Source organism: Paraburkholderia lacunae (genome assembly GCF_003353175.1).
GTDB classification, from domain to species: domain Bacteria; phylum Pseudomonadota; class Gammaproteobacteria; order Burkholderiales; family Burkholderiaceae; genus Paraburkholderia; species Paraburkholderia lacunae.
In genome coordinates, this window is the sequence record NZ_QHKS01000003.1 from 168,599 (window position 1) to 282,739 (window position 114,141).

General features: G+C 63.4%; 105 protein-coding genes and 1 other RNA gene (2 of these 106 only partly in view). 62 read left to right on the top strand and 44 right to left on the bottom strand.

Going from position 1 to position 114,141, the window contains the following annotated elements; genetic code table 11:
* Together DLM46_RS05635 and DLM46_RS05640 are read right to left on the bottom strand one after the other, a co-directional pair.
* Nucleotides 1-694: the 5' portion of an MFS transporter gene (locus tag DLM46_RS05635; RefSeq protein ID WP_115099780.1), read on the bottom strand. It extends 593 nt beyond the left edge of the window; 694 of the gene's 1,287 nt are visible here — the first part of the coding sequence; the start codon lies at nt 692-694; its stop codon lies beyond the left edge, outside the window.
* Nucleotides 695-778: 84 nt separating this feature from the next.
* Nucleotides 779-2,170: a M20 family metallopeptidase gene (locus DLM46_RS05640; RefSeq protein ID WP_115099781.1), complete on the bottom strand. Its 1,392-nt coding sequence runs from the start codon at nt 2,168-2,170 to the stop codon at nt 779-781.
* 224 nt (nt 2,171-2,394) lie between these two features.
* On the opposite strand from DLM46_RS05640, the gene DLM46_RS05645 reads away from it, so the two are divergent.
* A complete protein-coding gene (locus tag DLM46_RS05645; protein WP_115099782.1) occupies nt 2,395-3,351 on the top strand; it encodes a LysR family transcriptional regulator in 957 nt (318 codons plus the stop codon).
* 403 nt (nt 3,352-3,754) lie between these two features.
* Complete coding sequence (locus DLM46_RS05650) at nt 3,755-4,177, top strand: hypothetical protein (RefSeq protein WP_115099783.1); 423 nt, start codon at nt 3,755-3,757, stop codon at nt 4,175-4,177.
* Nucleotides 4,178-4,254: 77 nt separating this feature from the next.
* Here DLM46_RS05650 and DLM46_RS05655 read toward each other — a convergent pair whose 3' ends face one another.
* On the bottom strand, nt 4,255-5,082 hold the full coding sequence (locus DLM46_RS05655) for an ABC transporter permease (RefSeq protein WP_115099784.1): 828 nt from the start codon (nt 5,080-5,082) through the stop codon (nt 4,255-4,257).
* A 73-nt stretch (nt 5,083-5,155) separates the two neighbouring features.
* Nucleotides 5,156-6,070: a nodulation factor ABC transporter ATP-binding protein NodI gene (gene nodI, locus DLM46_RS05660; protein WP_115099785.1), complete on the bottom strand. Its 915-nt coding sequence runs from the start codon at nt 6,068-6,070 to the stop codon at nt 5,156-5,158.
* Between the two features lie 231 nt (nt 6,071-6,301).
* Between nodI and DLM46_RS05665 the strand changes: the two genes are divergently transcribed.
* Nucleotides 6,302-6,766, top strand: a complete 465-nt coding sequence (locus DLM46_RS05665; protein ID WP_115099786.1) for a universal stress protein — start codon at nt 6,302-6,304, stop codon at nt 6,764-6,766.
* A gap of 32 nt (nt 6,767-6,798) precedes the next feature.
* On the opposite strand, the gene DLM46_RS05670 is transcribed toward DLM46_RS05665, so the two are convergent.
* The 3 genes from DLM46_RS05670 to lexA all read right to left on the bottom strand — a co-directional run bounded on the left by DLM46_RS05670 (nt 6,799) and on the right by lexA (nt 8,748).
* A complete protein-coding gene (locus DLM46_RS05670) occupies nt 6,799-7,482 on the bottom strand; it encodes a DUF2939 domain-containing protein (protein WP_115099787.1) in 684 nt (227 codons plus the stop codon).
* 196 nt (nt 7,483-7,678) lie between these two features.
* Nucleotides 7,679-8,023: a hypothetical protein gene (locus DLM46_RS39300; RefSeq protein WP_165847913.1), complete on the bottom strand. Its 345-nt coding sequence runs from the start codon at nt 8,021-8,023 to the stop codon at nt 7,679-7,681.
* 74 nt (nt 8,024-8,097) lie between these two features.
* Complete coding sequence (gene lexA, locus DLM46_RS05685) at nt 8,098-8,748, bottom strand: transcriptional repressor LexA (RefSeq protein WP_115099790.1); 651 nt, start codon at nt 8,746-8,748, stop codon at nt 8,098-8,100.
* 296 nt (nt 8,749-9,044) lie between these two features.
* On the opposite strand from lexA, the gene DLM46_RS05690 reads away from it, so the two are divergent.
* The 6 genes from DLM46_RS05690 (at nt 9,045) to DLM46_RS05715 (ending at nt 15,410) form a co-directional block, all read left to right on the top strand.
* Complete coding sequence (locus tag DLM46_RS05690; RefSeq protein WP_115099791.1) at nt 9,045-10,085, top strand: sulfate ABC transporter substrate-binding protein; 1,041 nt, start codon at nt 9,045-9,047, stop codon at nt 10,083-10,085.
* 139 nt (nt 10,086-10,224) lie between these two features.
* Nucleotides 10,225-11,121: a sulfate ABC transporter permease subunit CysT gene (gene cysT / locus DLM46_RS05695; RefSeq protein ID WP_115099792.1), complete on the top strand. Its 897-nt coding sequence runs from the start codon at nt 10,225-10,227 to the stop codon at nt 11,119-11,121.
* Nucleotides 11,118-12,125, top strand: a complete 1,008-nt coding sequence (gene cysW / locus DLM46_RS05700) for a sulfate ABC transporter permease subunit CysW (RefSeq protein WP_115099793.1) — start codon at nt 11,118-11,120, stop codon at nt 12,123-12,125. Before cysT ends, cysW begins: the two co-directional genes overlap by 4 nt.
* Nucleotides 12,125-13,183 (top strand): sulfate/molybdate ABC transporter ATP-binding protein, encoded by a 1,059-nt coding sequence (locus tag DLM46_RS05705; protein WP_115099794.1) that lies wholly within the window; start codon nt 12,125-12,127, stop codon nt 13,181-13,183. Before cysW ends, DLM46_RS05705 begins: the two co-directional genes overlap by 1 nt.
* 63 nt (nt 13,184-13,246) lie before the next feature.
* On the top strand, nt 13,247-14,173 hold the full coding sequence (locus DLM46_RS05710) for a CysB family HTH-type transcriptional regulator (RefSeq protein ID WP_115099795.1): 927 nt from the start codon (nt 13,247-13,249) through the stop codon (nt 14,171-14,173).
* Between the two features lie 184 nt (nt 14,174-14,357).
* Nucleotides 14,358-15,410, top strand: a complete 1,053-nt coding sequence (locus tag DLM46_RS05715; protein WP_115099796.1) for an asparaginase — start codon at nt 14,358-14,360, stop codon at nt 15,408-15,410.
* Between the two features lie 667 nt (nt 15,411-16,077).
* Here DLM46_RS05715 and DLM46_RS05720 read toward each other — a convergent pair.
* The 3 genes from DLM46_RS05720 to gcl all read right to left on the bottom strand — a co-directional run bounded on the left by DLM46_RS05720 (nt 16,078) and on the right by gcl (nt 19,786).
* On the bottom strand, nt 16,078-16,986 hold the full coding sequence (locus DLM46_RS05720) for a 2-hydroxy-3-oxopropionate reductase (RefSeq protein WP_115099797.1): 909 nt from the start codon (nt 16,984-16,986) through the stop codon (nt 16,078-16,080).
* An 82-nt stretch (nt 16,987-17,068) separates the two neighbouring features.
* Nucleotides 17,069-17,878 carry a hydroxypyruvate isomerase gene (gene hyi, locus DLM46_RS05725; protein ID WP_115099798.1) on the bottom strand — a complete coding sequence of 270 codons (810 nt, stop codon included), beginning with the start codon at nt 17,876-17,878 and terminating at the stop codon, nt 17,069-17,071.
* Nucleotides 17,879-18,007: 129 nt separating this feature from the next.
* On the bottom strand, nt 18,008-19,786 hold the full coding sequence (gene gcl / locus DLM46_RS05730; RefSeq protein WP_115099799.1) for a glyoxylate carboligase: 1,779 nt from the start codon (nt 19,784-19,786) through the stop codon (nt 18,008-18,010).
* A 326-nt stretch (nt 19,787-20,112) separates the two neighbouring features.
* Here gcl and DLM46_RS05735 point away from each other — a divergent pair, with 326 nt between their 5' ends.
* The 10 genes from DLM46_RS05735 to DLM46_RS05780 all read left to right on the top strand — a co-directional run bounded on the left by DLM46_RS05735 (nt 20,113) and on the right by DLM46_RS05780 (nt 28,079).
* Nucleotides 20,113-21,027 carry a LysR family transcriptional regulator gene (locus tag DLM46_RS05735; RefSeq protein WP_115099800.1) on the top strand — a complete coding sequence of 305 codons (915 nt, stop codon included), beginning with the start codon at nt 20,113-20,115 and terminating at the stop codon, nt 21,025-21,027.
* Between the two features lie 201 nt (nt 21,028-21,228).
* The gene (locus DLM46_RS05740) at nt 21,229-22,092 is read left to right on the top strand and encodes an RNA polymerase sigma factor (RefSeq protein ID WP_115099801.1); all 864 of its coding nucleotides are present in this window, start codon (nt 21,229-21,231) and stop codon (nt 22,090-22,092) included.
* Nucleotides 22,082-23,002 carry an anti-sigma factor family protein gene (locus tag DLM46_RS05745; RefSeq protein ID WP_115099802.1) on the top strand — a complete coding sequence of 307 codons (921 nt, stop codon included), beginning with the start codon at nt 22,082-22,084 and terminating at the stop codon, nt 23,000-23,002. The genes DLM46_RS05740 and DLM46_RS05745 overlap by 11 nt, the downstream gene beginning before the upstream one ends.
* A 269-nt stretch (nt 23,003-23,271) precedes the next feature.
* Entirely contained in the window at nt 23,272-23,646 is a 375-nt protein-coding gene (gene rpsF, locus DLM46_RS05750; RefSeq protein WP_006048823.1) for a 30S ribosomal protein S6, read from the top strand.
* A 50-nt stretch (nt 23,647-23,696) separates the two neighbouring features.
* Nucleotides 23,697-23,996 (top strand): primosomal replication protein N, encoded by a 300-nt coding sequence (gene priB, locus DLM46_RS05755; RefSeq protein WP_115099803.1) that lies wholly within the window; start codon nt 23,697-23,699, stop codon nt 23,994-23,996.
* 2 nt (nt 23,997-23,998) lie between these two features.
* The gene (gene rpsR / locus DLM46_RS05760; RefSeq protein WP_115099804.1) at nt 23,999-24,274 is read left to right on the top strand and encodes a 30S ribosomal protein S18; all 276 of its coding nucleotides are present in this window, start codon (nt 23,999-24,001) and stop codon (nt 24,272-24,274) included.
* A gap of 27 nt (nt 24,275-24,301) precedes the next feature.
* The gene (rplI, locus tag DLM46_RS05765) at nt 24,302-24,754 is read left to right on the top strand and encodes a 50S ribosomal protein L9 (protein WP_115099805.1); all 453 of its coding nucleotides are present in this window, start codon (nt 24,302-24,304) and stop codon (nt 24,752-24,754) included.
* A 172-nt stretch (nt 24,755-24,926) separates the two neighbouring features.
* On the top strand, nt 24,927-26,315 hold the full coding sequence (locus tag DLM46_RS05770; RefSeq protein ID WP_115099806.1) for a replicative DNA helicase: 1,389 nt from the start codon (nt 24,927-24,929) through the stop codon (nt 26,313-26,315).
* Nucleotides 26,316-26,442: 127 nt separating this feature from the next.
* On the top strand, nt 26,443-27,069 hold the full coding sequence (locus DLM46_RS05775; protein ID WP_115099807.1) for a DUF47 domain-containing protein: 627 nt from the start codon (nt 26,443-26,445) through the stop codon (nt 27,067-27,069).
* Nucleotides 27,069-28,079, top strand: coding sequence for an inorganic phosphate transporter (locus tag DLM46_RS05780; protein ID WP_115099808.1), 1,011 nt, complete (start codon nt 27,069-27,071; stop codon nt 28,077-28,079). Before DLM46_RS05775 ends, DLM46_RS05780 begins: the two co-directional genes overlap by 1 nt.
* A gap of 73 nt (nt 28,080-28,152) precedes the next feature.
* Here the strand turns inward: DLM46_RS05780 and DLM46_RS05785 are convergent, their stop codons facing one another.
* The 12 genes from DLM46_RS05785 to DLM46_RS05845 all read right to left on the bottom strand — a co-directional run bounded on the left by DLM46_RS05785 (nt 28,153) and on the right by DLM46_RS05845 (nt 41,427).
* Complete coding sequence (locus DLM46_RS05785; protein ID WP_115099809.1) at nt 28,153-28,959, bottom strand: SDR family oxidoreductase; 807 nt, start codon at nt 28,957-28,959, stop codon at nt 28,153-28,155.
* A gap of 106 nt (nt 28,960-29,065) precedes the next feature.
* Nucleotides 29,066-30,265, bottom strand: a complete 1,200-nt coding sequence (locus DLM46_RS05790) for a C40 family peptidase (RefSeq protein WP_115099810.1) — start codon at nt 30,263-30,265, stop codon at nt 29,066-29,068.
* A gap of 202 nt (nt 30,266-30,467) precedes the next feature.
* A complete protein-coding gene (locus DLM46_RS05795; RefSeq protein ID WP_115099811.1) occupies nt 30,468-32,351 on the bottom strand; it encodes a PhoH family protein in 1,884 nt (627 codons plus the stop codon).
* 347 nt (nt 32,352-32,698) lie between these two features.
* Complete coding sequence (locus tag DLM46_RS05805) at nt 32,699-33,160, bottom strand: peroxiredoxin (protein ID WP_115099812.1); 462 nt, start codon at nt 33,158-33,160, stop codon at nt 32,699-32,701.
* Between the two features lie 128 nt (nt 33,161-33,288).
* Nucleotides 33,289-34,185, bottom strand: coding sequence for a polysaccharide deacetylase family protein (locus DLM46_RS05810; protein WP_115099813.1), 897 nt, complete (start codon nt 34,183-34,185; stop codon nt 33,289-33,291).
* A gap of 10 nt (nt 34,186-34,195) precedes the next feature.
* Complete coding sequence (locus DLM46_RS05815; protein ID WP_115099814.1) at nt 34,196-35,242, bottom strand: bifunctional UDP-4-keto-pentose/UDP-xylose synthase; 1,047 nt, start codon at nt 35,240-35,242, stop codon at nt 34,196-34,198.
* Complete coding sequence (locus tag DLM46_RS05820; RefSeq protein ID WP_115099815.1) at nt 35,239-36,174, bottom strand: formyltransferase; 936 nt, start codon at nt 36,172-36,174, stop codon at nt 35,239-35,241. Before DLM46_RS05820 ends, DLM46_RS05815 begins: the two co-directional genes overlap by 4 nt.
* Nucleotides 36,171-37,214: a glycosyltransferase gene (locus DLM46_RS05825; protein WP_115099816.1), complete on the bottom strand. Its 1,044-nt coding sequence runs from the start codon at nt 37,212-37,214 to the stop codon at nt 36,171-36,173. Before DLM46_RS05825 ends, DLM46_RS05820 begins: the two co-directional genes overlap by 4 nt.
* Nucleotides 37,215-37,220: 6 nt before the next feature.
* Nucleotides 37,221-38,372, bottom strand: coding sequence for a DegT/DnrJ/EryC1/StrS family aminotransferase (locus DLM46_RS05830; protein WP_115099817.1), 1,152 nt, complete (start codon nt 38,370-38,372; stop codon nt 37,221-37,223).
* 278 nt (nt 38,373-38,650) lie between these two features.
* A complete protein-coding gene (locus DLM46_RS05835; RefSeq protein WP_115099818.1) occupies nt 38,651-39,022 on the bottom strand; it encodes an SMR family transporter in 372 nt (123 codons plus the stop codon).
* Nucleotides 39,023-39,046: 24 nt separating this feature from the next.
* Entirely contained in the window at nt 39,047-40,768 is a 1,722-nt protein-coding gene (locus DLM46_RS05840) for an ArnT family glycosyltransferase (RefSeq protein ID WP_115099819.1), read from the bottom strand.
* A 284-nt stretch (nt 40,769-41,052) separates the two neighbouring features.
* The gene (locus DLM46_RS05845; protein WP_115099820.1) at nt 41,053-41,427 is read right to left on the bottom strand and encodes an Mth938-like domain-containing protein; all 375 of its coding nucleotides are present in this window, start codon (nt 41,425-41,427) and stop codon (nt 41,053-41,055) included.
* A gap of 575 nt (nt 41,428-42,002) precedes the next feature.
* Here DLM46_RS05845 and DLM46_RS05850 point away from each other — a divergent pair.
* The 6 genes from DLM46_RS05850 (at nt 42,003) to moaE (ending at nt 48,388) form a co-directional block, all read left to right on the top strand.
* Complete coding sequence (locus DLM46_RS05850) at nt 42,003-43,250, top strand: pyridoxal phosphate-dependent aminotransferase (RefSeq protein WP_115099996.1); 1,248 nt, start codon at nt 42,003-42,005, stop codon at nt 43,248-43,250.
* A gap of 101 nt (nt 43,251-43,351) precedes the next feature.
* The gene (locus DLM46_RS05855) at nt 43,352-44,683 is read left to right on the top strand and encodes a homoserine dehydrogenase (protein ID WP_115099821.1); all 1,332 of its coding nucleotides are present in this window, start codon (nt 43,352-43,354) and stop codon (nt 44,681-44,683) included.
* A gap of 8 nt (nt 44,684-44,691) precedes the next feature.
* On the top strand, nt 44,692-46,143 hold the full coding sequence (gene thrC / locus DLM46_RS05860) for a threonine synthase (protein ID WP_115099822.1): 1,452 nt from the start codon (nt 44,692-44,694) through the stop codon (nt 46,141-46,143).
* Between the two features lie 216 nt (nt 46,144-46,359).
* A complete protein-coding gene (locus tag DLM46_RS05865) occupies nt 46,360-47,589 on the top strand; it encodes a molybdopterin molybdotransferase MoeA (RefSeq protein WP_115099823.1) in 1,230 nt (409 codons plus the stop codon).
* Nucleotides 47,590-47,615: 26 nt separating this feature from the next.
* Nucleotides 47,616-47,873, top strand: coding sequence for a molybdopterin converting factor subunit 1 (moaD, locus tag DLM46_RS05870; RefSeq protein WP_115099824.1), 258 nt, complete (start codon nt 47,616-47,618; stop codon nt 47,871-47,873).
* 38 nt (nt 47,874-47,911) lie between these two features.
* A complete protein-coding gene (gene moaE, locus DLM46_RS05875; RefSeq protein ID WP_115099825.1) occupies nt 47,912-48,388 on the top strand; it encodes a molybdopterin synthase catalytic subunit MoaE in 477 nt (158 codons plus the stop codon).
* A gap of 48 nt (nt 48,389-48,436) precedes the next feature.
* On the opposite strand, the gene DLM46_RS05880 is transcribed toward moaE, so the two are convergent.
* A complete protein-coding gene (locus DLM46_RS05880) occupies nt 48,437-48,997 on the bottom strand; it encodes a group III truncated hemoglobin (protein ID WP_115099826.1) in 561 nt (186 codons plus the stop codon).
* 312 nt (nt 48,998-49,309) lie between these two features.
* Here DLM46_RS05880 and DLM46_RS05885 point away from each other — a divergent pair, with 312 nt between their 5' ends.
* Nucleotides 49,310-49,816 (top strand): Rrf2 family transcriptional regulator, encoded by a 507-nt coding sequence (locus tag DLM46_RS05885; protein ID WP_115099827.1) that lies wholly within the window; start codon nt 49,310-49,312, stop codon nt 49,814-49,816.
* 119 nt (nt 49,817-49,935) lie between these two features.
* A complete protein-coding gene (gene clpB / locus DLM46_RS05890; protein WP_115099828.1) occupies nt 49,936-52,533 on the top strand; it encodes an ATP-dependent chaperone ClpB in 2,598 nt (865 codons plus the stop codon).
* Between the two features lie 194 nt (nt 52,534-52,727).
* Here clpB and DLM46_RS05895 read toward each other — a convergent pair whose 3' ends face one another.
* On the bottom strand, nt 52,728-53,267 hold the full coding sequence (locus DLM46_RS05895; protein WP_482811931.1) for a YidB family protein: 540 nt from the start codon (nt 53,265-53,267) through the stop codon (nt 52,728-52,730).
* Between the two features lie 25 nt (nt 53,268-53,292).
* Nucleotides 53,293-53,874 (bottom strand): ComEA family DNA-binding protein, encoded by a 582-nt coding sequence (locus DLM46_RS05900; RefSeq protein WP_115099830.1) that lies wholly within the window; start codon nt 53,872-53,874, stop codon nt 53,293-53,295.
* Between the two features lie 281 nt (nt 53,875-54,155).
* Between DLM46_RS05900 and DLM46_RS05905 the strand changes: the two genes are divergently transcribed.
* A complete protein-coding gene (locus tag DLM46_RS05905) occupies nt 54,156-54,665 on the top strand; it encodes a MerR family transcriptional regulator (RefSeq protein ID WP_115099831.1) in 510 nt (169 codons plus the stop codon).
* Complete coding sequence (locus DLM46_RS05910; protein ID WP_115099832.1) at nt 54,617-55,027, top strand: carboxymuconolactone decarboxylase family protein; 411 nt, start codon at nt 54,617-54,619, stop codon at nt 55,025-55,027. The genes DLM46_RS05905 and DLM46_RS05910 overlap by 49 nt, the downstream gene beginning before the upstream one ends.
* 176 nt (nt 55,028-55,203) lie before the next feature.
* On the opposite strand, the gene DLM46_RS05915 is transcribed toward DLM46_RS05910, so the two are convergent.
* From DLM46_RS05915 to trxA, 8 genes are all read right to left on the bottom strand, one after another.
* A complete protein-coding gene (locus DLM46_RS05915; protein WP_115099833.1) occupies nt 55,204-56,583 on the bottom strand; it encodes an MATE family efflux transporter in 1,380 nt (459 codons plus the stop codon).
* Between the two features lie 2 nt (nt 56,584-56,585).
* Nucleotides 56,586-58,343 (bottom strand): ArnT family glycosyltransferase, encoded by a 1,758-nt coding sequence (locus DLM46_RS05920; RefSeq protein ID WP_115099834.1) that lies wholly within the window; start codon nt 58,341-58,343, stop codon nt 56,586-56,588.
* A 284-nt stretch (nt 58,344-58,627) separates the two neighbouring features.
* Complete coding sequence (locus tag DLM46_RS05925; protein WP_115099835.1) at nt 58,628-58,894, bottom strand: type B 50S ribosomal protein L31; 267 nt, start codon at nt 58,892-58,894, stop codon at nt 58,628-58,630.
* 207 nt (nt 58,895-59,101) lie between these two features.
* Nucleotides 59,102-59,935, bottom strand: a complete 834-nt coding sequence (locus tag DLM46_RS05930) for a M90 family metallopeptidase (protein ID WP_115099836.1) — start codon at nt 59,933-59,935, stop codon at nt 59,102-59,104.
* 15 nt (nt 59,936-59,950) lie between these two features.
* On the bottom strand, nt 59,951-61,507 hold the full coding sequence (locus DLM46_RS05935; protein ID WP_115099837.1) for an MFS transporter: 1,557 nt from the start codon (nt 61,505-61,507) through the stop codon (nt 59,951-59,953).
* Nucleotides 61,504-62,064 carry a MerR family transcriptional regulator gene (locus DLM46_RS05940; RefSeq protein WP_115099838.1) on the bottom strand — a complete coding sequence of 187 codons (561 nt, stop codon included), beginning with the start codon at nt 62,062-62,064 and terminating at the stop codon, nt 61,504-61,506. The genes DLM46_RS05935 and DLM46_RS05940 overlap by 4 nt, the downstream gene beginning before the upstream one ends.
* 182 nt (nt 62,065-62,246) lie before the next feature.
* Nucleotides 62,247-63,515 (bottom strand): transcription termination factor Rho, encoded by a 1,269-nt coding sequence (gene rho / locus DLM46_RS05945; protein WP_006048863.1) that lies wholly within the window; start codon nt 63,513-63,515, stop codon nt 62,247-62,249.
* A gap of 229 nt (nt 63,516-63,744) precedes the next feature.
* A complete protein-coding gene (trxA, locus tag DLM46_RS05950; protein ID WP_006048864.1) occupies nt 63,745-64,071 on the bottom strand; it encodes a thioredoxin TrxA in 327 nt (108 codons plus the stop codon).
* Nucleotides 64,072-64,514: 443 nt separating this feature from the next.
* Here trxA and ffs point away from each other — a divergent pair.
* The 8 genes from ffs to DLM46_RS05990 all read left to right on the top strand — a co-directional run bounded on the left by ffs (nt 64,515) and on the right by DLM46_RS05990 (nt 73,077).
* Nucleotides 64,515-64,613: signal recognition particle sRNA small type (ffs, locus tag DLM46_RS05955), an RNA gene on the top strand.
* Nucleotides 64,614-64,798: 185 nt separating this feature from the next.
* Nucleotides 64,799-67,528 carry a DNA polymerase III subunit gamma/tau gene (gene dnaX / locus DLM46_RS05960; RefSeq protein ID WP_115099839.1) on the top strand — a complete coding sequence of 910 codons (2,730 nt, stop codon included), beginning with the start codon at nt 64,799-64,801 and terminating at the stop codon, nt 67,526-67,528.
* 60 nt (nt 67,529-67,588) lie between these two features.
* Complete coding sequence (locus DLM46_RS05965; RefSeq protein ID WP_006048866.1) at nt 67,589-67,915, top strand: YbaB/EbfC family nucleoid-associated protein; 327 nt, start codon at nt 67,589-67,591, stop codon at nt 67,913-67,915.
* Nucleotides 67,916-68,128: 213 nt separating this feature from the next.
* Nucleotides 68,129-68,725 (top strand): recombination mediator RecR, encoded by a 597-nt coding sequence (recR, locus tag DLM46_RS05970; RefSeq protein ID WP_115099840.1) that lies wholly within the window; start codon nt 68,129-68,131, stop codon nt 68,723-68,725.
* An 84-nt stretch (nt 68,726-68,809) separates the two neighbouring features.
* Nucleotides 68,810-70,042, top strand: coding sequence for a CaiB/BaiF CoA transferase family protein (locus tag DLM46_RS05975; RefSeq protein ID WP_115099841.1), 1,233 nt, complete (start codon nt 68,810-68,812; stop codon nt 70,040-70,042).
* Nucleotides 70,043-70,224: 182 nt separating this feature from the next.
* On the top strand, nt 70,225-71,262 hold the full coding sequence (locus DLM46_RS05980) for an ABC transporter substrate-binding protein (protein WP_115099842.1): 1,038 nt from the start codon (nt 70,225-70,227) through the stop codon (nt 71,260-71,262).
* Between the two features lie 104 nt (nt 71,263-71,366).
* The gene (locus tag DLM46_RS05985) at nt 71,367-72,179 is read left to right on the top strand and encodes an ABC transporter ATP-binding protein (RefSeq protein WP_115099997.1); all 813 of its coding nucleotides are present in this window, start codon (nt 71,367-71,369) and stop codon (nt 72,177-72,179) included.
* A 73-nt stretch (nt 72,180-72,252) separates the two neighbouring features.
* On the top strand, nt 72,253-73,077 hold the full coding sequence (locus tag DLM46_RS05990) for an ABC transporter permease (RefSeq protein ID WP_115099843.1): 825 nt from the start codon (nt 72,253-72,255) through the stop codon (nt 73,075-73,077).
* Between the two features lie 174 nt (nt 73,078-73,251).
* Here DLM46_RS05990 and DLM46_RS05995 read toward each other — a convergent pair whose 3' ends face one another.
* Nucleotides 73,252-74,226, bottom strand: coding sequence for an NADPH:quinone oxidoreductase family protein (locus DLM46_RS05995; protein WP_115099844.1), 975 nt, complete (start codon nt 74,224-74,226; stop codon nt 73,252-73,254).
* Nucleotides 74,227-74,464: 238 nt separating this feature from the next.
* Between DLM46_RS05995 and surE the strand changes: the two genes are divergently transcribed.
* The 6 genes from surE (at nt 74,465) to rlmD (ending at nt 80,740) form a co-directional block, all read left to right on the top strand.
* A complete protein-coding gene (surE, locus tag DLM46_RS06000) occupies nt 74,465-75,223 on the top strand; it encodes a 5'/3'-nucleotidase SurE (protein ID WP_115099998.1) in 759 nt (252 codons plus the stop codon).
* Nucleotides 75,220-76,347, top strand: coding sequence for a protein-L-isoaspartate(D-aspartate) O-methyltransferase (locus tag DLM46_RS06005; RefSeq protein ID WP_115099845.1), 1,128 nt, complete (start codon nt 75,220-75,222; stop codon nt 76,345-76,347). Before surE ends, DLM46_RS06005 begins: the two co-directional genes overlap by 4 nt.
* A 5-nt stretch (nt 76,348-76,352) precedes the next feature.
* The gene (locus DLM46_RS06010) at nt 76,353-77,294 is read left to right on the top strand and encodes a peptidoglycan DD-metalloendopeptidase family protein (RefSeq protein ID WP_115099846.1); all 942 of its coding nucleotides are present in this window, start codon (nt 76,353-76,355) and stop codon (nt 77,292-77,294) included.
* Between the two features lie 11 nt (nt 77,295-77,305).
* Complete coding sequence (rpoS, locus tag DLM46_RS06015) at nt 77,306-78,388, top strand: RNA polymerase sigma factor RpoS (protein ID WP_115099847.1); 1,083 nt, start codon at nt 77,306-77,308, stop codon at nt 78,386-78,388.
* 4 nt (nt 78,389-78,392) lie between these two features.
* Complete coding sequence (locus tag DLM46_RS06020) at nt 78,393-79,169, top strand: 3'-5' exonuclease (RefSeq protein ID WP_115099848.1); 777 nt, start codon at nt 78,393-78,395, stop codon at nt 79,167-79,169.
* A gap of 152 nt (nt 79,170-79,321) precedes the next feature.
* Nucleotides 79,322-80,740, top strand: a complete 1,419-nt coding sequence (gene rlmD, locus DLM46_RS06025; protein WP_115099999.1) for a 23S rRNA (uracil(1939)-C(5))-methyltransferase RlmD — start codon at nt 79,322-79,324, stop codon at nt 80,738-80,740.
* Nucleotides 80,741-80,874: 134 nt separating this feature from the next.
* On the opposite strand, the gene DLM46_RS06030 is transcribed toward rlmD, so the two are convergent.
* On the bottom strand, nt 80,875-81,735 hold the full coding sequence (locus DLM46_RS06030) for an outer membrane protein assembly factor BamD (protein ID WP_115099849.1): 861 nt from the start codon (nt 81,733-81,735) through the stop codon (nt 80,875-80,877).
* A 38-nt stretch (nt 81,736-81,773) separates the two neighbouring features.
* Here DLM46_RS06030 and DLM46_RS06035 point away from each other — a divergent pair, with 38 nt between their 5' ends.
* From DLM46_RS06035 to DLM46_RS40890, 12 genes are all read left to right on the top strand, one after another.
* Complete coding sequence (locus DLM46_RS06035) at nt 81,774-83,033, top strand: RluA family pseudouridine synthase (RefSeq protein WP_115099850.1); 1,260 nt, start codon at nt 81,774-81,776, stop codon at nt 83,031-83,033.
* Nucleotides 83,030-83,887, top strand: a complete 858-nt coding sequence (pgeF, locus tag DLM46_RS06040) for a peptidoglycan editing factor PgeF (protein WP_115099851.1) — start codon at nt 83,030-83,032, stop codon at nt 83,885-83,887. The genes DLM46_RS06035 and pgeF overlap by 4 nt, the downstream gene beginning before the upstream one ends.
* Nucleotides 83,888-84,437: 550 nt before the next feature.
* Nucleotides 84,438-86,240, top strand: a complete 1,803-nt coding sequence (gene phaC / locus DLM46_RS06045; RefSeq protein ID WP_115099852.1) for a class I poly(R)-hydroxyalkanoic acid synthase — start codon at nt 84,438-84,440, stop codon at nt 86,238-86,240.
* Between the two features lie 150 nt (nt 86,241-86,390).
* Nucleotides 86,391-87,572 carry an acetyl-CoA C-acetyltransferase gene (locus DLM46_RS06050; RefSeq protein ID WP_115099853.1) on the top strand — a complete coding sequence of 394 codons (1,182 nt, stop codon included), beginning with the start codon at nt 86,391-86,393 and terminating at the stop codon, nt 87,570-87,572.
* Between the two features lie 160 nt (nt 87,573-87,732).
* On the top strand, nt 87,733-88,473 hold the full coding sequence (locus DLM46_RS06055; RefSeq protein WP_115100000.1) for a 3-ketoacyl-ACP reductase: 741 nt from the start codon (nt 87,733-87,735) through the stop codon (nt 88,471-88,473).
* 134 nt (nt 88,474-88,607) lie between these two features.
* The gene (phaR, locus tag DLM46_RS06060) at nt 88,608-89,231 is read left to right on the top strand and encodes a polyhydroxyalkanoate synthesis repressor PhaR (protein ID WP_115099854.1); all 624 of its coding nucleotides are present in this window, start codon (nt 88,608-88,610) and stop codon (nt 89,229-89,231) included.
* A gap of 272 nt (nt 89,232-89,503) precedes the next feature.
* The gene (rimO, locus tag DLM46_RS06065; protein ID WP_115099855.1) at nt 89,504-90,895 is read left to right on the top strand and encodes a 30S ribosomal protein S12 methylthiotransferase RimO; all 1,392 of its coding nucleotides are present in this window, start codon (nt 89,504-89,506) and stop codon (nt 90,893-90,895) included.
* 54 nt (nt 90,896-90,949) lie between these two features.
* Complete coding sequence (locus DLM46_RS06070; protein WP_115100001.1) at nt 90,950-91,864, top strand: sugar kinase; 915 nt, start codon at nt 90,950-90,952, stop codon at nt 91,862-91,864.
* Between the two features lie 68 nt (nt 91,865-91,932).
* Nucleotides 91,933-93,117, top strand: a complete 1,185-nt coding sequence (gene bktB / locus DLM46_RS06075) for a beta-ketothiolase BktB (RefSeq protein WP_115099856.1) — start codon at nt 91,933-91,935, stop codon at nt 93,115-93,117.
* 75 nt (nt 93,118-93,192) lie between these two features.
* Nucleotides 93,193-93,855 (top strand): hypothetical protein, encoded by a 663-nt coding sequence (locus tag DLM46_RS06080; protein WP_115099857.1) that lies wholly within the window; start codon nt 93,193-93,195, stop codon nt 93,853-93,855.
* Between the two features lie 8 nt (nt 93,856-93,863).
* On the top strand, nt 93,864-95,048 hold the full coding sequence (locus DLM46_RS06085; RefSeq protein WP_115099858.1) for a cystathionine beta-lyase: 1,185 nt from the start codon (nt 93,864-93,866) through the stop codon (nt 95,046-95,048).
* Nucleotides 95,049-95,276: 228 nt separating this feature from the next.
* Entirely contained in the window at nt 95,277-95,408 is a 132-nt protein-coding gene (locus tag DLM46_RS40890; protein ID WP_279635166.1) for a hypothetical protein, read from the top strand.
* 60 nt (nt 95,409-95,468) lie between these two features.
* Here DLM46_RS40890 and serB read toward each other — a convergent pair whose 3' ends face one another.
* Nucleotides 95,469-96,308: a phosphoserine phosphatase SerB gene (gene serB, locus DLM46_RS06090; protein ID WP_115099859.1), complete on the bottom strand. Its 840-nt coding sequence runs from the start codon at nt 96,306-96,308 to the stop codon at nt 95,469-95,471.
* Between the two features lie 265 nt (nt 96,309-96,573).
* On the opposite strand from serB, the gene DLM46_RS06095 reads away from it, so the two are divergent.
* Nucleotides 96,574-97,815 (top strand): cytochrome P450, encoded by a 1,242-nt coding sequence (locus DLM46_RS06095; protein ID WP_115099860.1) that lies wholly within the window; start codon nt 96,574-96,576, stop codon nt 97,813-97,815.
* A 264-nt stretch (nt 97,816-98,079) separates the two neighbouring features.
* Here the strand turns inward: DLM46_RS06095 and DLM46_RS06100 are convergent, their stop codons facing one another.
* Nucleotides 98,080-99,033, bottom strand: coding sequence for a LysR family transcriptional regulator (locus tag DLM46_RS06100; RefSeq protein WP_115099861.1), 954 nt, complete (start codon nt 99,031-99,033; stop codon nt 98,080-98,082).
* Between the two features lie 171 nt (nt 99,034-99,204).
* Between DLM46_RS06100 and DLM46_RS06105 the strand changes: the two genes are divergently transcribed.
* Together DLM46_RS06105 and DLM46_RS06110 are read left to right on the top strand one after the other, a co-directional pair.
* Complete coding sequence (locus DLM46_RS06105) at nt 99,205-100,221, top strand: zinc-binding alcohol dehydrogenase family protein (protein ID WP_115099862.1); 1,017 nt, start codon at nt 99,205-99,207, stop codon at nt 100,219-100,221.
* A 313-nt stretch (nt 100,222-100,534) separates the two neighbouring features.
* Nucleotides 100,535-101,098, top strand: a complete 564-nt coding sequence (locus DLM46_RS06110) for a DUF6013 family protein (protein WP_115099863.1) — start codon at nt 100,535-100,537, stop codon at nt 101,096-101,098.
* A 30-nt stretch (nt 101,099-101,128) separates the two neighbouring features.
* Here the strand turns inward: DLM46_RS06110 and DLM46_RS06115 are convergent, their stop codons facing one another.
* Together DLM46_RS06115 and DLM46_RS06120 are read right to left on the bottom strand one after the other, a co-directional pair.
* Nucleotides 101,129-101,935, bottom strand: a complete 807-nt coding sequence (locus DLM46_RS06115; protein WP_115099864.1) for an ABC transporter permease — start codon at nt 101,933-101,935, stop codon at nt 101,129-101,131.
* A complete protein-coding gene (locus tag DLM46_RS06120; protein WP_115099865.1) occupies nt 101,932-102,642 on the bottom strand; it encodes an ABC transporter ATP-binding protein in 711 nt (236 codons plus the stop codon). The genes DLM46_RS06115 and DLM46_RS06120 overlap by 4 nt, the downstream gene beginning before the upstream one ends.
* A 170-nt stretch (nt 102,643-102,812) precedes the next feature.
* Between DLM46_RS06120 and DLM46_RS06125 the strand changes: the two genes are divergently transcribed.
* Nucleotides 102,813-105,452, top strand: a complete 2,640-nt coding sequence (locus DLM46_RS06125) for an AsmA family protein (RefSeq protein ID WP_115099866.1) — start codon at nt 102,813-102,815, stop codon at nt 105,450-105,452.
* A gap of 46 nt (nt 105,453-105,498) precedes the next feature.
* On the opposite strand, the gene DLM46_RS06130 is transcribed toward DLM46_RS06125, so the two are convergent.
* The gene (locus tag DLM46_RS06130; RefSeq protein ID WP_115099867.1) at nt 105,499-105,993 is read right to left on the bottom strand and encodes a hypothetical protein; all 495 of its coding nucleotides are present in this window, start codon (nt 105,991-105,993) and stop codon (nt 105,499-105,501) included.
* Nucleotides 105,994-106,385: 392 nt separating this feature from the next.
* Here DLM46_RS06130 and DLM46_RS06140 point away from each other — a divergent pair, with 392 nt between their 5' ends.
* From DLM46_RS06140 to DLM46_RS06150, 3 genes are all read left to right on the top strand, one after another.
* Nucleotides 106,386-107,996: a sensor histidine kinase gene (locus DLM46_RS06140; protein ID WP_115099869.1), complete on the top strand. Its 1,611-nt coding sequence runs from the start codon at nt 106,386-106,388 to the stop codon at nt 107,994-107,996.
* A gap of 66 nt (nt 107,997-108,062) precedes the next feature.
* The gene (locus DLM46_RS06145) at nt 108,063-108,542 is read left to right on the top strand and encodes a response regulator (protein ID WP_115099870.1); all 480 of its coding nucleotides are present in this window, start codon (nt 108,063-108,065) and stop codon (nt 108,540-108,542) included.
* A 76-nt stretch (nt 108,543-108,618) separates the two neighbouring features.
* The gene (locus DLM46_RS06150; protein ID WP_115099871.1) at nt 108,619-110,604 is read left to right on the top strand and encodes a hybrid sensor histidine kinase/response regulator; all 1,986 of its coding nucleotides are present in this window, start codon (nt 108,619-108,621) and stop codon (nt 110,602-110,604) included.
* Nucleotides 110,605-110,722: 118 nt separating this feature from the next.
* Here the strand turns inward: DLM46_RS06150 and mscL are convergent, their stop codons facing one another.
* The 4 genes from mscL to mfd all read right to left on the bottom strand — a co-directional run.
* On the bottom strand, nt 110,723-111,169 hold the full coding sequence (gene mscL / locus DLM46_RS06155) for a large conductance mechanosensitive channel protein MscL (RefSeq protein WP_115099872.1): 447 nt from the start codon (nt 111,167-111,169) through the stop codon (nt 110,723-110,725).
* A 110-nt stretch (nt 111,170-111,279) separates the two neighbouring features.
* The gene (locus tag DLM46_RS06160; protein WP_115099873.1) at nt 111,280-112,314 is read right to left on the bottom strand and encodes a threonine/serine dehydratase family protein; all 1,035 of its coding nucleotides are present in this window, start codon (nt 112,312-112,314) and stop codon (nt 111,280-111,282) included.
* 89 nt (nt 112,315-112,403) lie between these two features.
* The gene (argE, locus tag DLM46_RS06165; RefSeq protein WP_115099874.1) at nt 112,404-113,636 is read right to left on the bottom strand and encodes an acetylornithine deacetylase; all 1,233 of its coding nucleotides are present in this window, start codon (nt 113,634-113,636) and stop codon (nt 112,404-112,406) included.
* A 153-nt stretch (nt 113,637-113,789) separates the two neighbouring features.
* Nucleotides 113,790-114,141, bottom strand: partial view of a transcription-repair coupling factor gene (gene mfd, locus DLM46_RS06170; protein ID WP_115099875.1) — the 3' portion only. Its footprint extends 3,131 nt past the window's final position; 352 of the gene's 3,483 nt are visible here — the last part of the coding sequence; the start codon falls outside the window, past its right edge; its stop codon occupies nt 113,790-113,792.

Genomic DNA, 114,141 nt, shown 5'->3' on the forward strand with positions numbered 1-114,141 from the left:
GCGGCGTATGGGTCTTCGGCTCCTTGCCGAACTCGGCGCCTTCGTCCACATAGCGGCGAATATAGAAGCCGACCGGACCGATCGCGAGACCGAAGAAGAACGGAATGCGCCATCCCCACGATTCGAGCTGAACCGTTGTTAGCTGGCTCGTCAGCAGCGCGCCGAAACCGGATGCGAGCAGCGTCGCGAGGCCTTGGCTCGCGAACTGCCAGCTACCCATGAAGCCGCGCCGCTCGGGCGCGTGTTCGACCAGAAATGCGGTCGAAGCGCCAAACTCGCCGCCCGCCGAGAACCCCTGGACCAAACGCGACAGCAGAATACCGGCAGGCGCCCACAAGCCGATCGCGGCATAAGAGGGCATCACGGCGATCGTCAAGGTGCCGATCATCATCAGCCCGATCGACAGCAGCAGCGACGCCTTGCGTCCGGCGCGGTCCGCGAGCGAGCCGAGCACGAGCCCGCCGAGCGGCCGGATCAGATACGAAATGCCGAAGGTGCCGAGCGTGAGCATCAGCGAGATCGCCTCGGTGCTGGCGGGGAAGAACAGCTTCGCGATCGTGACCGCAAAGAAGCCGTAGACGACGAGGTCGAACCATTCGAGCGCATTGCCGATCGACGCCGCGAGAATGATGCGATGAACCTTCGCGGCGGACGGCCGCGCGGCGCTGACTTGCAGGGTGGACGTGCTGCTCATGGGCGTGCCTCGGGACGGTTGCGGATGGGACGTGCTGGGTTCGATCGCTCGGGTTGCTCAGGTGGGTTGCTCAGGCTCGGTTGCTCAAGCTGTCGCGCGAGGCGGGTTCTCGCCGAGATCCCAGAAGAGACCCGCCATGATCTGCAGACCTTCGCGCACGACCGGTCCGAGCAGGTGTTCGTTGGGTGCGTGCTGCGAGCACGCCGGATACGAATGCGGGACCCAGATGGTCGGCAGGCCGAGCGTGTCGGCGAACACTTCGTTAGGCAGCGTGCCGCCGAGGTTCGGCAGTACCGCTGTTTTCTTGCCGGTGGTGTGTTCGAGCGAAGCGACTGCCCAGGTGACCCACGGATCGTCAGGGTCGAGCCGCGTGGCCGGCGCGCCGCGCTCGACGCTGATCTCCACCAGCGAAAATCCGTGCGCATCCAGATGCGCGCGCAGATGCTGTTCGAGTCTTTCCCAATCGGTGCCGACCACGAAACGCAACTGGCAATGCGCGAACGCCGACGACGGAATCGCGTTGACCGGATTCTCGGGATTGCCCGCCTTGAAAGCCAGCACTTCTAAGCTGTTCCAGCCGAACACGCGTTCGGCCGGCGTGAGACCGGGCTCGCCCCAGTTGTCGTCGACGGCGGGGTCGCCCGGGCCGCCGCCCACCGTAATATCGGCCAGTGCGCGCCGCACCGCGGCGGGAATCGGCGGCGGCTGCAAGCCGTCGACGGCAATCACGCCGCGCGCATCGACCAGACTCGCGAGCGCGTTCGCGAGCACCGTGGCCGGATTGCGCAGCAGGCCGCCCCAGTTGCCCGAGTGATGCGCGCCGTCGCGTAGGTTCAGCGAGAGTTTGAAGTTCACCGAACCGCGCGAGCCGAGGAACACGGTGGGACGGCGAGCGGCGAGGCGCGGGCCGTCGGAGGCGATGAGCACGTCGGCGGCCAGTTCCTGTTTATGCGCCCGGCAGATTGCGTCGAGCCCCGGTGAGCCGGTTTCCTCGCCCATCTCGATCAGCAGTTTCGTGTTGAAGCCGAGCTTGCCGCCGCGTGCGCCGAGCACGCTGGCCAGCGCGGCGAGGTTGATGCTGTGCTGACCTTTGTTATCGGCGGTGCCGCGGCCATACCAGCGCTCACCTTCGACAGTCACGGCCCACGGCGTGAGCGGCTCGCGCCATTGATTGTCGTAGCCGCGCACCACGTCGCCGTGGCCGTAGATCAGCACCGTCGGCAGGTGGTCGCCTTCGTGACGGGTGGCGATCAGGAACGGCCCGAAGCCGTCGGCCGGGTTATCGACGATGCGCGTGCCGAAACCGAGCCGCTGCGCTTCGGGCACGATTTCGTCGGTCAGATACGAGAGCAGAATGGCGGCGCGTCCGGTTTCCTGGCTCTCGGTACGAAAGCCGACGCGGCGGTTGAGGACGTCGAGAAAGGCGCCCGATTCGAAATGGCGTGTCGCGTGTTCGATGGCCTGGTCGCGGCTCATGCATATCTCCGGTAGGGGGTGCGGATTCGACGCGCGGGGTGCAGTGCGTGGGATGCGCTGCCGGTAGCGGTCAAAGTGGAGTCGATTCTAGGAGGCCGTTTTTTTTGTCACAATGATCGTCTTTCGAAACTTGCGTTGCCGAAAAGGCAAAGCTCAATACGCCCGGGCCACGACATAAGCAAGGGCACAAGCAAGGGCGTACAAGGTCGCACGAGGCACCTCCCATGGCACTTTCGTTACACGGCATCGCATTGCGCTACTTCGTCGAAGTCGCGCGCACCGGCTCGATCAGCGACGCATCCGCGCGGCTGCATGTGGCCGTCTCCGCGATCAGCCGGCAGATTGCCCGGCTCGAAGGCGAGCTTGGCGCAGCGCTGTTCGAACGGCGGCCGCGCGGCATGGCGCTCTCCGAAGCTGGCGAGCGGCTGCTTGCCTACGCGCAGCGCAGCTTGCTCGAGGCCGAGCATGTGATCAAGGAGATCGGCGGCCTCGAGGCTTTGCACGGGAGCATGATCAAGGTCGCCAGTTCGGAGGGTTTCGCCGCCGACTTCCTGCCTGCCGCGATGGCCGGCTTCCGGCGTAGCTATCCTGGGATCGACTTCACGCTGTTCGTGATGTCGCCGGGTGAGGCGACCCGCCGGGTGCGCGACGGCGACGCCGATCTTGCGCTGACCTTCAGCCTTGCGCCGGAAAAGGGTGTCAAGGTCGAGCATACGGAGCGGGCGCCGGTACTGGCGCTGCTGCGGGCCGATCATCCGCTGGCCGCGCGCGCAAAGGTGTCGCTCGCCGACTTGCGCCGCTATCCATTGGCACTGCCCGAGCCGGGCACGACGATTCGCCAGTTGATCGACATCACTTGCGCGCTCGAAGGCGTGCTGCTGGAACCCGACTTCGTGTCCAACAACAATGGCGCGATGTACCGTTACGCGCAGAAGTCCGGCGCGATCATGTTCACGAGTTTGCTGTCGGTGCGGGACCGTTACGCCGACGACGGTTTTGTCGTGATGCCGCTGACGCATCCGCAGATGCGCCAGCGCAGCATTCAGGTGCAGACGATGGCGGGGCGCGAGTTGCCGCCGTCGGTCAAGGCATTCCGCGACCATCTGATCGCGGAGATCGGCGCACCTAAGCCAGCCGATGCAGCGACGCCCAATTCGGCTCGAAGGCGCGCAAAAGGCTGACCGTCCGCATGGATTGCAGCGTTTGAAACGAAACGCGGATGGCACGGCGAGCAGGCGGGACGATTAAAGATCCGACGGTGGGCCTGAGTGCGGACGTAACCGGCGAGCGTAACCGGCGAACGTAACCGGCGGACTTAACCGGCGGACTTAACCGGCGGACTTAACCGGCGGACTTAACGCGGGCGGACTTGACGGCGCGCGACCGATTGGAAGGCAAATCTCCCTGCCGGAAGGCGAATCACGACCTAAACTGTGGGGACGGGGCGGGCTGTGTGGGTTGGACTGCGCGGCAAGTGATGCTGCGGTGCACACCGATGGTACGATTCGGCCCGAAAAATGGAGAGGGGTACGCTGTTGATACGGCGTACCGTCCACAACAGAGCGATAGGACTCAGGAAATCGAATGGCGCAACAAAAAACAAACCCAAAACTTGAACAGGCGCTGACGCGCGGGGATCTTGCGATTCGCCAGGCCAATTCGGCGCGGGCGACTGCCTTGCTGCGTGCGTTGGGCAAGATGATCGTGGACGCGTCGGCGACGATCGGCGTGGAAGCGTTCACGCTGATTCCTGACGGCGACAAGATTTACGATCCCGCCGATGGGTTGTGGCCGCAGGAATTGCTGGTATCGCTCGACGGTCCTGTCGAGGATGCGGATCCTGACGAGGTTCGCACCGTGAGGTTGCTTGCCGACGATCCCGGCACGGTGTTTCGCGTCGAGTGGCAACGGGCCGATGGGAAGATCGGGCGTCAGGATGGCGGGCCGTTCGCGACGGTGGCGTTTATCTCCGACGTGGATATTCCCTGGACGGATGACGAGGACTGATTCCTGGTCTTCGGCAACGCCGCCTTCGGGCGGCGTTTTTTATGGCCGGGGCAACCCTGCGCAGGCAAGCAAAAGATCTACTTCATCATCCGTCTTCGAAACAGAACGGCAGAAACAAGAAACCCGCCAACCACATACGCAAGCAGCACAGCGACGTGCAAAACAACCTCCTGAAGAGGCCGCCCAAGCATGGCGGGGCGAATCAGATCGACCGCATGCGCCAGCGGTAAAACTTCAGTAAAACCCCGCGCGGCAGCGGGCAACTGCGAAACAGGAAAAAACACCCCGGACAACAGCAACATCGGCGTCAATACCAACGTCTGATAAAACATAAAAAAATCATACGACGGCGCCAATGCCGTCACGACCATCGCGATACTCGCAAACGCGAGTCCGGTCAGTACGATCACAGGCAGCGCCAGCAACATCGACGGAAAACTCGCATACCCCAACGCTCCCGCGACCAGCATGATTGCCACGCCCGACAACATCGACTTGCTGCCGGCCCACATCACTTCGCCCAGCACGATGTCGCCGAGCGTCAGCGGCGTATGCATGATCGCTTCCCACGTGCGCTGCACATGCATTCGCGAGAAGCCGGAATACATCGACTCGAAACTCGCCGACATCATCACGCTCGATGCGACTGTGCCCGCTGCCAGAAACTCGATGTACGACACGCCGTCGACGTGCCCGACCATCAGCCCAAGCCCGAAACCGAGGCCGAACAGATAGATCATCGGATCGGCAAGATTGCCGAACATCGAAGCAATCGCGAGCTTCCTCCACACGAGATAGTTGCGTCGCCATACGGCAATCCAGTTCACGGCGTTCGCGGGCAAAGCGGCGAGCGGTTCCTGCCTCGACGGCGTGTCCTCAGGTGTGTCGTAAGTGCGTGCGTCCATTGCTTGTCTCTTGCGTTGTCTTATCGCTATACAGGTGGGCGGCCAGCGCCGGTCCCGGCACCGGCCCGCATCATCAGTCCTGCATCTCGCGGCCGGTTAGCCGGAGGAAGACGTCTTCCAGATTCGCAGGACGGTGCAGATAGCGCAACCCGGCGCGCTGCTTCAGACGTGCGTGCACCGGCTGCGCGTCGTTCACGTAGCAGAACAGCGTCTCGCCACTGATCTCGGTTCGCTCGACCAGTGGCGCCAACTCGTCGCGCAACGCGACCGGATCGGCGCCGAAGATTTCGATCACGTCGCAGCCGATTTCGGATGCGATCAGATCGTTCGGTGCGCCTTCAGCGATCTTGCGGCCTTCCTCGATCACGCACAGACGGTGGCAGAGCCGTTCGGCTTCTTCCATGAAGTGCGTGGTCAGCAGGATGGTCTTGCCGCGCGCGAGTAGCGAGCGCAGCCGTTCCCAGATCAGATGGCGCGCCTGCGGATCGAGCCCGGTGGTCGGTTCGTCCATGATCAGCACGTCGGGATCGTTGACGAGCGCGCGCGCCAGCGTGAGCCGCCGCTTCATGCCGCCCGACAGTTCGCTCACGCGCGCATCCGCCTTGCTTTCCAGGCGCGCGAACTCGAGCAGCGACGGCACCATCGCGCGGCATTGCGCGGCGCTCAGGCCAAAGTAGCGGCCGAACACGAGCAGGTTTTCGCGGACCGTGAAATCGGGATCGAGATTATCGAACTGCGACACCACACCGACGCGCGCTCGCGCCACCCGGGCGCGGCCGGGAATCGGTTCGCCGCACAAGCGGATCGTGCCCGCATCCGGGGCCGCAATGCCCAGCAGCATGCGCAGCGTGGTGGTCTTGCCCGCGCCGTTCGGTCCGAGCAGACCAAAACATTCGCCGACGTTGACATGAAACGACAATCCGTCGACGACCGTCTTCTCGCCGTAGCTTTTTTTGACGTGGTGGAATTCGATGGCGGCTTCAGACATGGATCGGACGAGGCTCCGGAAAAAACGCGAATGGCTGGTAAGGTCGCTCATTCTATGGCATCGGCAGCCTGGCGTTGATCGGCGCTGCGCCGCTCACGCGGCGTTTCTTGCGCTGCCGCATAGCCGCGCACCTGCTTGGGGCGCACTTAGCGTTTTCCATCCCTTGCAACCTGAATTGCGGCGCACCATGATTCATTTACCACCGCGATCCCTGCGGTAAGGGAGAAAACCATGGCGAGCTACAAAAAAATCCTGCTTTGCTACGACGGCTCGCGCGAGGGCCGCAAAGCGCTGCGCTGCGGCGCCGATCTGGCGCTGGACCTGAAGGCGGAAACGCATCTGTTGTCGGTGGTGGACATGCGCTCGAGCATTGCGCAAAGTGCGGGCCTGCTCACCGACGTGGCCTGCGGCAGCTTCGAGAAGACAGCGCGTGACATCCTCCAGGAGGGGGTGGACTGGCTCACCGAGCGCGGCGTCAATGCGCAAGGCCATTTCGCGTTCGGTCATCCCATCGACGAGATTGCCAATCTCGCCAACGAACTGCACGTCGACCTGGTGGTGGTCGGCCACCGTTGCCGCACGGGTCTGTCACGCTGGTGGATGGGCGCGGGAAATACGCCGCTGCTCGACCGGGTGTCGTGCAGCATTCTGGTGGCATGTTCGTCCGCCCAGGAGCAGCAGCAAGCGGCCGCTTGACGCCAGCCTCATGAACCGCGTCGACCGGACGATCAGTCGTTCAGGTCGACCGCGGCGAACTTCCATGTGAACAAACCTTCGCGCCGAAAGATCGCCGTGTAACGCGCGTCGCCCGCGCCGTGCTGATACCTGATGACGAATTCGTTGAGGCTGCGATAGCCCGCCGTGGTTTGCGGCGGCTGCGGCGGCGTGGCGCTGTTGCCCGCGTTGTCAGGTGCGCTGCGCGCTGTGGTGTTAGCCGCGTTATTGGCCGCGTTTTTGGCCGAATTGTTAGCCGCGTTGTTACCTGCGTTGTTAGCCGTTTTGCCATCGGCAGGTGGCGCGGGCGGCCGCTCGCCCGGTTCGCCACGCGGCGGCATGCCGTTCAGCAATGCGGCCACGCCGTCCGGCGTCGCATACGCATCGACTAGCGGTCCGATCAGCGCAACGCCGATCATCGCGCCAATGGCGGCAAGCGGATTGCCGTTGCCATGTGAGTCGAGCCGGTGTGTCAGCAAGCCGGTGACCTGTTGCTTCAGGCTCTCGCGCAACGCGGGGAAGTCGACATACTGATTGACGGTCTCCGCATCGCGCGCGTCTGCCGCGCGTTTCAGATTGTTCAGCGCAATATATGGCGACGCATAGCCGAATCCCAGCGCGGCCACCACCGCAATCACAATCAGAACAACGATCAGCGACCGTGCGGCGCCGCCTTTGGTGCGTGTCGAAACTGCCATTGAGTGGAGCTCTTTATCAAGGGTGGTCTAACGTTGACCGCGGCCACGCGAAAACGATCCCATGCGATGCAATAGCTGAAGCGATCTGGAGAGGCGCGCAAGGCAGCACCAAGGCAATGACACGGGCAACAGCAGTGCGACGCCAGGGCAACGCCAGAGCAACGCCGGTGCAACAACGCGCACGCCCCATACCGGATTACTCGAACACCGCCCCGTGCACGTTGGCCTCGTCGGCGATGCAGCGGTCGATCATCCGGCATACGGCGTCTACCGTGCCGACCATGATCAGCCGCGACTGCCCGTGATAGACGCGAACCGGTGCCCGTCGCGCCGGCTCTGCCGTATTCAGCCCTGAATTCAACGACACTCGAGCGAAAGCCGGCAACGACGACGGCAAGCTCGACACCCGCGATGCGGGTTCGTCGAACAGTGATGGAGTGCTGGCCGTGGACGCCTCGATCAGCGAACAGGGCACCAGCTTGCGCAGATGGCGCAGACGACCGAACTGGCGAAAAGGCAGCAGGCGGGCAAGGCGTTCCATGGGTCTCTCCAGGCGATTCAACGTAGAGGCAGCGGCGCGTTAGGCGTCGGGCAAGCGTGGGTAGAAGCGGGCGCTCAGAATTCGCCCGGGCGGATCAGCCCAACAGCGATGCCTTCCAGCGCGAAATCCGCACTGCCGTTCTGAACGAAGATGTTTTCGTAATCGGGGTTTTCGGCGATCAACTCGATGCCGTTCGGCCGGCGCTTCAGGCGCTTGACCGTGACGTCGTCGCCAAGCCGCGCGATGATGATCTGGCCGTCTTTCGCTTCGCTTTTCTTTTGCACCGCGAGCAGGTCGCCGTCGAAGATGCCGGCGTCGCGCATCGATAACCCGCGAACCTTCAGCAGGTAGTCCGGTTTGCTCGAGAACAGCGCCGGGTCGCACGCATAGTGCTGCGAGATATGTTCCTGCGCGAGGATCGGGCTGCCGGCCGCGACGCGACCGATCAGCGGCAGCGACAGTTGCATGATGCTGGGGTGCGGCAGCGTGAACTGGTGTGGCGAATCTTCGGGACCCGCCAGCAGACGAATGCCGCGCGACGCACCTGCCGCGAGTTCGATCACACCCTTGCGGGCCAGCGCCCGCAGATGTTCTTCGGCCGAATTGGCCGAGCTGAAACCTAGTTCGGCGGCGATCTCCGCGCGGGTGGGCGGAAAGCCGGTGCGTTCGATAGCCCGGCGGATCAGATCGAAAACCTGCTGCTGTCGTGCGGTGAGTTTGGTCATGGCGCCACTGTATGTATGAACAGGTGACTGTATTTTTATACAGTATTCGGCGCAATTCAAGCTTTACTTCAAGTTCGTCGTCCGGGGTGGCGCTCCGGCGCCGCAAAAGGATGCTTTAACAACCGTTTTCGTGTCGCAACGCCTTATCCAGCTGTCATTACCACTTTTACGTATTAAAGAATGAAGAAACATTATTTTTAATGATGAAAGCCCTTCGATAGACTGGCCTCCGAGTTGACGCGCTGCAGACGCAAAAACAAGACGCCGTAACGGCAACCACAACGCGGAGAAGCTGGATGAACCAACAGGGCACGGGGCTGGCAGGCAAGACCAGAAAACTCATCGCGGCGCTCGCGTTCGGCGCGGCGACCGCTGTCGGCGCGATGGCGCAGGCGCACGCTGCCGACACGACGCTGCTGAACGTGTCGTACGACCCGACGCGCGAACTGTACCAGGACGTCAATCAGGCATTCGGCAAGGAATGGAAGGCGAGGACAGGCGAATCGATCACCTTCAAGCAGTCGCACGGCGGTTCGGGCGCTCAGGCGCGCTCGGTGCTCGACGGTCTGCAGGCGGATGTCGTGACGCTGGCGCTCGCCTACGACATCGACGCGCTGGCTAACAAGGGTTTGCTGGACAAAGGCTGGCAAAAGCGTTTGCCGGATAACGCGTCGCCGTACACGTCAACGATCGTGTTCCTCGTGCGCAAGGGCAATCCGAAGCACATCAAGGATTGGGACGATCTGACGAGGCCAGGCGTGTCGATCGTCACGCCGAATCCGAAGACCTCCGGCGGCGCGCGCTGGAACTATCTGGCCGCATGGGCTTACGCCGAACATCAGCCGGGCGGCAACGACCAGAAGGCGAAGGAATTCGTCGGCAAGCTCTACAAGAATGCCGGCGTGCTGGATTCGGGGGCGCGCGGCGCAACGACCAGCTTCGTGCAGCGCGGCATCGGCGACGTGCTGATCGCCTGGGAAAACGAAGCGTTCCTGTCGCTGAAGGAATTCGGTCCGGACAAGTTTGAGATCGTCGTGCCGTCGGTGAGCATTCTGGCCGAGCCGCCGGTTGCCGTGGTGGACAAGGTGGTCGACAGGCACGGCACGCGCAAGCTGGCCGAAGCGTATCTGAACTTCCTGTATAGCGAGCAAGGCCAGGAAATCGCAGCGAAGAACTTCTACCGTCCGCGTTCGAACAAGGTGCCGGCCGAGCTGACCGCGAAGTTTCCGAAGCTGAAGCTGTACACGGTGGACGATTCGTTCGGCGGCTGGGCGAATGCGCAGAAGACCCACTTTGCCGACGGCGGCGTATTCGATTCGATCTACCAGCCGCAGTAAGACTGCCAATGCCTGAAGCCGCACAGGCGGCGAGGGCGGCGGCAACACCTGGTCAGCAAGCGCGCCCAGTGGGCGCGCTTCTGGCTAGCCGGACGACCACCAAAGCACGGCAAGCATCAACCCTGAAAGAGTATCCAGCATGACCACGTTGACCTTCCGGAAACCGAGCGCCTTGCCCGGTTTCGGCCTGACACTCGGCATCACGGTGGCGTATCTGAGCCTCGTGGTGCTGATTCCGCTTGCGGCAACTTTTCTGAAAACCGCCACGCTCGACTGGAGCCAGTTCGTGCGCGCGGTGAGCTCGCCACGCGTGCTCGCGTCGTACCGGCTGACCTTTTTCTCGGCGCTCGGCGGCGCGCTGATCAACGCGCTGTTCGGCTTCCTCGCGGCATGGGTGCTGGTGCGCTACACGTTCCCGTTCAAGCGGCTCGTCGATGCGGTGGTCGATCTGCCGTTCGCGCTGCCGACGTCGGTGGCCGGCATTTCGCTTGCAGCGGTCTATGCTGGCAACGGCTGGATCGGACAGTTCCTCGAGCCGCTCGGCATCAAGGTCGCGTTTACGCCGGCTGGCGTGCTGATCGCGTTGACCTTCATCGGTTTGCCGTTCGTCGTGCGGACCGTGCAGCCGGTGCTCGAAGAGTTCGAGCGCGAGCAGGAAGAAGCGGCCGCGTGCCTCGGCGCGTCGCGCTGGCTGACGTTCCGGCGTGTCGTGCTGCCGGCGGTGTTTCCGGCGCTGCTGACCGGCTTCGCGCTGGCGTTCGCGCGGGCGCTCGGCGAGTACGGCTCGGTGATCTTCATCGCCGGCAACGTGCCGATGAAATCGGAAATCACCTCGCTGCTGATCATCACCAAGCTCGAACAATACGACTACGCGGGCGCCACCGCATTGGCGGTGGTGATGCTGATCGTGTCGTTCCTGATGCTGTTGTTCATCAATACCTTGCAGTGGTATCTGCAGCGGCGCACGAGCCGCGGCGCAACGGGCCCGGCGCCCGCGGCCGCGAGCGTTGCGGCAATTGGCGCAGGTGTGCAATGAGCCGCGATACTGTAGATACCGCCGCGCTTGCCGCCGCGCCGCGCGCACCGCTCGATGTGGCGCGCCGGCCTGATCCGGTCACCGAGCCGCCCGTCGTGCGCTGGATTCTGACCGGCGTCGCGTTGCTGTTTCTCGCGCTGTTTCTGGTCGTACCGCTGGTTGCCGTGTTCTATCAGGCATTGAACAAAGGCGTGGGTTTCTATCTGGAATCGCTTGCGGATCCGGATGCGCTGTCGGCCATCAAACTGACGGTGATGACCGCCGCGATTGCCGTGCCGCTGAACCTCGTGTTCGGTCTTGCCGCGTCATGGTGTATCGCCAGGTTCGAATTCCGCGGCAAGGCGCTCCTGACCACGCTGATCGATCTGCCGTTCTCGGTCTCGCCGGTGATCTCCGGTTTGATCTACGTGCTGATGTTCGGCGCGCAAGGCTGGTTCGGGCCGTGGCTGCAAGCGCACAACGTGCAGATCATTTTCGCGGTGCCCGGCATCGTGCTGGCGACGATCTTCGTCACGTTCCCGTTCGTCGCGCGCGAGCTGATTCCGCTGATGCAGGCGCAAGGCAACGACGAAGAAGAAGCCGCGCACGTGCTCGGCGCGTCGGGCTGGCAGATCTTCCGGCGCGTCACCTTGCCGAACGTCAAATGGGGCCTGCTGTACGGCGTGATTCTGTGCAATGCGCGGGCGATGGGCGAGTTCGGCGCGGTGTCGGTGGTGTCCGGCCACATTCGCGGACAAACCGACACGATGCCGCTGCACGTCGAAATTCTCTACAACGAATACAACTTCTCGGCGGCGTTCGCCGTGGCGTCGGTGCTGGCCTTGCTCGCACTCGTGACGCTCGGCCTGAAGCTGCTCGCCGAACGCCATCTGTCGGCGGAACTGTCGGACGCCCGCGCTGTGCCCGCGTACGCAGGTCCCGTCACGCAGCCGTCGTCGTCGGTGCCGTCCGTGAAAGCGGCGCAGGCGGCGCATCGGCACCCGGTCAAGCAAGGAGAGCTGTAATGGGTATCACCGTTCGTAACCTGCAAAAGCGCTTCGGCGATTTCGTCGCGCTCGATAACGTTTCGCTCGATTTTCCGCCGGGCGAACTGGTTGCGCTGCTCGGGCCGTCGGGCTGTGGCAAGACGACGTTGCTGCGCGTGATCGCCGGACTCGAATATGCGGACGGCGGCCAGGTCGTGCTGCAAGGCCAGGACGTTGCGACGGTCGGGGCGCGCGAACGCGAAGTCGGCTTTGTGTTCCAGCATTACGCGCTGTTCCGTCATATGACGGTGTTCGAGAATGTCGCGTTCGGCCTGCGCGTGAAACCGCGCAAGCAACGGCCGTCGGAAGCGGTGATACGCGAGAAGGTGCATGAACTGCTGAAGCTCGTGCAACTCGACTGGCTCGCGCAACGCTATCCGTCGGAACTGTCGGGCGGTCAGCGGCAGCGGATCGCTTTGGCTCGCGCGTTGGCCGTCGAACCGAAGGTGCTGCTGCTCGACGAACCGTTCGGCGCGCTGGATGCGAAGGTGCGCAAGGAGTTGCGCAGCTGGCTGAGGCGGCTGCACGACGATCTGCATATCTCGACGATTTTCGTCACGCACGATCAGGAAGAAGCACTCGAAGTGGCCGACCGGATCGTCGTGCTCAATCGCGGGCATGTGGAGCAGGTCGGCAGTCCGCAAGACGTGTACGACCATCCGCAGACCTCGTTCGTCTACGAGTTTCTCGGCGCGGCGAACCGGCTGCACGGCAACGTCGATTCGAGCGGCTTCGTGGTCGATGGCGCGGCGCTGCCGGTTGCGATCAAGGCCGACTTCAGCGGGCCGGCGTTCGCCTATGTGCGTCCGCACGATCTGCAGTTGTATTCGCAGGCAGCTGGCCATCGCGAAGGCATCGTCGTCGATGTGCGGCGTGTGGTGACGCTCGGCGGCTCGGTGCGCGTCGAACTCGCCGGGCGCGAGGGCAATCTGCTCGAAGCGGAACTCGATCGCGAGGCGTGGCGCGATCTGCAACTGGCGGTCGGCGACGGCGTCACCGCGGTGCCGCGTGCGTTGCGCGTTTTCCCTGCGCAATGAGCGGCCTCGTCTTGACGAAACCCATTCGAACAACCTGACTCTGGCTGAACCGGAGAGATAAAGATGAACTTCCAGCAATTGCGCTTTGTGCGCGAGGCCGTGCGTCAGAACATGAATCTGACTGAGGTGGCGAACGTGCTGTACACGTCGCAATCGGGCGTATCGAAACAGATCAAGGATCTCGAAGACGAACTCGGCGTCGACATTTTCATCCGGCGCGGCAAGCGTCTGACCGGCCTCACCGAGCCGGGCAAAGCGGTGCATCAGCTGATCGAGCGGATGCTGCTCGACGCGGAAAATCTGCGCCGCGTCGCGCGCCAGTTTGCCGACCAGGACAGCGGCCACCTGGTCGTGGCGACGACTCACACCCAGGCGCGTTACGCGCTGCCGAAGGTGATTCGCCAGTTCACCGAGGTGTTCCCGAAGGTGCACCTGGCGCTGCGCCAGGGCAGCCCGCAGCAGATCGCGCAGATGATCATCAATGGCGAAGCGGACATCGGCATTTCGACCGAAGCGCTCGACCGCTTCCCGGATATCGTCACGTTCCCGTGCTATTCGTGGCATCACGTCGTGGTCGTGCCGAAGGACCATCCGCTGGTGGGCCGGCCGAATCTGACGCTCGACGAGATCGCCGAATTCCCGATCGTCACCTACGACCAGGATTTCACGGGCCGCTCGCACATCGACCAGGCGTTCGCGAAAGCGGGGGCATTGCCGGACGTGGTGCTGACCGCGATCGACGCGGACGTGATCAAGACCTATGTCGAACTCGGCATGGGCATCGGCGTGGTCGCGGCGATGGCCTACGATCCGAAACGCGACACGGAACTGGTCGCGCTGGATACCCAGCATCTGTTCGAAGCGAGCACGACGCGGGTCGGTTTGCGCAAGGGCGCGTTCTTGCGCGCGTATGCGTACCGGCTGATCGAGATGTTCGCGCCGCAGTTGAGCGAAGCGGAAATCGCCGCGCAGTTGCGCGAAGCGGTTTGACGGGAGCGGGCCGTCGCGGCCCGCGTTGACGTGGCTTAAGTAGGTGCTCAGGTGCGTGCTTAAGTTCGTGCTTAAGGGCGAGATTGGGCGCGCGGCCTAGATGCGGTTTAAACGAGCATAAAACGAACGGCAATGCGTTTTTAAACGCATTGCGGCGGGCGGCGCATCGCTTACAATCGCCGCCATGAATACTTCGACTTCCTCTTCCGCGACGCCTTCCGAAGGCAAGACACCGCCGCCGTTGCCGCTGTTGCGTCGTATCGCCGTGCTGGCGACCGGCGGCACGATTGCCGGGGCGGCCGCGGACGCCACCAATACGTCCGGCTATCAGGCCGGCGTGGTCGGCGTCGATCAACTGCTGGGCGCGGTGCCGGCCTTGTCCGGCGTGGCGCGCATTCAACCCGAGCAGATTGCCAGCGTCGACAGCAAAGACATGGCGATGCCGCTATGGACCACGCTCGCGCAACGCATCAACGCACTGCTGGCGTCCGACGACATCGACGGCGTGGTGGTGACGCACGGCACCGACACGCTCGAAGAAACCGCCTATCTGCTGCACCTGACGATCAAATCCGCCAAGCCGGTCGTGCTGACCGCGGCGATGCGCCCGGCATCGGCGCTCTCCGCCGACGGCCCGCTGAATCTGCTCAACGCGGTGACGGTCGCCGCGCATGAGGCGTCGCGCGGGCGGGGCGTGCTGGTCGCATTCAACAACAGGATTCACAGCGCACGCGACGTGGTCAAGACGAGCACTTACGCCGTCGATGCGTTCCATTCGCCGGAGATCGGCGCGCTTGGCTGGGTGCAGGACGGCCGTGTCGAATTCCAGCGCAGCGTGGTGCGCCCGCACACGGTCGCGACCGAATTCGTGATCGGCGCGAAGTGGCCGCATGTGGAAATCGTCGCGAGCTATGCGGGTGTATCGCGGATCACCGTGGATGCGCTGGTCGCCGCCGGCGTGCGTGGCATCGTGGTGGCGGGCACGGGCAACGGCTCGATTCACGCGTCGATGCAGCAGGCTTTGGCCGATGCGGTTTCGCAAGGCGTCGCGGTGGTGCGATCGTCGCGTGTCGGCTCGGGCCATGTGATGCGCAACGGCGCAGCCGCGGACGATGCGCTGGGTTTCGTCAGCGCGGGGTCGCTGAATCCCTACAAGGCGCGCGTGCTGCTGATGCTGGCGCTGGCCGCGGGCGGCACGGGGGCGGTGGCATTGCAGAAGGTGTTCGATACGTACTGACGCGGCGCTGACCAGCTCGCGCGTAGGACGTCAAGCGAATGACGGCCCAATGAAAGCGCGGCGCTCGAGGCATCTGCCCTGAGCGCCGCGTTTTCGTTTCCGCGTACGGCTGTTGAATCCGCAGACTATTGAACCGGCGCAATCGCCGGCGCCTGACCTAGTTGCGAAGAGGGCGGGTCGGTGCAAGAAGACGACGTGCATGAAAGAGCCGCTGGGAGAAATTGGCGGGAAATGCCTGTAAATGAGGCCTGTAAATGAGGCCTGTAAATGAGGCCTGTAAATGAGGCCTGTCAATGAGGCCTGTCAATGAACCTGTACATGAAATCCGACAGCCGGACACCCGACGACGACGTCTGACCGACCAAGGCTTCCCCGGCGCCGCCGGGTGCCGCTGCGGACCCCACTTGCCGCTCTCAGCCCAGAGCGGCACGATTTGCCCGATCCGCCGCGCATGCCGCACGACTGACCGGGCGCCCCACCTGCACTCGCCGTGACGATGACGATGCAACGATCACGGCAACCTGTGTCACTGCTTATTGTCTTTATGTGCTGCGTATGACGCTCGCTGCACACTCCCCGATTGACCTGTCGCGATTTGCTCCGATTTCGCTCCGATACGGTGGGTCACCTGTGCGACCCGTGCAACCGGCCTTTGCAGCAACGCGCGTCAAGCAGCCTTCGCTTCGCTGTCCGGCGCTTGCGCGACTTCGTAGTTCGCCATGATTTCGAGTGCGCGCACCATCGCCGAGTGATCCCATGCCTTGCCGCCGTTCGCGGCGCACACGCTGAACAGTTGCTGCGCGCTCGCCGTATGCGGCAGGGCGATGCCCAGCTTGCGCGCGCCGTCGAGCGCGAGGTTCAGATCCTTCTGGTGCAGTTCGATGCGAAAGCCCGGGTTGAAGGTGCGTTTGGTCATGCGTTCGCCGTGCACTTCGAGAATCCGCGACGAAGCGAAGCCGCCCATCAATGCCTTGCGTACGCGTTCCGGATCGGCGCCCGAACGCGATGCGAACAGCAGCGCTTCCGCGACCGCTTCGATGTTCAGCGCGACGATGATCTGGTTCGCGACCTTGCACGTTTGACCCGCCCCGTTGTCGCCGATCAGCGAGATGTTCCTGCCCATCAACTCGAACAGCGGCAAGGCCTGCGCGAAGGCTTTTTCCGGACCGCCGACCATGATCGTGAGCGACGCTTCACGCGCGCCGACTTCACCGCCGGATACCGGCGCGTCGAGGTAGTCGACGCCGAGCGCGTTGATCTTCTTCGCGAACGCCTGCGTGTCGAGCGGCGAGATCGAACTCATGTCGATCACCAGCTTGCCCTTCGTGAGACCGGCGGCGACGCCGTCGTCGGCGAACAGCACGTTGGCGACATCAGGCGTGTCCGGCACCATGATGATGACGACATCGGCGGCTTGCGCGACGGCGGTTGAATTGGCGACCACGCTGGTCGTCCCGCTCAGATCTTCCGGCACCGGATACGCGCCGTTCACGAACAGCGAGTGACCGCCCTTGATGAGGTTGCGCGCCATGTGCGCGCCCATGATGCCGAGGCCGATGAAACCGATCTTTGCCATGCTTCTGAATCTCCAGTGTTGTTGGGGGTGGTGTGCCTGAGCCCGGCCAGGCGGTCGACAACGCAGTCGACCAAGCGCTCGATCAGGCGGCGGCGTGGGCTGCGCCGTGGGTTTGCCCGGCCACGCTCTGCACCCAGCCGAGGCCGGCCGTCGTGGTGGTGCGCGGCTTGTATTCGCAACCGACGTAACCGTCGTAGCCGAGCGAGTCGAGCAGAGCGAACAGGAACGGGTAGTTGATTTCGCCGGTGCCCGGCTCGTTGCGGCCCGGGTTGTCGGCGAGCTGGATGTGTGCGATCTGCGGCAGGTTCTTTTTGATCGTTGCCGCGAGTTCGCCTTCCATCCGTTGCATGTGATAGATGTCGTATTGCAGGAACAGATTGTCCGAACCCACTTCACGAATCACGTCGAGGCCTTCGCCCGAACGGTTCAGCGCGAAGCCCGGGAGGTCGTACGAGTTGCACGGTTCGACCAGCAGCCTGATACCGGCCTTCTTCAGTTCGCCTGCGGCGAAGCGCAGGTTGTCGACGATCGTCGCGCGCGCTTTGTCCGCCTCCACGCCCGCGGTCGGGATGCCGACGAGGCAGTTCAGTTGCGGCACCTTCAGCGCCTTCGCGTATTCGATCGCGCGGCCGACGCCTTCCTGAAACTCGCCCACGCGATCCGGCAAACACGCGATGCCGCGTTCACCGGCTTCCCAGTTGCCCGCGGGCAGGTTGTGCAGCACCAGCTTCAAGCGATTCTGTTGCAGGCGCTCGCTCAATTCGGCGATCTGATACGGATACGGAAACAGGAATTCGACGGCGTTGAAGCCCGCGTCCGCGGCCGCGGCAAAGCGGTCGAGGAACGGCACTTCGTTGAACAGCATGGTTAGATTCGCGGCAAATTTCGGCATGGTGCGTAGATCTCGCTGGTCGGTCAGTGGAATAACTTCATGAGGCGGTTCAACGGCGTTCAGTCGCTGCGCTGCTGAACGTTGCTGAGCGTTGCTGAACCGCGCTCATGTGCTGCGAAGTCAGGACACTCAGTCGAGCATGCTGATGATGGCGGTCGGCGCGTCTGCGTGCTTTTCGGCCAGCTCTTCGAACTCGTTGATCGCGTCGATCTCGGTGCCCATCGAAATGTTGGTCACGCGTTCGAGAATCACTTCGACGATCACCGGCACGTTGAACTCGGACAACATCGATTGCGCTTTCAACAGCGCCGGCTTGAGTTCTTCCGGCTTGAACACGCGGATCGCCTTGCAGCCCAGACCTTCGGCGACCGCCACGTGATCCACGCCGTAGCCGTTCGTTTCCGGCGAGTTGATGTTCTCGAAGCCGAGCTGCACGCAGAAGTCCATGTCGAACGCCCGCTGTGCCTGGCGGATCAGGCCGAGGTACGAGTTGTTCACCACCACGTGCACGTACGGCAACTTGAACTGCGCGCCCGCGGCGAGCTCTTCGATCATGAACTGGAAGTCGTAGTCGCCCGACAGCGCGACGATCCGACGTTGCGGATCAGCCGCACGCACGCCGAGCGCTGCAGGAATCGTCCAGCCGAGCGGGCCTGCCTGGCCGCAGTTGATCCAGTTGCGTGCCTTGTAAACATGCAGGAATTGCGCGCCGGCGATCTGCGACAAACCGATTGTGCTCACGTAGCAGGTATCGCGGCCGAACACCTGGTTCATCTCTTCGTACACGCGCTGCGGCTTCATCGGCACGTTGTCGAAGTGCGTCTTGCGATGCATCGTGCTCTTGCGTTGCTGGCAGTCTTCGACCCATGCGCTGCGGTCCTTCAGCTTGCCGGCGGCCTTCCATTCCTGCGCCACTTCGACGAACAGTTCGAGCGCGGCTTTCGCGTCCGACACGATGCCCAGATCCGGACCGAAGACGCGGCCGATCTGCGTCGGCTCGATATCGACGTGCACGAACTTGCGGCCCTTGGTGTACACCTCGATGCTGCCCGTGTGACGGTTCGCCCAGCGATTGCCGATGCCGAGCACGAAGTCGGAGGCGAGCATCGTCGCGTTGCCGTAGCGGTGCGAGGTTTGCAGGCCGACCATGCCGGCCATCAGCGGATGGTCGTCGGGAATCGCGCCCCACGACATCAGCGTCGGGATGACCGGCACGCCGACGGTTTCGGCGAACGTCACCAGCAGGTCCTCAGCGGCTGCGTTGAGCACGCCGCCACCGGAGACGATCAGTGGCTTGTCCGAATCGTTGAGCAGCGTGAGCGCCGCCTCGATCTGCTTGCGGGTCGCTTTCGGCTTGTAGACCGGCAGCGGTTCATAGGTGTCGATGTCGAACTCGATCTCGGCGAGCTGGACGTCGATCGGCAGGTCGATCAGCACCGGACCCGGGCGGCCCGAACGCATCAGGTGGAACGCCTGCTGGAACGCGCGCGGCACGAGCGCCGGTTCGCGCACGGTGACGGCCCACTTGGTGACGGGTTTCGCGATCGATTCGATATCGACGGCCTGGAAGTCTTCTTTGTACAGCCGCGCGCGCGGCGCCTGGCCCGTGATGGCCAGAATAGGAATCGAGTCGGCCTGAGCGGAGTACAAACCGGTGATCATGTCGGTGCCGGCGGGGCCCGACGTGCCGATACACACGCCGATGTTGCCCGGCCGGGCGCGCGTATAGCCTTCGGCCATGTGCGAAGCGCCTTCGACGTGACGCGCCAGCACGTGGCTGATGTTGCCTGCCTTGCGCATGGCCGAGTAGAACGGGTTGATGGCTGCACCCGGAACGCCGAATGCGGTGTCGATGCCTTCTTTTTCGAGCACCAGCACGGCTGCGTCGACGGCTCTCATCTTGGCCATGAATGTCTCCTGAATGTCTTGGGATGGGCTAGATAGGGTGTTAGATGCACTTTAAGGTCCACCTAAAGGTTTGATAAGATCAGTTCGGGTCGCTTATTTCGAAACAAAAAGTATGGAATGGCGCTGACGGAGACGACGGGCGCGCTGCGTGGGCTCTGTGTGCGCTCTGCGTGGGACTGGAGTAAGCGCTAAAGCGCCAACTCCAGTCGACGACGCTCTGCGTGGGACTGGAGTAAGCGCTAAAGCGCCAACTCCAGTCGACGACGCTCTGCGTGGGACTGGAGTAAGCGCTAAAGCGCTAACTCCAGTCGACACAGGAGACAGAAATGGACCGCTTCAAACAGATCGAAACCTTTGTGCGCGTCGCGGACGCGGGCAGTCTCGCCGCTGCCGCGCTCGAAGAGGGCGTGTCGCCGGTGATTCTCGGCCGCCGCATCGACGCGCTCGAAAAGCGCCTGGGCGTCAAGCTGATGTACCGCTCGACACGGCGCCTCGTGGTCAGCGAGGACGGTGCGGCGTTTCTGGAGCGCTGCCGCGGCTTGCTCACCGAATGGGATCAGGCGGAAAACGAACTGAGCGCGGGGCGGCGCGCGATCAATGGCCATCTGATCGTATCGGCGCCGGCCGCGTTCGGGCGCAAGCACGTTGCGCCGCTCGCGCCGGCCTTTCTCGCCGACAAGCCGGAACTCCAGCTGTCGTTCAATCTGACCGACCGGGTCGTGGATCTGGTGCGCGAGGGCTACGACCTGTCGATCCGCATAGGCGGCGCGGTCGATCCGAATTTCGTCGCGGTGAAGCTGGCGTCGAACCGCCGTGTGGTATGCGGCACGCCGGAATACTTCCGCCAATACGGTAAGCCGAAAACGCTCGAGGACCTGCCGCACCACAACTGCCTCGCGTTCAACCTGCAGGGCGGCCAGAACCGCGGCTGGTACTTCCGACGCAACGGCAAGCTGGCCACGGTGCGGGTGGGCGGCACGCTCGATTGCAACGACGGCGAGCTGCTGCATCGCTGGGTGTCCGAAGGGCTCGGGCTCGGCTGGCGCTCCACGTGGGAAATCCAGCAGCAGCTGGCGCGCGGCGAACTCGAAACCGTGCTCGACGAGTTCGCGTTGCCCGATTACGACATTCTCGCGGTCTATCCGCAGCAGCGTTATGTGCCGGCCAAGGTGCGCTACTTCATCGATTACCTGAAAGAGGTGTACGCCAGCAAGGACTACTGGAACCGCGCGACCTATTAGCGGAGCGGGAGCGTTGGCGGTCTCGGGCGCTCCACGTGAGGCGTGAGCGGTGATCGGCGAGCGCCATCCCATGCCTTTTTCGCGATTTAACGGCCGGGCGGGAATAAACTCGGAGCGCGGCCGGTCTTGTGGTGAGAGACAGTCGTCACGTGTCAGCCAACCTGGTCATATCGCCAGGCCGCAATGCCCTGGAGGGCCGAGGTGGTCCAAACCGATTCACATGCCGTTCGCGCGCGCGACGATGCCGACGCCGACCCCGACGCGATGAGGAGCCGCCGTTTCCAGCAACTGGCGCTACCGCATCTCGACGCGGCGTATAACCTTGCGCGCTGGTTGTGCGGCAACTCCAACGATGCCGACGACGTCGTGCAGGAAGCGTTCATGCGCGCGTTCCGTTTCTTCGACACCTTCCGCGGCGAAACGGCCCGGCCGTGGCTGCTGGCGATCGTGCGGCGCACCTGGTACACGGAATGGCGGCGGCGCGCGTCGTCGCTCGAAGTCGTCGAGTTCGACGACAGCATGGACGACGCCACCTTCGAAGGCTGGAGCGCCGGCGGCGCCGATCCGCAGACGCTGCTGATCCGCGACGAGGACGCGAAGCTCGTGCACGAAGCGCTGGCGCAGTTGCCGGTCGAATACCGCGAGGTGCTGATCCTGCGCGAACTGGAAGAGATGGGCTATCGCGAGATCGCGATGGTGGCCGACGTGCCGATCGGCACGGTGATGTCGCGGCTAGCACGAGGGCGCCGCAAGCTGGCCGCGCTACTGACGGCGCCGCAAGGCGGCGGCCAGCCGGTGTCCGGCGTTCCGGCGTCGGCGCCGTCCGCGCGCGGGGCGCCGCGGCCAGCGCCGCGTGCATGTCAGGCCGATCCGAACGACAGCGCCCGCGGCGCAGGCGAGGGCGGGACCGAGCCGGGCGGGCCGCCACGCGCCGCCATGTCAGCCGCGCGCGCAGCACCGACGGCTTCCGTATCACCGCTCCGGGCGGTCTCCAACGCCCGACCATCCAATGCCCCCGGCGCGAGCGCCGCCGGCCCCACTCAGGAGACGCCAGATGGACTGTAACGAAGCGCGGCCGCTCCTCGATGCGAGCGCCGACCGTGAACTGCCGGCACCGGACGCACTACGGGTCCAGCAACACATCGATGGCTGCGACGCCTGCCGGCGCGAAAGCGAAAGCCTGCGCGCGTTGAGCGAGTCGCTGCGCGCGGCGCCGTATCACCGCGCACCGGACTGGCTGCGCGAGCGGATCGTCGCATCGCTGCCGGCCACGGACGATGCCGCCTTCGCGACTGCGGCCCGCAAGCCGGCGCCGCGCAAACCGCGCTGGCTAGCCAGGCTGCGCGGCTGGCTGGATAGCCAGCGCGGTCCGCAACCCGGCTTGAGCGGGCTGGCGCAGGCGGGCGCTCGGGGGCGTCTTGTCGCGCAAGGCTGGCTGGTGGCGCTGGTCGTCGCCCTATGTGCGGTGGCGGCGGGCGTCACGATGAGTCTGCGCCGTCCGGCGGAGTTTGCGCCGTTCGCCGACGAACTGGTCGAAAGCCATGTACGCGCACAGTTGTCCGGCCACGACATCGATGTGATTTCGACCGACCGGCATACGGTCAAGCCCTGGTTCAACGGCCGGCTCGACTATTCGCCGCCGGTCGAGGATCTGGCCGCGAGCGGTTTCGCGCTGGAGGGCGGGCGGCTCGACTACATTGCGCATCAGCGGGTCGCGGTGCTGGTGTACCGCTATCGCAAGCATGTGATCGACGTGTACGTGTTTCCCGAGGGCGGCGCGGCGGCCGCGAGCCTGCGCGGCAACGGGCCGGCTTCGCCGGCGCCGACCCGCGAAGGCTATGCGATTGCCCACTGGAACGCGGAGGGCATGACGTGGTGGGCGATAACCGACGCCGCGCCCGATGCGTTGAGCGGCCTGGAAACCTCATTGAAGGCGCGTCTGCAAAGCGGCAGCGAGCGCACGGAAGGCGGCTGAATGGGTGGAAAAGGCGGAAAAAGGACCCCAGGATGGACGCTGGAAGGGCGACAGAATGACGGCGGGCGAGCGTCGGACTTGCCGGCCGCCTTGGGCCGCCTTGGGTCACCGTCACCCGCCACCGCCTAAACCCTTGAAAACACACTTGATTCGCGCGCTGCATTAACGGGATATCTTGCAACCCGGCCCCAATCGGGTTAAACTCATTGGCTTCTCACTTGCCACACCGGTTCCGACGCCCGGGTGGCTTTAATCCACAAGGAGTGTGTATGCGTCATTATGAAATCGTCTTTATCGTGCATCCCGATCAGAGCGAGCAAGTGCCCGCCATGATCGAGCGTTACAAGAGCACGATCACGTCGCACGGTGGTCAGATCCATCGCATCGAAGACTGGGGCCGTCGCCAACTGGCCTACATGATCGAGAAACTCGCGAAGGCTCACTACGTCTGCATGAACATCGAATGCGACCAAACCACGCTCGACGAGCTGGAGCACGCATTCAAGTTCAACGACGCTGTTCTGCGTCACCTGATCGTCAAGATGAAGAAGGCCGAAACCGGCCCGTCGCCGATGATGAAGGAAGTGCAGCGCGAAGAAGCCAAGAAGTCGGCCGCTACGCAGCCGTCCGAAGCGCAGGCTTAAGACACACTATTTAAGCTACCAGACCAAGCGTCGTTCTCGCCAAAGGGTACATGAACCGGCTGCAACTCACGGCCAGCGTCGTCGAACGCGAACCGGTGCGGTATACCCCCGCCGGCGTTCCGATTGCAGGCTGCACGTTGCACCACCGTACGGAAGTTGTCGAAGCCGGCATTGCCCGGCAAGTCGAACTGACCATGCCGGCGGTGGCCGCAGGCGAGGCGAGCGGTAAGCTGGAAAGCTGTCCGATGGGCGTGGAAACGCTCTTCACAGGCTTCCTGGCAAAGAAACACCGCAACGCAAGAACTCTGGTATTTCACATCACAGCATTGCAGGACATTGGAAAGGACTGAACATGCCCCGCCCGACTGGTAAGAAATTCGACAAGCGTCGTCAGCAACAAAATCCGCTCTTCAAGCGCAAGAAGTTCTGCCGTTTCACGGCCGCAGGCGTCGAGTACATCGACTACAAGGACATCGATACGCTGAAGGACTTCATCGGCGAAAACGGCAAGATCACGCCGGCGCGTCTCACGGGTACGAAGTCGCATTATCAACGCCAGCTGGATACGGCAATCAAGCGCGCACGTTTCCTCGCGCTGGTGCCGTACACCGACCAGCACAAGGCCTAACCCGACGACGCGATAAGGAGCATCCGAATGCAAATCATTCTTCTGGAAAAAGTCGTCAATCTGGGTAACCTGGGCGATATCGTGAAGGTCAAGGACGGTTACGCGCGTAACTTCCTGATCCCGAACAAGCAAGCTCGCCGCGCAACGAAGGAAGCCCTGGCTGAATTCGAAGTCCGCCGCGCTGAACTCGAAAAGGTCGCCGCTGAAAAGCTGGCTGCCGCTCAAGCTCAAGGCGAAAAGCTGGCAGGCTCGACGGTTCAGATCGGCCAGAAGGCTGGCGTGGACGGCCGTCTGTTCGGCTCGGTGACGAACGCTGACATCGCTGACGCGCTGGTCAAGCAAGGCTTCACGGTTGAAAAGGCGCAAGTGCGTCTGCCGGAAGGTCCGCTGAAGATCGTGGGCGACCATCCGGTGCAAATCTCGCTGCACACCGACGTGCTCGTCGATGTGACGGTGTCGGTGCTGGGCGAACACGTCTAAGCCGACCGCAGCCAGGTATCAGATAGCATCTGCCAGGTTGTTGCTGGCAAAAGGCAGGGGCCGGGTGACCGGCCCCTGCCTTTTTTGTGCCCGGTATTTGTGCCGGTCCGGCTGCAATGAAGTATCGGTTTTTGATTTCCTCCGCGCGCATTTACCCCGATAATTCCTCTCCATGAACGCACCGTCCAAAGATCCCCAACTCGAATCGCTAAAAGTCCCGCCGCATTCGATCGAGGCCGAGCAATCGGTGCTGGGCGGCTTGCTGCTCGATAACGCCGCATGGGACCGTATCGCCGACTTCCTGTCACAGAGCGATTTTTACCGCTACGACCACCGGATCATCTTCGAACACATCGGCAAGCTGATCGCGGCGACGCGTCCGGCCGACGTGATTACGGTCTACGAGGCGCTTGGCACCTCGGGCAAGGCGGATGAGGTCGGCGGTCTTGCCTACCTGAACGCGCTGGCTCAGAACACGCCGAGCGCGGCCAATATTCGTCGTTACGCGGAAATCGTGCGCGATCGCGCGGTGTTGCGCCGTCTCGTGTCGGTGGCCGACGAAATCTCGGCCGACGCATTCAATCCGCAAGGCAAGGAAGTCCGCCAGTTGCTGGACGAGGCGGAGTCGAAAGTGTTTTCGATCGCCGAAGACGGCGCGCGCGGCACTCAGGGCTTCCTGGAAATCGGGCCGCTGCTGACCGAAGTGGTCGAGCGGATCGATACGCTGTATCACACCGCCAATCCGAGCGACGTGACCGGCACGCCGACCGGTTTTGTCGACCTGGACCGGATGACCTCGGGCATGCACGGCGGCGAATTGATCATCGTCGCGGGCCGGCCGTCGATGGGTAAAACGGCGTTTTCGATGAACGTCGGCGAATACGTCGCGGTCGAGTACGGTCTGCCGGTCGCAGTGTTCTCGATGGAAATGCCGGGCACGCAACTTACCATGCGTATGCTCGGATCGGTCGGCCGGCTCGACCAGCACCGCATGCGCACCGGGCGTCTGACCGACGAGGATTGGCCGAAGCTCACGCACGCAGTGCAGAAGATGAGCGAGGCGCAGATTTTCATCGATGAAACCGGCGGTCTGAATCCGATGGAATTGCGCTCGCGCGCGCGCCGGCTGTCGCGCCAGTGCGGCAAGCTGGGCCTGATCATCATCGACTATTTGCAGCTGATGAGCGGTTCGTCGTCGGGCGAGAACCGCGCGACCGAAATCTCGGAAATCTCGCGTTCGTTGAAGAGTCTCGCCAAAGAACTCGATGTGCCGGTGATCGCGTTGTCGCAGCTGAACCGGGGCCTGGAGCAGCGTCCGAACAAGCGGCCGATCATGTCGGACCTGCGCGAATCCGGCGCTATCGAGCAGGACGCGGACGTGATCCTGTTCATCTACCGCGACGAGGTCTACAACCCGGACAGCCCGGACAAGGGTACCGCGGAAATCATCATCGGTAAGCAGCGGAATGGTCCGATCGGGCCTGTTCGCCTCACGTTCCACGGTCAATTCACGAAGTTCGACAATTTTGCCGGTGCGCAGAATTTCTACGGCGGAGAGTGAGGCGAGCAGTAAAGCGATATCGGCACGGGTGTTGTAACGACGCTTTCAAAATCGCGACATCGACCCCGGAACGGTACAATGTGGCAGTTTTATGTCAGCCATTACGTGACCATTTTCCGGGATCCCAATGTTCGGTCGTTTCATGCCCACCGAGGGCAAGTTCTTTGAAAATTTCAATGCGCACGCAAAGTGCATCGTCTCGGCAAGCCGCGAACTCGAGCTGCTGATCGACAATCTGCAGGACGCCGAAACTCATAAGCAAAACGTGCAGAAAGCCGAGAAGGCCGCCGACAAGCTCACGCACGAAACCATCGACCTGCTGCACAAGACTTTCATCACGCCGCTCGACCGCGACGAGATCCACAAGCTGATCACCACGATGGACGACATCCTCGATCTGATGGAGGACGTCGCCACCGCTATCTCGCTGTACGACGTGCAGGCAGTGACCTCGGAAGCGAGCCAGCTGGCACACATCTGCACGGCCACGTCCGAGCGCGTGCAGTTCGCCGTCAGCCTGCTGTCGGACATGAAGCAGGCGAGCCAGATCCTGAAGGCGTGCGAGGAAATCGACCGTCTGGAGTCGGAAGCCGACCGCGTGCTGCGCTCGGCGATGTCCAAGCTGTTCCGCGAAGAAGACAACGTCAAGACGCTGATCAAGCTGAAAGCGATTTACGAACTGCTCGAAACGATCACCGACAAGTGTGAGGACGTAGCGAACATCATCGAAGGCATCGTGCTGGAAAACGCATAATGCAATCGATACAACTCGCTATCTGGGCGGTCGCCGCCCTGGTCGCCGTCGCGCTGATTTTCGACTTCATGAACGGCTTCCACGACGCGGCGAATTCGATCGCCACAGTCGTGTCGACCGGCGTGCTGAAACCGCAACAGGCCGTGGCGTTCGCGGCGGCATTCAATGTCGTCGCGTATTTCGTATTCCATCTGAAAGTGGCGCAGACGGTCGGCAAGGGCACGATCGATCCGGCTATCGTCGACCACTACGTCATTTTCGGCGCACTGGTCGGCGCGATCGGCTGGAACGTCATCACCTGGCATTACGGCATTCCGTCCAGTTCGTCGCACGCGCTGATCGGCGGGCTGGTGGGTGCGGCGCTCGCCAAGTCGGGCTGGGGCTCGCTCAATCTCGACGGGTTGATGAAGACGGTGACCTTCATTTTCATCTCGCCGCTGCTCGGTTTCGTGCTCGGATCGTTCTTCATGCTGGCGGTGTCGTGGGTCTATTTCCGCACGCCGCCGAGCAAGGTCGACCGGCGTTTCCGGCGCTTGCAACTGCTCTCCGCGGGTTTGTACAGCCTTGGCCACGGCGGCAACGATGCGCAGAAAACCATCGGAATCATCTGGATGCTGCTGATCGCGACCGGCTATGCGTCGTCGATTGCCGATGCGCCGCCGTTGTGGGTGATCGGCGGCTGTTATCTGTCGATGGGTATCGGCACACTGTTCGGCGGCTGGCGGATCGTCCGCACGATGGGACAGAAGATCACCAAGCTGAAGCCGGTGGGCGGTTTTTGCGCGGAGTCGGGCGGGGCGATCACGTTGTTTACCGCGTCGTGGCTTGGCATTCCGGTGTCCACCACGCATACGATCACCGGCGCGATCGTCGGTGTCGGCGCTACGCAGAAGCTGAGCGCGGTGCGTTGGGGCGTGGCCGGCAACATTGTCTGGGCGTGGATTCTGACGATTCCGGCCTCCGCAGCGCTCGCCGCGGCAGGCTGGTGGCTTGGCCACCGCTTCCTGTAAGCGCGGCAAAGCTGTCCGCGCTGTAAAAGCTGCGCTGTAAAAGCTGCGCTGTAAAAGCTGTGAAGCGCGCCGCTCAGATCAGCGGCGTGCTGCCTCCATCCATCGGGACAATTGCGCCCGTTACATAGCTCGCACGGCGGCTCGCCAGAAACAGCGCGACGTCGGCGATTTCCTCCGGTTTTGCATAGCGTCCGAGCGGCACTTTCGCTTGGCCGCGCGCCAGTGCGTCCGCGCTGTCGATGCCTTGCCGCGACGCTTCCAGCTTGACCGCTTCTTCGACGCGCTCGGTCAGCGTCGAACCTGGATTGATTGCGTTGATGCGGATGCCGTAGCGCGCATAGTAGTGCGCGAGGCCGACGGTCGCCAGCATCAGCGCTGCATTCGCTGCGCCGCCTGCGATGTGAATATCGCTCGCGATCTTGCCGCCCATACCGATGATATTGACGATCGTGCCGGGCTCCGTGCTTTCCCCGGTCTTTATCCGTTCGGCCATGCGGCGCAGCACTTCCTGCTGCGGGTAGATGTACGGGAAATACTTCGCTTCCATGGTCGCCCGGAAAGCGTCGGCGTCGAGCGCTTCCGGGTCGTAGCGGCGGGCCGCGCCGGCGCTGTTGATCAGCACGTCGATCGGGCCGACCGCGGTGGTGACTTCCTCGACGATATCGGCGGCGCTGTGCGGCTCGTGCAGGTCGGCGCGCGTCCGATGCACGTGCAGGCCTTCCTGGCGCAACTCTTCGTAGGCTCGCGCGAGATTGGCGGGATCGCGCGAGACGATCGCGACTTTGGCGCCTTCGATCGCGAACGCGCGGGCGCACGCGAGTCCGATGCCTTTGCTGCCGCCGGTGATCAGCACCACCTTGTCTTTCAGCCCGAGATCCATTGTCGTCACCCGCTGTCGGAAGAATATCGAAGACGATAGCAGATCGGAGGCGTTGCAGCAGGGACGGGTGCGGAAGATGACCTCTGCCGCTCGTTGCGCGGCGGCGTCAGAAATTGCCGTTCGCGAAGCGGGCGATGGGGTCGTCGGTAGTTTGCGTGGGCGCGGCGACGCCGCGCGAGGCGGTGGAGGCTCGCATGATCTGCACCCCCACATTCGCCTCCGCCTGCCGCGCCTGCTGCGCTTGCCGTACCGCGACCGAGGCGGGCGGGGGGGGGGCGAAGGCATCGGCGGCGGCGTCGATCGCGTCTGGAGCGCGGGCGACGGCGGCAGGCGCAGCGGACGCGCCGGTGCCAGTGCTAGCGGGTGGAGCCGGTACTTCTTGAGCTATCGAATGGGTGTGACCGCTATCCGGCATGCCCGGCTGGGTGGCTTGCACCGGTGTCGGTGCTACTGCGCCTGCTGCGCGCGCCTGCATTTGTGCGGCGCTCATGCCAGGCGGCGGCGGTTCAAACGGATCGGCTTGCGCTGCCAACGGTGCGTTTGGCACTGCGGCCGGCTGGGTTGCCGCGGTCAACGGAGCACGAGGGGCCGCCACAATGCGTGTCGCTTGCTGCGGCGTCGGCGCGCCCGCCGCATAGGTCGGCGGCTGCGGTACCGCTTTCGCTGCCGGCGCCAGGTTTGCCGCAGTGCTCGCGTACGCCGGCGCGGCCCGCTCCTGCGGCGCCGAAGCCTGATAGCCTGGCGTATCGAACGGCGTGGGTGCCGCAGCCGGCGACGCCATGCGCCGAATGCCGTCGAAGCGCTTGGCCCAATACGGATTGGTCAGATAATCGAGCCGCACCGTGCCGCCTGTCGACGGCGCATTGACGAAGCGCAGCTTGCCGACGTAGATGCCGACGTGCGAATGCGGGCGGCCGGTCGTGTTGAAGAAAATCAGATCGCCAGGCGCGATTTCGTCCGGTTCGATCGACTCGCCGCGCCCGCTCATGTCCGCAGTGGTCCGCGGCAGATTCACGGACGCCGCGCGCGACACCACATAGCGAACCAATCCGCTGCAATCGAAGCCGCTATCGGGCGTATTACCACCCCAGCGGTATGGAATGCCGACCAGACTCATCGCCTGAATCGAAATTTCCTCGCGGCCGATGCTGTGATCGACGAAATTCGGGAAGCCCGCCGGCGGCGTGCGATAGGCCCCGTTCGCCACGGTGACCGAGCTGCCGGACTCGCGCGACGTCTTCTGCGGCACACCGGCACAGGCGGCGAGCAGCGAAACGATCAGCAGCGAAAAGGCGAGTCGGCGCATGAAGGCGGGCGAGCGGTAAACGTTCGTTTAAGGGCAGAGGATGTCCGGATGGTAGCCGGTCAAACATGGCTCCGGCAAGAATTCTTGACAAATTACTTGAAGTTCGTGCGCTAAGTGTGGTCCGCCGGGAACGCGCGGGCAAAAAAAACGCGTCCGGGATAAACCGGACGCGGTTTCGAGGGAAGCGCCAAATCGTTGAAACTTAAAGAATTTCCGACGCGTAATCGGCGAGGCGCGAGCGTTCGCCACGCGCCAGCGTCACATGCCCGCTGTGCGCCCAGCCCTTGAAACGGTCGACCACGTAGGTCAGCCCTGAGCTGCCTTCCGTCAGGTATGGCGTGTCGATCTGCGCAATATTGCCGAGGCAGATGATCTTCGTGCCTGGACCGGCGCGCGTGACCAGCGTCTTCATCTGCTTGGGCGTCAGGTTTTGCGCCTCGTCGATGATCAGATACTTGTCCACGAACGTGCGGCCGCGCATGAAGTTCATGCTCTTGACCTTCAGGCGCGAACGGATCAGCTCCTGAGTTGCAGCGCGCCCCCATTCGCCGGCGGCATCGTCGGTTTTCTGCAGCACTTCGAGGTTGTCGTCGAATGCACCCATCCACGGCTGCATCTTTTCCTCTTCTGTACCAGGCAGAAAGCCGATGTCTTCACCGACCGGCACCGTCGCGCGCGTCACGATGATCTCGTTGTAGCGCTTGTCGTCGAGCACCTGCGCGAGACCCGCGGCCAACGCGACCAAAGTCTTGCCGGTACCGGCCTGACCCAGCAGCGTGACGAAGTCGATTTCCGGATTCATCAACAGGTTCAGCGCGAAATTCTGCTCGCGATTGCGCGCCGTGATACCCCACACGTTGTTCTTGTGGTGGCCGTAGTCGCGCAAGGTTTGCAGGAGCGCCGTCTTGCCGTTCAACTCGCGCACCAGCGCATGAAAGGTCGGCTCGCCGTTCTGCGGTTCCAGATAGACGAACTCATTGACCAGCATCGATGCGCACAGCGGACCGGTCACGCGGTAATACGTGGTGCCCGTTTTTGTGTCCTGCCAGCTTTCCATGCCCTTCGCGTGCCGGGTCCAGAAATCCTGTGGCAGCGCGCGAATGCCCGAGAACAGCAGATCGCTGTCCTCAAGCACCTGGTCGTTGAAGTAATCCTCGGCGGGCAGGCCGAGCGCATGCGCCTTGATGCGCATATTGATGTCTTTCGACACCAGCACGACCTGACGGTCCATCCGGTCGCGCTGCAATGCGCGCACGACGCCGAGAATCTGGTTGTCGGCCTTGCCTTCCGGCAGACCTTCAACTGGCTCGATGGCGGTGAGCTTGGTCTGGAAGTATAGACGCCCGGACGCCTCACGGCTGCCCAGACGCGCGAGCGAAATGCCGTCCGACATGCTGCCGGCATTCGCCACCAGCGCGTCCAGCGTGCGGCTCACCTGGCGCGCGTTGCGGGCGACTTCCGACATGCCTTTCTTGTGGTTGTCGAGTTCTTCCAACGTCATCATCGGCAGATAGACGTCGTGTTCCTCGAAACGGAACAGGCAGCTTGGGTCGTGCATCAGCACGTTGGTGTCGAGCACGAACAGCTTCTGGGCTTCGACCTGCTCGGCGGCTGTGCCGCGTTTCTTGCCCGCGCCGCGCGTGCTGTGCGCTACGGCCGCAGGTGCGCTGGCAGCGGGTTGTTTCGCGCTCGGCGTGCGTGCGACAGCCGGCTGCGGCTGCGCAGCGGGCGTAGCGGATTTGGCATGCCCTGCCTCGGCTTGCGGACGGGCGGCAGGAACGGGCTGCAGCAGCGCGGCGGTCTGCTTCGATTTTCGGCCGCCACGCGCCGGCGCGGCTTGCCCGGCAGCGGCGGACGCAGCAGCGGATGCGGACGACGCCGGCACCGGCCGCAACGTGGTTGCGGCATTGGCGGCATGCGCCATCGGTGTGGCGACGTTCGCGCGGCCGTAATCGGCCGACTCCGCGGTGTCCCCTTCGCTCGCCTGTTTCTTCGCGGCGGAGCGCGCCGGCGTGGCGGCTTTGGCCTTGTATTCGTCAGGCGGCAGGAGATTGCCGAGCTTGCTGGGGGGGGTAGGCAAAGGCATGGTTTCCCTCGAGATAATCGGGTCACATATCGTGCGCCGCCTGTCGCATTCTGCCGGTGCCACTGAGTGCGCACGCAGTTTGCGCCCGGAGGCGCGCATTCGGTCTAGAGATGCCGGTTCGCCTGGTCTTCGATCGGCTCCTTAACGGAAGCGCTTGGCCGAGTAAACGAACGGCTGTGCGCAATTAAAAAAGCCGCCGCCCCGGCGTACGGGGCAAGCGGCTCGCCTACGGTTATCGAGTTGCGCCTCACGGCTTCGACGGAACCGGTAAAACGGCCGTGAAGTCTGGCGCAGCTACGGAAAGAATGGGGTGGACAGGCACTCATTGCAACCCAATATAACGCGCCTCAAAGCGCTTGTACAGCCTCCAGAATGTCATCGACATGCCCCGGCACTTTCACGCCGCGCCACTCCTGACGCAGCACGCCTTCGCCGTCGATGAGGAACGTGGAGCGCTCGATTCCCCGTACTTCTTTGCCATACATTTTCTTCATTTTCATGACATTGAAGAGCGTGCACAGCGTTTCTTCCGGATCCGAGATCAACGGGAACGGCAGTTCGAGCTTCGCCTTGAAATTGTCATGCGAGCGCAGGCTGTCGCGCGACACGCCGAGAATTTCCGCGCCGGCTTTCTTGAAGTTCGGATAAAGATCGCGGAATTGCAGGCCTTCGGTCGTGCAGCCCGGCGTGTTGTCCTTCGGATAAAAATACAGCACCACCTTTTTGTCCCGCAACTTGGACAGCGTGATCTCGCCACCGGTAGCGGGGGCGGTGAAGTCGGGGACGGGTTGGTCGACTGCGATGGGCACGAGGTTCTCCAGTTGTTATGGCCGGGTGCCGGATTGCTGCGGCAGCTTCGGCCTGGCATCAAGGCATTCGGGGAGGCCGACCGGTGCGCGGAACATGGACGCGCGGCGCTCGGGTCGGTCAGGGCCGCCTATGATGGCTGGACGATCAACTCGCCGGAGCGGCCTGGAATTTCACCCCATGTAACAGGGTACGATGGCAGCGTGCTGCGGTCTAGCGTGGCGTAGTAGTCGCCCATCGTCGCGAAGCTGTGGCCTTGCGCGCGCCAGCCTTCCAGCAGCTGTTCGAAAATCGGCGCGAGCTTTTGCCCTTCGAGTTCGGCGTGCAGCGTGAACACCTGATCGTGCGGATTGTTTTCAGTGTGCTTCAGCATCCACGCGGCGACGTTGTTCAGGTCGACCCCGTCCACGCCGAGCACTTCGTCGAGGGTCGGCAGCGTGGTGGGCATCTGCACATGCGACAGTTGCCGGCCGTCGACTACCGGCAGATAGGGCGAGTGGCCGCGCCCATCGGACGCGTAGCGCATGCCCCACGCGTCGATCTGTTCGAACGCGTGGCCGTTCATCTGCCAGCCGGCCGCACCGTGCGTGACGGGCGGCGCACCGAAGATCTCGATGAAGCGGTCATGGCTTTTCTGCATCTGCGCCGCGGTCCATGCGCGGTCGCGCGTGCGTACGTTGTCCTGCCAGTACACGTGATCCCACGTATGAATGCCGCATTCGAAGCCGGCTTCGTGAATCGCCCGCATTTCCGCCGACGCCTTCGCGCCGATGTCCGGACCGGGCAGCAGCACCCCGTACATCAGTTGCTTGACGCCATAATGTTCGACCACCGAAGTGCGCGACACCTTCTGCAGGAAGCCCGGCCGCAATACGCGGCGCATCGCCCAACCGGTATGGTCGGGGCCGAGGCTGAAGAGGAAGGTGGCGCGCGCCTTGAAGCGGTCGAAGATACGCGCGAGATTCGGCACGCCTTCGCGGGTGCCGCGCAGCGTGTCGACGTCGATCTTCAGAACGATACGAGGCAAGGCTCAGCCCTTATTGCTGTTCGACGAGCGCGCGTGCTTCGGCGACGTGGCCGCGGTACGCCTCGAAAATCTTGCGCAGCGCTTCGTCGAAGGTCGACTTCGGCGCCCAGCCGAGTTCCTGCATCGTGTTGTCGATCTTCGGCACGCGATTTTGCACGTCCTGGTAGCCCGCACCGTAGTACGCGCCCGACGACGTTTCGACCAGTTGCACCTGCTTGGCCGTCTCCGCGTATTCCGGGAATTCGGCGGCCAGCGTCAGCATCTTGTGCGCGAGCTCGCGCACCGAGAAGTTGTTGGTCGGATTGCCGATGTTGTAGATCTTGCCCGTCGCCACGCCGTTCTTGTTCTCGATGATCTTCATCAGCGCGCCGATGCCGTCGTCGATATCCGTGAACGCACGCTTTTGCGCGCCGCCGTCGACGAGGCTGATGTTCTCGCCGCGCACGATATGGCCGAGGAACTGCGTGACCACGCGCGAGCTGCCTTCCTTCGGCGTGTAGATCGAGTCGAGGCCCGGGCCGATCCAGTTGAACGGACGGAACAGCGTGAAATTCAGGCCTTCCATGCCGTAGCCCCAGATCACGCGGTCCATCAGCTGCTTCGAGCACGCGTAAATCCAGCGCGGCTTGTTGATCGGGCCGTACGACAGTTGCGACTCTTCCGGGTCGAACTGCTCGTCCGTGCACATGCCGTAGACCTCGGACGTGGACGGAAACACGAGATGCTTGCCGTATTTGACGGCCGAACGCACGATCGGCAGATTCGCTTCGAAGTCCAGCTCGAACACGCGCAGCGGCTGCTTCACGTAAGTGGCGGGTGTAGCGATCGCGACCAGCGGCAGAATCACATCGCACTTCTTGATGTGATACTCGACCCACTCCTTGTTGATCGTGATATCGCCTTCAAAGAAGTGCATCCGCTCATGATTGACGAGGTCGCCGAGACGTTCGGTCTGCATGTCCATCCCGAAGACTTCCCAATCGGTCGTTTCGAGAATACGTTTGGACAGGTGATGGCCGATGAAGCCGTTCACACCCAGAATCAGGACTTTTTTCATGAATGACGGGGAGTTTGGATGAGCTGGGAGAATTCGGCCGGGGTGACGACGGTTTCGTTGCCGTCATGCTGGCGCCTCAATTCGTGGATGGCGATCGCGCGGCCGTCGCCGCATATCGCGAAAACGGCATTATCGCTTACGTGCAGGCCCGGGGGCAAATCCGAGCGAAGCGCGCCGGGCGTGGCCAGACGTGCCCGGGCGATGATGAAACGCTGGTCGCCGATATCGGTGAACGCGCCGGGATAGGGCGGCGCGACGGCGCGGATCAGGTTGTAGACCTGCTGCGCCGGCTGCGCCCAGTCGATGCGGCCGTCTTCGGGCTTGCGCCCGCCGTAGTAACTGCCGTGCGCGAGATCGTTCGGCAGATGCGGCGCTTCGCCCGCCAGCAGGGCCGGCAGCACGCGCCAGAGGGTCTGCTCGGCGGCCACGGTGACTTTGTCGAACACTTGCGCGGCGGTGTCGTCGGGCAGGATCGGCACCGGCGTTTGCGCGATGATCGCGCCCGCGTCGGGCTTGGCGGCCATTTCGTGCAGCGTCGCGCCGGTCTCGGTTTCGCCGTTGAGCACCGCCCAGTTGGTCGGCACGCGGCCTCGGTACTTCGGCAGCAGCGAGCCGTGCATGTTGTAGGCGCCCCGGGCGGCGAGCGCCAGCAGGTCGACCGGCAGCATGTGGCGGTAGTAGAACGAGAAAATGAAGTCCGGCCGCGCTGCGCTCACCGAGGCGCGCAGTTCGGCGCTCTTCGGGTCGGCCGGCGTGACGACCGGAATGCCGTGTTCGGCCGCCACCGAGGCGACGCTGCCGAACCAGATGTTTTCGGTCGGGCTGTTTTCGTGGGTAACGACCAGCGCCACGTCGACGCCGCGTGCGAGCAGCACCTGCAGGCAGCGCACGCCGACGTTGTGATACGCGAATACGACTGCGCGCGGTTTCATGGAGTGGGTCCCTGATCGATCAGCGGCGCGGTTTGCACCGCCTGCACAACGGACTGACGCGGCGTTTCGGTGACCATGGCGCCGTCGCGCTGTTCGAGAATCGTCTGCACCAGATAGCGCGGACGCGCGCGCACCTGCTGATAGATCCGCCCGATGTATTCGCCGAGCAGGCCAAGCGCGAAGATGATCACGCCGAGCAGGAAGAAGGTGATGGCGAACAGCGTGAACACACCTTGCACTTCCGCGCCGATGATGAAGCGGCGAATCAGCAGCAGCACGAACAGCGCCGCGGAACCGAGCGACAGAATCACGCCGATGAACGACAGCCATTGCAACGGCACGACCGAGAAGCCGGTGACCAGGTCGAAATTCAGACGGATCAGGCTGTAGAGCGAGTACTTCGATTCGCCGGCAAAACGCTCTTCATGCGCGACTTCGATTTCGACCGGATTCTGCGCGAAGGTGTACGCGAGCGCCGGAATGAAGGTGTTGATCTCGCCGCAGCGATTGATCGTGTCGATGATGTGCCGGCTGTACGCGCGCAGCATGCAGCCCTGGTCGGTCATCTTGATACGCGTGATGCGCTCGCGCAGGCGGTTCATCGCGCGCGATGCCTTGCGGCGCCACAAGCTGTCCTGGCGTTGCAGGCGAATCGTGCCGACGTAGTCGTAGCCTTCGCGCATCTTCGAGACCAGCTTGCCGATTTCTTCAGGCGGATTCTGCAAGTCGGCGTCGAGCGTGATCACGATCGCGCCGCGCGATTGCTCGAAGCCGGCCAGAATCGCCATGTGCTGGCCGTAATTGCCGTTCAGCAGAATCACGCGGGTCGTGTCGGGCCGCGCGCGGAACTGCTCGGCGAGCAGGGCGGCGGATTTGTCGCGGCTGCCGTCGTTGATGAAGATCACTTCATAGCCGGTGCCGAGCGCGTCGAGCGCCGGATAGAGGCGCTCGAACAGCGCGGCCAGCCCGGCTTCCTCGTTGTACACCGGGATGATGATCGACACTTCCGGTGCGACGGCGCCATGTTCCGAATAACTCATGTCCGCTTATTTTCCGTATTGTTCGCAAATTTCATTGACCGCGCGGCAGACCCGCTCCACATCGCCTTCGTTCATCAGTGTGAACAGCGGCAGTGTGACGGTGGTGGAGCCGAAGCGCTCCGCATGCGGGAACATCCCTTCCTTGAAGCCGCGCGCACGGTACAGCGAGAACAGGTGAATCGCCGGGTAGTGCACACCCGAGCCGATGCCGCGTTCTTTCAGCGCGCCCATGAAACCGGCGCGGTCAATCGAGAGTTTCTCGAGCGGCAGCGTGATCTGGAACATGTGCCAGTTGCTGTTTTCGAAGTCGGCAAACGGCAGGCCGATACCCAGCTTCACGGCCGCGCCGCCTTCGAGGCCGGCGAAATAGGCGCGCGCGAGCTTCTTGCGCTGCGCGATGAAGCGCGCCAGATGCGGCAACTGGCCGAGGCCGACGCGCGCGGCGACGTCCGTGAGGTTGTACTTGCCGCCGAGCACGTCGCAGTCCATGCCGTCGAAGCCGGTGCGGGTGATGCCTTGCAGCCGGTACTTCTGCGCGAGAATCGCTTCTGCCTCGTTGTTCAACACCAATGCGCCGCCTTCGATCGAAGTCAGGTTCTTGTTCGCGTGGAAGCTGAACGAGACCAGATCGCCGAGCTTGCCGATCCGCTCGCCCTTCCACGTCGAACCGAATGCTTGCGCGGCGTCTTCGATCACGCGAAGCTTGTGGGCGCGGGCAATTGCGTAGAGGCGGTCCATGTCGACCGGCAGGCCCGACAGGTAAACAGGAATGATCGCCTTGGTGCGCGGCGTGATCGCCTTCTCGAGCAGGTTCAAGTCGATATTGCGGGTGACCGGATCGATGTCGACGAACACCGGCGTCGCGCCGACTTCATAGACCACGTTGCTGGTCGCGACCCACGAGGCGGGCGTGGTGATGACTTCGGCGCCTTCGCCCACGCCGGCAATGCGCAGCCCGATTTCGAGCGTCGCCGTGCCCGAGTTGAACGTGCGCACCGGACGGCCGCCGCAGAATTCGGACAGCGCCGCTTCGAACTTCTGGTTCTGCGGGCCGGTGGTGATCCAGCCGGAGCGGAGCACGTCGGCGACGCCCTGGATCGTTTCTTCATCGATTTCGGGTTTGACAAACGGCAAAAACGGGACTGTTGACTGGCTCATGAATGCTTCGCTCGATTGAAAGGGGCGTAACCAGTGGGCGCGAAATAACGTGTCATGGCGAACGTGCAACTGCAAGCATGCGAACCACGCGCAAACCCAAGGCCACGGCTAAAAAAGGGCGGAACCGCGAAGGATACCGCGGCCAGCCTTACGTTTAGCTTAGCCGGCGCCGCGGCTCGCTTACGGCATCTTTGCTGCAAGCATCCTTGCCGCGTGCGCCGGCGCGGCAATAAACGGTAATAAATCGTGCCCGGCATGCTCCGCCGGCCGCGTGGCGCCTAGCTTCGCGCCAGGATGAACACGCCGATCAGGATGATGCCGATTCCCACCAGCTTCTGCACCGACAGCACTTCGCCGAACAGATACCAGGCCGCGAACGCGTTGACGATGTAACCGAGCGACAGCATCGGATACGCAATCGACACATCCACACGCGACAGTCCGATCACCCACACGGCGACGCTGATCACATAGCACGCCAGTCCGCCGATGATCGGCGGCTGGGTCGCGAGCCGGAAGGCGATGGGCAGGATATTCGCACGTGTGAATTCGAAGTGTCCAACGGCATTCGTTCCGGCTTTGAGCAGCAACTGCGCGCCGGCGTTCAGCGTGACACCAGCGAGAATACAAAAGAGGGAAATCGGGTTCATCGAACGTTCAATCCTGATATGGGGTCATTGTTGTGGTTTTTCTATGGGCGCCATTGCAGTGGGCGCCGCCGCCGGCTTCATCACCACCACACGGCGCGAATCGCGAGCGATGACCTGCATCGGCAGGTGCTGCGCGAGCAGCTTGTCGTAAGTGGACGGCGGGATCAGCGCGAGTGCGTAGCGATCGGCCTTCCAGCGTTCGATCCAGGCATCGACCGACGGCACCCACTTCTGCGGTTCGACGGAAATGCCGAAGGCCAGCTCGTCCGGGTGCTCGACCATGATCATCGTATGGTCGACGTAGAACGGCAGCGTGTGATCGAGCACGCCGACCGAGTAGAACGGCGTATCCGCCGGCAGTCTGGCGATCTCGGCCTTGATCGCGGGCGCGAGCGGCGCGCCGGAGCTCAGCCGCCCGAACACGTCGTGGCCGGTGCCGGCGATCGTGCCGAGCAGCACCCACGCCGCGCCGAAGGTAGCGACGGCGCCAAAGATGCCGGCCCGGCTGCGGCGGTTCAGCCACAACGCCGCCAGCGTCAGCACGAAGGCGACGGCGAGCGCCGCCAGCACCCACGTGCGGTATTCGGCATACAGTTCGGCGGGATTGCGCGCGCTGCCGAAGCGCGTCAGGAACAGCGCGGCGAATGCCGCCACCACCAGAAACAGTGCGTAGCCGGCCAGGTGGCGACGCAGCTGGTCGCGCGTGACGAGCGGCAGATACATGCCGATCAGGAGCGCGATGGCGGGGGCGATCGGCAGCGTGTAGGACAGCAGCTTCGAGTGCGACGCGCTGAAGAACAGGAAGATGAACACTATCCACACCAGCAGCAGCACGACCGGTGCGAAGCCGTTCGGCTGACGCGGCAGGCGCCATGCGTGGCGAATGCTCTGCACGCTGACCGACAGCCACGGCAGGAACCCGACCAGCAGCACCGGCACGAAGTAGTAGAACGGCCCGGGGCGGTTCTGCTCGGGCGTCAGATAGCGTTTGAATTGCTGGACGACGAAGAAGAAGTTCAGGAATTCCGGATTGCGCTGTTGCACCAGCACGAACCAGGGCGTGACGATCACGAAGAACACGATCAGGCCGCCGATCAGGTGCAGGCGTTTCCAGACCGCCCAGTCGCGCGCGATCAGCGTATACAGCACCAGCACCGCGCCCGGCAGGATCACGCCGACGAGGCCCTTGGACAGCACCGCCAGCGCCATCGACGCCCAGCACAGCCACATCCACCCGCGCACGCTGGCGCTCGGCAGGTTGGGGCGCTGCGCAAGCAGCAGCGCGCACAGCGTGAGCTCCATCCAGAGCGACAGGCCCATGTCGAGCGTATTGAAGTGGCCCATCAGGTTCCAGTATGGCGAGGTCGCCAGCACGAGCGCGGCGAACACGCCGGTCGCCGCGTTGAACACGCGCGCGCCGGTGAAGCCGATCAACAGCACGCCGGCGAAGCCCGTCAGCGCGGTGTAAAGCCGCGCCTGCCATTCGCCGATGCCGAACCACGCGAACGTTAGCGCGTTCGCCCAGGTTTGCAGCGGCGGTTTCTCGAAGTACTTGTAGCCGTTGTAGCGCGGCGTGATCCAGTCGCCGGTGACGAACATCTCGCGCGCCATTTCGGCGTAGCGGCCTTCGTCGCTCGGCAGCAGATGGCGCCAGCCGAGCGGCACGAACCAGATTACGGCGAGGGCCAGCAGGAGCAGCAGGATCGCGGTGCGATTGAGCGGTAGCCGGGACGGCGTATCGTTCATGGATTTCAACCTGTTGGGCGACGCCGCGTGGGACGGCGTTGCGATGTTGTTCGGGAATGACGGCTGGTGCTTCAGGGCCGGTGCTTCGGCTGATGGTCCGTGAAAACAGGGCCCCGGGCGACGCTTGCCGACGGGCACCGGCGCGGCATCAATGGCGCGCAGTGTACGTGATCGGCTGTGACGCGGCCAGGGTGTGCGGCGAATCCGGCGGATTGCCGCAGTCTCCATACGTAGCGGGGACCCCCGTGTCGGCACCGCATCCGCTCTGCACTCTTACGGCGCGGTTACGCTTCGATCAGCAACGCGGCCGCAACCTTGCGGCCCTCGGCCATCAGAATGTTGTAGGTGCGGCAGGCGGCCTTGAAGTCCATCGTTTCGACGCCGATGCGTTTGGCGGCGAGCGCGGCGGTCAGGCGCGGATGCGGAAACCGCAGCCGTTCGCCGCTGCCGAACACGACCACCTCGGGCGCGGACTCCACCAGCATGGCGAAGTGCTCCGCGCTCAGTTGATCGAACGAGGAGACGGGCCAGGGGATGACGGGCGCATCCGGCAGCACGAGAACGCTGCCCGAATGGCGTACCAGATTGATTTCGACGTAGTCGGCGCCGTAACCGGTGACGGTGTTCAGGGCGCCGCTGGAATCCTGATGTAATTTCAAATTCGTTTTCCGAAGTCGTCGTGAGACATCATGCGTGTTGGCGGCCCGGCGAGGCGCAAGCCGAACGGGGCGGTTTGACGCGAGTGGGACACGAAGGGGCCGAAAAGGCTTGCCGTTGCGGTTGGTGCATTGCGGAAGTCGGCCAAAATCCGCTAAATTATAGCTTTTTAGCCCGCGAGCGGCGCCCCTCGCTTCATGGGCCGCCTCATGTGCCGCCACGAGCCGCACGCGAGAGCAGGGCGCGGTCGGCTACCCGCCTTGGTTGCACGCGCTGATTTGTTCGTTGTTCCGCTAGGCGGCTCGTTGTTTCGCGCGGTGTTTGCCCAGCGGTCGTCAGGCGTGCGTTCGGCTTGTGTCCCGCGGTTGCCGCCGCGTTTGCCCAGCGGCTTTTCGCTCGGCGGCTTCACCGGCGCAATCCGCCGGTTCTGTGGCCGGATCTGCGCAAAGCCGGCTCAACCCGCTTCTGCCGGCCGTCGCTGGCCGCGCCGCGTCAGGATTCCCCCTATCGGCGGATTTGCCCGGCCCGGCGTTTTTTTGCCCCCGCTTGTTCGCCCAAGCCCATCAATCAGGATGAAGTGCCCGCCGTGAAACAGATTCTCAAATCCAACAAGTTGCTGAACGTCTGCTACGACATTCGCGGGCCCGTCCTCGAACATGCGAAGCGGCTCGAAGAAGAAGGTCATCGCATCATCAAGCTGAACATCGGCAACCTCGCGCCGTTCGGCTTCGACGCGCCGGATGAAATCATTCAGGACATGATCCTGAATCTGCCGGGCTCGTCCGGCTACTCGGATTCCAAGGGCGTGTTCGCCGCGCGCAAGGCGATCATGCATTACACGCAGCAAAAGGGCGTGCACGGCGTCGAACTCGACGACATCTATATCGGCAACGGCGCCTCCGAACTGATCGTGATGGCGATGCAGGGGCTGCTCAACGACGGCGACGAAGTGCTGCTGCCCGCACCGGACTACCCGCTGTGGACCGCGGGCGTGAGCCTGTCGGGTGGCACGCCGGTGCATTACATCTGCGACGAAGCGAACAGCTGGATGCCCGATCTCGACGACATCCGCTCGAAAATCACGCCGAACACGCGTGCGCTCGTGGTCATCAACCCGAACAACCCCACTGGCGCGCTGTATTCGGACGAATTGCTGCTCGGCCTGATCGAGATCGCCCGTCAGCACGGCCTGATCATCTTCGCCGACGAGGTTTACGACAAGATCGTCTACGACGGCAAGTTGCATACGTCGATGGCCGCGTTGTCGGAGGACGTGCTCACCGTCACGTTCAACAGCCTGTCGAAGAGCTACCGTTCATGCGGCTACCGCGCCGGCTGGATGTTCATCTCGGGCCTCACCGGCGAGAACCGCCGTCACGCGAAAGACTACTTCGAAGGGCTCGGCATTCTGGCCTCCATGCGCCTGTGCCCGAACGTGCCCGGCCAGTACGCGATTCAGACCGCGCTCGGCGGCTATCAGAGCATCAACGACCTGATCGTGCCGAACGGCCGCCTGTACAAACAGCGCGAACTCGCGTATGACATGCTGACGGCCATTCCCGGCGTGACCTGCGTGAAGCCCGAAGCGGCGCTCTATATGTTCCCGCGCCTCGACCCGAAGCTGTATCCGATCCATGACGACCAGCAGTTCATTCTCGACCTGCTGCTGGAAGAACGTGTGCTGCTCGTGCAGGGCAGCGGTTTCAACTGGAAGACGCCGGATCACTTCCGCGTCGTATTCCTGCCGAACGTGGACGATCTCGCGGATTCGATCAACCGGATCGCGCGCTTCCTCGACGGCTACCGTAAGCGTCACACAGCCTAGCGCACAATGTGGCGTACGGCGCGACACACACCGCGCCGTACGTGGCGCGCCACACCCGACACCCGTTTCCTTTTAATCATCTACTCGAAAACACACGCTGCATGGAACCGATCAAAGTTGGACTGCTGGGCTTCGGCACGGTAGGCAGCGGCACCTTCACGGTACTGCGCCGCAATCAGGAAGAAATCAAACGCCGCGCGGGCCGCGGTATCGAGATTGCGCGCATCGCCGTTCGCAATCCCGCCAAGGCAACCGCGGCGCTCGGCAGCGTTGCCGGCACCGTGGCGCTGACCGATGATTTCAACGCGGTGGTCGACGATCCGTCGATCGATATCGTGGCGGAAATGATCGGCGGCACCGGCGTGGCGCGCGACCTCGTCCTGCGCGCGATCAACAACCGCAAGCACGTGGTCACGGCCAACAAGGCGCTGCTCGCGGTGCACGGCACGGAGATTTTCGAGGCGGCGCGCGCCAATGGCGTGATGGTGGCGTTCGAAGCGGCGGTGGCGGGCGGCATCCCGATCATCAAGGCGCTGCGCGAAGGGCTTACGGCCAATCGCATTCAGTACATCGCCGGGATCATCAACGGCACGACCAACTACATCCTGTCGGAGATGCGCGACCGCGGTCTGGACTTCGCGACCGCGCTGAAGGCCGCGCAGGAACTGGGCTACGCCGAAGCCGATCCGACTTTCGATATCGAAGGCGTCGACGCCGCGCACAAGGCGACGATCATGAGCGCGATCGCGTTCGGCGTGCCGGTGCAGTTCGACAAGGCTTACGTCGAAGGCATCAGCAAGCTCGCCGCGATCGACATCAAATACGCCGAAGAACTCGGCTATCGCATCAAGCTGCTCGGCATCGCGCGCCGCACCGACAAGGGCATCGAACTGCGCGTGCACCCCACGCTGATCCCGGAAAAGCGTCTGCTGGCAAACGTGGAAGGCGCGATGAATGCGGTCGTCGTGCACGGCGACGCGGTGGGTACGACGCTCTACTACGGCAAGGGCGCGGGCGCGGAGCCGACGGCCTCCGCGGTGGTCGCCGATCTGGTCGACGTGACGCGTCTGCATACAGCCGATCCGGAGCATCGTGTGCCGCATCTGGCGTTCCAGCCGGACCGCCTGTCGAGCACGCCGATCCTTTCGATCGACGAAGTGACGAGCGGGTATTACCTGCGTCTGCGTGTGGCCGACGTGACCGGCGTGCTGGCCGACATCACGCGCATTCTCGCGGACACGGGCATCTCGATCGACGCGCTGTTGCAGAAGGAATCGGAACAGGTCGACGCGAACGGCAAGGGCGAGACCGACATCATCCTGATCACGCACGAAACGGTCGAAAAGAACGTCAACGCCGCGATCAGAACGATCGAAGCGCTGAAGACCGTTGTCTCGCAAGTCACGAAGCTGCGCATGGAAGCGCTCAACTAGGCCGACATATGAACTACCTCTCCACGCGCGGCGCCGGAGCCGGCGAGCGCCATACGTTTTCCGACATCCTGCTGGGCGGTCTCGCGAAAGACGGCGGCCTGTATCTGCCCGCCGAATACCCGCGCGTTTCCGCCGACGAACTGACGCGCTGGCGCACGCTGCCGTACGCAGATCTCGCCTTCGAGATCCTGTCGAAATTCAGTGACGACATTCCGGCCGAAGATCTGCGCGCGCTGACGCGCAAGACCTACACGGCCGAGACGTACTGCAACGTCCGCGACGACGAAAGCGCCGCACAGATCACGCCGCTGAAGACGCTGGGTGTCGAGAACGGCGCGCCGCTGTCGCTGCTCGAACTGTCGAACGGTCCGACGCTCGCGTTCAAGGACATGGCGATGCAACTGATCGGCAACCTGTTCGAGTACGCGCTGGCGCGGCATGGCGACACGCTGAACATTCTCGGCGCGACCTCGGGCGACACCGGCAGCGCGGCCGAATACGCGATGCGCGGCAAGAAGGGCATTCGCGTGTTCATGCTGTCGCCGCACAAGAAGATGAGCGCGTTCCAGACCGCGCAGATGTACAGCTTGCAGGACCCGAACATTTTCAACCTCGCGGTCGAGGGCGTGTTCGATGACTGCCAGGACATCGTCAAGGCGGTGTCGAACGATCACGCGTTCAAGGCGAAGTACAAGATCGGCACGGTCAACTCGATCAACTGGGCGCGCGTCGTGGCTCAGGTCGTGTACTACTTCAAGGGCTACTTTGCCGCGACGAAGTCAAACGACGAGCGCGTGTCGTTCACGGTGCCGTCGGGCAACTTCGGCAATGTTTGCGCGGGTCACATTGCGCGGATGATGGGCTTGCCGATCGAGAAGCTGGTGGTGGCGACGAACGAAAACGACGTGCTGGACGAGTTTTTCCGCACGGGCATTTACCGTGTGCGCAAGTCGGCTGAGACGTATCACACGAGCAGCCCGAGCATGGACATTTCGAAGGCATCGAACTTCGAGCGTTTCGTGTTCGACCTGCTCGGGCGCGATCCGGCGCGGGTGCTGCAACTGTTCCGCGACGTCGAAGAGAAGGGTGGTTTCGACCTGGCGGCGAGCGGCGATTTTGCGCGCGTGAAGGAATTCGGTTTCGTGTCGGGCAGCAGCAGCCACGAAGACCGGGTGGAAGCGATCCGCGATGTATTCGAGCGCTACGACACGATGATCGACACACACACGGCCGACGGTTTGAAGGTTGCGCGTGAACATTTGCAGCCGGGCATTCCGATGGTCGTGCTGGAGACGGCGCAGCCGATCAAGTTTGGCGAAACGATCCGCGAAGCGCTGCTGCGCGAACCGGAGCGTCCGGCCGCCTTTTCGGGTTTGGAGTCGTTGCCGCAGCGTTTCGAGGTGCTGCCGGCGGACGTGCAGCGCGTGAAGGACTTCGTGACGGCGAACGCGGGCGAGTAGACGGGCCACTAAAGCCATGCGTATCGGGCGCGAGGGCGCGCGCCCGATACGAGGGATGAAGTAATGGGTTGCAGCGAAGCAAGGACCCACGCGGCGCGAAGGGCAAAAAAAACCGCTATAACCCCGGGCTCCCCAGGGCACCCTCTTCGACCGCTACAATATTCTTTTAATCCGCGGCTCTGAACCCCGATGTCCACCCCAACGCCCCGCGCTCCGATGCTCTCGACTGCCGACGCCCTGGCGACATTGCTTGGCGCCGCGAGCCCAATCGCCGGTACAGAATCGATCCCCACGCTGGAAGCGCTAAACCGCGTGCTATCGGAAGACGTCGTCTCGCCACTGGACGTCCCTCCAATGAATACGAGTTCAATGGACGGTTACGCGCTAAGCACCGGGGACCTGGCGCATGGCAACCGCCGGTTCCCGGTCTCCCAACGCATCCCGGCGGGCCACGCCCCGGAACCCTTAAAGGCAAACACAGCAGCCCGCATTTTCACGGGCGCAACGGTGCCGCCTGGCGCTGACGCAATCGTGATGCAGGAGCAAACCGAAGCCGCCGGCGACGACGTCACGATCCTGCACAGCCCCAAACCGGGCGAATGGATCACAGTCCAAGGCGCGGACATCCGCAGCGGCTCGATCATCCTGCCCGCGGGCACACGCCTGACACCGCAAGCACTGGGACTCGCCGCCTCGGTCGGTTGCGCGCAGTTGCACGTGCGCCGTCGTGTAAAAGTCGCCGTTTTCTTCACAGGAGACGAACTGACGATGCCCGGCGAGCCGCTGAAACCGGGTGCGATCTACAACTCGAACCGCTTTACGCTGCGCGGGCTACTGGAAAACCTTGGCTGCGAGGTCACGGACTACGGCATCGTCCCGGACAAGCTCGATGCGACCCGCGCGACGTTACGCGAGGCCGGCGAGGCGCACGATCTGATTCTGACCTGCGGCGGCGTGTCGGTGGGCGAGGAGGATCACGTGAAACCCGCGGTCGAAGCCGAAGGGCGCCTGTCGATGTGGCAAATCGCGATGAAACCCGGCAAGCCGCTCGCCTTTGGCGCGGTGCGCCGCACGCCGCAGCAAACGGACGCCGTCACGTCGGACGAAACGTTCTTCATCGGTTTGCCGGGCAACCCGGTGTCGAGTTTCGTCACCTTCCTGCTGTTCGTCCGCCCGTTCGTTCTGCGCCTCGCCGGTGTGCGGACGGTCGCGCCGCGCGCACTGTCGCTGCGCGCCGACTTCACGCAGAACAAGGCCGACCGCCGCAACGAATTCCTGCGCGCACGCGTTAATCCGGCTGGCGGTCTCGATCTGTTCCCGAATCAGAGTTCGGCCGTGCTGACGTCGACGGTATGGGGAGACGGCCTGATCGACAATCCACCGAATCACGCGATCAGCGCCGGCGAAACCGTGCGATTCATTCCCTTTTCCGAATTGCTGAACTAAGGCCGGCAACGGCCGGTGGCATCCCGATGAAGATTCAACTCAGATATTTTGCAAGTGTGCGCGAAGCGCTCGGGACGGCCGACGAAACGGTCGACCTGCCCGACGGCATCGCCACGGTCGGCGATGTGCGCGCGTGGCTGCGCGTGCGCGGCGGCACCTGGGCCGATACCCTTGCCGAAGGCCGCGCGCTGCGCACGGCGTGCAATCACGTGATGACCGGCGCTAGCACGCGCATCACGGAAGGTTGCGAAGTCGCGTTCTTTCCGCCGGTCACCGGCGGCTGAACTGCGCTGAAGCGCCGCTGACCGCACAGGAGCCCGCCATGCCCGTTCGCGTACAAACGGAAGACTTCGACCTCACTACCGAGGTCGCCGCGTTGCGTGCGCGCAATCCGAAGGTCGGCGCGGTGGCCTGTTTCGTCGGCACAGTGCGCGATCTGAACGAAGGCAGCGCAGTCGAAACGATGGAGCTCGAACACTATCCGGGCATGACGGAGAAGTCGCTGGAGGCGATCGTCGTAAGCGCGCGCGAGCGTTGGCCGGGGATCGAGGTGCTGATCGTGCATCGGGTCGGCAAGCTCTATCCGCTCGACCAGATCGTGCTGGTGGCGACCACTGCCGCGCATCGCGGCGACGCGTTTGCGTCGTGTGAGTTCGTGATGGACTATCTGAAGACTCAGGCGCCGTTCTGGAAGAAAGAGAAGACCGAGGAGGGCGAACGCTGGGTCGATGCGCGCGTCACCGACGACGCCGCGCTCGCCCGTTGGGGCATCGAATCGGCTAACCGGACGGCGGAGTAATCCGCGCCCTGTTCGGCTTCGACGAAGAGCGCGCTTCACGCGCGTCGCTCAATCGTCCTGCGTTTTGCCGATGATGCGGGCCGGAAACGGCTCGCCGCGTGGCCGCGCCGATGCGTGCGGGTCATGTGAATCGTGCGGCTCATCGTCGCGTGGACGCCGCCTGGGCGCGATGCGCTCCAGCAACGCCTGCTGTTCCGCCGGAATCGTGTAGTCCCAGCCGAAGCGGCTCAACTGCAGACTCTGTGCGATGCGCAGCGCCGGCTCCATGAAGCGGATCGCCGCAGCCGGTTCATAGCGCGATTCCACCGTGTCCAGGAACAGATACAGCCAGCGGCTGAAATGCTGCGGCTCGATTCCCTCGAGCGGCTGATGCGCCTGCTGCACGTTGCCGCGGTATTGCTTCGCACCCAACACGAGGCTCGCCCAGAACGTGCACATCTTCGGCAGATGGTCGTCCCAGCGGCCCGCCAGCGTTGTGTCGAACACGGGACCGAGCAGCGGATCGGCTCGCACGCGGTCGTAAAAGCCGTAGACGAGGTCGCGGATATTCGCGTCGGTGGGCTCGGCGACGCGCTGGACAATCGGCGCCGCAGGGAAGGACGGATTCATGTAATTTCCATAAGATGCAGCCATTCGTCGCGGATCGCCACAGCGTGCCGCACGGCGCCACAGACGGTCACAAATAGCCTCAAACTGAGTCGAAACGGAAGGAAGTAGGCCGCGAATGCCCCGCTTTTCGTATAAATGGCCCAAGCGGGAAACGTTACCATTACTGCCGAAAGACCAATGCCGCCAGTCAACGCACAATAATAATATGCGTAGCGCCTGCATCTTATGGCGAAGCGACGGCCCCCGGCAACCCTTGCATCGACGCGGTTATCCCCCGGATCGCGGCTTGCGCTCATCGTGGTATTAGCACTTATGAGACTGACCGACTATACGGACTATTCGCTGCGCGTCCTGTTGTATCTCGCCGTCCGCGGCGAGGGGTTATCGACGATCCAGGACATTTCCGAGGCCTATGGGATCTCCCGGAATCACTTGATGAAAGTCGTACAGCAGCTCGGCGAACTCGGCTGGGTCGAGACCGTGCGCGGGCGCAACGGCGGTTTGCGTCTGGCCGAGCAGACCTGCGCGCTGACGGTCGGCGAAATTGTGCGCGCCACCGAAAGCGACTTTGCGTTGGCCGGCTGTTTCCCGGACGAGCACGGCGAGCGCCGCGCCTGCACCATTGCGCCGCAATGCCGTCTTAAAGGGGCGCTCGAAGCGGCGCGCAATGCGTTCTTTGCCGAACTCGACCGTCATACCATCGGCGAAGTTGCGCAGCCACACGGTCCGCTGGCTGCGTTGCTCGGCCTCGGTACGGCCATTCCGATCGTGCCGGTCGCACCGGCTACGCCCGCCGGCGGCGCGGCGCCGGCGGGCTGAAACCGGCGCGGCAGATCTCGCGCATCAAATGTTAAATAGTTGTCGCTTGATGCAAAAAAGCGCTTGAAACCCGCGCAAAACGCCTCAATTTGGTGGTAATCGAAATTGGAGGTCTCTTGATGAGAATCGACAAACTCACCACTAAATTCCAGGAAGCGCTGGCTGACGCGCAAAGTCTGGCCGTCGGCCATGACAATCAATACATTGAACCGGTCCATGTCCTCTCGGCGCTCGTCGCCCAGCAGGACGGTTCGGCGCGCTCGCTGCTCTCGCGTGCCGGCGTGCATGTCCAGGCGCTGCAAACCGCGTTGAACGACGCGATGACGCGCTTGCCGCAGGTGCAGGGCACCGACGGCAACGTGCAGATCGGCCGCGAACTGACCGGCTTGCTGAACCAGGCCGACAAGGAAGCGCAAAAACTCAACGACACGTTCATTGCGAGCGAAATGTTCCTGCTCGCCGTCGCCGACGACAAAGGCGAGGCCGGCCGCCTCGCGCGTCAGCACGGCCTGTCGCGCAAGTCGCTGGAAAGCGCGATTGCCGCGGTGCGCGGCGGCTCGCAGGTGCATAGCCAGGACGCCGAAAGCCAGCGCGAAGCGCTGAAGAAGTACACCATCGACCTGACCGAGCGTGCGCGTGCGGGCAAGCTCGATCCGGTGATCGGCCGCGACGACGAGATCCGCCGTTCGATTCAGATCCTGCAACGCCGCACCAAGAACAATCCGGTGCTGATCGGCGAGCCGGGCGTGGGAAAGACGGCGATCGTCGAGGGCCTCGCGCAGCGCATCGTCAACGGCGAGGTGCCGGAAACGCTGAAGGGCAAGCGCGTGCTGTCGCTGGACATGGCGGCCTTGCTGGCCGGCGCCAAGTATCGCGGCGAGTTCGAAGAACGCCTGAAGGCCGTCCTGAACGACATCGCGAAAGACGAAGGCCAGACCATCGTCTTCATCGACGAGATTCACACGATGGTCGGTGCGGGCAAAGCGGAAGGCGCAATGGACGCGGGCAATATGCTCAAGCCGGCGCTCTCGCGCGGTGAGCTGCATTGCGTCGGCGCTACCACGCTCGACGAATATCGCAAGTACATCGAGAAGGATGCTGCGCTCGAGCGCCGCTTCCAGAAGGTGCTGGTCGACGAGCCGACTGTCGAGGCCACCATCGCGATCCTGCGCGGTTTGCAGGAGAAGTACGAACTGCATCACGGCGTCGATATCACCGACCCGGCGATTGTCGCGGCGGCCGAACTGTCGCATCGCTATATCACGGACCGTTTTCTGCCGGACAAGGCAATCGACCTGATCGACGAAGCCGCGTCGAAGATCAAGATGGAAATCGATTCGAAGCCGGAAGAAATGGACCGGCTCGACCGTCGTTTGATCCAGTTGAAGATCGAACGCGAAGCCGTCAAGAAGGAAAAGGATGAAGCGTCGCAAAAGCGTCTGCAATTGATCGAGGAAGAAATCGAGCGGCTGGATCGCGAATATTCGGACCTCGAAGAAATCTGGACCGCGGAAAAAGCCGCGGTGCAGGGCAGCGCGCAACTGAAGGAAGAGATCGAGAAAACGCGTGCGGAAATCACGCGTTTGCAGCGCGAGGGCAAGCTGGAGAAGGTCGCCGAGTTGCAATACGGCAAGCTGCCGGGGCTCGAGGCTCAACTGAAGGAAGTGACCCAGGCGGAGGCGAAAGAGCAGAACAACCCGACCCGGCCGCGTCTGTTGCGCACGCAGGTCGGCGCGGAGGAAATCGCCGAAGTCGTGTCGCGTTCAACCGGCATTCCGGTGTCACGCATGATGCAGGGCGAGCGCGAAAAGCTGCTGCAGATCGAGGAGAAACTGCACGACCGCGTGGTGGGTCAGGACGAGGCGATCAGCGCGGTCGCCGATGCGATCCGCCGTTCGCGGGCAGGTCTGGCGGATCCGAACAGGCCGTATGGTTCGTTCCTGTTCCTCGGGCCGACCGGCGTGGGCAAGACCGAGCTGTGCAAGGCATTGGCGGCGTTCCTGTTCGATTCGGAGGATCATCTGATCCGCATCGACATGAGCGAATTCATGGAGAAGCATAGCGTCGCGCGTCTGATCGGGGCGCCCCCGGGGTACGTCGGCTACGAGGAAGGCGGATATCTGACCGAAGCCGTGCGCCGCAAACCGTACAGCGTGATCCTGCTCGACGAAATCGAGAAGGCTCATCCGGACGTGTTCAACGTGCTGCTGCAAGTGCTCGACGACGGCCGCATGACCGACGGCCAGGGCCGTACCGTGGACTTCAAGAACACGGTGATCGTGATGACGTCGAACCTCGGCTCGCAAGTGATCCAGTCGATGGTCGGCGAGCCTCAGGAAGCGGTGAAGGATGCGGTCTGGGAAGAAGTGAAGCTGCATTTCCGGCCCGAATTCCTCAACCGGATCGACGACGTCGTGGTGTTTCATGCGCTCGACCGCTCGAATATCCAGTCGATCGCGCGGATTCAGCTGCAGCGTCTGCATGAACGGCTGGCGAGGCTCGACATGCAACTGGTGGTGTCGGACGCGGCGCTCGAGTACGTCGGCAAGGTCGGCTACGATCCGCTGTTCGGTGCGCGGCCGTTAAAGCGTGCGATCCAGCAGGAGATCGAAAATCCGGTCGCGAAGCTGATTCTCGCCGGCAAGTTCGGCCCGAAGGATGTGATTCCGGTCGAAGTGGAAGACGGCAAGCTGGTGTTCGAACGCGTGGTGCATTAAGCGACAGGCGAGCGACCGGCGTTCGGCAGGAAACGGCCGAGCTACGGGCCGCATCTGCCAAAGTCCTTTGCCAAACTCATCTGGCAAAATAAAAAGCGGCAACGAAGGTGACTTCGATGCCGCTTTTTTTCGCCCATTGACCGGCGCTCAGGAGGCTTGACGAGGCCGCGCATGAGGCCGATAAGGGAGCCCGCTTACGCGTTGCCCTTGCCTAACAACGACGACAGGCCGCCGAGCGCGCCGAGCACGCTCGTCGCATTCAGTTGGCCTTCGGCGGGGACTTCGCCTTCCGGTGTGGCAGCGTTGACGACGTGCGGCAGAATCTGCGACAGGAGACCGGTGACCTGGTCCGGCTGCACACCGGCTTTCTCCGCGAGACTGGCGACGGCATCCGAACCGAGCACGCTGTGCAGTGCGTCCGGTGCGATCGGCTGGTTCTCGCCGTTACTGATCCACGACGAAACGACGTCGCCGAGACCCTTTTCCTTGAAGCGGTCGATCAGGCCGTTCAAGCCGCCCGGCTGGTTATTGACGAATTCGAGCGCGGCGGAAACCAGGGCTTGCTGGCCGCCGCCCTCGGGCGATTTGCCAACCAGGGAACCAATAGTGTCGAGTAGGCTCATGACGGTCTCTCTTGAATGCCGACACGTGCTTGACGGGTCGGCGGGTTGAAAACGCCGCGCGGTTGCGCGGCGCCGGGGATGCGAGGCGGACGGCGGCGTAGCCGCGACCATCACGCTGCCGATGCTCAAGCCGATATTACGCGCCGCCGGAGGCCGCGGCAGCCGACGCCGCCTTGCTCTTCTTCGCCTTCTTTTTCGAAGCCTTGATGCCGGACGCGTCGGCCGGCGCGCTGGCTGCTGCCGCGGTAGCCGGTGCCGAAGCCGCTGCCGCATCGGACGCCGCGGCTTTACTCTTCTTCGACTTCGAGGCTTTCGTGCCCGATGCCGCGGTGGGCGTTGCGGCCGGCGCTGTAGTCGGCGTGGTCGCCGCGGGTGCGGCCGCCGGCGCTGCTTTGGTGCTTGTGGCGCTGGTCGACTTCGCGGCCGACTTGGCGCCGGTCGGCGGTGCGGACGAGCCGTTGATCGTCAGGCCCGCCGCCTCGAGGTTAGTCACCGATTTGGTGCCGAGGCCTTTGACGCGGGCGGCGAGATCGTCAGCGTCCTTGAAGGGGCCGCTCTTGGTGCGTTCGTCGATGATCGCTTTTGCGTGAACCGGGCCGATGCCCTTGACCGATTCGAGCGCGGCCTGATCGGCGGAATTCACTTCAACGGCCGCCGCGAATCCGGCCGACAGCGACAGAACCAAAGCGACGCAAAGCATGAGAAGCTTCTTCAGCATGGCAAGCACTCCATTGAGGGCAAAAAAAGTTAGCCGGGAACGGACGGCGCATCCTGTCAGCAGGCGCTGCGCTTAAGCATAGGACAAATTGCGCGCCCTTAATTGCGAACGCCGACGAGTTATACCGATCGATTCATGACAAGTAAATCAGTCCCGACAATATTTAAACCTTTTTGCCTCGCACATAAGCCGTTGTGCGCTTATCGATCAACGCGTCGTTGAATGACAGCGCAATTCTCTTGACCTTAGAGTGCACTCGAAGTCCTAACCTGAGTACCGTCATGTCGAAAATGTCGAAAGCACTCACCATCGGCCAGGTCGCGCAAGCGCTGGGCGTCTCGACTCACACGCTGCGCTATTACGAACAGGCCGGTCTGATTCGGGCCGTCGGGCGTACGCAGGCGGGGCATCGCCTGTATTCGCCTGCCGACCTCGACTGGCTGCAGTTCGTGATGCGCGTGAAGGCGACCGGTATGCCGATCGCCGGGATGCAGGCATTCGCCGCATTGCGGGCCGTAGGTCAGCCCACGATAGGCGAGCGACGCGAGATGCTGGCGGCGCATCGGGATGAGGTTCTGGCGCGGATCGCCGAGTTGCAGACCAACCTCGGCGCGATCATCGACAAGATCGCGTACTACGAAGCGGCCGGGCGGCATCCCGCTGGGCAGCATCCCGCTGGGCAGCATCCGACACGACAAATCGACGAAACTCAATCGCCTTCGCATTCGGAAAAGGACTCACCATGGAACACGCACAAAACGATCGCTACACCCGAGGCTGGAACAAACTGAAAGAAATCGACGGCTCGGCCGGCGAGCAGGTGATCGCCGCACTCGCGCCGATTGCGCCGGATTTCGGACGGCTGTTGCTCGAATTCGGCTTCGGCGATATTTACAGCCGGCCGCAACTCGATCTGCGCGCGCGGGAGATCGCGACGATCGCATCACTGGCAACGCTCGGCTGCGCGCAGCCGCAGTTGAAAGTGCATATCGAGGCAGCGCTGAACGTCGGTTGCACACGCGAGGAGATCGTCGAGGTCTTCATGCAGATGGCGCTCTACGCGGGATTCCCGGCGGCGCTGAACGCGCTGTTCGCGGCGCGGGAGATTTTCGAGCGGCACGATCAGGCATCGAGCGAAGCGCAAGCAGCTTGACGATGACGGCAGGGTAGGGTGGAGCGGCTGCCGGGCGCAGCCGCTTTTTATCTGGCGTCGAATGCAACTAACGGCCAATTTCGGCAACCGGCTTGCACAACGCGGCGTTGGCTAACCCAAAAGCATGGTTTGCCACGAAGGGGCGTTTCCCCATTCGTGCGGCCATCCGCTTCGCGTCAAGCCGTCGAATCCACCCTGGCCGCTGCCTCGGCGCGCAAATACCGCTTACTGACAACCCGCCAGTACAGCAGCAAGCCAATACCGGCTATCGCCAGACTCGCCGTATTCGCAACCCAGAACCCTCGCGCGCCCGTCAGCCACTCGGGTATGGTGCCGCTCACATTGAAACCGAGCAGATAGCCGCCGCCCAGCCCCACGCCCCACAATGCAATCGCATAGATCACGGTCGGCACGATCGCCACCTTGTAGGCACGCAGCACGAACGCGGTGGTGATCTGCACTGCATCGAACAGGTGATAGCACACGACGATCAGCACCAGCGGCATCGCAGCCGCGGCCACCTGCGCGTTCGGCGTGTAGCCTTCGATCACGTACGGTCGCAGCACCAGCACGATCGCGCCGTAGCAGAGCGCAATCGACACGGCCATCACGATGCCGTGACGCGACAGTTTGCGCGCCGCTTCGTGACGGTGCGCGCCGAGCGCCTGGGCGACCAGCGTGGACGAGGCGATGCCGATCGACAGCGGTGTCATATACAGCACTGCGCCGATGTTGCCGGCGATCTGGTGGCCGGCAAGCGTCGTCGTGCCGAAGCGCGCAATGAAGAGCGCCATGAATGTGTACGAGGTGACTTCGATCAGATACGACAGGCCCATCGGAATGCCGAGCCGCAGCTGCGCCGCCTGGCGCCGCCAGACCGGCCAGCTGAAGCGCGCGAAGATCGCGAAAGGGGTGAAGACGTCGACGCGCGTCAACACCAGCATGCCGACCAGCGCGAGCCCCCAGTTGATCGCGATACTGGCCAGAGCGCAGCCTGGGCCGCCCATCGCCGGCACGCCGAGGCCGCCGAAGATGAACCACGTGTTGAGCGGAAACTTGAGCAGCAGCGCGCCGATCTGCAGGATCATCACCAGCCGCGGTTTGCCGACGGCATTGGTCAGCGAACTGTAGACGCGAAACACAAGGCTTGCCGGCAAGCCGAACGACAGAATCCGCAGGTAGGCGACCGTGCGTTCGTGCAGCGCGTCGGGTACGCGCGCCAGCCGCAGCATCGGCCCCGGAAAATAGAGAATCAGGAAACCGATCACGGTCAACGCGAGTGCGAGCCATAGCGCCTGCCGAACTTCCTCGCCGATCTCGATGTAGCGGCGCGCGCCGTAGAGTTGCGCGGTGATGGGTTGCAGTGCGGTCAGAATGCCGGTCAGGCCGATGTAGACCGAAATGTAGATCGACGAGCCGAGGCCGAGCGCGGCGAGATCGACGGCCGAATAGCGGCCGACCATCGCCGTGTCGATCACCCCGAAGGCGATGATCGCCAACTGGCCGATCAGCACGGGCCACGCGAACCCGGCGATTTTCCGTGCGTCGGCGAACATGCTCAATCCGGCTTCTTGTGCCAGTTGCGGCGTTTGACGACCGGCGGCTTCGGACGGTCGATGCGCACGTACAAGCGGAAGCGTTCGTCACGATCGGCCACTCGGCGGCCTTCCCATACCAGCTTCCAGACGAAGTCCGACATCGCGCTGGGCTCGCCGAAATCCTGGGTGTCCTGACGCAGGATCACGTCGCAATCCTGATTGAACGAGAAGTGCATGTCGCCGAAATAGGCGAAGGTCGCGATCTGCGCATTGCCGAGGCGCACCGGCGAGATGCAGGTGTAGTCCTCCGGCAGATGGCTCGCGATCTGTTCGGCGACATCCTTATAGGTCCGGCTGTAGTTGACGACCGGCAGCCACAGCGTCATCAGCAGCACCCACATCAGCGTCGTGCCGGCGCTCGACAGCACCACGCTGCGCCACAAGACTTTCGGATGACGCGCGAGACGCCACCGCACCAGCACGAACCAGCACACGGTCACAGCGACCGCGCACACGAGCGACAGAATCTTGAACTGGGGCGCGAAACCCGGCGCGAGCCGCGCGAGATTACGTGCGAGCGGATGCGGGAAGCCGGTTAGTCCGGCCACGTACACCAGCCAGACGAAACTGCCGAGTATCGTGAAGCTCAGCAGCGCGAACCAGTCGATCGCGTTGATCGCGCCGCGTTTGAGCGTGGGCAGCGCGAACGCGGCCAGCACCGCGAGCGGCGGCAGCAACAGCATGTAAAGCCGGTTCGACTGATGGCTTTGCAGTACGACGAGCACCAGCAACGGTCCGATCACCGACAGCGGAATCGCCACGTGCGGTGCGCGCCGCAGCCCCGACCAGCTGAACCACGCCCAGATCGCCAGCGGCCACGCCGGCCACGTGAACAGAGGCAGGTTTTTCAGCGCGTATTTCGCCACCGAGCCGGGCGGCCCGGCAAACGAGCTCACGCTCACGTGCACCCATTGATTCAGGTACCAGACGGCATCGTCGGGAAACGTGGCAAGCGCCGCGATCGGCCACGCGACCGACAGCGCCAGTGCGACCGGCAAACCGGCGAGCAGCAGCCAGCGCGAACGCGCCTCGCGCACGATCAACGCCATCGCCAGCGTGCCGAGCAGCAATGCGCCGACCAGCACCGGACTGCTGGCGAGCGTCACCAGTCCGAGCGCGATGCCCCAGATCAGCGCGCCATGAATCGGCTTGTCGATCATCCGCACGAGCCCATACACGAGCATCGCGATGCCGACGAACTGCGCCAGTTGCGGCGTGGTTTCGTGGCCGCGTTCGGCGAGGCCGAAGCACGCGAGCAGGATCAGCAGTGCGCCGTCCGCGAGGGTGCGGCCGTAGTCGCGCGGTTCCGGCTCGCCGCCGAACGCATACTTGAACGGCTGGACTTCGGCGCGCCGTCCGAGCAGGTAGGCCGCATACCAGACGAACGCGCAGCCCGCGCAGAACAGCAGTCCGGTGAAGACGCGCGACGCGTTGCTCGCATCGACCCACGGCGCCAGCAGACGGATCGCGCTGGCGCCGAGCCAGTAGCCGAGCGGGCCGTCTTCGGTCAGGTATTTGCCGACCAGATTCGGTAGCAGCCAATCGTGGGCGCTGCCGTTGGCCATCGTCCACATGACGCCGAAGCCGGCCGCGTCCTCGTTCTTCCACGGGTCGCGGCCGAAGAGGCCAAACGATGCGTAGACGATACAGATGGTCAGCAGCAGCCAGCGCGGCAACGCACTGGTCGCAGAAGCTGTGAGGCGAACGGCAGGTCTCATTCGGTGTGTGGATATCGGATAAGCGGTGCAGCCGGAACCGGACGGAACGTCCGGTGGAATGGCCGATTCGGAGCATCCGGCATTGTAGTCGTGCCGTGCAATGCGCGTCACGGCCGGTAATGGCTCGCAACGTCGTTGGGGGCTGGTATCAATGCCGCCGGATCGGGCGGCACCGCCAGCGCTATGTATGAACGCCCGGCATGAGGTGACAAAAAAGGGCAGCTCGCGCTGCCCTTTTGTGCTGCTGCTTCGCAACCGGCCTATGACCGGCGACGAGGCGCGTATTACTTCGCTGCTGCCTTGCCGGTAGCGCGCGAGCCGAACTTCTTGTTGAACTTTTCGACGCGGCCAGCCGTGTCCATGATCTTTTGTTGGCCGGTGTAGAACGGATGTGATTCCGACGACACTTCGATCTTGGCGAGCGGGTAAGTCTTGCCGTTGAATTCGGCGGTTTCACGCGTCTGGATGGTCGAGCGCGTCACAAACTTGAAGTCGTTCGACATATCGACGAACAGGACTTCGCGGTAATCCGGGTGAATACCTTCTTTCATGGTCTTTCCTTTAATCTGGCGGTAGCCAACCCGCGTGCAGCCGCGTAAAGAACAAATAACGCTAACCGCATCTTGGCGCGAGCCACTTGCCTAGGGTCGAAAAACGGCGATTATGCCAGAAAATCAGACGGTTGGCGAACTTTCTGCCAGCCGGTTCTGCTTGCCTGGGCTGCACGGCCGCCCTTATTGGGCGGGCTTCGGTCACGGTTACACCGGTGTGAACGGTAAGCCCACGCGCGCGGGGTCCTGCCGGTAGTAGCGGGCCAGCAGCCGGTACAGCTCCGGGTACTCGGCCTCGAACGCCTGCGGTTTGACGAACAGCGCCTCGCTGCAAACGGCAAAAAATTCCGATGGATGATCGGCGGCGTAAGGATCGATCAGCGAATCACGCTCGAAACGTGCCCAGCGGCGCTCCGGCACGGCGTCGACTTTGGCGCAGAAGTGGTCGTAGGCGTGGTCGAAGACGTCTGCCCACGCCTGTGAATCGAGCGGCGCATGCCAGCGGCGCAAGAGCGGCGGATGGCCGTCCGCTTCGCCGGTCAGCATGTCGATCTTGTGCGCGAATTCGTGAATCACGACGTTGTACGCATCCGTGCCGTCCGTCATCTGCGCGTCTTCCCACGACAGCACCACCGGCCCGCCTTCCCACGCTTCGCCGCTCGCGTCGTGTTCGACTTCGTGTACCACGCCGTCTTCGTCCTCGACCGTTTTGCGGATCACGAACTCGCCCGGATAGACGATCACGCCGACCCAGCCGCGATACAGGTCGAGGCTCAGGTTCAGCACCGGCAAGCAGGCTTGCGCGGCGATTGCCACTGTCATCGCGTTGGTCAGCTCGAGCTCATGCGCGGTCGAAAATTTCTTTTGTGCGATGAACAGGCTCGTCAGTTCGCGCAGGCGCACGAGATCCGGCGCATCGAGGTGCGCGAGGAACGGCAGGCCATCGAGCGTGGCCTGCCAGAGCGCGTCGTCGATTGCGTACTCGCGCAGTGCGCGGTCGCGGCGGCGCGTACCGAGCCATTGAGTGAGTTTCGAAAGCATGGCCTGATGAAACCCCTAGTCGATCTGTTTTTGCCAGGCGGCAAAAATGCCGCCGCATATCGCTATGCCGATCAGGAAGTAAAAACCGTCCAGCGACGTCAAAAAACTCGCCTGCTGCATCACCGTCCGGCTGATTTCCACCACCGCGAGCGAGTGCGCTTCGGACGGCGAGCGGCCCGCAGCGGCAAAGCTGTCGGTCAGCGCGGCAAGCGAACCCTGGAAGGCTGGATTGTACGGATTCACGAACTCCGCGAGCCGCGTTTGATGCAGCGCCTGCCGATGCTGCTCGACAATGATCGCCGAGGCCGTCGCGAACGAGATCGTCAATTGCCGCACGATGTTTTTCAGCCGGTAGCCGTGCGTGAACTCTTCGATAGCGAAGATTCTAAACGTCAGATTGGCGACCGGCAGCACGATGAACAATAGCAGTAAGCCGCGCAGCAGCAGCGGCGCGATCAACGCCGCCTCGCCGACGCCCGGCGACACGCGCGTCATCCACGCCGCGGCGAACGCCGTCACCGCGAAGCCCGGCACGATGATCCACTTTTTGCGCGGCAGGAGCTTCGCGTAGCGCAGGTAGACGAACAGCGCGCTGGCTGAAATCAGCGACGTGACGCCGACCAGTTCACCGGTGTTTTCGACCGGATAGCCGAGACCGCTTTCGAGAAAGCGTGAGATCAGGTAGCTGAAAACGGTCGAGACGTAATAGTAGAACATGTACAGCACGAGCCCGACCTGGAAGACTTTCTCGCGCAGCGCATGCAGGCGCACGAGCGGCGCCGGATGATGCCATTGATGGTAGGCAAACCAGCCCAGCGCGACGATCCCCGCGACCGTGAGAAGAATCAGCCCCGGCGACGCGCTGAACAACTGGAAGCGCACTTGCTGCATCACGATTTGCAGCGCACCTTGCGCGAACGCGAAGATGATGTACGGCCAGAAATGCGCCGAACCGCGTTCCTCCGGTAGACGATTGCCCGAGTCGGGCAGCGCGAGCATGGCCAGCACGGCAAACAGCACGCCCACCGGCGCCGTGCAGGCGAACAGCGCGCGCCAGTCGAAATGCGCGACCAGCTGGCCGCCGATCAACGGCGCGAGCGCGCTGCTCAACACGATCAGTAGGAGAAACGCGCGTGTCGCCGCCGGCCGTTGCTGCGGCGTGAAGCTCATCTGGATCAGGATGCGGCAGGCCCCCATCATCGGGCCGACAAAGTAGCCTTGAAAGCCGCGCGCAAACGCGAGTTCGATCGACGACTCGCACAGCGCGGCGGCGACCGCGCCGACTGAATAGAGCAGCATGCAGCCGGCTACGTAGCGCCGGTAACCGAAGCGTTCGACCCACCACTGTTGTTGCAGGATGCCGAGCACGGCCGCCACCGCGTACGCGCTCGATGCCCATACGAGTTCGTCGGGTGAAGCATTGACGCCACCCGCGATATAGCTGGTGAAGAACGCAAAGATCGAGTTGTCGAAATAGTCGAGGCCGGTGACGGCGGCCAATACCCAGGGAAAAAAATCGCCGCGCAGCTTTTCGACGCTGAACAAGGCTGCGCGGGACGACGTCGCACTCATGTGGATTCGCCCGGCGTGGATTCGCCCGGCGTAGAGTCGCCCGCCTTTCTGGGGCGCTTCGCGAGTGGCGGCGTGTTCGTGCTCCCGGCTTTGGCGCGTGCGCTGCGGCGCTGCTCCAGCAACGTTTCGGCATTCTCGCCGGCGAGGCGCCGTTCGAGATAGTCCAGATCGGGGCTCAGTTCGGCCCTGAGCCTTTGCGCTTCCTTGAGCTCACGGCGCATTGCTTCGATGCGCGCGTCGAGCGCGTCGACCTGTTGCGCGATGGCGTCGCGAATCTGCAGCAGCGATTCGTTGGAATAGCGATGGGTGCCGCCGACTGCTTCGAGCGGACGTTTGAGCATTTCCGTGATGCCGTGCAATGAGAAACCGAGCGAGCGCAGACGCAGAATGCGGCCGAAGCGCTTGAGGTCTTCTTCATCGTAAAGCCGGTAACGGCCCTCGCTGCGCGTGGGCGAGACGAGGCCGCGTTCCTCGTAGTATTTCAGCGTGCGCGGCGTGACGCCGAGGCGTGCGGCGGCGTTGCGTACGGTCAGCAGGGCGGGTGAGTCCTTCGACATAAGTGGCGAGAGGCATGACGGAGTGTCCGCATTATAGCAAAACGTGTACGTTCACGTACATGTTTGCGGGCTGGCGTGCCGTGGCCTGCATGCAGCGACGTGCATTTCTTCCGGGCGAAAAAAAGCCGCTCGTTTGCGGCGAGCGGCTTTCTCACGCGATGCGGCTTAAGACGGAGCAGGTTTTAGCTGCCGCCGCCACGACGCATCATGTCGAAGAACTCGGAGTTGCTCTTCGTCTGGCGGATCTTGTCGAGCAGGAATTCCATCGATTCGACTTCGTCCATGTCGTGAATGAACTTGCGCAGCACCCAGATCTTTTGCAGCACTTCGGGCTTGATCAGCAGTTCTTCGCGGCGGGTGCCGGACTTGTTCAGGTTGATCGACGGATAGACGCGCTTTTCGGCGAGGCGGCGTTCCAGGTGCACTTCCATGTTGCCGGTGCCCTTGAATTCTTCGTAGATCACGTCGTCCATGCGGCTGCCGGTTTCGATCAGCGCTGTGCCGATGATGGTGAGCGAGCCGCCTTCTTCGATATTGCGCGCCGCGCCGAAGAAGCGCTTCGGACGTTGCAGCGCGTTCGCGTCGACACCGCCCGTCAGTACCTTGCCCGAGGCCGGCACCACAGTGTTGTATGCACGTGCGAGACGAGTGATCGAGTCGAGCAGAATCACCACGTCGTTCTTCATTTCGACGAGGCGCTTGGCTTTTTCGATCACCATTTCGGCGACTTGTACGTGACGCGCAGCCGGTTCGTCGAAGGTGGAGGCGATCACTTCGCCGGCTACCGAGCGCTGCATTTCGGTCACTTCTTCCGGGCGTTCGTCGATCAGCAACACGAACAGCACGACATCCGGATGGTTCTGTTTGATCGCATGCGCGATGTGCTGCAGCATCACGGTCTTACCCGACTTCGGCGACGCAACCAGCAGGCCGCGCTGGCCCTTGCCGATCGGCGCGATCATGTCGATGATGCGGCCCGTGACGTTTTCTTCGCCACGCATTTCACGTTCGAGCAGCAGCACCTTGTTCGGGTGCAGCGGCGTCAGGTTCTCGAACATGATCTTGTGTTTCGAGGCTTCCGGCGGCTGGCCGTTGACCTTGTCCACCTTCACCAGCGCGAAATAGCGTTCGCCGTCTTTCGGCGTGCGCACTTCGCCTTCGATCGTGTCGCCCGTATGCAGGTTGAAGCGGCGGATTTGCGACGGGCTGATGTAGATATCGTCCGTGCTGGCGAGATAGGAGGTTTCCGGCGAGCGCAGGAAACCGAAACCGTCCGGCAGCACTTCGAGCGTGCCGTCGCCGAAGATCGTGTCGCCCGTTTTGGCTCGTTTTTTTAGAATTGCGAACATCAATTCCTGCTTGCGCAGGCGGTTCGCACTTTCGATCTCGAGGCCGTTGGCCATCTCGATCAATTCGGACACGTGCAGAGTCTTAAGCTCGGATAAATGCATACGGAGAACCCGCAGGAGAATGTGCGACGAAATGAAATCTGGGAGGAGAGTGAGCGGAACCGCTCAAGGACTTACACGTCTTTTCGACGTTTTGCGGATTCTAGCATAGCACACGCCAATTTCCGCCACCGCGGCGGCATGGCATCTTTCTTATAGAGCGTGTTGCCGGCTGACAACACGCTCGAGGCAATGCGCCTCGAGTTCCCGAGGGGTCTCGAGGCGCGCCGCTTTACAGGTTGCCGTCGAGGAACGCGGTGAGTTGCGATTTCGACAGCGCGCCGACTTTCTGCGCGGCGACAGCGCCGTTCTTGAACAGGATCAGCGTGGGGATGCCGCGCACGCCGAACTTGACCGGCGTCGATTGATGCTCGTCGACGTTGATTTTGGCGATTTGCAGGCGATCGGCGTAATCCTTCGCGACTTCGTCGAGGATCGGCGCGATCATCTTGCACGGACCGCACCATTCAGCCCAGAAATCGAGCAGCACGGGTTTATCGGATTTCACGACGTCCTGTTCGAACGATGCGTCGCTAATATGCTTGATTTGTTCGCTCATTGTATGAATACCTCTATCGGTTCGAGGCCCGCCTGAATTGCTCGCCACGATACACCAAAACCTAAGGAAACTTCTGTTCGCTTTGCCGCTATCGGAGTCTGCCGGCACACGCCTGAAAAGGCGAAAAACCATTTCAGGAATGTGCGGAAGGCTCGCGGTTGCGGGTCATCCGTACGGCAGTTTAGCTTAATTCGCTATGCGTTGCCGGGGGTGATAGTACTCATCAAGGGCAGTGGGGCCATTGCCTGCCGGCGAAGTTCCGCTACGTTCCATGCACTGCTACGCACCTTATCTGGTGGCTCGGACGGCAAACACAAGTGGCTCGCGCGCGTGCGGCCGGTGCGGTTGCCTGTATTGAGCGAAGGCCCTGATTCGGCGCTCCGAAGGCGCTTTGGTCGTATTAACAGTCGCGCGGCGGGCCAAGCAGTGATAGAATGTTTCGTGACGGGCCTCCTCGCATGGAGGGATGGTCAACCTGGTCAGGTCGGGAACGAAGCAGCCACAGCCGTTTTCCACCAGTGCCGAGGGTCGGGCTCGTCACCTTCCTTTTTCTTCCGCTTTGTTTCCTGTCGTTCCTTCCAGATCCTTTGTCGTTGTCGGCGCGAATTTTGCGCGGCTCATCTATTTTTTTCTATCAGTTTGTTAGCCAATTTCAATGAAGCGGCAACACGCGTTCGTGCGCTGTCGATTCGGCTTTGCGCGGCATCGTTACTGATACAATTTCCCGATGACCTATCAAGTTCTCGCACGCAAATGGCGGCCGAAGGATTTCGCTTCGCTCGTCGGACAGGAGCACGTGGTGCGCGCGCTCACGCACGCGCTCGACGGTGGCCGTCTGCATCATGCCTATTTGTTTACCGGTACCCGCGGTGTCGGCAAAACGACGCTGTCGCGCATCTTCGCCAAGGCGCTGAACTGCGAAACCGGTGTGACCTCGACGCCGTGCGGCGTGTGCCGCGCCTGTCGCGAGATCGACGAAGGCCGCTTTGTCGATTATGTCGAGATGGACGCAGCGAGTAATCGCGGCGTCGACGAAATGGCCGCGCTGCTGGAGCGCGCGGTTTATGCGCCGGTCGATGCGCGCTTCAAGGTCTACATGATCGACGAAGTGCACATGCTGACCAACCATGCGTTCAACGCGATGTTGAAGACGCTGGAAGAACCGCCGTCGCACGTCAAGTTCATTCTGGCCACCACCGACCCGCAGAAGATTCCAGTCACGGTGCTCTCGCGCTGTCTGCAGTTCAATCTGAAGCAGATGCCGGCGGGGCACATCGTCTCGCATCTCGAACATATTCTCGGCGAAGAGCGGGTGCCGTTCGACGCCCAGGCGCTGCGCCTGCTTGCGCGCGCGGCCGACGGTTCGATGCGCGACGCGCTCTCGCTGACCGATCAGGCGATTGCCTATTCGGCCAATCAGGTCAGTGAAGATGCGGTGCGTGGCATGCTCGGCGCGCTCGATCAGAGCTATCTGATTCGTCTGCTCGACGCGCTGGCCGACGGCGACGGCGCCGCGGTGCTGGCGGTTGCGGACGAGATGGCGTTGCGCAGCCTGTCGTTTTCGACGGCATTGCAGGATCTGGCGAGCTTGCTGCATCGGATCGCATGGGCGCAATTCGCGCCGTCGTCGGTGCTGGACGAGTGGCCGGAGGCGGGCGATTTGCGTCGTTTTGCCGAAGCGCTGAGCGCCGAGCAGGTGCAGTTGTTTTATCAGATCGCGACGATCGGCCGAAGCGAGCTGGGTCTCGCTCCCGACGAATATGCCGGCTTCACGATGACGCTGTTGCGCATGCTGGCGTTCGAACCGGCGCCCACCGGCGGTGGCGGCGGGGCGGCGGGTTCTGACCGCGTGGCGGGACCGTCGAATTCGAGCGGCGCCAAACGCGCCGGTACGCCGACGGTGGCTGCGTCGCAGGCGGCGGCGTCCGTGCGTCCGTCGGCGGCGCGTCCGGCAGATGCGGTTGCGCAGCAGGCCGCATCGATTCCTGCGGCGCCGGCAGCGGGTGCTGCCTCATCAGTGCGCGAGCCGCGCATTGATGAGGCGACAGCAGCGACGAGCGCTGAGCCACAGGTCGCGCAGGCGTCGGACAAACCCGCTGCGCAAAACGCGAGCGTGATGGATGCGCCAAGCACAGCGGCTGATGTCCGACCGGTTGACGCCGAAGCCAGCGGCCAGAAGCAACCGGAAGCCGCTCAAGCTACGGCTTCGGTGGAGTTGACATCGGCGGCAAGCGAACCTGCCTCGCAGGCGTCGCAGAGCAATGCGTCCGCGCTCGAGGCATCAATCGGCGTAGCCCCGGAATCGTCCCCTTATGTCGTCGCGCAGAACGCCACCCCGGCGCCGGACTCTGTCGAAATGGCCGCGGCACCGAGCGAAGCGCCGGTGCAGCCCGCCCGCGAAGTAGCCGCCACGCAAGCCGAACAGGGCGCCGAGCCCGGCCGCAACGAACCACCCGCCGCAGACAGCGGCGCCGACGAAGCGCCCGCGCAACCGTCTGCCGCACCGCCCGCCGCCGCGACGGCAGGCGGCGAGGAACGCCCGGTGGAGGCCGCAGCCGCCGCCGAAATTCCGCCGCGCCGCGCGGGCGGCGCCAGCGCGGCGCTAGACGTCTTGCGCAGCGCCGGTTTGAAGGTCTCGTCGGACCGTGGTCGCACCTCGGCCGCGCCGATCGCCAAGCCAGCCAAGCCAGCCACCCAGAAACCCGCCGCGCCCCGCGTCGTAGTGCCAGTGTCTGCGCCGGGCGCCCCGCGCCGCGCACTGCAGCAGGACGTTGCACCCGCCGCGCGGGCGTCTTCGCCGCCGGCGCAAAGTAGCGGCGCGGGGCAGAGCGGTTCGTCGGTCCCGCCGTGGGACGACATGCCGCCCGACGATTACCTGCCGCTCTCGCCAGCGGACGAAGGCTATTACAGCCTGCCGGAAGACAATGATGTGCCCGTGTTCGACAGCGGTCCCGACGACGTCCGCGTAAGCGCCGCGGCGCCGGCCGCGCCCGCGCCGGTGCTCGACAAACGCCCGCTGCCTCCGGCCGTGCCGCTCGACCCGCTGGGCTTCGAAGGCGACTGGCCCGCGCTTGCCGTCGGCCTGCCGCTCAAAGGCATTTCGTACCAGTTGGCATTCAACAGCGAACTGATGGCCCTCGAAGGCGTCACGCTCAAGCTGAATGTGCCGGTGCCGCAATACGCGGAAGCCTCGCAGGTCGCTAAACTGAAAACCGCGCTCGCCGAAAAGCTCGGCCGGAACGTCGAAGTGCTGGTCGAAGTCGGTCCGGCGCGCCGCACCGCCGCCGCGCACGACGCGGCCGCGCGCGCCCAGCGTCAGCAGGAAGCGGAGCGCGAGATCGGCGCCGATCCGTTCGTGCAGTCGCTGATCCGCGAGTTTGGCGCGAGCATCGTGCCCGGCTCGATCCGCCCGATTACGCAGGACGCCGGCCCGAACGGCGCGCCGCCCTCTCACTGATTCGCCGCGCCGTAGAGCGCCCGATTTCCGGATTTCACGTTATCAAGAAGGAGCATGTCCATGATGAAAGGCCAACTCGCCGGGCTGATGAAGCAAGCCCAGCAGATGCAGGAAAACATGAAGAAGATGCAGGAGCAACTCGCGCAGATCGAAGTCGAGGGGCAGTCGGGCGCCGGCCTCGTCAAGGTGACGATGACCTGCAAGAACGACGTGCGCCGCGTATCGATCGATCCGAGCCTGCTCGCGGACGATAAGGACATGCTGGAAGACCTCGTCGCCGCTGCGTTCAACGACGCCGTGCGCAAGGCCGAAGCCACCGCCCAGGAAAAGATGGGCGGCATGACCTCGGGTCTGCCGCTGCCGCCGGGCTTCAAGCTGCCGTTCTGAGCGCAGCCGCTGCAAGGCCGGACGAGCGCCGCGGCCGTTGCCGCCGCGGCGTCCGCTGAACGCACGAGTCACGTTCCTGGTGTGCTCGTCCCGTTCGTCCTGGCTTGTCAGTCAGGCGCGCCCGCCTGATTCGCCTGCGCGCCGACGCAGCCGCATCGCTCCCGCTCTCTGGCAACATGACGGGCAACACCCACTTCGACGCCGCCGATCCGCATGAAACAACCTTCCGCCTTGTCGGCGCTCGTCGAAGCGCTGCGCGCGCTGCCCGGTGTCGGGCCAAAGTCCGCGCAACGCATGGCGTACCACCTGATGCAGCACGACCGCGACGGCGCCGAAAAGCTCGGCCGCTCGCTGCTGTTCGCGACCGAGCATCTGCAGCACTGCGAGAAGTGCAACACCTTTACCGAGGCGCAGATCTGCGAGGTCTGCCTCGATCCTGAGCGCGATCCCACGCTGCTGTGCGTCGTCGAGACGCCAGCCGACCAGATCATGCTCGAACAGACGATGACCTATCGCGGCCTCTATTTCGTACTGATGGGGCGGCTCAGTCCGCTCGACGGCATCGGCCCGAAGGAGATTCATTTCGACCGGCTGGTCAAACGCGCGTCGGACGGCGTCGTTAAGGAAGTCGTGCTCGCGACCAATTTCACCAACGAAGGCGAGGCCACTGCGCATTACCTCGGGCAGACGCTCAAGGCGCGCGGGCTTGCCGTCACGCGCCTCGCACGCGGCGTGCCGGTGGGCGGCGAACTCGAATACGTCGACGCCGGCACGATCGCCCGCGCGATGCTCGACCGGCGCTCGATGTAGCCGAGGCATTTGCCGCGCCCGCCGCTCTGACCACTCCCGCGCACAGCTCAAGCGCCGCCGCCGGAATAGAACAAAGGAGACTTCATGAGCGCCATCCACGAATCAAGCGCAACCGCCGCGCCCCAAGGCCCGCTCGCCGGCGTCAAGGTGCTCGAACTCGGCACGCTGATCGCCGGCCCGTTCGCCGCGCGCTTTCTCGGCGAGTTCGGCGCCGACGTCATCAAGATCGAAGATCCCAAAGGCGGCGACCCGCTGCGCAAATGGCGCAAGCTCTACCCTGAAGTCGGCGGTACGTCGCTGTGGTGGGCCGTGCAGGCGCGCAACAAGAAATCCGTGACGATCAATCTGAAAGCCGAAGAGGGCAAGGAGATCGTGCGGCGTCTCGCGAAAGAGGCGGATATCGTCGTCGAGAATTTCCGGCCTGGGCTGCTCGAGAAGCTCGGGCTCGGCTATGACGTCTTGTCCGCAGAGAATCCCGGCCTCGTGATGGTGCGTTTGTCCGGCTACGGCCAGACCGGACCGTATCGCGATCGGCCCGGATTCGGCGCGATTGCCGAATCGATGGGTGGCTTGCGCCATATCACAGGCTATCCTGACTTGCCGCCGCCGCGCATCGGCATTTCGATCGGCGATTCGATCGCCGCGCTTCACGGCGTGATCGGCGCGTTGATGGCGCTGCATCACAAGCAGGTGAACGGTGGCAAGGGGCAGGTCGTGGACGTCGCGCTGTACGAGGCCGTCTTCAACATGATGGAAAGCGTGGTGCCGGAATACGGCGTGTACGGCATGGTGCGCGAGCGCACCGGCGCGTCGCTGCCGGGCATCGTGCCGTCGAACACGTATCCGTGCCGCGACGGCAGCATCGTGATCGGCGGCAACAGCGATCCGATTTTCAAACGGCTGATGCTGGCGATCGAACGCGCAGATCTGGCGAACGATCCCGCGTTGGCCCACAACGACGGCCGCGTGCCGCGTACTCAGGAAATCGACGGCGCGATTGCCGCGTGGCTCGCCAGGCGCACCATCGACGAAGCACTCGCGGTACTGAATGCCGCCGACGTTCCGGTCGGCCGCATCTACAGCGTCGCCGACATGTTTACCGATCCGCAGTACATGGCGCGTCAGATGATCCAGCGCTTCAAGTGGCAGGACGGCCAGGAAATCACGTTGCCGGCGGTCACGCCGAAGCTCTCGGACACGCCCGGCGAAACCCGCTGGCTCGGCCCGGAGCTGGGTGAACATACCGATGAAGTCCTGCAATCGCTAGGTTATGATGCAGACCACATTGCACGGTTGCATGCGCAACAGATAGTCTGAGCGAGTGCGGTTCGGAAGCTTGCGCCGCGCGTGATTTGCCACTGTTCGGTAGGCCGCGCGCCGTAAGCACAGACACAAAGCCGGACGCAGACCAGGACACGCAAGCGCGGCGCTCAAAGGCAGTGCGGGCACTGCGGCAAAAGACAAGAAAGCTGGACAACAAAAGTTGGAGACTACGGACCATGCAACGCAGAACCTTCCTCGCCGGCAGCGCCGCCCTCGCAGGGCTCACGCTTGCGGCCACGCCGCTCGCCTTCGCGCAGGGCAAACCTGAAACCACCAAGGTGGCGATCGCTGTCGGCGGCAAGAATCTGTTCTATTACTTGCCGCTCACCATTGCCGAGCGCCGCAACTACTTCAAGGAAGAAGGCCTCGAAGTCGAAATCTCGGATTTCGCTGGCGGCTCGCAAGCGCTGAAGGCGGCGGTCGGCGGTAGCGCGGACGTGGTCTCCGGCGCGTTCGAACACACCTTGCTGCTGCAGGCGCAAAAGCAGTCGTTCCGTGAATTCGTGCTGCAAGGACGCGCGCCGCAGATCGTGCTTGCCGTGTCGAAGAAGGCGATGCCGAACTACAAGTCGATCGCCGATCTGAAGGGCAAGAAAATCGGCGTGACCGCGCCGGGTTCGTCGACCTCGATCATGGCGAGCTTTGTGCTGGCGAAGGCCGGGCTGACCGCGAAAGACGTGTCGTTCATCGGCGTGGGCGCCGGAGCAGGCGCGATCGCCGCATTGCAGTCGGGCCAGATCGACGCCATCGCCAATCTCGACCCCGTGATGACCAGGCTCGAACGAACCGGCGAGATCCGCGTCGTGTCGGACACGCGCACGCTCGCCGACACTCGCGGCGTGTTCGGCGGCGATATGCCGGCAGGGTGCCTGTACGCGTCGCAGAGCTTCATCACGAAGAATCCGAATACCACGCAGGCGTTGACCAATGCGATGGTGCGCGCGCTCAAGTGGTTGCAAACGGCGACCGGCAGCGAGCTGATCAACACGGTGCCGGAAGGCTATCTGCTCGGCGACCGCGCGGTGTATCTGGACGCGTGGCAGCACGTGAAGGAGGCGATGTCGCCGGATGGCCTGATGCCCGCCGACGGCCCGGCTACCGCGCTGAAAACCTTGCAGGCCTTCGATCCTGCGGTGCAGGGCAAGCCGATCGATCTGTCGAAAACGTGGACCAACGACTTCGTCAAGAAAGCATTGGCCACCGTCAAGGCGTAGGCCTTTAACTGCGGGGGCAAAGGTAGCCGCGCAGCGCGTTTGCCTTGACCGCCGCAGTCGCGATAACAGACAAACCGAAACCGATCTTCGAAGCGAGTCGAATGATGACCGTTGCCGCGCTGGCGCTCGAGAACATCACCTGCACGTTTGCCGCACGCGATAACCGCGCGCAGCGCTACACGGCAGTCAAGGACACCACCTTGCGCATCGCGCCGGGCGAATTCGTTTCGGTGGTCGGCCCGACCGGCTGCGGCAAATCGACTTTGCTGAATGTCGGCGCCGGTTTGCTGGACCCGTCGTCGGGCGTGGTCAACGTATTCGGCGAACCGCTCAAGGGCATCAACCGGCGCGCCGGCTACATGTTCCAGGCCGATGCGCTGATGCCATGGCGCTCCGCGATCGACAACGTGATGGCCGGCCTCGCATTCCAGGGTGTGCCGCCGCCCGAAGCGCGCAGCAAAGCTGACGAGTGGCTCAAACGCGTCGGTCTCGGCGGTTTCGGCGACCGCTATCCGCATCAGCTGTCGGGCGGCATGCGCAAGCGCGTCGCGATGGCGCAGACGTTGATTCTCGACCCCGACATCATCCTGATGGACGAGCCGTTTTCCGCGCTCGATATCCAGACGCGTCAGTTGATGGAAAACGAACTGCTCGACCTGTGGGCGGCCAAACGCAAGGCGGTGCTGTTCATTACGCACGATCTCGACGAAGCGATCGCGATGTCCGACCGCGTGGTGGTGCTCTCGGCCGGACCGGGCACGCGTCCGATCGGCGAGTTTACGATCGACTTGCCGCGTCCGCGCGACGTCGCCGAGATTCGCGCGCATCCGCGTTTCGTCGAGTTGCACGCGCAGATCTGGAGCGTGCTGCGCGATGAGGTGCTCAAGGGTTACCAGCAGCAACTCACGGCCGTTTAACCGCGTCCGGGCGTTTGCGTCCTGTAGTTGCGCGTCGCAGTGATGTCAATTAACCGTGTAAGGCAATCGATCCATGTGGAAGACGTTGCGCCCGAACCGGGCGAATCTGGCGATCTGGCAGTGGCTGCTGCTCGTGCTGTGCTTCGTGCTCTGGTACGTGCTGACCAGCCCGACGCTGTTGCCCGCGTTCTATTTCGACGACCCGAACAAGGCCGCATTCTTCTTCGGCGAGCCGCAGAAGGTGTTGCAGCGGATCTGGGAATGGTTCACGAGCGGCGAGATCTATCTGCATCTGTGGATCACGCTGGTCGAAACCGTGCTGGCGTTCACGCTCGGCACGGCGCTGGGGCTGGGCGTCGGCCTGTGGCTTGCGCTGTCGCCGCTCGCGAGCGCGCTGTTCGACCCGTACATCAAGGCCGCCAACTCGATGCCCCGCGTGATTCTCGCGCCGATCTTCGGCGTGTGGTTCGGTCTCGGGATCTGGTCGAAGGTCGCGCTGGGCGTCACGCTGGTGTTCTTTATCGTGTTCTTCAACGTCTATCAGGGTGTGAAGGAAGTCAGCCCGGTCGTGCTCGCCAACGCGCGCATGCTCGGCGCAAACCGCAAACAGTTGCTGCGCTTCGTGTATCTGCCGAGCGCGATGAGCTGGGTGTTTTCGAGCCTGCATACATCGGTGGGGCTCGCGTTCGTCGGTTCGGTGGTCGGCGAGTATCTCGGCTCGGCGCGCGGCGTCGGCTATCTGATTTTGCAGGCCGAAGGCACCTTCGATATCAATACCGTGTTCGCCGGGATTCTGGTGCTGACCGCGTTCGCGCTGATTCTCGATGCCATCGTCGGGATCGGTGAGCGGCGGCTGATGAAATGGCAGCCGAAGACGGGCGAGACGGAAAAGCTCTAACGCGGGCACGCGGCCAGATACTGCTTCACCATCTTCAGCTTTAACTGCTCACTGTACTTCGTCATGAACAACACCCCAAGGGTTGGATCGGTGTCCAACTTTTGGGGTGCAGTTCACGAAAGCCGCGCGCTTTTTATTCGACGTTTCCACAAGCGCTTCGTAAGCACACCGTGGTCAAGGGGTAATCACCACCTTACCGATCACGCGGCGCTCCGCCATGTCGCGCAACGCGCGGCTAGTGTCTTCGAGCGAATAGCGCGCCGACACGTAGGGCTTGAGCTTGCCTGCGCCGATCCAGCCGACCATCTGCTCGAACGCGGCATGATTGTGTTGCGGCTCGCGTTTCGCAAAGTCACCCCAGAACACGCCTACGATGCTCGCGCCTTTGAGCAGCGTCAGGTTGAACGGCAGCTTCGGAATCTCACCGTTCGCGAAGCCGACCACCAGATAGCGCCCGCGCCAGCCGATGCTGCGAAACGCCGGTTCCGCGTACACGCCGCCGACCGGATCGTAGATCACGTCCGGACCTTGGCCGCCGGTGAGCGCCTTGATGCGTTCGCGCAGGTCTTCGGTGCTGTAGTTGATGGTGGCGTCGGCGCCGTGCTTGACGCAGACGGCGAGCTTTTCATCGCTCGACGCCGCCGCGATCACGCGTGCGCCGAGCGCCTTGCCGATTTCGACCGCCGCCAGCCCGACGCCGCCTGCCGCGCCCAGAACCAGCATCGTCTCGCCGGCCTTCAACTCGCCCCGATCGACCACCGCATGGTGCGACGTGCCATACGCCAGCGTGAACGCGGCCGCCAGCTCGAAATCGACGCCATCGGCAAGCGGCACGCACGCCGCTGCGGGCGCCAACGCCTGTTCGGCAAAGCCGCCGGAACCGGTGAACGCGACCACGCGCGACCCCGGCTTGAACTGGGTGACCTCCGCGCCGACCGCACGCACGATACCCGCCACTTCGGAGCCCGGCGTAAACGGTAGCGGTGGTTTGAACTGGTATTTGTTCTCGATGATCAAGACATCGGGAAAATTGACGGCCGCGGCTTTGACGTCAATCACGACGTGACCGGGTGGCGGTTCGAGGTCCGGCAGATTTTCGACGACCAGGCTCTCCGGCGGCCCGTAATGATTACAGCGAATCGCGCGCATCGTGTCTCCATATCGATCAGGGTTGCCCAAGGGGACTTCCTTCGGGGCCTCGCAAGCAGTCTGAGTGTAAAGCAAGCCGCACGATCGTGCGTTTTTGTTGCATGAGGCCGGCTCGTTGCGTCCCCGATGAGTGCCCGCCGGGGGCCTCAATGCAAGCTCGACGCGTGCGCTTTGCATGCGCCGCGCGCGCCGCTTCTGTGTCGTTCGCGTGTCTTCTTTCCTCGGTTACAATCGCCGCATGCGAATCCTACTCAGCAATGACGACGGTTATCTGGCGCCCGGCCTTGCCGCGCTTTACGAAGCGCTCAAGCCGATCGCGGACGTGACCGTGATGGCCCCCGAGCAGAACTGCAGCGGCGCGTCCAATTCATTGACGCTGTCGCGGCCGCTCTCGGTGCTGCGCTCGGCGAACGGTTTCTATTATGTGAACGGTACACCCACCGACTCTGTGCACATCGCGCTGACGGGCATGCTGGACCACACGCCGGACCTCGTCGTCTCGGGCATCAACAACGGCCAGAACATGGGCGAGGACACGCTCTATTCGGGCACGGTCGCTGCCGCCACGGAAGGCATCATGTTCGGTGTGCCGGCCATCGCGTTCTCGCTGGTCGACAAGGACTGGGTGCATCTCGAAGACGGGGCTCGCGTCGCTGCGGAGATCGTCGCGCATTATCTCGCACAGCCGCTGCCGGGGCATCCGCTGCTGAACGTCAATATCCCGAACCTGCCGTACGAGCAACTCGGCGGCTGGCGCATCACGCGGCTCGGCAAGCGCCACCCGTCGCAGCCGGTGATCCGCCAGACCAACCCGCGCGGCGAACCGATCTACTGGATCGGCCCGTCGGGCAGCGCGCGCGATGCCAGCGAAGGCACCGATTTCCACGCTGTCGCGAACGGCCAAGTATCGATCACGCCGTTGCAGCTCGACCTGACCCACACGCAAATGCTGCCCGCAGCGCGCGACTGGGCGCGCGCCGGCAGCGGCGCTTCATGACAGGCGAGCGCGCAAAGCGCTTTCCGCTCGGTCTCGAGGACCTGGTGCGCGAACCGCGCCGGCCCGAAGGGCGCCCGGGCGAAGTGCGCGCGGCGGCACTCGCCGCAAGTGCTGCGCTCAATGCACGGCAGCAGCCGGCGAAGAATGCGCCGCTCGGCTCCGCGGTCAAGCCCAAAGCAAAGGCTCAAGCGAAGCCGCAGACCGGGGCGCAGGCTCAGCCGCAAGCGAAGCCTCAGGTAAAAACCCAGGTGACTACGCAGCTAGCCACCCAGGTTAAGCCGCAGATAACGACCCAGATAGCGACCCAGATAGCGACCCAGGTTAAGCCCCAAGTCCAGCCGCAAGCCAAACCACAGGCGAAGGCCGCCGCACAGATATCGACTGCGCGCGCCGCGCCAAAAGCGGCGCCGCCGGGCAAACCCGCAGTCAAACCCAGCGAGCGCGCCGCCGCACCGAATGTCGCTCTGAACGGCGCATTGGCGCTGACTTCGGAACGGGTTCGCGAACGGATGGTCGAACGCCTGCGAGCGAACGGCGTAACCGATCAGCGCGTGCTGAATGCGATGTCGGTGGTGCCGCGCCACATGTTCGTCGACCCGGGCCTCGCGGCTCAGGCCTATGAAGATGCCGCCCTGCCGATCGGCCATCACCAGACGATTTCCAAGCCCTCGGTGGTCGCCCGGATGATCGAGCTTGCCGCAGCCGGCCGCGCGTTGCACACCGTGCTCGAAATCGGCACCGGTTGCGGCTATCAGGCAGCCGTGCTGAGCCAGGTCGCGCGCGACGTCTATTCGATCGAACGCATTAAGCCGCTGTCCGAACGCGCGAAGACGAACTTGCGTCCGCTGCGCATACCGAATATCCGGCTGCACTATGGCGATGGCCGCCTCGGGTTGCCGTCGGCGGCGCCGTTCGATGCGATCGTGATCGCCGCGGCCGGGCTTGACGTTCCGCAAGCCTTACTTGAACAACTCGCGATCGGCGGCCGTCTGGTCGCCCCGGTCGGCTCGCAGGACGGCCAGAACCAGGTGCTGACTCTGGTCGAGCGTCTCGGACCCGCGCAGTGGCGCGAGTCGCGGCTTGATCGCGTTTTCTTTGTACCCTTAAAATCCGGAGTGATTTGACACCGATGAGTATGTTGCGCGCGATGCAAAGAACCAGCCTGAATGTCCCCATGACCGTAACCCAGCGTAGCGTGTGCGTGCTCGCCTTGTCCCTGTTGATGACGGCCTGTGCTTCCAGGCTCGATCAGGCGCCTGTCGTCGATCGCTCCGGTGGCGGCACGCTCAGTACGCAAACCGCGCAGCAACCGGCTGTGCCGCTCGGACCGCCGCCGCCCGGTTACTACCGCGTGAAGCCGGGCGACACGCTGTATCGGATTGCGTTGGAGAACGGCCAGAACTACCGCGATATCTCGGCGTGGAACAATCTCACCAATCCGAATCAGATCGAAGTCGATCAGTTGCTGCGCGTGGTGCCGCCGGGGGCCAACGCCGCCGCGCTGACGCCGGGCGTCACGACCGCGCCGATCGGCAGCGGCGGCGCGGCGCAAAGCGCGCCGCTCGGCAGCACGGCGCCGTCGACGGGCGCAGCAGCAGGCGTCGCAGCAGCGCCGCCTATCTATGGTTCGGGTTCGAACAGCGCCTCGCTGACGCCGCCGGCCAATCAAGGCGCCGCGAGCGACTCGACCTCCGGCGCGTCCGGCAACGTCGCGTTCGCATGGCCGGTGCGCGGCCCGCTACTCGGCACCTTCAACGACTCGACCAACAAGGGCGTCAATATCGGCGGCGCGTCGGGTGACGCGGTCAAGGCTTCGGCGGATGGCCGCGTGGTTTATGCAGGAAATGGGCTGCGTGGTTACGGCAATCTCATTATCATCAAGCATGACGCAACTTATCTCACCGCGTATGCACACAACCGCTCTTTGATGGTAAAAGAGGGGGACGCGGTGACCAAGGGGCAGAAAATCGCTGAGATGGGCAATAGCGATTCAGACCGTGTGATGTTGCATTTCGAAGTTCGCCGGCAGGGTAAACCTGTTGACCCACTGAAGTATTTGCCGCCGCAATAAGCGATACGACCATGCCGAAATCGAAGCGCCGCCCGCCGCAAGCCGAGTCTGAAACGATCAGACGTGCCACGTCCGCGTTGGTGGACGAAGGCAGCGCTTCGGAAGTCGAAGAAGAGATCGTGGAAGAGCGCGACCTCGACGAGCGCCAGGGCGGCGCGGAAGATGCCGGCGACGCGCGCGAAAGCGCGGGCGAAGCCGTGCCGGACGCGGACGACTTTCGCGCGCTGCTGCAAGCCGAGCTGACGGCCGACACGATCCAGCACTACCTGAACCGCATCAGCGTCAAGCCGCTTCTGACCGTCGAAGAAGAGCAGAAGTATTCGCGCCTTGCCAAGGCGGGCGAGTTCGACGCCCGGCAGGTGATGATCGAGCGTAATTTGCGGCTCGTCGTCAGCATTGCGAAGGGCTACCTGAACCGCGGCGTGCCGCTGCTCGATCTGATCGAAGAGGGCAACCTAGGCCTGATGCACGCGATCGAGAAGTTCGATCCCACACGCGGCTTCCGGTTTTCGACGTATGCCACCTGGTGGATTCGGCAGAGCATCGAGCGCGCAATCATGAACCAGGCGCGCACCGTGCGTTTGCCTGTGCACGTGATTCGTGAGCTCAATCAGGTGCTGCGCGCCAAGCGCCATCTGGAAAAAAATTCGATGAATTCGGGCGAAGCGGCAGAGCGCCGCGACGCTAGCATCGACGACATTGCCTATCTGACCGGCAAGACCACCGACGAAGTGACCGACATCCTCGCGCTGAACGAGCACACCGCATCGCTCGACGCGCCGCTCGACCTGGACCCGGCGAGCAGCCTGCTCGATCTGCTGTCCGATGATCAGAGCCAGTCACCGGACGCCGAGGTGCAGCACCGCGAGCTGGAAACGCTTACACGCGCGTGGCTCGCACGGTTGTCGGACAAGCATCGTCATGTGATCGAGCGCCGGTTCGGGCTAAACCACATCGAGCCGGCCACGCTCGAAGAGCTGGCCGATGAAATGGGCCTCACGCGCGAGCGTGTGCGCCAGATCCAGCAGGAAGCGCTGGTGCGATTGAAGCGCTTCTTTGCCTCCAACGGTGTGCGCAAGGACGCCGTTCTCTAATTCAATGACACCGATCCTGGTTTTCGACATCGAGACAATTCCCGATGTCGTCGGCATTCGCCGCCTCGAAGATTTGCCCGCCACGCTGAGCGACGCCGAAGTCGCCGAGCACGCGTTTGCCGTGCGCCGCGAAAAGACCGGCAGCGATTTTCTGCCGCATCACCTGCAACGTATCGCGGCGATTTCCTGCGTATTCCGCGACAACAACGGTTTCCGGGTGCGCTCGCTCGGCACGCCGGAAGATGGCGAGGCCGCGCTGGTGCAATCGTTTTATCGCGTGATCGAGAAATACACGCCGCAGCTGGTATCGTGGAACGGCGGTGGCTTCGACTTGCCGGTGCTGAATTACCGCGCGCTGGTCAACGGCATTCCGGCTTACCGGTTCTGGGATCTCGGCGAGGACGATCGCGAGTTCAAGTGGAACAACTACATCAGCCGCTACCACGCGCGTCACACGGATCTGATGGACGTGCTGGCGATGTATCAGGCGCGCGCCAATGCACCGCTCGATGCGCTCGCCAAGATGTGCGGCTTTCCCGGCAAGATGGGCATGGACGGCAGTCAGGTGTGGCACGCGTATCAGGAAGGCCGCATCGAGGAGATCCGTAACTACTGCGAAACTGACGTCGTCAACACGTATCTGCTGTATTGCCGTTTCCAGCTGGTCCGCGGCGCGTTTTCCGCCGAAGAGTATGCTGACGAGATCACGCTGGTGAAAAACGCGCTCGCGCTGGAGACGGCGCCGCAATGGGCCGAGTACCTGGCCGCGTTCGATAACTAGTCAGTTGGTGAAGCGGTTCGCCGTTTGCTAATCGACAGCGCGGCGCCCAGCACATGCTGCGGTCATGACATCGTGGCCGCGCCAAATCGTTGGCAAGGGCGGAGCTTCGTCTACAATCTCGCCTTTCTCCCAAGTTTGTCAGGAAGTTGCAGGTGTCCCGAACTGCCCCCCATCGTCGCCCGCCGAAGCGCCAGAAGGCGCCCGCTCCGGTGCGTGCGCCCGTCATCACCGGCGACGAGCCGGTCATCGAAATCGTCTCGCTCGATATGGAAGCGCGCGGCGTTGGCCGCACCGAGGGCGAAGGCGGCGCGCCCGGCAAGGTCATCTTTGTCGAAGGCGCATTGCCCGGTGAGCGCGTCAGCTACGCGACCCATCGCAGCAAGCCGAAATACGAGCAGGCCGAGGTCGTCGAGGTGCTGCGCGAAAGCGTGATCCGCACCACGCCGAAATGCGCGTACTTCAGCACCTGCGGCGGCTGTTCGATGCAGCATCTCGACATCCGCGCGCAGGTGGCGGTCAAGCAGCGCGTGCTCGAAGACAATCTCCAGCATCTCGCCAGGCTTCGCCCGGAAACCGTGTTCCGGCCGATTCACGGGCCGTCCTGGGGTTATCGCTATCGCGCGCGTCTGGCGGTGCGCTACCTGCCGGAAAAGGGCGGCATGCGTATCGGCTTTCACGAGAAGAAGAGCAGCTACATCGCCGACATGAAGACTTGCGAGGTGTTGCCGCCGCATGTGTCGGCGATGCTGATGCCGCTGCGCTTCATGGTTCGCAAGCTGTCGATCTACGATCGCATGCCGCAGCTCGAACTCGCGGTCGGCTCGTCGGTCACCGCGCTGGTGGTACGCAACCTCGAGCCGCTCACAGAAGCCGACGAACAGGTGCTGCGCGATTTCGCCGACGAGCACAAGGTGCAGTTCTGGCTGCAGCCGAAGGGTCCTGACACGGTCACGCCGTTCTATCCGCTCGACGTGCAACTGGACTACACGCTGCCGGAATACAACATCCGGATGCCGTTCAAGCCGACCGACTTCACCCAGGTGAATCACGCGATCAACCGCGTGCTGGTGAGCCGCGCACTGCGGCTGCTTGCGCCGGCGCGCACGGACCGCGTGCTCGATCTGTTCTGCGGGATCGGCAACTTCACGCTGCCGCTGGCGCGGATTTCGAAGGAAGTGGTCGGTATCGAAGGCAGCGAGGTGCTGACCTCGCGCGCACTGGCCAATGCCGAACTGAACGGCGTGGCAGGCCATACGTCGTTCGCGTGCCGCAATCTGTTCGAAGTCACCGCCGACGACATGCGCGCGCTCGGCCATTTCGACAAATTTCTCGTCGATCCGCCGCGCGAAGGCGCGCTGGCCGTGGCGAAGGCGTTGGCCGAGATCGCGCAGAGCGGCAATGGGCCGCTGCCCAAGCGGATTGTCTACGTGTCGTGCAATCCGGCGACGCTCGCGCGCGACGCCGGTCTGCTGGTGCACGAGGCAGGCTATCGGCTGGTGGGCGCGGGCGTGGTGAACATGTTCCCGCATACGTCGCATGTGGAGTCGATTGCGTTGTTCGAGCGCGATTGAAGCAATGGCTTGAAGCAGCGGCTTGAAGCAGGGGGGCTTGAAGCAGGACCCCCCAACCAGAGCGACGTAGCCGGCACAAACAATAACGCCACGACCGAAGTCGTGGCGTTTTTGTTTTCAGTGCGTGACGTGACTTAGAACTGCCACCACGACTTTTCCTTACCCGGCCTTGCATGCCCGGTGATATACGGGCTGTCGGGGAAGGTGCCGGCCAGCACGCGCTTGGTGTCGTCCGCCAGTTGCGGCTGATTCAGCTTCTCATACGACAGCATCATGATATGCAGCGCGTCTTCGATCGCCGGCGCGTTCTTGTATTCCTTCAACGCCAGTTGTGCGCGGTTGATCGCGGCGACATAGGCGCCACGGCGGTAGTAGTAATCCGCCGCGTGGACTTCGTGCGACGCCAGCGCGTTCACGATGTAACGCATGCGCTGCGCGGCGTCCGGTGCGTACTTGCTGTTCGGAAACCGGTCGACCACGACCTTGAACGCGTCATAAGATTCGCGCAGCGACTTCGGATCGCGCTCGCTCATGTCCTGGCCCGAGAAGCGGCCGAACAGACCGAGGTCGTCATTGAAGTGGATCATGCCCTTCAGGTAGTACGCGTACGCAATGTCCGGATGATCCGGGTGCAGCTGGATGAAGCGGTCGATCGCCTGGTCGGCGGCGGCGTTTTCGTTGTCTTTCCAGTTGCAATACGCAACGTTGATCTGCGCTTGCTGGGCGAAGTGGCCGAACGGGTCGCGGCCCTCGAGCATCTCGAAGTACTTGGCGCACTTGCCGAAGTCGCCACCGGACAGAGCGTCGTTCGCCTCCGTATATAATTTGTTGTTGTTCCACGTAGCCGTTTCATCGGTCTTTTCCGGCAGGCCGTGACAAGCCGCAACAACGGCGACGGCTGCGGCGCACGCAATGTATCCGGCCACTTTCCGGGCCGCCTTCTTGATGGCCGCCAAATTGATCGCCGCTTTAGTGATGGTGTTCAAGGCTCGCATTTTCCAGTCTAGCTTTACGTCCAGGTGACCCAGACTCAATGACCCGCTCAAATACTCCAGGTACCGCTACCGGCGCCGGGAATAGCAACAAAGATTATAACTTAAGCGCTGACCCCTCCGACGCATTGGGCGTCGATTCGCTCGACGACGATCTCGGCAGCGACGCGCTCGCCGCCGCCCGCGAGCCCGGTATCGTGCCGACCGTGGCCGGCCGCGTCGCGGACGAAACGCCGCGCAGCGTCACCGTGCCCGACGAACTGGCCGGCGAGCGCCTCGACAAGGTGCTCGCCCGCGTGTTTCCCGAGTTCTCGCGCAACCGGCTGCAAAGCTGGATCGAGGCGGAGCGCGTGCGTATCGACGGCAAGCCGGCGAAGATCCGTCAGCCGGTGCCGCTCGGCGCGACCATCGAGCTCGTGCCCGATCTGCTGCCCGAACAGCTCGCCTTCACACCCGAGCCGGTTCCGCTCGAGATCGTCTATGAGGACGACACGCTGGTGGTCATCAACAAGCCGGCCGGCATGGTCGTGCATCCGGCCGCCGGCAACTGGAGCGGCACGGTGCTGAACGGTCTGCTGTACCGCTATGGCGACGCCGCCGCGGGCCTGCCGCGCGCGGGCATCGTGCACCGGCTCGACAAGGAAACCTCCGGCTTGATGGTGGTCGCGCGCACGCTCGAGGCGCAGACCGATCTGGTGCGTCAGCTGCAGGCGCGCACGGTCAAGCGCCGTTACCTCGCGCTGGTGTGGGGCAACATGCCCGAAGAGGGCACGATCGACGCGCCGATCGGCCGCGACCCGCGTGAACGCACGCGCATGGCGGTCGTCAAGAGCGCCTCGGGCAAACCGGCGCGCACGCATTTCCGGCGCGTCGAAACGGCGATCTGGCAGCGTCAGCCCGTCACGGCAATCCATTGCGACCTGGAAACCGGCCGCACCCATCAGATTCGCGTGCATTGCGCGCACATCGGCCATCCGTTGCTGGGCGACCCGGTGTACGGGCGCGCGCGCGGCAAGCGCTCGGTCACCCCGCTGCCGGACGGCTTCGCGCGCCAGGCGCTGCATGCGTGGCGCCTCGGGCTGATCCATCCGCAAACCGGCCGGACGATGCAATGGCGCGCGGATGTGCCGGAAGACATGGCGGCGCTGTCGGCCGCGCTCGGTCTGGGGCGCGACGATGCCGGCGAGTTCGACGAGACGTACTATGAGGACGAGGACTACGATGCGTCGCTCGACGAAGACATCGACGAAGCCGCTGAACCCGACGAGGACGATGAACCCGACGAGGACAACCACGCATGAGCTTGCCCGAGCTGACGTTTGCCGATGTTGTGCAACCCGCATGGAATGTATCGCCGCGCGTGCGTGCGCTCGTCACGACGCGCAATGGCGGTGTGAGTGAAGCGCCGTTTGGCCGTTGGCATGACGGCATGGATCGGCCCGGTGGCCTGAACCTCGGAACGAAATCCGGCGACGATCCCGCCGCGGTCGCCACCAATCGCGCGCGTCTGCTTGCGCTGGCGGGCGTGGGCGAGGCTGCCTGGCTCGAGCAGATTCACGGCGCCGGCATCGTGCGTGCCGAAGATGTACTGGCGCAGGCTCGCGCAAGCGGCGCGCCGACGCAAGCCGATGCGAGCGTCACCGATCGGCCCGGCACGGTATGCGTCGTGATGGTGGCCGACTGCATGCCGGTGCTGTTGTGCGATCAGGCGGGACGTGCGGTCGGCGCGGCTCATGCAGGATGGCGCGGCCTCGCGGCAGGCATCGTCGAACAGACTGCGCAGCGCGTTGCGGATCTGGCCGGCGTCGATGCCGCTTCGCTGTATGCGTACCTCGGTCCGGCGATCGGACCCGATGCTTTCGAGGTGGGTGCAGACGTGCGTGACGCCTTCATGAACGGTGTCGACAGCGCGCAACGTGATGCCACCGCGGATGCGTTCGTTGTCCATCCGCAAAACGCAGGCAAATACCTGGCCAATCTCGCGGCGCTCGCTCGCTTGCGTTTGCAGCGGTTCGGCATCAGCCGGATTGTCGGCGGCGACCTTTGCACGGTCACGCAACGCGAGCGTTTCTATTCCTATCGCCGCGATCGCGCAACGGGACGCATGGCCGCGCTGATCTGGCTGGACGATCAGGCGCAGACCATCGCGGACTAGCGAACGAACCGCGTGGTGGCAGCTGGTGCGGCCACGTGTGCGCGAGCGCGCAGAGCATGTCGGCTGAGGCGCGTGCGAGGGTTTGTTCGGAGGCGCAGCAGACTTCTTTGCTGCGCTGCCGGAATTCGTCGGACAAGCGTCAATCTGCCGCGAAAAGCATGGGCACGCGCACGGATGAGCGCGCATAAGCCCATGCCAAATGGGAGTTTTTTCGTTGGTGAGTCCATGTGGCGAACCACGTCCAAAAGCGCGATCTACTACACAGGGAAAACGATAATTAAAAAAATATCGCACTGCGGCAAAATCGGGAACAAGCATTGACATGCCTTGCAATGGGGAGCAAGAATGTTCCTCACCCATGGAGCAGGGCGTGACGAGGTTGCAAGCAATCGCCCACGCGCGCAAGAACCTGCCTCTCAAACCGTCCGCAAGGACTTACCGGTCAAAAGCAGGTATGGCAGCATCACATTCCTCAGCTTCCCCCAGCACGGACTCCTCGACGGAGCATGCGCAGCAGGTCGGTACGGGCGGCGCAACTTCAGCGCCCGGCATGCAGCAGTTATTCGACGCCTGGATGAACGCATGGCGTTCGCTCGGCACATCGCCCGGAGGCAACGGCGCGCCGTTCACCCTGCCGCAGATGCCGCAAATGCCGGCTTTTCCCGGCATGCCGGACTTCAGCAAAGCAGCCGCTGCCGCATCTATGCCGGCGCTGCCGTCGCTGAGTTCATTCGCCGGACTCAATGTTCCGGGCGCGGCGATTCCATCGGAGCGTCTGCAAAAGCTGCAAGCCGATTATTCCCGCGAGGCGATGGAGTTGATCCAGCAGGCCGCCGCCTCGACGACGAAAATCCCCGAACTCAAAGATCGGCGTTTCAGTGCCGACGCATGGAGCGCGACGCCGGCCTACGCGTTCACCGCGGCCTGGTATCTATTGAATGCACGCTATCTGCAGGAAATGGTCGACGCGCTCGAAACCGAGCCGAAGATGCGTGAACGCATTCGCTTCGCCGTTCAGCAATGGACCGCGGCGGCATCGCCCAGCAACTTCCTCGCCTTGAATCCGGAAGCGCAAAAGACCTTGCTCGAGAGTCAGGGCGAGAGTTTGCGGCAAGGTGTGATGAACCTGCTCAGCGACTTGCAGCGCGGCAAGATTTCGCAGACCGACGAATCGCGTTTCGTGGTCGGCGGCAATCTCGCGAACACCGAAGGCTCGGTTGTTTTTGAAAACGATCTGATCCAGTTGATCCAGTACAAGCCGCGTACCACCACCGTGCACGAACGGCCGCTGTTGATCGTGCCGCCCTGCATCAACAAGTTCTACATTCTCGATCTGCAGCCGGAGAACTCGCTGGTCGCGCATGCGCTCGATTCGGGGCATCAGGTGTTCCTGATCTCGTGGCGCAACGCGGATGCATCCATCGCGCATAAGACGTGGGACGACTACATCGGCGAAGGCGTACTCACCGCGATCGACACGGTGTGCAAGATCAGCGGCCGGGAGCAGATCAACACGCTCGGCTTCTGTGTCGGCGGCACGATGCTGGCCGCGGCGCTGGCGGTGGCGGCCGCGCGCGGCGAACATCCGGCCGCGTCGATGACCTTGCTCACCGCGATGCTCGATTTCTCGGACACGGGCGTGCTCGACATCTTCGTCGACGAAGCACATGTGCAGATGCGCGAGCAGACCATCGGCGGCAAGAACGGCAGCGCGCCGGGACTGATGCGCGGCATCGAGTTCGCCAACACGTTCTCATTCCTGCGCCCGAACGACCTGGTGTGGAACTACGTTGTCGACAACTACCTCAAAGGGCGCACGCCTGTGCCGTTCGATCTGCTGTACTGGAACAGCGATTCGACCAGTCTGCCGGGTCCGATGTACGTCTGGTATCTGCGCAATACGTATCTCGAGAACCGCCTGCGCGAGCCGGGTGCGTTGAGCGCCTGCGGCGAACCGATCGACCTGTCGAAGATCGACGTGCCAACCTTCATTTACGGTTCGCGCGAAGACCATATCGTGCCGTGGCAAACGGCGTATGCGTCGGTGCCGTTGCTGACGGGGCCGCTGAAGTTCGTGCTCGGCGCGTCGGGCCATATCGCGGGCGTGATCAATCCGCCGGCGAAGAAAAAGCGCAATTACTGGGTTCTGGAGGGCGACACCAGAACACTGCCGGAAAGCCCGGAAGAGTGGCTGGATCAGGCCGCCGAAGTCCCCGGCAGCTGGTGGCCCGAATGGACCACCTGGCTCGATCAGTACGGCGGCAAGAAAGTGAAGCCGCGAGCCAAACCTGGCTCGGCCGGGTTTCCGGTCATCGAGCCGGCGCCGGGGCGCTATGTGCGGCAGCGCGAGTAGTGTGTGATGTGAGTCGCAGTAAAGATTTCATTGCGCAGTTCGAAGCGTGATCCGGATGAGCGCGTGATTGAAGCAAGAGCGAAAGAGCAACGAGATTATTAACTTGACGGGCCGCGGCGCAATTGGCCGGCGTGCCCGGAGGATATCGAAATGACTGATGTTGTGATCGTATCGGCCGCTCGTACGGCAGTAGGCAAATTCGGTGGGTCGCTGGCGAAGATCGCCGCGCCCGATCTTGGCGCCACGGTGATTCGTGCCGTGCTCGAACGGGCCGGTCTGAAGCCCGAGCAGGTCAGCGAAGTCATCCTGGGGCAGGTGCTGACGGCCGGCTCCGGCCAGAACCCGGCGCGTCAGTCGCTGATCAAGGCAGGGCTGCCTTCGGCCATACCCGGCATGACGATCAACAAGGTGTGCGGCTCGGGTCTGAAGGCCGTGATGCTGGCCGCCAACGCGATCATCGCGGGCGACGCCGACATCGTGATCGCCGGCGGTCAGGAAAACATGAGCGCGGCGCCGCACGTGCTGCCGGGTTCGCGCGACGGCTTTCGCATGGGCGACGCCAAGCTGATCGACTCGATGATCGTCGACGGCCTGTGGGACGTGTATAACCAGTACCACATGGGCGTGACGGCGGAGAACGTCGCCAAGGAATACGGCATCACGCGCGAGCAGCAGGACGCGTTCGCGGCGCTGTCGCAGAACAAGGCGGAAGCCGCGCAGAAGTCGGGCCGCTTCGACGACGAAATCGTGCCGGTCGAAATTCCGCAACGCAAGGGCGAGCCTCTTCGTTTCGCCACGGATGAATTCGTGCGTCATGGCGTAACGGCCGAGTCGCTCGCGGGCCTGAAGCCGGCGTTCTCGAAGGAAGGCACGGTGACGGCCGCCAACGCGTCGGGTCTGAACGACGGCGCGGCGGCGGTGATCGTAATGTCGGCGAAGAAGGCCGAGGCGCTCGGCCTTACGCCGCTCGCGCGCATCAAGGCCTACGCCAACGCAGGCGTCGATCCGAAGGTGATGGGCATGGGCCCGGTGCCGGCTTCGCGCCGCTGTCTGGAGCGCGCGGGCTGGAGCCCGGCCGATCTCGACCTGATGGAAATCAACGAAGCCTTCGCCGCGCAGGCGCTCGCCGTGCACAAGCAGATGGGCTGGGATACGTCGAAGGTCAACGTGAACGGCGGCGCGATCGCGATCGGCCATCCGATCGGCGCGTCCGGTTGCCGGATTCTCGTCACGCTGCTGCACGAAATGCAGAAGCGCGACGCGAAGAAGGGCCTGGCGTCGCTGTGTATCGGCGGCGGCATGGGCGTGGCGCTGGCGGTCGAGCGCGCGTAAGGCGGCTTCAAGCATGGTTGCCGCGCGCCTCGTTGCAGCGGGCGGCGCGCGGTGAGCAGTGGCCTCGCCAGCCGGTCGCCCGGCGGCAGTGGAGATGAAGCACAAGGCGAGGGATGAGGCAGCCGGTCGGCGCCTCGAAAACGATAACGGAGTGAAGTTTATGACACAGCGAATTGCGTACGTAACGGGCGGCATGGGTGGCATCGGCACGAGCATTTGCCAGCGGCTCCACAAAGAAGGTTTCAAGGTGGTCGCAGGCTGCGGCCCGAACTCGCCGCGCCGCGTGAAGTGGCTCGATGAGCAGAAGGCGCTGGGTTTCGACTTCGTCGCGTCCGAAGGCAATGTCGGCGACTGGGATTCGACCAAGGCTGCGTTTGACAAGGTCAAGTCCGAAGTCGGCGAGATCGACGTGCTGGTGAACAACGCCGGCATCACCCGCGACGTCGTGTTCCGCAAGATGACGCACGAAGACTGGACGGCGGTGATCGACACCAACCTGACCAGCTTGTTCAACGTCACCAAGCAGGTGATCGACGGCATGGTTGAGCGCGGCTGGGGCCGGGTGATCAACATTTCGTCGGTGAACGGGCAGAAAGGCCAGTTCGGCCAGACCAACTACTCCACCGCGAAGGCCGGCATTCACGGCTTCACGATGTCTTTGGCGCAGGAAGTGGCCACCAAGGGCGTGACGGTCAACACCGTGTCGCCGGGCTACATCGGCACCGATATGGTCAAGTCGATCCGCCCGGACGTGCTGGAAAAGATCGTCGCGACGATTCCGGTGCGCCGTCTCGGCCAGCCGGACGAAATCGGTTCGATCGTGGCGTGGCTCGCTTCGGACGAATCGGGTTTCTCGACGGGCGCTGATTTTTCGCTGAACGGCGGTTTGCATATGGGCTGAGTCTCGAGCGCGCCGCTCACAAGGCGGCGCACTTCGGCTCAGATGGTTCCGGCGGCGTCTCGACTGTGCGATTCCCCGATCGTGCAGTCGACGGGACGCCGTTTCCGCGCTCAACTCGCGCTCAAAGGCGTTACATGACCACTACTACAAAGAAAACAGCCGAACGACTGATCAAGAAATATCCGAATCGTCGGCTCTACGATACAGAGACAAGCACGTACATCACGCTGACGGATGTCAAACAGCTCGTGCTGGATCAGGAGGATTTCAAGGTCATCGATGCGAAGAGCAACGAGGATCTGACGCGCGCCATCCTGTTGCAGATCATTCTCGAAGAGGAGAGCGGCGGCTTGCCGATGTTCTCGTCGTCGATGCTGTCGCAGATCATCCGCTTCTACGGCCATGCGATGCAGGGCATGATGGGCACGTATCTGGAAAAGAACATCCAGGCGTTCATCGACATTCAGGCGAAACTCGCCGACCAGTCGAAGAACCTGTACGAAGGCAAGGCGATGAATCCGGAAGTCTGGTCGCAGTTCATGAACATGCAGGCGCCGATGATGCAGGGCATGATGACCAGCTATATCGAGCAGTCGAAGAACATGTTCGTACAGATGCAGGAGCAGATGCAGAACCAGGCGAAGTCCATGTTCAGCACCTTCCCGTTTACGCCGGGCGGCCCGGTGAATGCGGCCAATGCGCCGGCAAGTCCGGCCGGCAGCACTCCGCAAGGCAATCCGGAGCCGGAGAAGAAGTAACGGCGCAAGCCACGATGGCGGCGAGGGCGTTCGCGTGGCCGCTGGGCGGCCGGCAGTGGACCGGCGTGCATTCGGCGTGTATGGCGGATTCGATCAGGGTGGTCGGCGCGGTGCGCACAGGCGGAGGGCCGCCGGCGCGGTACAATGGCGGGTTGCGTGTGCGGGGCGTTTTGCCGGGGATGGATTCTTTAACCCCGTAGTTCCTGCCGCACCGTCCCCCGAATTCGTCCCCATTTGTCGTCATCGTCACCGCTATACGCCGGACCCACCCTATGCCGCAGACCACTTCCCCCGCCGTGCCGACGCCTTCCACGCCGAAGGTCGGTTTCGTCAGCCTCGGCTGCCCTAAAGCGCTTGTCGACTCCGAGCAGATCATCACGCAGTTGCGCGCCGAGGGCTACGAGATCTCCGGCACGTACGACGGCGCGGACCTCGTGGTCGTCAACACCTGCGGCTTCATCGACGAAGCCGTGCAGGAAAGCCTCGACGCGATCGGCGAAGCGCTCCACGAAAACGGCAAGGTGATCGTCACCGGCTGCCTCGGCGCGAAGAAGAGCGCGAGCGGCTCCGGTCTGATCGAAGAGGTGCATCCGAAGGTGCTGGCCGTGACCGGCCCGCACGCGCTCGGCGAGGTGATGCAGGCGGTGCATAACCATCTGCCGAAGCCGCACGATCCGTTCGTCGACCTGGTGCCGGCCGCGGGCGTGAAACTCACGCCGCGTCACTACGCATACCTGAAAATTTCCGAAGGCTGTAACCACCGCTGCACGTTCTGCATCATCCCGTCGATGCGCGGCGACCTCGTGTCGCGTCCGGTCGCCGAGGTCATGCTCGAAGCGGAAAACCTGTTCAAGTCCGGCGTGAAGGAGCTGCTGGTCATTTCGCAGGACACCAGCGCTTATGGCGTCGACGTCAAGTACCGCACGGGATTCTGGAACGGCAAGCCGATCAAGACGCGGATGACCGATCTGGTCGGCGCGCTCGGCGAACTCGCCGCGCAATACGGCGCATGGGTGCGTCTGCACTATGTGTATCCGTATCCGAGCGTCGACGAAGTGATTCCGATGATGGCCGAAGGTCCGTACAAAGGCCATGTGCTGCCGTATCTCGACGTGCCGTTCCAGCACGCGCACCCTGAAGTGCTGAAGCGCATGAAGCGTCCGGCCAACGCCGAGAAGGTGATGGAGCGCGTGAAGGCGTGGCGTGAAATGTGTCCCGATCTGACGATCCGCAGCACGTTCATCGCCGGCTTCCCGGGCGAGACCGAAGAGCAGTTCCAGACGCTGCTCGATTTCATCCGCGAGGCGGAGCTGGATCGGGTCGGCTGCTTTGCGTACTCGCCGGTCGAAGGCGCCACGGCCAACGAACTCGACGGCGCGCTGCCGGACGATGTGCGTGAGGAACGCCGTGCGCGTTTCATGGAAGTGGCCGAAGAAGTGTCGGCGAAGCGCATCGCGAAGAAGGTCGGCAAGACCCTCAAGGTACTGGTCGACGAGATCAACGCCGACGGCGGCATTGGCCGCACCGCTGCGGATGCGCCTGAGATCGACGGTGTTGTGTATATCGCGCCCGCCGCCAAAGCGTCGAAGCGCTATAAGGTCGGCGATTTCGTGTCGGTGAAGATCACGGGCGCCGACGGTCACGACCTGTGGGGCGAGGTTTAAGCAATGGCCTTTAGCGTGACTCCTGTGCCGGAAGCCCGGACGCCGGACGCCCGAATGCCGCAGATCCTCGCGCTCGGCGAGGCGATGATCGAGTTCAACCAGTCGGCCAAGGATCAGCCGAACTACCTGCAAGGTTTCGGCGGCGACACGTCGAACTTCTGTATCGCGGCGGCACGGCAGGGCGCGAAGACCGGTTTCGTGTCCGCGGTCGGCGGCGATCATTTCGGGCGTTTGCTGATCGATTTGTGGGAACGCGAGCAGGTGGATACCTCGCACGTGCATGTGGATGAGCACGCATCGACCGGCGTGTATTTTGTCTCGCACGGCCCCAACGGCCACACGTTCGACTATTTGCGCGCCGGTTCGGCCGCGAGCCGTTATGCGCCGCACGACCTGCCGCTCGATGCGATTGCCGAGGCCAACGTCATCCATCTGTCCGGCATCAGCCTCGCGATCAGCCTGAGTGCCTGCGACGCGGCGCTTGCCGCGATCGAACATGCACGAGCCAACGGCGTGCGCGTGAGCTTCGACACGAATCTGCGCCTGAAGCTGTGGCCGTTGGCCCGGGCGCGCGCGGTGATGCTCGAAGCGATCCGTCAAACCGACATCTGTCTGCCGAGCTGGGACGACGTGACCGAACTCACCGGCCTGACCGGCCGCGACGAGATCGTCGATTTCCTGCTGTCGCATGGTCCGCGTGTGGTCGCGCTCAAGCTCGGCAAGGAAGGTTCGTATATCGCGACGCCCAATGAGCGGCGCGTCGTGCCGGGCCACGCCGTTAATGCGGTCGATGCGACCGGCGCGGGCGACTGCTTCGGCGGCGCGTTCATCGCGCGCATCGTCGCCGGTGACGATCCTTTTGAAGCGGCGCGCTATGCGAACGTCGCCGCGGCGCTGTCGACGCAAGGCTACGGCGCCGTCGCGCCGATTCCTTCGCGGGCGACGGTCGAACACATCCTGGCAGGCTGATTACTTCGCGCTGCGACGCGCGGCCCGCCAAGGCAAGGTCATCTTGAGAGACTAAAGAGGAGCGAGCGATGCAACGGGACGTAGTGGTGGTAAGCGGTGTGCGTACGGCGATCGGCGGCTTTGGCGGCAGTCTGAAGGATTTTCCGCCGACCGATCTCGGCGCCCGCGTGGTGCGCGAAGCGCTGGCGCGCGCCAATGTGTCCGGCGATGAAGTCGGCCATGTGGTGTTCGGCAATGTCGTGCATACCGAACCGAAAGACATGTATCTGGCGCGCGTGGCCGCGATCAACGGCGGCGTCGCGCAACACGCGCCCGCGTTGACGGTGAACCGCCTGTGCGGCTCGGGCTTGCAGGCGATCGTGTCGGCCGCGCAAAGCGTGCTGCTCGGCGACGCCGATATTGCGATCGGCGGCGGCGCGGAAAACATGAGCCGCGCACCGTACTCGATGCACGCCGCGCGCTTCGGCCAGCGCATGGGTGATGCGCGCCTCGTCGACATGATGGTCGGTGCGCTGAACGACCCGTTCCAGTCGATTCATATGGGTGTGACGGCTGAGAACGTTGCGCGCAAATACGACATCTCGCGTGAAGCGCAGGATGCGCTCGCGCTCGAATCGCATCGCCGCGCGGCTCACGCGATCACGAGTGGCTATTTCAAGGAACAGATCCTGCCGATCACGATTCCTTCGAAGAAGGGCGACGTCGTGTTCGATACGGACGAGCACGCACGCATGAATGCAACGGCGGAAGACTTCTCGAAGCTCAAGCCGGTGTTCGCGAAGGAAAATGGCACGGTGACGGCCGGTAATGCGTCGGGCATCAACGACGCCGCCGCGGCGGTCGTACTGATGGAGCGCGGCGTCGCCGAACAGCGCGGCATCAAGCCACTGGCGCGGTTGGTTTCGTATGCGCATGCCGGCGTCGATCCGGCTTATATGGGTATCGGCCCAGTGCCGGCCACGCGCAAGGCGCTCGAGCGCGCCGGCCTGACGGTCGCCGATCTCGATGTGATCGAGGCGAACGAGGCGTTTGCCGCTCAGGCGTGCGCGGTCAGCAAGGAACTCGGCCTCGACCCCGCGAAGGTCAATCCGAACGGCTCGGGCATTTCGCTCGGTCACCCGATCGGCGCGACCGGCGCGCTGATTACCGTCAAGGCCCTGTACGAGTTGCAGCGGGTTGGCGGGCGGTATGCGCTGGTGACGATGTGTATCGGCGGCGGCCAGGGTATTGCGGCGATCTTCGAACGGATCTGAGCCGGGCGGCAAACGCGTGTCAGACAGGTATCAAGCAGGTATCGAGCAGGTATCAAGCAACAAGGAAAGTAACGGATGCAGGAATCGAAAGCGATGAAGGGCGCTGCACATCGGCGCGGTTGGGCCGGTTCAGTCATGAGCGTTGCCGTGTTGCTGTGTGCCGGCGCGGCGGCGTTGATGCCCGCGCAGACGTGGGCGGAAAGCGACGCGGTGAAGGAATTGGCGGCGGCGCCGCCGATTCAGTTGCCGCTCAAGCCGAGCCCCGAATTCGCGAAGTTCCCGCGCTACACCGGCATGCTGGGCTCGCGTCAGATCGTGCTGCGGCTCGGCGCGAAAACCGATGATCCGTCCGGCGTGCACGGCGAGTATCAGTACACCGATAACGGCGAAGTGGTGCTGATCGCGGGCGACCGTGACGGCGACGTGCTCGAAGTCGAAGAGTCGAACGACGGCACGCATATCACCGGGAACTGGGTCGGCAAATTTGCCGCCGACGGTTCGGTCACGGGCGAACGGATGAACGTCGACGATTCCCAACCGCTGGCGTTCGATCTGAAGCCTCTGGCAGCGGGGCAGGCGGTGCCGGCCGCCGCGGCTGTCACGGCTGCGGGCGCTGCTGTGAACAAGACCGCGCCGTCGCCGCAGCCATCCGCGGGTGCGGCCGCTGCACCGGCCCCGGCGGCCGGAACGGGCGGTCACGCGGTGGGTGGCGTCAGCAACCTGCAAACCGGCGAGTGAAATTCACCATGACCCAATCCAAATCCAAACGCGGTCTGCAAACCCGCATCGTGCGCGCCACGGATCAGCTCACGCCTGGCTTCGAATCGTTCTCGATGCCGGTCATGCGGGCTTCGACCGTCGTGTTCCCCGATCTCGCGACGATGCGCGCGCTCGACTGGAAAAACGATGCGCAATGGCGCTACGGCCTGCACGCCACGCCGACTTCGCTCGCGCTGGCGCAGCGGCTTGCGACCATCGAAGGCGGCAATCACGCGTTATTGCAGCCGTCGGGGCTGTCGTCGATTTCGAACGTGTACTTCGGCATTGTCAAAGCCGGCGACGACGTGCTGATTCCCGATAACGTCTACTCGCCGAACCGCGATCACGGCGACTGGCTGGCGCGCGATTTCGGCATCACCGCGCGTTACTACGATCCGATGATCGGCGCGGGCATCGCCGATCTGATCCAGCCCAACACGCGCTTGATCTGGCTGGAAGCGCCGGGTTCGGTCACGATGGAAGTGGCCGACGTGCCCGCCATCACCGCGGTTGCGCGCGCGCGCAACGTTGTCACGGCCATCGACAATACGTGGTCGGCGGGACTCGCGTTCCGGCCGTTCGACCACGGCGTCGATATCTCGGTGCAGGCGCTGACCAAGTACCAGTCGGGCGGCGGCGACGTGCTGATGGGCGCGACCATTACCGTCGACCGCGAGTTGCATCTGAAGCTGAAGGCTGCACGCATGCGCATGGGCATCGGCGTCTCCTCGGATGACTGTTCGCTGATTCTGCGCAGCCTGCCGACCATGCAACTGCGCTTCGAACAGCATGACCGCGCGGCGCTCGGGCTGGCCAGATGGCTGAAGACGCGGCCGGAAATCGCGGCGGTATTGCACCCGGGGCTGCCCGATTGCCCGGGGCATGAATTTTTCAAGCGCGACTTCACGGGCGCGGGCGGCCTGTTTTCCGTTGTGTTCGAGGGGCGTTACAGCCCGGCGCAAATCGATACGTTCTGCGAGTCGCTGGATCTGTTTTCGCTCGGTTGGAGCTGGGGCGGCGCACATAGTCTCGCGATGCCGTACGACGTCGCGTCGATGCGCACCGAAGGTCAATGGCCGCATCGCGGTACGTTGGTGCGGTTTTATATCGGCCTGGAAGAGGAGGCCGATTTGCGCGCGGATATCGAACACAGTCTGGCTGCGCTGGGTTAAACGCCCGGGCGTTCTTGTCGAAGTTCAAGCAAGCCCATCGGGATCTGGTTCCGATGGGCTTGTTCTTTGTCGATATAGCCAGTAAGCCTGACCATTCGGCCGAATGTTCGATGTCGAATCTCGACGCTACGGCCACCACGACGATCTTCTTCATAGTCCTACATGTTCACCTGATTTAGTTTTTCTAGATAGTGCAGCACTTATACTGGACAACTAAAGGAGGCACTCATGAAAAAACTGGTCAAATTTTTCGCATCCGAGCAAGGCTTCGATCGAATGTGTTGGTGGGCGGGCAGGGTGTTTTTCACCTGCGCGGTCTTCATGACTGTCGCGGTCGTCATAACGTTGCAGAACAAATGAGTCTGAGGCTTGCGCTGGCTGTTGCGCTCTGCCAGCCGGCGCTCCTGAACCCCCAACGCTTCAGAACAACCGCAACAACCCATCCAGTCCAACGTGGTTGAACGCCACGCTGGCCGCTTCGCGCACCACCGGCTTTGCGCGGAACGCCACCGATAGGCCCGCCTCGGCCATCATCTTCAGATCGTTCGAACCATCGCCCATCGCGATCGCGCGGGCCGGCTCGATGCTCAGTTGGGCGCAAGTCTCGCGCAGCGTGCGCGCTTTCACATCGGCGTCGACGATCTCGCCGATCACCTTGCCGGTCAGCTTCCCGTCAGCGATTTCGAGCCTATTGGCGCGTGTAAAGTCCAGGCCGAGCCGGGCCTTCAGCTTGTCGGTGAAGAACGTAAATCCGCCCGACACCAGCAGTGTTTTCAAACCGGCTGCCTTCGCGCCGGCCAGCATCTGTTCCGCCCCCGGCGAGAGTTGCAGGCGCTCGTCATAAACGCGTTCGAGCGCGCCGGCGTCGAGTCCCTTGAGCAGCGCCACGCGGCGCGTCAGACTCTCGCTGAAATCCTTGATTTCGCCGCGCATCGAAGCTTCCGTGATGGCAGCCACTTCGGCCTTTAGCCCGCAAAAATCGGCAATTTCGTCGATGCATTCGATCGTGATCAGCGTCGAGTCCATATCCATCGCGACCAGCCCGAAATCGCGCAGCTTGCTGCCTGTTTCGACAAACGCGTAGTCCAGTTGATGGGTGCCGCAATAGACCTCGAGGTCGGCGCGCTGCGTAACCTGGGCGTCGGCGATGCGAATCGCGTGCGCGTCGATGATGCTGGCCTGCGAGCCGCGCGCGAGGGCGACGAGCGTTTTATGGTGGTCGGCGGACAGGGGCGCGGGGCTTTGGATGACGAGGTTCATGGACGACGCAGCAGTAACGCAGGAAAGGGCACGCGCGGCGCGCGCGGAAAATCCCGCTATTGTAACGGTTCGGCGGCACGCAACCGCCGGGGCGACCGGTGAGCAACCCGCGTGTGCAACCATCAGACGTGCGGTTCATACTGGCGCATCGAGCGATGCCCTGCGTCCATGGCGCCCGCCAACCCGGCCGCGCCCCACCTGATGGCGGTACGCCACACCGCGTGAATTGGAGCGGCGACGAGGCGCACCACTACGGAGACAACCGATGACCCCGGCGACCGCCACCGACGCGCTCACCTTTGCGCGCGACTTCGATCTGCGCCATCTGAGCCCGGCCTTCTATACCAACCCGTATCCGGTCTACCACGCGCTGCGCACGCATGAGCCGGTCAAGCGCATGCCGGACGGGTCGTTGTTTCTGACGCGTTTTCGCGATGTGCAGGCTGTCTACCGCGACCCCAAGACGTTCAGTTCCGACAAGACTGTCGAATTCAGGCCGAAGTATGGCGACGCGCCGCTCTACACGCATCACACGACCAGTCTCGTCTTCAACGATCCGCCGCGGCATACGCGGGTGCGCAAGCTGATCGCCGGCGCGCTGACGGCGCGCGCGATCGCGGCAATGGAGCCTGGCCTGATCCGCCTCGTCGACGGCTTGCTCGACGCCGCCGCTGCGCGCGGCCGGATCGACCTGATCGGCGAGTTCGCGTCGGCGATTCCGGTCGAGATCATCGGCAATCTGCTGGATGTGCCGCACGCCGAGCGCGGGCCGTTGCGGGGCTGGTCGCTGGCGATTCTCGGCGCGCTCGAACCGTCGCTGACCGACGCGCAACTCGAGCGCGGCAACCGCGCGGTTAGCGAATTCGTCGGCTATTTGCAGGATCTCGTGGCGCGGCGCCGGCGCGAACCCGGCGATCCGCAGCATGACGTGCTGACGCGTCTGATCGAGGGCGAAGAGGGCGGCGAGCAGTTGTCGGAAACGGAGTTGCTGCAAAACTGTATCTTCATTCTGAACGCCGGTCATGAAACGACCACCAACCTGATCGGCAACGGCCTCGTCACGCTGACCGAATGGCCGGAACAGCGCGCGGCGTTGTTGCACGAACCGTCGCTGATCGAGTCGGCGGTTGAAGAGTGCTTGCGCTTCGAGAGTTCGAATCAGCTCGGCAACCGGATGACGACGGTCGATACGGAGATCGGCGGTGTCGCGGTGGCGCGCGGCACGCCCGTCACGCTGTGCATCGGCGCGGCCAATCGCGACCCGGAGCAGTTCGCGGAACCGGATCGCTTCGACATCCGCCGCGATCCGAACCGGCATCTGGCGTTCGGCTTCGGCATTCATCAATGCGCGGGGTTGTCGCTCGCGCGGCTCGAGGCGCGGATCGCGATCGGGCGCTTTGTGCAGCGCTTTCCCGCTTATCGCCTCGATGGCGAACCGACTCGCGGCGGACGCGTGCGGTTTCGCGGTTTCGCTGCGGTGCCGGTCGAACTCGACCCGGCGAACTGAGCTCCACATCGCAACTGTTCGAGGCGTCGGCGCATCGCGGCTGCGATGAAAAACGTCTTGACGGAGCGCGGTGAGCGCTATCGAGTCGGCCTGTCAAACACGAAAAGGAACAAGCCATGAAGACCTCACCGCGAGCAATGACGGTTGCGTCGATTCGCGGGGAGCGCCGGTTGGCGCAACAGTGGTTATGCCGCGAGGGCGCTGGAAGCAAGCCGCGGAGCGATCCTGCTACGTGCAGTTAGTCACCGGGAGACCCTGCGCGCCTCAGTCAGTCGCCGTATCCCAATAAGGCGGATCGCCGAAATGCGCAGCAAGGAACTCGATGAACGCCAGCGTTTTCGGCGGCACGAATGCGCGGCTCGGATAGACCGCCCAGATGGCGACCTGCTCCGCGAGCGGATAGGTGTCGAGCACGCTGACCAACGCGCCACTGCGCAAATAAGGTGCGACGTCCCATGTCGATTTGAGCGCGATGCCGAAGCCGGCCAGCAGCGCATCGCGGATCACTTCACCGTTGTCGGTGACGAGGCGTCCGCTCACCCGCACGTCGAGCGGACCGGCGGGCGTCACGAACGCCCAGTCGCGCTGGTCCGACAGGATCAGGCATTCGTGCTGCGTCAGGTCCGAGGGATGACGCGGCGTGCCGCGCTCGGCGAGATAGGCGGGCGCCGCGCAGATCACGCGGCGATTCACCGCGAGGCGCCGCGCCACCAGCGACGAATCCTTCAGCACGCCGACGCGGATCGCCACGTCGATGCCGGCATCGACCAGATCGACGAGTTGATCGGTCAGCCGCAAATCGACGCTCACGCCGGGATAGCGGCGCAGAAACTCGCTGATCACCGGCGACACGTGCTGCCGCCCGAACGACGACGACATCGACACCCGCAAGCGGCCCTGCGGTTCGGCGAGAGCGCGGCCGACCGAGGCGCGCGCGGCGGCGGCAGCGTCAAGCAGCGTCTCGGCGCGCGTCATGAACACTTCGCCGTCCTGGGTGAGACTGATCCGGCGCGTAGTCCGGTGCAGCAGGCGCGCGCCGAGCAGCTTTTCCAGCTGCGCGATCCGCGAACTCGCCACCGCCGCCGACAAGCCGAATTCGCGGCCGGCGGCCGACACGTTGGCGAGCAAGGCGGCCCGCACGAACAGCGCGACGTCGAGCAGATCGAGGCGCTCCCGGTCACCGGACAAGGAGGGCGCTGGCTGGGCAATGGGATTCATTATTCTGAAAATCAAAAAGATGTTTCAGCAATTATGATGGTTTTGTGAGAATAAGAGCCGGCTTACGATGACGTCGATGCGAACACAGGCGGCATCGGCCGCTACTGCAACCAGACGCCGCCCGCCAGGTTCGCCAGTCGTCCAACCTCATCTGAATGAACAGGAGCTGTGATGAAAGCCGTCGGTCTCTACCGTTATTTGCCGATCGATCAAGCCGAAGCGCTGGTCGACGTCGAGATCAGCCAACCCGAAGCCACCGGGCATGACCTGCTGGTCAAGGTCGAAGCGATCTCAGTCAATCCCGTCGACACCAAAGTGCGCGCCCCGAAAGTCACCGTCGAGAAAGAACCGCGCGTTCTAGGCTGGGACGCTGCCGGTACGGTGGCGGCAGTCGGGCCGGACGTCACGCTGTTCAAGGTCGGCGATCCAGTGTTTTACGCCGGCAGCATCATGCGCCCGGGCGCCAATAGCGAGTTCCATCTGGTCGACGAGCGCATCGTCGGGCGCAAGCCGGCGTCGCTCGATTTCAGCCACGCGGCCGCGTTGCCGTTGACGGCGATCACCGCGTGGGAAGCGCTGTTCGATCGCCTCGGCGTCTCGCCGCAAGGCGCGGACGAAGGCCGCACGGTGCTGATCATCGGCGGTGCGGGCGGGGTTGGTTCGATTGGCATCCAGTTGGCGAAGCAACTCGCGAAGCTGAAGGTGATCGCGACCGCCTCGCGTCCCGAATCGGCGAAGTGGGCGACGGAGCTGGGCGCGGATCACATCGTCGATCACTTCGGCGACATGCCCGCACAGTTGAAAAAGCTCGGTATCGACCAGGTCGATTACGTGCTGATGTTCAACGACACCGACAGACACTTCCCGGCAGCAGCCGTGGTGCTCAAACCGCAAGGCGGCATTTGCACGATCGTCGAAAACAGCAAGCCGGTTCCCGTCGAACTGCTGAAGGCGACAAGCGCCGCGTTCCATTGGGAATTCATGTTTACGCGTTCGATGTTCGGCACGCCCGACATGATCGAGCAGCACAAGCTGTTGACCGAAGTGGCGCGTCTGGTCGACGCGGGCACGCTGCGCACGACAGTCGGTCAGGATCTCGGCAAGATCAACGCCGGCAATCTGCGTCGAGCGCATCAACTGCTCGAACAGGGGCGCGCGATCGGCAAGCTGGTGCTGACGGGCTTCTAAGCCGCGCAGCCCGATGATCGAGCATGGCCGGCGTCGCAGCAATGCGCCGCCGGCCATGTGTTTTTCGGAGCGCTGCCTAAGCGGGACGCAGGAAGGGACAGCAACGAATCTCACGCGCAGAAAACCCGTCGCCGCAAGCAGGTTAACACCCGATTCGTATGAAGCGCGCGCCTGGCCGCTTGGCGTTAGACTGGCAGGGCATCATGCTAAAACAGTTGCGTGTCTCGTGGTTCGCCTGGCCAGTCGCCATCACGCGCGAGTCGGGCAGTAGCGCTTAAGCGAGCGCGCAGCGGCACAACAACGAGGTGACAGTATGAGCTCCAGCTTCAAACTTTCCGCCGTTTCGGTTGTCGCTTCTCTCGCCTGCGCTCTGGCGCCCGGCATGCTCGTGCCGGTGGCCCATGCGGCCACGCCGATTACGGTCACGTCGCAAGCCGCCCCCGATGGTCCGATCCGCTACACGGTTCGCGTCACGTCGAAACAGTTCGGCAATTCACAGGAAACGCGTACGATCCGCTCCGGCGAATCGGATGACTTCACGTGGAAGACGGTGCCGCCGGGCGGGCCGGTTCCCGCGTCGGATACGTGCCCGAATTACGCGACGCTACCGGTCGACGCTAACGGCGCGATGATTCGTCAGACGCAGATCCGTTTTGCGCCCGTGGTCGCCGGCGACGGCACCGCGACCGTGCAGCTGAGCTTCCAGGCTCAGACGCCGCACGGCGTCAAGACCGTAACGAGTGGCGGCAAAACGCTCAAGTGTCCGAACGACGTGAGACTCAGCCAGATCCTGCGCTTTACGATGCCGACCAACGGCAGCACGAGGACGCTGACACTCACCGACGGCACCCAGGTGGCGGTGACAGCAAAGCGCTGAATCGCTGAATCGTGCGTAGGCGGACGGTAGTCAACGCTGCGCTGCCGGCCGCTCCACCAGCCGCGCGGCGAGAAACCGGTGCTCGGCGGAGAACAGCCGCCGGTAGGTGAGCAGTACCGCGCCCACCGTCCCCAACGCGGACGATGCCGCGATCAGAAACATGATCACGATCTGATAGCGCACCGCCTGCAACGGCGACTGACCGGCCAGCACCTGGCCGGTCATCATGCCCGGCAAACTCACCACGCCGACCACCGCCATCTGATTCAGCGTCGGCATCATGCCCGCGCGCACCGCTTGCCGCGCCGGTGCCTGCGCCGCTTCCCAACGCGTCGCGCCCAGCGCGAGCGCCATCTCGACGCGGTCGCGCCGCGCGGTCAGCTCCTCGGTCATCCGCTCGATGCCAAGGGACACGCCGGTCAGCGTATTGCCGAGGATCATGCCGAGGATCGGAATCGCATACTGCGGCTCGTACCACGGATGAATGCGGATCACGACGAAGAGTCCCACCGCCGCCACCAGCCACGAACTGACCCAGATCGACAGCACGCTGTCCGCACGTTGCCCGGCATAGGTGCGGTTGCCGCGCTGCGCGCCCGCGAAGCCGGCGATCAGCGTCATCACGATCATCAGCGGCAGCACCACGAACCAGCGGTCGTAGCGGAACACCCAACCGAGCACATAGCCGATCGCGAGCAACTGCAGGACGGTGCGCGCTGCCGCCCATGCCAGCTTGTGTTCGAGATCCAGCTTGAGCGCCACCGACACCACGCCGTTCACGACGATCAGCAACGTGGCGATCGCGACGTCCCAGAGACTCAGATTCTGCAATGTCATCGGTCGAACTCCTGTTGAGCCTGGGGCACGGCCGATTCGTCGAGCACGCCCGCGCGCATCGTCAGATGCCGCTCGCTCATGCGCACGGCTTGCGCCGGATCGTGCGACACCCACACCGAGGCGTGCCGGCCCGGCTCGGCATTGAACCACGCATGCACGAGGCCCTCGATCGCACGCGACGACTCCGGGTCGAGCGAGGCCGTCGGTTCGTCGAGCAGCAGGACGTCGGGCGCGAGTTGCAGGACGCGGATTAGCGCGGTGATCTGCGCCTCGCCGCCCGAGAGTTCGCTCGCGCGCTTGTCGAGGAAATCGCCGCTGCGCCCGGCCTGGGCGGCGAAGCTCGCCGCGCGCGCCCGGTCGAAGCGACCATCGCGATAGGTTCGCAGCTCGAACGGGTAGCGCAGGTTGTCTTCGACGCTGCCGTCGAGCAGCGCGGGTCGCTGCCGGATATACGCGACGTTGCGCCGGTAGCGCGGAATGGCGGCACGCGCGACCGGCGCGCCGCGCCACATGATGTGTCCCGCATCGAGTGGATCGAGCAGGGCAAGCGCGCGCAGAAACACGCTCTTGCCGGACCCCGACGGTCCGGTGACCGCGACCCGGTCGCCCGCCTGCAAGGCGAAATGGGTCGGTTGCAGGAGCGTTTGCCCGCGTAGTGCGTCGCGCCGGGCGATGCCGTCGGCGAGGACCAGGGGAACATCGTTCATAAGTGAAATCGTGGTGGGATTTTGCATTTTTGAAGCACTGCCGTGACGCTGCCGTGACCTTCCCGTTGCGCGCTACGTGCACCCGAGCCGTGCGGCATGATAAAACGACAACTATCAGGCACGATACGTGCTCTCAGTTGTATAACCAAGAAGAAATCGCGGAGCCCTCAATGGCAATGTCGAGCACAATCGGACGACGGATCGGGAAAATCATCGCATGGCTGATGGGGATCATCGTTGTTCTGATTGCTGCGCTGGCGGTTTTTATCCTGACCTTTGACTGGAACCGGGCTCGACCGTGGGTCAACGACAAAGTCACCCAGGCGATCGGCCGGCCGTTCGCGATCACCGGCGATCTGAAGGTTGGGTGGCGGCATCCGGTGGGCGAGACCGGTTGGCGGGGCTGGGTGCCCTGGCCGCGTTTCTCCGCGGCCAACATCACGGTGGGCAATCCGGACTGGAGCAAACAGCCGCACTTCGCGACGCTCGACGAGATCGATTTCGAGGTCAAGGTCTTGCCGCTCGTTGCGCGCGAGATCGTGATTCCCGCGATCAACCTCGTGAATCCTTCGGTCGACCTCGAGCGCCTGCTCGACGGGCGCAATAACTGGACCTTCAAATTGCCCGCTTCGACCGGGCCTTCGGAATGGAAGCTCGATCTGCACGACATCGCGCTTGCGCAGGGCAGCGTCGTGCTGTCGGACCAGCAGAAGAAGATCGAGATGCAGGCCGTCATCGATACGCTCGGCCAACCGATTCCGATCGGCGAGGCGATGAAGCAGCAGGAAGCGGCGTCGCGCAGCGCGTCGGCGGAAGCGCTCGGCAAGGCGGGCGCGAGCAAGCTTGCCGCGCAGGTTGAAGCGGCTGCGGCGTCCGAGGCGGCGGCCGCGTCCGCGGCGGCGGCTTCCGGCGCTTCGCCGGCGGATGTCAATGCTTCGGGGGCGAAGGCAGGTACTGGAGCCTCGGGTGCGCTGGTTGCCGGCGCCTCTAAGGGCGCAGGCGAGGAGGTAAACAAGGGGGCGAGCGGCTCAGCGGCTGCACTGGCGTCGCCCATTAGCGGCACGGCAGGCACGGCAGGCACGGCAAGCACGGCAAGCACGGCAAGCACGGCAGGCACGGCAGGCACGGCAAGCACGGCAAGCACGGCAAGCACGGCAAGCACGGCAAGCACGGCAAGCACGGCAAGCACGGCAGGCGGCCCGGGACCCGCAATTCCGCTGTATGCAATCGGCTGGACCATCAAGGGCACCTACAACAAGACGTCGCTGTCGGGCAGCGGCAAGGTCGGCGGCGTGTTGGCGCTGCAGGATGCGAACCGGCCGTTTCCGGTGCAAGCCGATGTGACGACCGGCGATTTGCATGTCGGCCTGGTGGGCACGATCACCGATCCGGCGCATCTCGCCGCGGTCGATCTGCGTCTCTGGCTAAAAGGCAACAGCATGGCGCGGCTCTATTCGCTGACCGGGGTGACCTTGCCGGAAACGCCGCCGTACGCGACCGAGGGGCGACTCGTCGGCCAGTTCAAGACCGGCGGCAACGTCTTCAAGTATGAGAATTTCACGGGCCGGGTCGGCGGCAGCGATCTGAATGGTTCGCTGACCTATATGGCGCGCGAGCCGCGTCCGCTGTTGCAGGGAGAGATCGTGTCGCATTTGTTGCAATTCGCCGATCTGGCGCCGGCGATCGGCGCGGACTCGAACGCGAGCAAGGCCCGGCGCGGCGACGCGACGCGCCAGCCGGGTAACAAGGCATTGCCGGTCGAAGAATTTCGCACCGACCGCTGGAAGGCAATCGACGCTGACGTGAAATTCACGGGTAACCGCATTGTCAAGGACGTGAACCTGCCGATCACCGATCTGTACACACACGTTGTCCTGACCGACGGTGTGCTGTCGCTTGAGCCGTTGAAATTCGGCGTGGCCGGCGGTTCGCTCGCATCCGACATCCAGCTGGACGGCAGCACGGTGCCGCTCAAGGGACGCTTCTCCACGTCGGCGCGGCATCTGAAGCTCAAGCAATTGTTCCCGAACTTCAAGACGATGCAAAACGCGCTTGGAGAAATCAACGGCGATGCCGCGTTGAGCGCGACCGGCAATTCGCCGGCGGCGTTGGCTGCGACTTCGAACGGCGAGGTGAAGGCGCTGATCACCGACGGCACGGTGAGCCGCCTGTTGATGGAGGCGGCCGGGCTGAACGTGGCGAACGTCGTGTATGAAAAGCTGTTCGGCAATCGCGACGTGAAGATCAACTGCGCCGCGACCGATTTTGTCGCGACCAACGGCGTGCTGAATTCGCGGGTCTTCGCGCTCGATACGGACGATGCGGTGATCGACATCGACGGCGACGTGAGTTTGCGTGACGAATCGATGGACCTTGGCGTGCATCCGCATACCAAGGGTTTCCGGGTGTTTTCGCTGCGCTCGCCGTTGTATGTGAAGGGGACCTTCAAGGATCCCCATGTCGGGGTCAATGCTGCCGCGTTGGCATTGCGAGGCGGCGCCGTTGTCGGGCTTGGATTGATCAATCCGTTTGCCGCGTTGATTCCGTTGCTTGCACCTAGCAATAGTAAGCCGTTGGCTTGTAATCAGTTGCTGTCGCAGGTGCGGCAGGCGCCGACTGCGCCGCCTCCGGGGCAGAAGCAGAAGCCCAAGGCGGCAATTTCACTGGACGGTTTGCCGGGTGCCAAATCGGGTTCTGCGCCTTTTGCGGGTGACAAGAAACCCGCTGGGTTGGCGCCGGATAATCCGCGTAACGCGCCGCGTCATGCACCGGGTAATGCGATTGACGCGGCTGAATATAAGGGGAGTTGAGGTTGACTGTTTGACAGAAACGAAACGCATCCGAAGGGCGAGAACCTTACCTTAACGACCGCGGAGTGGCATCTCCGGCGGCGTCCGTCCGCCTAACCCCGCGGCGCGCGCCACCGATCCGGGTAGCGCCAAATTCCGTCAGGATCTTACCTCTCGCCCGGCTGGCAAAGACCAGAAATCCAAAGCCATCCGCCTCATACCAATACCCGCCATTTTCAAGCCCATCGAGCGGCTGCTCCAGCGCATTGGCAATCGATTCGATGCAACGCCGCCGCAATTCGGCCGGCGCCGGATAAGGAGGCTGCGCACCGCGCACGCTGCACAAGAGCACATCGAGACCAGGCAGCACGTGCGCATAAAGCACCGGTTCGTCCTGCGTGCGAGCGCGCGCAATCTTGGTGTCGAGCTGACCGAATGGTTTGAAATGCCGCAGCACCGCGAGGAACGACTCATCGCCGTCCACCTTCGCGCGTCTACGCTTTTTCGGGAAGGACATAAAAATTCGCCTGAAAAAGAATTGCAAGAAACGCAGCGTCCTCATGCGACAACTCCCGGCTTCGCGCGCCGCACGTCGATCTTTTATAGCATACGACAAGGCCGGATTCACGGTGATTCGACGACGCCGCCGTCACACCGCCTCCCGCACGAATCATGCCGAACCGTCTCGCCGCGCACTTTCGCTTCCCAGCACATCTGTCTCCATCATAGACTCACGCGCTCTCGAAAAAACACTTGTGATCAATAAAAAAGTCATTTTTGTGTGAGCGGGCGCATCTTGCCGCTACGTTGAAATATCTCTCATTCGCGTCGATAATGGCCCGTCCGGCTGCAGCGCGCCGTGCCCGCCGGTCCAGTCCCGCGCGGCCCGGCAGCAGGCCAGGCTGCAAGCCGTCCGCGCGTGCCGCCGCGGCCTGAGTGACCCCTTGGGCGAACATGAAACTTTTTACCAAGGGTCTGCTGCTGATTGCAGTGCCGAGCGTGGTCGAGCTGGCGCTTCTGGGCGTCGTCTTCGATACCCAGGAGCAAACGGCGCAGGCCGCGCAGTGGGTCGCCAACAGCAAGCAGATCCTCTATCAGTCGTCTGCCATCGTCGATCCGCTGCTGCATCAGGCCGCGCGGGTACGCACGGGCATGGTCGTCGGCGACCCGTCGTTTATTGACCGGCATACAGTGTGGGTCGAGCTCGGCGACCGGCTTGCGCACCTCGAGACGCTGGTCGGCGATACGCCGCAGCAAGTCCTGCGGGTGCACCAGATGCAAAAGGCGATCGAAGCGTATCGCGCGCAGACCGCCGCGATCTCGCAGGCCCTGCATACGGGGCGCAGCCTGAGTGCGTTCATTGCACGGGAAAACGGCGCGCTGCCCCAGCAGATCGCACTGTTTCGCGACGAGCTTGCCGCGTTCGTCAACGAAGCGGCGCGGCTCGACGCAGAGCGCGACGCGTCCCTTGCGCGGCGGGGCGAGCGCCAGCAAGACGCGCTGATCGCCGCCGTGATCGGCTCGATGCTGATCTGGGCAGCCACTGCCATGGTGTTCGCGCGCAGCATCGGCCGGCGGCTGGAAGTGCTGACCGATAATGCCGAGCGGCTGGGCAACGGGAGGCCGCTTGCGGCGCCGCTCTCCGGCAACGACGAAATCGCCGCACTCGATGCGGTGCTTCATCAGACGGGCGCCCGTCTGCGCGAAGCGGAAGGCGAGCAGACCTTGCTGAAAGCGCGGCTCGAAGCGCGCGCGCAGGAACTCGCGGGCGTCAACGAGGAGCTGCGCCAGGAGACGCAAGACAACGAAATGTTCATCTATAGCGTGTCGCACGATCTGCGCTCGCCATTGGTGAATCTGCAAGGCTTTTCAAAAGAGTTACAGGTGTCGTGCGACGAACTGCACGGCACCGTCGAGGCGGCCGGCTTGCCGCACGCCGAGCACCGGCGCATGGTGCATATCCTCGACGGCGACGTGCGGGAGTCCTTGCAATATCTGCGTACCGCGGTGACGCGGGCCGCGGCGATCATCGACGCGCTGTTGCGCATTTCGCGCGCCGGCCGGCTCGAATATCAGTGGCAGCGCGTGAGCGTCGGCCGGGTGGTGGGACGAGTGGTCGATGCGCTGCAAGGCGCGATCAGCCAGCGCGCGGCGGTCGTCACCGTGCGCGAGTTGCCGCCCGCGTGGGGAGACCCGGGCGCGATCGAACAGATTTTCAGCAACCTGATCGGCAACGCGCTCAATTATCTCGACCCGGTGCGTCACGGGCGCATCGAGATCGGTGCGCTGGAGCCGGAACCCGTGGACGAACTGGAGCCGCGCGCGCTACGCACCCGTACCTATTACGTGCGCGATAACGGACTTGGAATTCCGGCGGCGTATATGTCGAAGGTGTTCCGTGCGTTTCAGCGTCTGCACGGCGACGTCGCGAGCGGCGAGGGCATCGGGCTCGCGGTGGTGCGGCGGATCGTCGAGCGGCACGGCGGCAGGGTTTGGGTGGAGTCGGCGGAAGGCGCGGGGTCGACCTTTTTCGTCGTGCTGCCGGAACAGCCGGCACGTCGTTGAATTGAGACCAGCAGTGGGAATATCTGGAAGCTGTATGCATAACCAAATCGTCGGTACGGAGGGCATATGAGTCACGGGGAGACGGTCAGCATCGTGCTGATCGAAGATGACGACGGCCATGCAACGCTCGTCGAGCGCAACTTGCGCCGCGCCGGCGTTTCGAACGGCTTCGTGCGTTTTCGCGACGGTCAGCAAGCGCTCGATTATTTCTTCGGCCCGGCGCCGGCCGACGCCTCTACCAGCCCTTATCCGCCGCGCGAAGATCTGACGAATTTCGTCGTGTTGCTGGATCTGAAGATGCCGCGCGTAGATGGTTTCGAGGTGTTGCGGCGCCTGAAAGATTCGCCGCAGACGGCCGCGGTGCCGGTCATCGTCCTGACCACGACCGACGATCCACGCGAAATCGCGCGCTGCTATGAGCTCGGCTGCAACGTCTACATTACCAAGCCGGTTGAATACGATGCGTTCATCGAAGCGGTGCGCCGTCTCGGCTTTTTCCTGCAAGTGGTCAAGCTGCCGTCCGGCCATCGGCTGGCAGCGCCGTGAGGGGCGCCTCATGAAAGGTGACCGAAAGCAGCCATGACAATATCGCTACATCAGACCTAGCCAAAGAAGACTCCGCATGACCGAAGAAGTATCCACGCAGCCCGCCGCGTATGTACTGGTAGTCGATGACGACGAAGGCATCCTGCGGCTTGCGCGCAAGTCGCTCGAGCGCGCCGGCTGCCGCGTGGCGATCTGCGCAGGTGTCGAGTCGGCCCGCGAGCGGCTCGCCGCCGGCTCGCCCGACCTGCTGGTGCTCGACTACCAGTTGAGCGGGCCGGAGACCGGCCTCGATTTTTTTCGCCGCTTGCGCGCTGAAGGTGTGCGGATTCCCGCCATTCTCGTGACCGGTTTCACCGACGAATCCCGCGTGATCGAGGCATTGCGCGCGGGCGTGTCCGACGTGGTGCCCAAGTCCGGCGATTACCTCGATTACCTGCCCGAGGCCGTCGAGCGGGTGCTGTCGCAGGTGCGCCTGCAGAAAGCCTCGGACGAAGCCTTGTTGCTGCGAGATCGCGAACAGCACTACCGGACCTTGTCGGAGGCGTTGCCGCACCTTGTGCTGACCTGCAACGCGGAGGGCGATTGCGATTTTTTCTCGAAGCAATGGTTCGACTACACGGGGCTCGCCGAAAATCGTTCGTACGGCCTCGCTTGGCTCGACGCCGTGCATGCCGACGACCGTGAGGAAATCCGCAGCACCTGGCTCAAGGCGGTGAAGAGCGGCGCCGGCGACTATCGCCACGAACTGCGGATTCGCCGCCATGACGGCGAATTTCGCTGGTTCGATGCCCGCGTGGTCGCCATGCGGGATGCCGACGGCAACGTCACCAAATGGTTCGGCAGTTGCACGGATATTCATCCGCAGCGTGAAGCGATCGAGGAGCGTGAACGGCTGCTCGCGTCGGAACAGGCCGCCCGCCAGACTGCCGAAGAAGCCAATCGCGCGAAAGACCGCTTTCTGGCGATGCTGTCGCATGAATTGCGCACGCCGCTCACACCGGTGCTGGCCGGCGCCAGCGTGCTCGAGATGATCCCCGGTCTGCCCGACCAGGCGCGCGCGAGCGTGCGCATGATTCGTCGCAATGTCGAACTCGAAGCGCGGCTGATCGACGATCTGCTCGACCTCACGCGGGTGGCGAACGGCAAACTGCGTCTGTCGCTGGAAACCGTCGACGTGCACGATGTGCTCGACAGCGTGCTCGAACTGTTTCGCAGCGAGATTCAGGTCAAGCAGCAAGACGTGCACGTGCACAAGAACGCCCAGCACCACTACGTGCTGGCCGACCGCGCACGGCTGCAACAAATGCTGTGGAACCTGATTCGCAACGCCGCGAAGTTCACGCCGGACGGCGGCCATATCTACGTGCGTACACGCGACGAACGCATGCACGTGCAGATCTCGGTTGAAGACACGGGGATCGGCATCGAACCGGAACAGATCGGCAAGCTGTTCAACGCGTTCGAGCAAGGCAACCAGAACATGACGCGGCAGTTCGGCGGTCTCGGCCTCGGTCTCGCGATCACGAAGGCGCTGACTGACGTGCATGGCGGCACGGTGGTTGCGCAAAGCCCGGGCGCGCATTGCGGCGCGACCTTCACGATCACGCTGCCGACCGCCGCGAAACCTGCCGAGGCACCCCTCGTCAGTGCGCCCGCTGAAGTGCATTCGGCCGGCCTTCTGACCATTCTGCTGATCGAAGATCACCTCGATACCGCCGAGGTGATGGCACAGCTGATTCGCAGCCTCGGACACGACGTGACGGTGGTCGGACGCGTGGACGACGCGCTGGCCGCCACCCAGGTGAGCACCTTCGACCTGGTGGTCAGCGACGTAGGCTTGCCCGACGGCACCGGCCTCGATTTCATCAAGGCGTTCCGCGAACATTCGAACGTGCCCGCGATCGCGTTGACAGGCTTCGGCACCGACGAAGACGTGCGCCGTTGTCTGAGCGCCGGTTTCACTTCGCATTTGACCAAGCCGGTCAATTTCGGCCAGCTTGAAACGATGATCGAAAGCGCGGTGAGCCGGAAGGCCGGGAAAGACACCCGGCGCGCCAGTTGATTCACAAGTGTGCTGCGGTTAGGTTGAGTGCACGATAAAAAGGCCTGCTGCGAGTCGATCGCAGCAGGCCTTTTTACTGGACCCGGCAGATGGCGCCTCGCGACGCCAGCTCGAATGCTTAACGCGACGAGTTCTTGAGAGAGTCGCGGATTTCGCGCAGCAGCAGCACGTCTTCCGTCGGCGGCGGCGGCTCGGCCGGTGCGGCCTCAGCCGGCTTGCGCAGATTGTTGATGAACTTGACCATCAGGAAAATGATGAATGCAAGGATCAGAAAGTTGATCAGGACGGTGATGAACGAGCCATAACCGAACACGGCGACGCCCGCCGTCTGCAAGTCTTTATACGACTCCGGGCTGCCCTTGAAGCTGGCCGGAATCGCACCCAGGCGGACAAACTTGTTGGAGAAATCGAGACCGCCGGTGGCGACCCCGACAACAGGCATGATCAGGTCTTTAACAATCGAATTGACGATGGTGGAAAATGCGCCGCCGATAATCACCCCGACGGCTAGATCCATCACGTTGCCCTTGAGGGCAAATTCCTTGAATTCCTTGACCATGCTCATAGAGGATCCCCCTTGAAAATTGATCCCCGAATGATACCAACCTCATAAGGATTGACCAGTCTTTGGGCCGGGAACGGCGTGCTGGATTGTTAATTTGGGTTAATCGGAAACTAAGCCGGAAACTCCGGCGTTAGCGCGCGAGCCCGTTCGATGTGCGCCGCAAAACTGACCGGGTCGGTGTTGGTGCCGCATAGCAGAACGCCCACACGTTTGCCTTGCAGTTTTTCGCGCAGCGGTCCGAGCAGCGCTGCGGTTGCAGCGGCGCAGGCCGGTTCGACGGCCAGCTTAAGTTGACCGAACAAGGTCAGCATGGCCGAGCGCAGTTGGTCGTCGGATACGGTGACGAGCTGGTCGATGTGACGGCGGCATAGTTCGTAGCTGTATTCCTCGGTGTGCGGCGCCATCAGCGAATCGGCGATGCTGTGCATATGGCCCATCTTGACCGTGTGATTGGCGGCGAAGCTCTTGCCCATCGCATCCGAGCCTTCGGGTTCGACGCCGTACACATGCACACGTGGATTCGCTAGCCTCATTGCCGTGGCGACCCCGGCGGCGAGGCCGCCGCCGCCGATCGGCACGATCACCGCTTCGAGGTCGGGCGTTTGCGTGACCCACTCGTAGCCGAGCGTGGCCGACCCCAACACCGTGCGATAGCCGTTGAACGGATGCACGAAGTAGCGGCCTTCCTCCGCCTCGATGCGGCGCACCAGTTCGAAGGCTTCGGCGAGATTTTCCGCGAACACGATCTCGGCACGGTACTGCCGGCACAACGCGACGCGCGCTGGATTGGCGGTGCGGAACAACACCACCTTCGCACTGATGCCAAGCCGCTGCGCCGCGTACGCGACCGCCACCGCATGATTGCCACCCGACACGCAGGTGACGCCCGCGCTGCGTTGCGCTTCGTCGAGCGCGAGCAGGTTGGTGAATGCGCCGCGCGCCTTGAAGCTGCCGCCCGCTTGCAGCAGCTCGAACTTGAAGTTCACCACCGTGCCTTCCAGCGACGGAAAGTCGAGCCGGTCGAACACTGGCGTTCGCGTGACCCACGGCGTCAGCGCGAAATGTTGTGTGGCGATGTCGTCGAGAGTCGGGATCGGCTCGCCGTCGATCGTATGGTCGGTGTGCTGCGGCGTGGCGGTTGACATGGCGTGGGCGTGGTTTTTTGTCGGTATGCGTAGGACTCTTTTCGAGCCGCTCAGTTTCAGGGCGCGCGTGCGTCCCCCAAGGGGACTTCCTACGGGGCGCCGACAGACATGCTGTGAATGAATTTCTGCAAGAAACGCTCGCAGGCGACGAGCTGGTCGAGCGCGACGAATTCGTTCGCCTTGTGCGCCTGCTGGATGTCGCCAGGTCCGCAGACGATGCTCGGAATTCCCGCCAGCGAGAACAGCCCGGCTTCCGTGCCGTACGCTACCTTGCGTTTGTCCTGGTCGGCGGTCAATGCACGCACGAGTTGCGTAATGGCCGCTTGTTCAGACGAATCGAGCCCGGGCGCCGCGGCGATCTTGGTGATCTCGATCGCCGCCGATGGATGCTCGCGCAACATTTTCGGCAGCAGCGTTTCGCGCGCGTATTGGTCGATGCGCGCGAAGATCGGTTCGGGATCGAGCGTGGGCAGATTGCGGAATTCGAACTGGAAACTGCATTCGGCCGGCACCGTGTTGATCGCATTGCCGCCGATGATCGTGCTGGTTTGCGCCGTGGTGAAGGGCACGTCGTACAGCTCGTCGAATGGACCTTGCTCGCGGAACTGGTCGGCCATGTCGCGGATGTAGCAGATCAGGCGCGCGGCGTATTCGATGGCGTTCAAGCCTTTGGGCGTCAGCGACGAATGCGCGGCCTGGCCGCGCACGCAGCATCGATACGCGTTGATGCCTTTGTGCGCGATGATCGGGCGCATGCTGGTGGGCTCGCCGACGATGCAGCCGTCCGGCTTCACGCCGCGCTTCATCAGGTCTGCAATCAGCAGTGGTGCGCCCGCGCAGCCCACTTCTTCATCGAACGAAAGCGCGAGGTGAATCGGCTTGGCGAGTTTGGCGCGCTGCATCTCGGGCACCAGCGCAAGCGCTGCGCCGATGAAGCCTTTCATGTCGCAGGTGCCGCGCCCGTACAGTTTGTCGCCGCGGATTTCCGGCTTGAACGGATCGCTGTCCCATTGCTGACCGTCGACCGGCACGACGTCTGTATGGCCCGACAGCACCACGCCGCCGTTGGTCTCGCCGTCGTGTGCAGGAATCGTCGCGAACAGGTTGGCCCATTTGCCGCTTTCGTCGTGCGTGAGCGTGGCTTCGATACCGGCGGCGCGCAGTTCGTCGCGCACGGTTTCGATCAGGCCGAGATTCGGATTGCGGCTTACCGTGTCCATCGACACGAGGCGGGTGACCCAGGGAAGCGAAACAGGCGAGGCGGTGTTCGATGCGGAGGCGGGGGGGGACGAAGACTGCGCTGATTCAGCGACGTGAGACATGACGGGACTCCAGCATTTGAGTCTTCCGATCATACCCAAAAAAAAGGCAGCCGTATGCTGCGGCAGCCGCGTGCTGCGGCACGCGTTTTGCGCACCGCAGCATGAACGAAAAACGGCTGGACGTAGCGCGTTTTTTAATTGCGCGCGATCGTGTTATCGCGCGACGGCAGCCGCCGCCGTGCCGCGGCTCGGTGAACCGAGCGCGCGCAAGGTTTCCTTCACCGTCGCGACGCGAACCGCCAGATCCGGGCTGCGTGTTTCGATGCGCAACTTGTCCTGACCGGCGAGCTTGATGTGCTTGTGCTTCTGCACCATCTCGATGATCCGCAGCGCGTCGATCGGCGGATTGGGGATGAACTGCAAACCGATCACGGCTTCGCCTGCATCGATCTTCGAAATTCCCAGCGGCTTCGCCGCCAGCCGCAAACGATGCGTCTCCACCAGCGCATGCGCTTGCGGCGGCAACTTGCCGAAGCGGTCGATCAACTCTTCCTGAATACCGTCG

Excerpts from the sequence above, each read along its gene's own strand:
- DLM46_RS05640 (WP_115099781.1), bottom strand. The coding sequence starts at position 2,170 with ATGAGCCGCGACCAGGCCATCGAACACGCGACACGCCATTTCGAATCG.
- DLM46_RS05645 (WP_115099782.1), top strand. The coding sequence starts at position 2,395 with ATGGCACTTTCGTTACACGGCATCGCATTGCGCTACTTCGTCGAAGTC.
- DLM46_RS05650 (WP_115099783.1), top strand. The coding sequence starts at position 3,755 with ATGGCGCAACAAAAAACAAACCCAAAACTTGAACAGGCGCTGACGCGC.
- DLM46_RS05655 (WP_115099784.1), bottom strand. The coding sequence starts at position 5,082 with ATGGACGCACGCACTTACGACACACCTGAGGACACGCCGTCGAGGCAG.
- nodI (WP_115099785.1), bottom strand. The coding sequence starts at position 6,070 with ATGTCTGAAGCCGCCATCGAATTCCACCACGTCAAAAAAAGCTACGGC.
- DLM46_RS05665 (WP_115099786.1), top strand. The coding sequence starts at position 6,302 with ATGGCGAGCTACAAAAAAATCCTGCTTTGCTACGACGGCTCGCGCGAG.
- DLM46_RS05670 (WP_115099787.1), bottom strand. The coding sequence starts at position 7,482 with ATGGCAGTTTCGACACGCACCAAAGGCGGCGCCGCACGGTCGCTGATC.
- DLM46_RS39300 (WP_165847913.1), bottom strand. The coding sequence starts at position 8,023 with ATGGAACGCCTTGCCCGCCTGCTGCCTTTTCGCCAGTTCGGTCGTCTG.
- lexA (WP_115099790.1), bottom strand. The coding sequence starts at position 8,748 with ATGACCAAACTCACCGCACGACAGCAGCAGGTTTTCGATCTGATCCGC.
- DLM46_RS05690 (WP_115099791.1), top strand. The coding sequence starts at position 9,045 with ATGAACCAACAGGGCACGGGGCTGGCAGGCAAGACCAGAAAACTCATC.
- cysT (WP_115099792.1), top strand. The coding sequence starts at position 10,225 with ATGACCACGTTGACCTTCCGGAAACCGAGCGCCTTGCCCGGTTTCGGC.
- cysW (WP_115099793.1), top strand. The coding sequence starts at position 11,118 with ATGAGCCGCGATACTGTAGATACCGCCGCGCTTGCCGCCGCGCCGCGC.
- DLM46_RS05705 (WP_115099794.1), top strand. The coding sequence starts at position 12,125 with ATGGGTATCACCGTTCGTAACCTGCAAAAGCGCTTCGGCGATTTCGTC.
- DLM46_RS05710 (WP_115099795.1), top strand. The coding sequence starts at position 13,247 with ATGAACTTCCAGCAATTGCGCTTTGTGCGCGAGGCCGTGCGTCAGAAC.
- DLM46_RS05715 (WP_115099796.1), top strand. The coding sequence starts at position 14,358 with ATGAATACTTCGACTTCCTCTTCCGCGACGCCTTCCGAAGGCAAGACA.
- DLM46_RS05720 (WP_115099797.1), bottom strand. The coding sequence starts at position 16,986 with ATGGCAAAGATCGGTTTCATCGGCCTCGGCATCATGGGCGCGCACATG.
- hyi (WP_115099798.1), bottom strand. The coding sequence starts at position 17,878 with ATGCCGAAATTTGCCGCGAATCTAACCATGCTGTTCAACGAAGTGCCG.
- gcl (WP_115099799.1), bottom strand. The coding sequence starts at position 19,786 with ATGGCCAAGATGAGAGCCGTCGACGCAGCCGTGCTGGTGCTCGAAAAA.
- DLM46_RS05735 (WP_115099800.1), top strand. The coding sequence starts at position 20,113 with ATGGACCGCTTCAAACAGATCGAAACCTTTGTGCGCGTCGCGGACGCG.
- DLM46_RS05745 (WP_115099802.1), top strand. The coding sequence starts at position 22,082 with ATGGACTGTAACGAAGCGCGGCCGCTCCTCGATGCGAGCGCCGACCGT.
- rpsF (WP_006048823.1), top strand. The coding sequence starts at position 23,272 with ATGCGTCATTATGAAATCGTCTTTATCGTGCATCCCGATCAGAGCGAG.
- priB (WP_115099803.1), top strand. The coding sequence starts at position 23,697 with ATGAACCGGCTGCAACTCACGGCCAGCGTCGTCGAACGCGAACCGGTG.
- rpsR (WP_115099804.1), top strand. The coding sequence starts at position 23,999 with ATGCCCCGCCCGACTGGTAAGAAATTCGACAAGCGTCGTCAGCAACAA.
- rplI (WP_115099805.1), top strand. The coding sequence starts at position 24,302 with ATGCAAATCATTCTTCTGGAAAAAGTCGTCAATCTGGGTAACCTGGGC.
- DLM46_RS05770 (WP_115099806.1), top strand. The coding sequence starts at position 24,927 with ATGAACGCACCGTCCAAAGATCCCCAACTCGAATCGCTAAAAGTCCCG.
- DLM46_RS05775 (WP_115099807.1), top strand. The coding sequence starts at position 26,443 with ATGTTCGGTCGTTTCATGCCCACCGAGGGCAAGTTCTTTGAAAATTTC.
- DLM46_RS05780 (WP_115099808.1), top strand. The coding sequence starts at position 27,069 with ATGCAATCGATACAACTCGCTATCTGGGCGGTCGCCGCCCTGGTCGCC.
- DLM46_RS05785 (WP_115099809.1), bottom strand. The coding sequence starts at position 28,959 with ATGGATCTCGGGCTGAAAGACAAGGTGGTGCTGATCACCGGCGGCAGC.
- DLM46_RS05790 (WP_115099810.1), bottom strand. The coding sequence starts at position 30,265 with ATGCGCCGACTCGCCTTTTCGCTGCTGATCGTTTCGCTGCTCGCCGCC.
- DLM46_RS05795 (WP_115099811.1), bottom strand. The coding sequence starts at position 32,351 with ATGCCTTTGCCTACCCCCCCCAGCAAGCTCGGCAATCTCCTGCCGCCT.
- DLM46_RS05815 (WP_115099814.1), bottom strand. The coding sequence starts at position 35,242 with ATGAAAAAAGTCCTGATTCTGGGTGTGAACGGCTTCATCGGCCATCAC.
- DLM46_RS05820 (WP_115099815.1), bottom strand. The coding sequence starts at position 36,174 with ATGAAACCGCGCGCAGTCGTATTCGCGTATCACAACGTCGGCGTGCGC.
- DLM46_RS05825 (WP_115099816.1), bottom strand. The coding sequence starts at position 37,214 with ATGAGTTATTCGGAACATGGCGCCGTCGCACCGGAAGTGTCGATCATC.
- DLM46_RS05830 (WP_115099817.1), bottom strand. The coding sequence starts at position 38,372 with ATGAGCCAGTCAACAGTCCCGTTTTTGCCGTTTGTCAAACCCGAAATC.
- DLM46_RS05835 (WP_115099818.1), bottom strand. The coding sequence starts at position 39,022 with ATGAACCCGATTTCCCTCTTTTGTATTCTCGCTGGTGTCACGCTGAAC.
- DLM46_RS05840 (WP_115099819.1), bottom strand. The coding sequence starts at position 40,768 with ATGAACGATACGCCGTCCCGGCTACCGCTCAATCGCACCGCGATCCTG.
- DLM46_RS05855 (WP_115099821.1), top strand. The coding sequence starts at position 43,352 with ATGGAACCGATCAAAGTTGGACTGCTGGGCTTCGGCACGGTAGGCAGC.
- thrC (WP_115099822.1), top strand. The coding sequence starts at position 44,692 with ATGAACTACCTCTCCACGCGCGGCGCCGGAGCCGGCGAGCGCCATACG.
- DLM46_RS05865 (WP_115099823.1), top strand. The coding sequence starts at position 46,360 with ATGCTCTCGACTGCCGACGCCCTGGCGACATTGCTTGGCGCCGCGAGC.
- moaD (WP_115099824.1), top strand. The coding sequence starts at position 47,616 with ATGAAGATTCAACTCAGATATTTTGCAAGTGTGCGCGAAGCGCTCGGG.
- moaE (WP_115099825.1), top strand. The coding sequence starts at position 47,912 with ATGCCCGTTCGCGTACAAACGGAAGACTTCGACCTCACTACCGAGGTC.
- DLM46_RS05880 (WP_115099826.1), bottom strand. The coding sequence starts at position 48,997 with ATGAATCCGTCCTTCCCTGCGGCGCCGATTGTCCAGCGCGTCGCCGAG.
- DLM46_RS05885 (WP_115099827.1), top strand. The coding sequence starts at position 49,310 with ATGAGACTGACCGACTATACGGACTATTCGCTGCGCGTCCTGTTGTAT.
- clpB (WP_115099828.1), top strand. The coding sequence starts at position 49,936 with ATGAGAATCGACAAACTCACCACTAAATTCCAGGAAGCGCTGGCTGAC.
- DLM46_RS05895 (WP_482811931.1), bottom strand. The coding sequence starts at position 53,267 with ATGGTCGCGGCTACGCCGCCGTCCGCCTCGCATCCCCGGCGCCGCGCA.
- DLM46_RS05900 (WP_115099830.1), bottom strand. The coding sequence starts at position 53,874 with ATGCTGAAGAAGCTTCTCATGCTTTGCGTCGCTTTGGTTCTGTCGCTG.
- DLM46_RS05905 (WP_115099831.1), top strand. The coding sequence starts at position 54,156 with ATGTCGAAAATGTCGAAAGCACTCACCATCGGCCAGGTCGCGCAAGCG.
- DLM46_RS05910 (WP_115099832.1), top strand. The coding sequence starts at position 54,617 with ATGGAACACGCACAAAACGATCGCTACACCCGAGGCTGGAACAAACTG.
- DLM46_RS05915 (WP_115099833.1), bottom strand. The coding sequence starts at position 56,583 with ATGTTCGCCGACGCACGGAAAATCGCCGGGTTCGCGTGGCCCGTGCTG.
- DLM46_RS05920 (WP_115099834.1), bottom strand. The coding sequence starts at position 58,343 with ATGAGACCTGCCGTTCGCCTCACAGCTTCTGCGACCAGTGCGTTGCCG.
- DLM46_RS05925 (WP_115099835.1), bottom strand. The coding sequence starts at position 58,894 with ATGAAAGAAGGTATTCACCCGGATTACCGCGAAGTCCTGTTCGTCGAT.
- DLM46_RS05930 (WP_115099836.1), bottom strand. The coding sequence starts at position 59,935 with ATGCTTTCGAAACTCACTCAATGGCTCGGTACGCGCCGCCGCGACCGC.
- DLM46_RS05935 (WP_115099837.1), bottom strand. The coding sequence starts at position 61,507 with ATGAGTGCGACGTCGTCCCGCGCAGCCTTGTTCAGCGTCGAAAAGCTG.
- DLM46_RS05940 (WP_115099838.1), bottom strand. The coding sequence starts at position 62,064 with ATGTCGAAGGACTCACCCGCCCTGCTGACCGTACGCAACGCCGCCGCA.
- rho (WP_006048863.1), bottom strand. The coding sequence starts at position 63,515 with ATGCATTTATCCGAGCTTAAGACTCTGCACGTGTCCGAATTGATCGAG.
- trxA (WP_006048864.1), bottom strand. The coding sequence starts at position 64,071 with ATGAGCGAACAAATCAAGCATATTAGCGACGCATCGTTCGAACAGGAC.
- dnaX (WP_115099839.1), top strand. The coding sequence starts at position 64,799 with ATGACCTATCAAGTTCTCGCACGCAAATGGCGGCCGAAGGATTTCGCT.
- DLM46_RS05965 (WP_006048866.1), top strand. The coding sequence starts at position 67,589 with ATGATGAAAGGCCAACTCGCCGGGCTGATGAAGCAAGCCCAGCAGATG.
- recR (WP_115099840.1), top strand. The coding sequence starts at position 68,129 with ATGAAACAACCTTCCGCCTTGTCGGCGCTCGTCGAAGCGCTGCGCGCG.
- DLM46_RS05975 (WP_115099841.1), top strand. The coding sequence starts at position 68,810 with ATGAGCGCCATCCACGAATCAAGCGCAACCGCCGCGCCCCAAGGCCCG.
- DLM46_RS05980 (WP_115099842.1), top strand. The coding sequence starts at position 70,225 with ATGCAACGCAGAACCTTCCTCGCCGGCAGCGCCGCCCTCGCAGGGCTC.
- DLM46_RS05985 (WP_115099997.1), top strand. The coding sequence starts at position 71,367 with ATGACCGTTGCCGCGCTGGCGCTCGAGAACATCACCTGCACGTTTGCC.
- DLM46_RS05990 (WP_115099843.1), top strand. The coding sequence starts at position 72,253 with ATGTGGAAGACGTTGCGCCCGAACCGGGCGAATCTGGCGATCTGGCAG.
- DLM46_RS05995 (WP_115099844.1), bottom strand. The coding sequence starts at position 74,226 with ATGCGCGCGATTCGCTGTAATCATTACGGGCCGCCGGAGAGCCTGGTC.
- surE (WP_115099998.1), top strand. The coding sequence starts at position 74,465 with ATGCGAATCCTACTCAGCAATGACGACGGTTATCTGGCGCCCGGCCTT.
- DLM46_RS06005 (WP_115099845.1), top strand. The coding sequence starts at position 75,220 with ATGACAGGCGAGCGCGCAAAGCGCTTTCCGCTCGGTCTCGAGGACCTG.
- DLM46_RS06010 (WP_115099846.1), top strand. The coding sequence starts at position 76,353 with ATGAGTATGTTGCGCGCGATGCAAAGAACCAGCCTGAATGTCCCCATG.
- rpoS (WP_115099847.1), top strand. The coding sequence starts at position 77,306 with ATGCCGAAATCGAAGCGCCGCCCGCCGCAAGCCGAGTCTGAAACGATC.
- DLM46_RS06020 (WP_115099848.1), top strand. The coding sequence starts at position 78,393 with ATGACACCGATCCTGGTTTTCGACATCGAGACAATTCCCGATGTCGTC.
- DLM46_RS06030 (WP_115099849.1), bottom strand. The coding sequence starts at position 81,735 with ATGCGAGCCTTGAACACCATCACTAAAGCGGCGATCAATTTGGCGGCC.
- DLM46_RS06035 (WP_115099850.1), top strand. The coding sequence starts at position 81,774 with ATGACCCGCTCAAATACTCCAGGTACCGCTACCGGCGCCGGGAATAGC.
- pgeF (WP_115099851.1), top strand. The coding sequence starts at position 83,030 with ATGAGCTTGCCCGAGCTGACGTTTGCCGATGTTGTGCAACCCGCATGG.
- phaC (WP_115099852.1), top strand. The coding sequence starts at position 84,438 with ATGCAGCAGTTATTCGACGCCTGGATGAACGCATGGCGTTCGCTCGGC.
- DLM46_RS06050 (WP_115099853.1), top strand. The coding sequence starts at position 86,391 with ATGACTGATGTTGTGATCGTATCGGCCGCTCGTACGGCAGTAGGCAAA.
- DLM46_RS06055 (WP_115100000.1), top strand. The coding sequence starts at position 87,733 with ATGACACAGCGAATTGCGTACGTAACGGGCGGCATGGGTGGCATCGGC.
- phaR (WP_115099854.1), top strand. The coding sequence starts at position 88,608 with ATGACCACTACTACAAAGAAAACAGCCGAACGACTGATCAAGAAATAT.
- rimO (WP_115099855.1), top strand. The coding sequence starts at position 89,504 with ATGCCGCAGACCACTTCCCCCGCCGTGCCGACGCCTTCCACGCCGAAG.
- DLM46_RS06070 (WP_115100001.1), top strand. The coding sequence starts at position 90,950 with ATGCCGCAGATCCTCGCGCTCGGCGAGGCGATGATCGAGTTCAACCAG.
- bktB (WP_115099856.1), top strand. The coding sequence starts at position 91,933 with ATGCAACGGGACGTAGTGGTGGTAAGCGGTGTGCGTACGGCGATCGGC.
- DLM46_RS06080 (WP_115099857.1), top strand. The coding sequence starts at position 93,193 with ATGCAGGAATCGAAAGCGATGAAGGGCGCTGCACATCGGCGCGGTTGG.
- DLM46_RS06085 (WP_115099858.1), top strand. The coding sequence starts at position 93,864 with ATGACCCAATCCAAATCCAAACGCGGTCTGCAAACCCGCATCGTGCGC.
- DLM46_RS40890 (WP_279635166.1), top strand. The coding sequence starts at position 95,277 with ATGAAAAAACTGGTCAAATTTTTCGCATCCGAGCAAGGCTTCGATCGA.
- serB (WP_115099859.1), bottom strand. The coding sequence starts at position 96,308 with ATGAACCTCGTCATCCAAAGCCCCGCGCCCCTGTCCGCCGACCACCAT.
- DLM46_RS06095 (WP_115099860.1), top strand. The coding sequence starts at position 96,574 with ATGACCCCGGCGACCGCCACCGACGCGCTCACCTTTGCGCGCGACTTC.
- DLM46_RS06100 (WP_115099861.1), bottom strand. The coding sequence starts at position 99,033 with ATGAATCCCATTGCCCAGCCAGCGCCCTCCTTGTCCGGTGACCGGGAG.
- DLM46_RS06105 (WP_115099862.1), top strand. The coding sequence starts at position 99,205 with ATGAAAGCCGTCGGTCTCTACCGTTATTTGCCGATCGATCAAGCCGAA.
- DLM46_RS06110 (WP_115099863.1), top strand. The coding sequence starts at position 100,535 with ATGAGCTCCAGCTTCAAACTTTCCGCCGTTTCGGTTGTCGCTTCTCTC.
- DLM46_RS06115 (WP_115099864.1), bottom strand. The coding sequence starts at position 101,935 with ATGACATTGCAGAATCTGAGTCTCTGGGACGTCGCGATCGCCACGTTG.
- DLM46_RS06120 (WP_115099865.1), bottom strand. The coding sequence starts at position 102,642 with ATGAACGATGTTCCCCTGGTCCTCGCCGACGGCATCGCCCGGCGCGAC.
- DLM46_RS06125 (WP_115099866.1), top strand. The coding sequence starts at position 102,813 with ATGGCAATGTCGAGCACAATCGGACGACGGATCGGGAAAATCATCGCA.
- DLM46_RS06130 (WP_115099867.1), bottom strand. The coding sequence starts at position 105,993 with ATGAGGACGCTGCGTTTCTTGCAATTCTTTTTCAGGCGAATTTTTATG.
- DLM46_RS06140 (WP_115099869.1), top strand. The coding sequence starts at position 106,386 with ATGAAACTTTTTACCAAGGGTCTGCTGCTGATTGCAGTGCCGAGCGTG.
- DLM46_RS06145 (WP_115099870.1), top strand. The coding sequence starts at position 108,063 with ATGAGTCACGGGGAGACGGTCAGCATCGTGCTGATCGAAGATGACGAC.
- DLM46_RS06150 (WP_115099871.1), top strand. The coding sequence starts at position 108,619 with ATGACCGAAGAAGTATCCACGCAGCCCGCCGCGTATGTACTGGTAGTC.
- mscL (WP_115099872.1), bottom strand. The coding sequence starts at position 111,169 with ATGAGCATGGTCAAGGAATTCAAGGAATTTGCCCTCAAGGGCAACGTG.
- DLM46_RS06160 (WP_115099873.1), bottom strand. The coding sequence starts at position 112,314 with ATGTCAACCGCCACGCCGCAGCACACCGACCATACGATCGACGGCGAG.
- argE (WP_115099874.1), bottom strand. The coding sequence starts at position 113,636 with ATGTCTCACGTCGCTGAATCAGCGCAGTCTTCGTCCCCCCCCGCCTCC.